We start from the raw sequence: 115,343 nt of genomic DNA, 5'->3' as shown, positions 1-115,343 counted from the left end.
TCGAAGTGCTTATAACTTTATTGACCAACAAACAGCATCTTATAAAGATTTACTGTTAAAAGCAGAGGAAAAACTCAAAAGTTTTCAATCATCTAACTTCGATGGTACGGAATCTGAAGTAAATTCTCGTATTGCTTCATTACGCTCTTCAATTGAAGAGATGAACATACAAGTTCAAGAAAGCAATACACGAGTCTGGAACTTACAAAAGCAACTTTCTAGAGAGAATAAGTTAGTTGGTAATAATTATGAATCGTCAGTCTATCAATCTCAATTAAGAGAGCTGAAAAAAGAAAAAGCAGCTTTGCTGATCAATTATGAAGATAGTTATCCTGCAATTGTTGATATTAATTATAAAATCAATGATTTAGAGAATACTCTCGCTGACTTGGCGAATGGCGAACAAGCTAACAAACCTATTAATTCAGATCTTAATCCATTGTATGGAGAGCTACGGAGTTTATTATCTGCTGCAAGAATTGAGCATCAAACCCTGTTAAATCGACTTAAGGCATTTAATGAATTATTAGATGAATCCTATGAACGACGTAAACGTATTGCGAATAATAAAGCGGAATTGTCTGAATTAACCCGTGATTACAGTGTATTTCAAGAGCAATATGAAGAAATGCTAACTAAAAAAGAAAAAGCACGTATTTCTATGGTGTTAGATATTCAAGGCCAAGGGGTGAACTATAAACTGCAAGAAGCAGCCACTTACCCGAATACCCCTATTGGTGCGCGTTTTATACACTTTTTTGCTGCGGGGCCTATTGTTGCTTTACTTATTATGATCGCTATTTTTGTTATTAAAATCATGCTTGATTCAAAAATTCGATTTACCTCTGAAATAAAAGATTTTGAAGGTGTTAGTTTATTAGCAGGTATTCCACATGCCCTTTGTAATGCTGAGAAAAGGCGTAAGCGGGTACATAATACTTTCCTCTTACTTTATTATATTGCTTGTTTATCTTGTTATGTCGCTATCGCTGTTGCCTACAAATACGGTGCATCATTAACAAATATCATTGATTTTGGAGCATTTTAATATGTCTGATTCTTCTTCAAATAATTCTTCAGCCCTGCAAAGTCGTGATACCTTCACGCCTGAGTCGCTGCAACTGAGTAAGATAACGGAGATGGCTGAAACAGCCTTGCTTTCGTCAAAGGAATTGGATGAACGTAAAATCATTTATCCTGGTCTTGATGATTATAAAACGCTAAATGCTTACCGCGAATTACGTACTAATCTATTAAATAAAATGGACAACAATAACTTTGTGTGCATGGTAACCGGGATCTCTCAAGAATCAGGTACTAGTCATGTAAGTATGAATTTAGCGACCAGTATTGCATTAGATCAAGGTAAAACTGCCTTAGTGATTGATTGTAATATTTATAAACCTCGAATTGCTTCCTATTTGAAAAACGAGCCAACGCTCGGGTTAACTAATTTGTTAGCAAGAGACACTGATGCTATTACAGATATTATTTATCCATCTGGTATTCCTAGAGTTAGGGTGATACCTGTTGGTACGAATATTATTCATGCTGCAGAGCTCTTTTCTTCACTTAATATGCAAAATTTTATTAACTCAGTTAAAAACCGATATCCAGATCGTTTTATCATTATTGATACCCCCCCCATTGGCTTATACGCGGAAACTCAGATATTAGCTTCAATTTGCGATACCGCCATTTTAGTTGTTGGGTATGGTCAATCGAACTCTTCGCAAGTGGAAGCAGGCGTCGATGCAATCGGTAAAGATAAGCTAGCTGGATTGGTTCTTAATAATCAATAGTCGATAGTGTGAATATGAAATTAAAAAAATGTAGTTTTAAATTTATAGAAACGAGCTTAATGGCATTATTGTCAAGCACCGCTATTGCAAGTGATTTGCCTGCTTCTGTGAGTGATCGTTATATCTCATTGGGTATTGAGCATGCACAGAGTGATAACATTAATAAATCGAGTGTGAACAAAGAGTCAGGGTATGAGCAAACGATTGATCTTGGCTTGGGTTATTTTAATCAAACCGCGACCAATTTGACCGCACTTGATTACACTATTTCTTATTCAACTTATAGCGATGATGAAACTGATGATGAAAGCGATATCTCGGGTAGCTTAAATTTATCGCAGGAGATTTTTAGTAAGAATCTGATGCTTAATTTAAGCCATTTTAGGCGTTCATATTTACTCGACCAATCAAGCAGTGATGTACCTGAAAATAGTGGAGACAGGGATGTATTCACTGTCAATCCTGTCTGGATCATTCCTTATTCAAAACGCGCCGGATTTCAACTTAGTTATAATTATATAGCAACACGTCTTAGCGATAATGATGACGATGATACAGATCGTAATATTTTTGGATTGGCTTGGTACCATAAATTAAATACTAAAACTCGCTTCGAACTTTCTAGTGATATGAGTGATGTTGAATATCGCAATACAGGGGCCGACTATCAAGAGATTAGTGTTAATGCCTCTATCGAAGGGCAATTGGTTGCCGGTACTTATTTAGTGCAATTGGGTTATAGCAAATTAAGCGATGATAACAGTGATGAAACTGGTGCTATTTTCAAATTAGCTTACCAATATCAATTCGCTAAACATAACCTTTCATTGAGCGCAGAAAGGGAGTTAAGCGACTCATCTTTAGGGTTAGGTCTTGATGTGGCAGATAATGAAAGTGAAGACTTTTCCGATAGCCAGTTATTATGGATAGACAGGATCCAATTAGATCATAAATTTATTATTACAAGTCGCTTAAACAACAATAACAATATTTATTATCAACAAGAAAAAGATATAAATACCGATGAAAAAGATCCTCGCTGGGGTTTAAGTACAGGCTTCGACTTCAAAAACACTGAAAAATTAAATTCTTTTGTATCGTTACAATATAGTGAGTCAACACTGGTTTCAGATTTCGATAAACAAATCACTAATGCCATCATAGGTGCAAAATACTTATTCCGTCCAAGGTTAAGTTTCTCATTGCAAGCTGAGTATGAAAAACAGTCTACAGCTAGTATCTCAAGTTATGATGAAATGCGTTACACAGCTAGAATTGAATTTAGGAATTAAGGAAAGATATTGAAAAATAAAAAAGCTGATACGTTACTGATAGTAGAAGATGATCTTGGCTTACAGACCCAATTGAAATGGCATTTTTCTGATTATAATGTTGTCATTGCCGCCAATCAAAAAGAAGCTATCTCTGCTATTCGTTTACATGAGCCTAAAGTCATGATCCAAGACTTGGGGCTACCTCCCGATGAGGATGGTGTGACCGAAGGGTTTGAATTATTGCAGCAGGCGCTTCATTTACATCCTTATATGAAAATTATTGTGATGACAGGTAATGAGGGTAATGAACATGCAATGCAGGCCGTTAAATTAGGCTCTTATGACTTTTATGCCAAACCAGTAGATGCAGATACCTTAGATCTTATCGTGCAACGTGCTTTTCATATCTATCATCTAGAAGAGAAGAATCGTCAGCTTAGCAGTCGCAGTCAAAAAGAATCAATGTTAAATGGGTTGATTGCTAGCGATACTAAGATGTTAAAAATATGCTCGATGATAGAAAAAATTGCTCCCACTGATGCGTCTTGTTTATTGATTGGTGAAAGTGGAACGGGTAAAGAAGTTATCGCTAATTCTCTGCATCAACTTAGTTTGCGAAAAGATCATAAGATGATAGCGATAAATTGTGCAGCTATCCCTGAAAACTTGATTGAAAGTGAACTCTTTGGTTATGAAAAAGGTGCATTTACCGGTGCAGTTAAAAGTACCGTCGGTAAAATTGAAATGGCGCATAAAGGGACCTTATTTCTTGATGAAATTGGTGATATGCCATTACACCTGCAAGCTAAATTATTGCGTTTTTTACAAGAGCGAGTAATAGAGCGAGTAGGTGGTCGAACGCAAATTAATATCGATACTCGTATTATATGTGCAACCCATAAAGATTTAGAAAAATTGGTCGCTACAGGTGAGTTTCGTGAAGATCTCTTTTATCGTATTGCAGAAATTCAAATAGATATACCGCCCTTAAGAGATCGTGGTTCAGATAAAATTTTATTGGCTAAATATTTACTTAATAAGTATGTAAAAAAACAGAAATTACAAATTATCGGTTTCTCGGAAGATGCGATAAATGGCATAGAAAATCATACTTGGCCAGGTAATGTGCGAGAGATGGAAAACAAAATAAAACGTGCAGCTATCATGTGCGATTTAAAATACATCAGTGCTTTAGATTTAGGATTAGTGAATGCCGATACGACACCGCTTAACCTAAAAGAAATTAGACGAAATGCAGAAGTAAGTGCGTTGAAGCAAGCATTAATTGCATCTGATCATAATGTAAGCGCGGCCGCAAAATCTTTAGGTATCACGCGACCCACGCTTTATGACCTAATGAAAAAATATGATATGCAATAATTAAAATGAATTTCAACTACCTTTTATAAAAGGGAATACCATGAAAAAACATACAACAGGCATTTTGAGTTCATTTGTATTAGTAAGCTCTTTGCTTATGGTTGGCTGCAATGGAGATCCTGAATCAGCCAATGTTGCTGATTTGACTCAATATACTCAGCAAGGCAAAACTTATTTAGAGCAGAGTCAATTTAAAGCTGCGATAAACTCTGCCAATAATGCCATTACTGCTTATCCCAATTATAGTGATGGTTATCTTATTTTGGCAAAAACCTATAATAAACTAGGGCAATCTAATCAATCGATTGAGGTTTTAAAGGCTTATAAAGGCGATAAAAATGCAGATTATTACTTACTACTGTTAGAGTCTTATCAACGTAGTGGCAAGGTTATTTCTGCAAATAAATTAATTGAGCAGCATGCTGATTTGTTATCTCAAGATGCTAATCAATTTAAATTGTTAAAAGCAAAAATACTGTTACTTGAAGATAATGGTAAACAAGCATTGTCATTATTCAAAGAACTGCAGACGACCTCTGACTTTAAAAGCGAAGGTTTAATTGGTGAAGCACGCATTGCTGCAGCACAGAGTAATAAGCAGAATGCTCTTTCATTACTTGATAGTGCATTACAAGTGGATGAAAAAAATATCGAAGGCTTAATGCTTAAAGGCTTTCTATTAATGGGTAAAGGAGAAATAGAAAATGCTGAAAAAACATTATCTTATGCACTTACAGTGATCCCGTCATCTGATATTTTTACGCCTGAGCGTATTGGTATTCTAAGAGCGCTAACAAGCATTCTAACTTCACAGGGGCGTAGCTCTGAAGCTTTATTATACTCTCGTATACTAAGTGATGAATTTCCAACAGCAACCACTATCAACGAGCACTATGCTTCAGCACAGGAATATTACAAAAGAAAAGAGATAGCGAAAGCAAAAAAAGAGCTTTATGAAATCTTAAAAATTGATGCAAAAAATAATAAAGCGTCGACCATGTTAGGTGTCATTTTATACACTGAGGGCGATATCAACGGTGCTGAAAAATACCTATCAGGTATGATCGACCCTGAAGTGAATACGCCACAATTAACTCAAATCTATGCAATGACGCAGCTTAAGCTAAATCAGAGTAATGATGTATTAGCGATATTAGATGATGTGATTGACTATGAAAATCGACTTGATACGTTAACACTTTATACCATTGCTGCTATTTCAGAAGGTGAGTTTGATAAAGCTGACATCGCGCTTGCTCGAATCGCAAAACTATTTCCAGATTCTTCTCAACTACCTTTATTAACAAGTAGTTATATTACTGCTAAAACGCCAGAACAATCACAACAAGTACTAGATGTATTAGCAAAAGGTCTGCAAAAAAATAACTCAGATTTTCCTTTGCAAACGGCTTATTTAAAAAAATTAATTGAATTAAAGGAGTTAGATAAAGCAGATCAATTTATTACTGAATTGGCTAAGAAAGAAGGTAGCGTGGCACAAACACGTTTATTAGTTGCAAATTATTATCTATACCGTAATCAATTCTCGCTTGCTGAGGATCATTTTAATCGCATTATTGAAGAATCTGATAATGATGTGCAGGCTTATTACGGCTTAGCACAAAGCAAGCAAATTCAACAAGATTGGAAAGCGGCTTTTGAGCAATACGATAAAATAATTACGCTATATCCAGACCAATTAAGAGCTTATTATGGTGCAGTTGTTAGCCTTAAGCAGCAGCAAAAAGATCCTCTAACAGTTGGTACCTACTTATCCAATAAACATAAGGCTAATATTTTAGCGTTAGTATTAGCTGATTATCAGTATCAAAGTAATAACTTAACCGAAGCAGATCTGCTGGTTAAAACTGCATCAGATTTACCCGTTGAGTTAAAAGATAAAGCCGATCAATTACAACAACAAATAAGTAATGTAAGAATTATTATGGCAATGCAAGAGGGTAATTACCCTGTTGCGAGGGAGTTAACATTAGCGCAATTGCAATTAACGCCTGAACAACCATTGTTCTTAATTAGACTTGCTACAATTGAGACGCGTTCAGGGCAATATACGGAAGCTGATAAAGTATTGAAGCAAATAGAATCTATGTTGCCAGACAACCCTCAAGTCGTACTATTACAGGCTCAATTAGCATTAGCACAGAAAGATAAAGTCAAAGCTGAGCAGTTATTAAAAGCTGAATGGAATAAAAGTGCAACAGAGGAAATTGCTCTTGAGTTATATAACTTTTATAAAGTTGAAGATAATGTAAAAGCGCGTGATTTATTAGCTAAATGGAAAGAAAAATCACCTAACAGTGTTTATGCAAATTTAAATGATGGCATGGTATTGCAAGGTGAAGGTAATAATACAGCAGCGATAGCGGCTTATGAGAAAGTTCTATCGGTTGCTCCTAATCAAGTAGCTAGCTTGAATAATGCAGCTTGGTTATATTCATTAAGTGGGGATCCTAAAGCCGAGGTAATGGCTGAAAGGGCTTATAAAGTCGCACCGAATAATGGTGCTGTTTTAGATACTTACGGTTGGATCTTATATCAGGCGGGTAAATATGAACAAGCAAAACCAATACTGAAAAAAGCGCTGGAATTAATGCCAAATGATACTGAAATTAAAAAGCATTGGTCTTTAGTTTCTGAAAAATAATAAATTAGTTTAAAAAGTAATATTGTAAAAAGCCCCTCAATCGTTGATAAACAATGATTGAGAGGCTTTATTTTTACATGAACATGAATATTTACTTCGTTTGCTTTATTTTTTTAAATGAACCAAGTCTTGAAAGGTCTTGCAGTGCAATTGTTTATTCTTACTCAAAAACAGATCTAGTTTATGTAAAGAGTAAGGAGCAAGGCTTTTGGGATGCCCCATGATATTAAATATCCCCTTAGCGTCCCCTTGCTTAAGGTGCCTATGAAAGGCACTTTGTAGTTGTCCAGCTTTCGCGCCATCGATCATAACGGGGCCATAGGTGCTTTGTGTTAGCCTTTGAAAGTAATAGTGATTATTCGCTACCATTGCTTGGCCATCACCAAAAGGTTTGAATTGCTTACTTGAGAATTTTTTGTGAAAAGCAAGTTTCCAGAAAAAGAAGGGGGAGGTTTTAAAGGCACTGATCGGTAATTCAACAAACTCACCAGATTGCTCCGGTAGTAATGGATCGTTAGAGAAACTCCAATAGGGCTGTTGTGGCATGTTCTTAAAATCAAAGTGTCGTGTTGGATCCGATGAATAACCCTGATTAAAGACCGTACTATCTAACCAAATGCCATTATTTAGCAAAGCCTGTTTAATTTTTATAAATGGTTGTAAACACCAACCTCCAGCTCGATAAGCAAAAATAGGACGATGGCTACACAGTTGTAATTCAGCTTTGTAAGTACTTACTATCTCTTCTATTTCTTGTTCTGAAAAATCATGTAAACGATAACGGCTTGTGTCAATCTGCCAACCTGTTTGATCATAAATACTATCAAACCAATGTGGGTGAATATGCAGTTGTATATCATGGCCAGCTTCTGATAGTGATAATAATTGTTTTTGAATCTCGTTATATTGTTCTTTAAGTTCAGAGAACTGATTGGAATACTCTTTTAATTTAACAAGAAAACCCGCATCGACAAATAAGCAAACTTTACTATTGTGTTTATCTAAAATAGTGATTAATTGCTTCGTAGGTTTCAGCATACAATTTTCAACTGAGCCTGGATTTTTACCAAAAAACAACTCGTAATCTAAGCTTATTAAATAGTCTACTGTCTGCATTGTTAGATTCCCTGTTATTTGTAGTGACTTAACGTAATAAAATGAGTATTTTATCTTTATATGCGGAAAAGATGGTATTAAATTGTGTTAATATTTACATCTTAATTTTGGCTCCGTGCGATGGAAGCGAAAGCTGTCATTATATCAATAAGTTAAGTTTAAAATATTACCCTGTAGTTAATTTGTGCAGTTAATTTGTGTAGTTCAATAATAACTATTGAACTTATTACTGAATTCAAGAGCCAATAACAGGTTATTGGAAGGTAGTTTAAACTAGAGAGCTATAGAACTCGCTATGCTAATTTGCTTATTCAGAGTTGAAGTAACATAAACAATCATTATATTAAAATAATAGTAAAATAATAAAATATAACTGCTAAGGACAGGCAAATGACGGATGATAATTGCGTATTAAATGAACCTTTAAAACGATATAAGGTACAAGCGCCCACTATTAAAATGTTTGGTATCGATATCCATCCATTAGGCATGTCCCAATCCCTAGATATTATTAACGAATGTATCACTTCTAAACAATCTCTGCATATCGGTATGTTAAATGCGGCTAAAGTTGTCAATATGAAGCGTAACCCTGCTCTTGGGGAAGATGTTACTTCATCAAATCTGATTCTTGCTGATGGAAGTGCAGTGGTATTAGCCAGTAAAATCCTTAATAAAAAATTACCAGAGCGAGTCGCTGGTATCGATCTAATGCATGGCATATTAGAACGTGGTAATAAATTAGGTTATCGTGTTTTTTGTTTAGGTGCGGCGGAAGAAATATCAGAAGAAATTGAACGTCAAATTCATAAACATTATCCTGGTGTGGTCATTGCTGGTCGCCAAAATGGGTACTTCTCTGATGATCAACAAAGTGAAGTCGCTGAAAATATTGCAACCGCAAAAGCAGATGTATTATTTGTTGCTATTACTTCGCCTAAAAAAGAGCAATTTATGGCTAAATGGGGAGACGTAATGCAAGTGCCAGTAGTGCATGGTGTAGGCGGATCATTTGATGTATTTGCAGGTAAAGTTAAACGTGCACCATTAATTTGGCAGAAACTAGGAATGGAATGGTTGTACCGAGTACTTCAAGAGCCTGGTCGTTTATGGAAACGCTACTTGGTGACGAATACTTTATTTATCGGTATGTTATTAAAAGAAATAATTACACCTCAAAAATCCTAATGAAGAAAACACATGAAGCATAAAAAACAAAAATTGGTTTATCTAGCAGCAGCAAGTCATTCAGGGTCAACCATGACCGCCATGTTATTAGGTGCTCATCCAGACCTTTGTAGTGTTGGAGAACTAAAAGCAATTAATCTTGGTGATGAAAGTAGTTATTTGTGCTCTTGTAAAACACTTGCTAAAGATTGTAGTTTTTGGAAAGGCGTAACCGATAAAATGGAAACTAAAGGCCATGATTTTTGTATATCGAATGCAGGTACTGATATACGAACAGGTGCAACGCCTTATATGCATAGGTTACTTAGGCCTTTAGTGCGTGATCCATTTATGGAGTTTGTACGTGATTCATTGTTAATACTATCTCCAATATGGCGAAAACAATTACCCTTATTACAAAAGCGTAATGCAGATTATGTACGCTCTATTGCTGAGCAAGCTGGAGTAGAAACCGTTGTAGATTCTTCAAAAATAGGCATTCGTTTAAAATATTTACTAAGAAACCCTGATTTAGATATAAAAGTGATTTGGGTCGTACGAGATGGCCGTGGAGTTTCGTTAGCATACAAAGATCCTTCTGAGTTTGCTGATGCTAAAGATCCTAAATTCCGAGGTGGTGGTGCAGGTAAAACACCTGAACATAGCCGCGGAATTGGAGTTGGAGCTGAAGAGTGGGTACGTTGCAATCAAGAAACAGAGGCTTTATTAGCAACCATGTCAAAAGAAAGTTGGATGCAAGTGCATTATGAAGATATATGCAATGATACGGAAAAGACATTAAATAAATTGTTTGAATTTATAGGGGTTGATCCATCTCTGAAACGATTAGATTTTAAAACTGTTGAGCATCATGTAGTTGGTAATGGCATGCGTTTAGATGACTCTGAAGTGATTAAGTTAGATGATCGCTGGAAAGCACTACTCAGTGAAAGTGAGCTTGTAACATACCATCAAATTACCGGTGAATATCATAACTCGCTCGGTTATACGGAATAAATATCAGTGACTCAAAATATCGATAAAAACAAAAAAGTTGATTTAACCGGACAAGATCGCTTTACATGGAATTTAATGGTGAGCTGGGCAAGTCAGCTTGTTCTTGTTTTTTCTGGTTTTATAATGCCTCGTTTAGTGGATGAAAAAGTAGGCCAAGTGGCCTTGGGTATTTGGGATTTTGGTTGGTCTTTTGTTAGTTATTTGGCATTACTTGGATTTGGAATGGGGGCTTGCTTTAACCGTTATATTGCAAAACATCGCTCAGCTAGTGATTTTGTCAAATTGAATGAGGTCGCAAATTCTGCAGTCTTTGTGCAGTTAGTTGTGTCTTCAGTAGTCACTTTATGTACGATTTTATTTTATTTTTTACTGCCGGTTTTTTTTAGTGAGTCATTAAAAGAAAATACTGAAATGGCACAATGGGTTGTGCTTTTTTTAGGTTTTAGTTTGTCAGTTGGGATGGCAGCAGGCTCTGCCAAGGGATTATTGACAGGTTATCACCGTTGGGATATTCATAATTCATTGCATGCTGGCGATAGCCTTTTCTCATTAGCACTGATGGTTGCGCTACTTTTTTTGACCGATCTTGGCGTGATAGGGATGGCGATAGGTTACTTAATTTCAACAATCGTTTTTGAAACTATTCGTTTTATTTTTGTTGGCAGACTCTGCAAAGAGTTTCAATTTGATCTAAAAATGGCAAACTGGGCAACCTGCCAAGAAATGTTGATTTTTAGTATAAAAAGCATGCTATCAAACCTACCTCCAATTATTTTATTACAAAGTATTAGTCTCATATTGGTCAGTGCAATCGGACCTGCTGCCTTAGCGGTCTTTGCAAGGCCGATGGCACTGACTAGACAAATAAAAATGTTTATGAATAAATTCACTTTAATGTTAACGCCAACAACTGGTTCGATGCAGGGGGCGGGTGATAATAAAGCTATTCAGACTCTTTTTGTTAATACCACCAAACTTAGCTTTGCATTTGCCTTACCGAGTTTAGGTTTCTTATTTATTTATGGTGATGTAGTTTTGCAATATTGGATGGGTAATGACTATGCATTATGGCCTTTGATGATGATACTTGCACTAGGTCGATTATTACCAATGGCCCAAGATACTTCTATCCGCATATTAATAGGCCTGAATCAACATGGAAAAATTTCTATATTTGCTCTCATTGCTGTATTCGTTATTTTTGTAATAAGTATTCTGTTTTTAGGTGTTAATAATTGGGAGCTAACCACGGCTGCTCTATTATTTGTGGTCCCGATGAATATTGTTTATGGGTTTATTGTGCCAATTTATACCTGCCGACAACTGAAGTTGTCATGGCTAGGTTATGTTCAAAGTAGCTTTATTAAGCCATTATTCTATATCATGCCGTTTTTAGGTCTACTTGCATGGTCACGCCATGCCTATGAGTTGAATGATTCAGTTACTGCAATAGCTACTTTGGTTAGCGCTGGCATCGTTACTATTATTATCTATTTTGTCTATTTAGTACCCGTAAAAATACAACAAAAATTGTTTCGCCGATTGAAAATTTCTTCATGATAGTTTTTAAATATTTTCATCTACCAAGAGGTTATTGAGCATGAACGTTAGTTTACGAAAATACCCTTACCCTTATAGTGCAATGCTTGCTATTTGTAGTGATTTAGATGAAACACCTAATAAAGAAATTTATTTTGAAACCGCACGCTATTTAAATACCAACGAAGAAACGTCTTTAGGTAAAGGAGTGGGGTTAGAGGTCGGCAACACTATCTATTTTGATATGCCTGAACATAATTTTTCTTATACCAATACAGATGATGACGGACGACAAAAAATTCATCAATTGATTGACTCAGGTCATATTGATTGTCTGCATTCTTTTGGTGATTTTGTTAATGACAGAGCGTTAATTGAAAAACACTGGACTGCGATTCAATCTGGGAAAAGAAAGATTGAAGTGTGGGTGGATCATGCTCAAGCGCCAACCAACTTAGATAATGACATCATGCAAGGGCAAGGTGCGGAGGTTGGTAAGCCTGCTTACCATAGTGACTTAACGGTACTATCTAGCATGTTACCTTTTATTTGGAAGGGGCGCGTAACCAGCTGTGTTGCTCAAAATACTAATAGAAGCTACCAAGCATTGTTTAATAAAAAACAAATTAAAGCTTCTCTTAAAACGATTGCATTAGAGTTCATCAAAGGTTGGTTTGCAAGATTAGGTAATAAAAAGTATGCAATGCATAAAAATAATAAAGTGTTACGCAAATCTAAACTGGTTGATGGTACTGAAATTAATGAATTTATGCGTTGTAATCCTTCTTGGGGAGGGGTTTCCTGCTTTGATCAAGCGCGTGGTGTGCATCATGTAATTACTAAAAAAGTGTTAGATACACTGGTTAAAAAGCGTGGGTGCAGTATTCTTTATAGTCATTTGGGTAAGGTGCATTCAGTAGCAGAGCCGTTTACTCATGAAACACGTCAAGCTTTTGAATTGTTATCAAGTTATCAAAAAAATAAACAGATATTAACGTCAACGACTAGGCGTTTATTAGGTTATTGTCGTACAGTGGATGAGCTCAATTTTTCAGTTAAAGCAGTCGGAGATGAAACACATATATATCTTTCTACAGAATATAGCGGAGAAGATCTACAAGGTTTAACTTTTTATGTGAAAGATCCTATGCGAGTAAAACTATATATCAATAAAGAACTATTTAATAAGATAATACACAATCCACCCGATATGACAGGAGCCGCCAGTATTTCCATAAAGTGGTGTGCTTTAACTTTTCCTAATATTAAAAATTAATCTAATCTGAGTTTAAGTATGTATAAAATAAAAATATTTTTTGGTAGGGCTGTTCTTTTTTTATTGTATAGTTTAATTCAACTATTCAGCTTATTGCCGACTAAAAAACCAAAAAAGACAGAAAATGTAATTGTGTTAACAGGCGCTTTTTATTCTAAAAATTGGATAGATGCTCATTTAGTTCCACTGCTAACCTGTTCGAGCACAAAACATGTATATATTGTTTCAAACGATATTGATTATGATATTGAAGGCCTTGATGTGGTTAAACCACCGATAGCATTGAACTCTATAGCTGGAGAGACACTTGCTAGGCTAATCACTTTCTTTATCTACTCTTGTAAAGTTAGACCTGATTATATCGGTGGCTTTCATATATTGTTTAATGGAACCTTAGCTGTTTTATTTTCAAAAATTCTATGCTGTCACTCTATTTATTTTAGTGTGGGTGGCATTACAGAAACTCTTGTAACAGGTAAAACGGAGAATAACTTCTTTAAGTTTTTAAATGGAAAAGATCAATTTATAACAAGTTATATTTGTAAAATAATTGCTTGTTCCACTCGTGTTATTACAATGGGTAATGGAGCTAAATCATTTTTGAGTGAAAATGGAATTATTAGTAACCAAATTCATGTTATTTCAGGGGCTATTGATGCCTATAAGTTTTACCCTGACTCATTAAAAAATAAAGAGTACGATATTGTTTTAACTGCTCGCTTATCAAAAGTGAAACAAGTGAATCTATATTTAGATATCATAAAAAGAATAAAAGAAAAGCAAGTAGATTGTCGTGCTTTAATTATTGGAGACGGTCCACTGTTGTCTGAATTAAAAGCATATGCAAAACAGCTTGATATTGAAGATAAAGTCTATTTTGCTGGGCATCAATCTGATGTTTTATCTTGGTTGCAAAAGTCTAAAATATATCTTTTAACATCACGTTCAGAAGGGCTCGCACTGTCGATGCTTGAAGGGTTAAAAGTGGGATTACCTGCAATTGTGCCTAATGTTGGCGACCTCTCTGATGTGTTAGTGAATAATTATAATGGTTATTTAATAGAAAACCATGATGTCGAAGAGTTTTCTAAGTCAATTATAAAGTTAATACAGAGCCCTGATTTATTATCTGAATATTCAAATAATGCAATCGAATCAACACGTAGGTTTGATTTAGCTTGTGTTCAACAGCAATGGAATGAACTTTTTATCGCGGAAATTAATTAAAATGAAAAAAGCATTTTCTAAAAAAAACCTATGGGCTGTAATGCCTACCTCTCTGAAAAAATTAGCAGGTTTTTTACTTTCATTTGTTCCATTACCTTATTTAATAGGTAAAAAATTTCGAGATACAAGTCGCTTAATTAATTCTGCTGATACTTGGTCAAAAGCTGAGATTGAGCAATATCAGCTTAAAAAATTAAAAGAGCAGGTTCAGGTAGCTTATAAAAAATGTGCAGCGTACAAAAAATTATACGATGATGCCGGTATTGATATTTCATCGTTACAAACATTGGAAGACTTTAAAATATTACCTTTCATTGATAAGCGCTTTATTAATGAAAATATTAATGATTTATTGTTAGTGGATAAAAATAGCCCTGAGGTTGATTATATTACGACAGGTGGCACAAGCGGCGTTCCTTTAACATTTTATATTAATGGGGGGCGTTCACAAATAGAGTATGCCTATTTAGTCGACGGATGGAAAAAATCAGGTTTTAAATTAGGGGATGTTAAAGCTGTTTTACGTGGAAGGGTTACTGGAACTAAGGGCGGAGTTAATAGGAGTTATGATTCTATTTTTAGAGAGCATTATTATAGCAGTTTCCATACGAGCGATAATGATATGGCTGAATACGTTAAACACCTTCAATCTTTAAAAAAATGTTTTTTGCATGTTTATCCTTCTTCTATTTATCAATTAGCGAGATATATTAAAAAAAATAATATATCGATTACCAATGTGCAAGCTATCTTAGCTGAATCTGAAAATGTATACCCAGAACAAAGAGACTTCGTTGAGTCTGTTTTTAATTGTCGTTATTTTTCATCATATGGGCATACCGAAAAACTCATAGCTGCAGGAGAATGTGAATATTCCTCAAATTATCATGTATGGCCAACCTACGGTTATTTTGAATTGATTGATGAACAAGGAAATGTAATTACAAAGCAAGGTGAAGTAGGTGAAATAGTCGGAACTGGCTTTATCAATACTGTAATGCCCTTTATTCGTTATAAGACTGGTGATTATGCGGAGTACGTAGCGGATTGTTGCGATAAGTGTAACCGTAACCATATTATTATCAAAGACATCAGAGGGCATAATATTCAAGAGCACTTAGTTACTAATGAATCGAATATGATCTCTTGGAGTGCTATTAATATGCATGATGACACTTTTGATGATGTACTTAAATATCAGTTTTATCAAGATACGCCAGGTAAAGCGATTATAAAAGTGGTCGTTAATAAAGGTTTTTCCGATATTCAAAAGGACAGAATAGGAAAAAATATAGGCCAAAAACTGGATGGAAGAGTGATTGTGAAAGTAGAAATTGTTGAGAATATTGAGCTCACTGAACGCGGTAAGTCAGTATTTGTTGATCAAAGAATAAAATTATGAAAATAAATTTAATTTTTATTCGTAATCAAACTCATTACATAATACAAGGAGTTTTATCTTGATTAGAATAACGCTGCTAACACTTTTAATCGCTTATTTAAGTGTCTATGCGTGGAAGGATTGGTTTCGTGCTGCTTGTTGGTTGGTTCTTCTGATGTCTATTTTCCAACATCCCGACATGCCAAAAGCAGTTGGAGGGGTTCCTGGTTTAAACCACTGGAATTTTTTGTTCGTAAATACTGTTTTATCTTGGTTATCCAATAGAAAAAAAGAAAAATTAATTTGGGAAATGCCAAAATTTATTAATACTTTATTGTTCATATATGGTTTTTTTATCACTATTAGTGTTGTTAGATATCTATATGATCATAGTGGTTTACTCGAATGGTTTGAAGTCATTGGAGCACCAGCACCTCGTATGATGAACGATATCAATGAATATTTAATAAATTGCTTTAAGTGGGTATTGCCAAGTATGATTATATTTGATGGCTGTCGTACCCGTAAGCAATATAATTTTGCTTTAGGAGCATTAGCTTTAATGTATATTTTATTAGCTTTACAAGTGATAAAAGCAATGAAGTTGGGTTCATTAACATTAGACGGAGATGCGTTACAACATAAAGCGGTTAAAATAATATCAAAAAGTGTTGGTTTTCATCGTGTGAATATATCGATGATGATGAGCGGTGCTTTCTGGCTAGTTTTTTGTTTAAAAGAGTTAGTGAGTACCAAGCATTACTGGTACTTTATTCTGCCTAGTTGCTTTATTATTTTTCTGGCAATGGCGTTAACGGGGGGGCGAACTGGATATGGAACCTGGGCTATACTTGGTGGAGTTTATTGTTTATTCAAGTGGCGAAAATATATTCTATTAATACCGCTTGTTTATATTACTATAATTGCTTTTGCACCTTCTGCTGTTGAGCGTCTTAGCTTTGGTTTTTCATCTGAAGAATCAGCGGAATCACAGCCGATGAATGGAGAACAAGATATTGAGTTTGAAGAGGGAAATGTTGATCTTTATGAAGTAACTTCTGGCCGAAATTTAGCATGGCCATTGGTTTGGGAGTCAATTACAGAGGCTCCTTTTTTTGGCTATGGACGGGAGGCAATGGTAAATATAGGGATAACATTAAGAATGAGAGAATTGTATGGGAAGTACGATAGCTTTCCTCATCCTCATAATGCTTATTTACAGTGGATTCAAGACAATGGGTTTGTAGGTGCAATCCCTGTATTTTTATTGTATTTTATTTTTTTAAAGTATGCTTGGAGTTTGTTTCGTGATAATTCTGAAAAAATATATGTTGTAACTGGAGGAGCTGCATTGGCATTGCTGTCTGCCTTTTTGATTGCCTCGATAGGTAGTCAAAATTTTTATCCGCGAGAAGGTTCAGTCGGGATGTGGGTGGGGATAGGGCTTTTACTTCGGGTTTACATTGAGCGCAACAAAAAACGAACGGGCAAAAACAATTTCCTTATCGATGATTGAGATATTAGAATACTGGTGGAAACCCTTTCAATATTTTAATGTGGCATATACTGGTTTTTGAGTATAACCTTATTCTAATTTATACGAGTTTTTTGTATAACATTTTATTATGATTTGTTAAATAGTGTGGTTTTTTTGAAATTTAGAAAAGATATTAATGGCTTAAGAGCTATCGCTGTAATCGCGGTTATGTTGTTTCATTTTAATGCTTCTTGGATGCCTGGTGGGTTTGCTGGTGTTGATGTTTTTTTTGTTATTTCTGGTTTTTTAATGACTGGAATAATATTTAGGGGAATAGAACAGGATAACTTTTCACTATTAAAATTTTATATTGCCCGTGCAAATAGAATTATCCCCGCCTTGGCCTTTCTTTGCTTGATTTTACTTGTTTGGGGGATTCTCTACCTAGAGCCCCTTGATTATAGAGTGTTAGGGAAACACGTTGGAAGTAGTATTAGCTTTTTATCTAATATAGTGTATTGGTCAGAGGATGGTTATTTCGATGTTTCATCACATGAAAAATGGCTACTTCATACTTGGTCGTTATCTGTTGAATGGCAATTTTACATAATATATCCGCTTTTACTTGTTATTGCTCGGAAATGTCTGTCAATAGCAGTGCTGAAGCCAATAATACTTGGTGGCACCATTTTAGGTTTTGTTTTTTGCGTAGTAGCAACTTATCAATGGCCCTCTTCATCATATTATTTCCTAACAACAAGAGCTTGGGAAATGATGGCTGGTGGTGTTTGTTATCTCTACCCCCTTAGCTACTCAGAGAGTCAAAAAGTACGACAAAAACTGCTTGAATGGATTGGATTATTGTTGATTTTTACTTCTTATATCTTTATCAATAAAGAAGTCGCATGGCCCGGCTATTTAGCTTTTTTCCCGGTTTTAGGTGCATTTATGATAATTCAAGCTCAACGGGATGATAGCTTCATTACAGGTAATGTTGTTTTCCAAAGATTGGGCTCATGGTCATATTCAATCTATCTATGGCATTGGCCAATAGTTGTAGGAATCTATTTCTATTCCTTGAATGATATATTTATCTACATAGGATTATTGTTTTCAGTTTTTATTGGATTTATTAGCAATAAATATATTGAAAAAATTAACTTTAAGAATGACTTTAGCACACTGATAAATTATTTTAGTTGCAAGCCTTTATTTATGGTACTGAGCATTGGAGTAATAGGAAGTATTGTATTTTTAACCAACGGTCTTAATTTTCTTCATTCAGAAGAAAAACAATTAATAAATAATAATGCTCTTATAGCTATATCTGACTGGGATTACCCTGAATCTAATTTAAAGATAGGAAATCATGATATTCGGTTTATTAAGGGGCGCTCAGATAAAAATATATTGTTTATTGGAGCTAGCCATATTGAGCAAATGTTTCCATATGTGGCGAAGATAAATACTGAATATAATATTTATTATTTAACTCAAGGAGGGTGCTTTTTGGCGCCGTCTTATAGGCCAAATTTAGATTGTTCAAATATAAAGAATTACAAAGCCGTTATGGCGGAAGTTAATTTTGAAAAGATAGTCACTTCATTATTTGTTTTAGATGCATATTTATCTAAAGTGAATGCTACAAAAAAAAAGGAACTTCATCTCAGGGGGGCTGAATTTAATGAGTTTCTGTCTTTTGCAACAAAAAAATCAAAAAAAGTTTTTTTACTTTTAGGTGAACCTAAAGGGGATGAGTTCAACCCTACTTTATCTGTAAGACACAACCTAAAAAATTATATTACTATTGAACAAGCTAAAAATGCTTATGCAGCTCATGATGATGTACTTCAAGATATAATTAAACCAGATAATCTAGTGATAATAGACCCTATTGAGTATTTATGTAGTGATGTTTGTATGGTGCGTGATGATGATTTTAAATATTATTATAAAGATTCAGAGCATATGCGACCTTGGTATGCAAAAAGATCATTAGGCTATTTAGATCAAGTTTTTCAATAGTTAATAATTAGCTAAATAATATTCAGAGAAATCGAACAAGAAAGTTTTCTATTTTGAGTTTTATGTTGCCCCTCTCGATATATAAAATATTCATAGGTTGGCCCTTGAGAAAAAATACATTGAAAACATGCTCTGAATTTTATCTGATAGTAATAGCCAAACCAATATAAATAATAATGAGTTGCAACTAATAACAAAAGCCCTAGGTGAATTAAAAGTTAATATTCCAATTTTATTAAGTATATGCTCTAAATTTTTTACGGTGAAAATGATCTATGAAGGTGGTGTATAAAGGTAAGTAGTTATTTACTAAATGAAGGTTGTAATGAAAGAGGAAGATGTTTTATCCAGTCAATAAATGAGATATTTATTCTGCTTAGTGTTAGCAAAGATTTGAACTTACATAAAATAATCAAGCTCAAATCTAAACTAATGGAGACTCATTGAGGATTACTCGGTTAACTAAGAACCGAGCAGTTCTAACTTATGGCAATTGAAATAATGTTAACTCTCCTGGTTTTGTCGGAATAGTAGGGGTTTGTTTAACCCCATATTGTTCAAATGGTCCTATATCAATGGAGTTCCCAAGGTCGCGTTGCTTATCAAAAATGTCTGAGTTTATCCCACTAGTGCTAGGGAATTGATATTTAAATTGAGTTATTAAAATATCATTAACATTAATCCCTGCATCCTTAAGTTGTGTAAAACCAAAGCCGTCAATACTCATTGTATCCATTATTGAATCAATATTATTTTGTGTAATAATATTAGTCCCTTGAATATTACCACTAGCTCCTTCTTCAGCATTTAGAGTGTCTACATCGTTGTGTAATACGTTTGTTACCCCTTTGTGAACTTGCACATGCATACCATCACCAAAATAGTTGTTTTCTATGAAAACTTCTTCGTTTAGTTCTTGTATCTCAGCTAGAATATGATAACCGGTCGGTTCGTTTACATGTTCTGCGGTTACATCAAGAATAATGTTGTTTTTTATTACTGTTTTTTTAGGGCTTGAAGAATCTATACCATTTGGAGCGTCAAAAATTAAGTTATTATATATATATTGCTCGTGAGAACCTGCAATGTGAATAGCTGCACTTTGCCAAGATGAAGTATTTGAAATCGGTCCAACCTTTGAACCTTCTTGCAACGTTCTAACATTATGAATAATATTACCAATAGCATAAATTTTCTGAGTCCATGAAACACCAGTTGTTGAAGCTATGCGTATACCATACTCAACACCACTAACATGGTTGTTAATCATCCACAATTCGTCAGGTAAATACTGTGCACCCATCCCTTTAGAGGGTGACCAAGGAGTCGATATTACATTGCGAATAGTATTGCTAGAAAACACAACATTAGTACCTGATTTCACCCATAAACCAGATTGCCTAACGTCATAAACTTCATTGTTCCCAACATAAATGTTATTAGTAGTGCCTCTTTCGCTAGCACCAAGAACTTGAACTCCTGCGCCAGATGCTGTGTGTAATAAACTATCTAATATCCATAAATTTGAAATATAAGCACCTATCGAAACTAAGTGTGCATCTTCATCTAGTTCTGAGTAAATATCGCCAAAATCATGGAATTTACTATTGTATATTATAACGTTATTAACTGGTGCTGTTGCATCACCTACTACAGATATTCCCCCTCCTGAAATATCTACATTTCGTATTAAAACATTTTCTGCTTTATATCCTTTACTGCTAGAGCTGACTTGTATTTTTGCTCCGTTTATAAAGTCTAAGTCAGATATAAATATATTACTGCCTTGCATTTGGAAGCCAACAAAACTAATCGCTCCATAGGTGTCCTTTGCTCCAGTGATCCAGACTGGCCCAGCTACTCCTGCACTCCAAGCATCATCAGTACCATTAAAGGTATACATTCTATTTTGTTTTTTTAAGAAGCCTTGAGTGTACTCTCCTGATATTTCGATATATGAACCTGCTGGTGCTGGGCTAGGGATCATTTTTCGAGGAGCTGAAGGTGTTCCGTAAGCTTGGCTTTTTACTCCATTTTGATAGTCTATATAGTAATATCCAGGGACTTCAGCACTCCAGTCACTAGGCCTTGCAGGCATTTCTTGTTGAAAATCTAAAGTGGTGTTAGGTATTCCAACAGGCATTTCATAACTTGATGCGGCCTGCGCATTATAAGATATAAAAATTAAAAAGGTGCTAAACACCAATTTGAGGTGCTTCATTAATATTTTCATTTTTAAACTCCGTTGTAGATATTTTAATTACGAATAACTGTTTAATTAAAAAAGTTATTTTTCATCGACTTCATGTGTTAAGGATCGCCATGCAATAACTTTCTCTTAATTTTTCTAAAAAACCTTAAAGACCTAGTTGTTTAGAAAAATTCAATTAAATAATTGTTAAAGCTCATCCTTAATGGCAATTTAGTCAAATTAAATTGCTTATGTAATTCGTTATTGATTCTGTTGCATTTATCAGTCACTAGACCATATATCAAGACTCTTTGGTTAAAAGGGGGTAATCTGTCACCTTAAGAATCGTCCGCTAGTTTCTAGCTGATTTTTTACTATTTCCAAGCATCGTATTAAGTTTTAAACAACCTGTGTTGTGTATTCAGCTTCAATACATGGAATGATTATAGTCATTAAGTCAATTATCTGATCTGTTTTTTGCTAAATTCTTACGATAGAGGACTAAATGCTTGATTTCTTGAAAGTGTTAACTATCGCTTCAAACTAAACCAGTTTCCCTGTGTAAAATTTAGCTCACACTATTAACATAATGGGTATTATCTTTTATCAATGCGACTTGATACTAGTACATGATCAAAATTCCAACAATGTAATGAGAACAGAAAATTTGTAATCAAGAAAGAAATAATAAAACCAAGAATAATTACCTTTTAGATATGAACTTTGAATTAGACATAAATTAAGTTTTATGCTTATGAATTAGCTATAGAGCTAAAACTATGGGAGGAACCTCAAATTTTTCTGAAATAAGTTTGGATTCATTTCTCTTAGTCGACCCTAAAGTTTTTAGTTCCGATGTTTATATTTTATAGAATTCATTACAGGACTATAATTCTGCCCCCATTCTAATGTGATGATAAGTTGATTATAATAATTTTAGCTTGAAAATTTACTAGATAATGTCAAATAACAAGGTGATAATAGAATCTGTTGCGGATCTAATGGTCAGTAGCTATAAAAAATAATGAGCTATTTTAAGATATAATATTTAAATGTTGCATGATTAATTTAAGGTGATTGAAGTTGCAGAAGGAAATAAATATTGTTCATTATTGGGGAGGATTCCCAATAATTGCAACATCAAAATGGCTTAGAACATTAGCATTGATCAATAAATGTGCAGGTAATGGGTGGAATAATTGGTTAGTGTTATCGAAAGAGCCTGATGACCTCAGTTTAGTTGAGCCTTTTGTAAAAGCGGGTTGTAAAATAATTTACATTCCAAGGTCTAAAGGAAATTTTGATTTTAGAGGTATCTATCGTAACATTATTTTTCTGAGGAAAATAAAATGCGATATATTTCATTGCCATAACGATCATACTAGCCCAATAATAGCTGCTTTACTGTCCTTTGTTCCTGTTAAAATTTGGTCAAAACTCTCTATGTCATCTGCTTATGAAAAAAATGAAGAATTATCAGGTCTTGGTAGATTAATGGCCAGTACCAGAATTACTTGTTGGTGTGCAGATCAAATATTAGCAATAAGTGATGCAGTTAAAAAAGAAGTTTGTGAGCAAGTTGGTTTTGAAAGAAAAATTGATGTTGTTCACGCTCCTGTGCCTATTGATAAATATATTCAAGCAACTGGGGAAGGGGTACGTAAAGAATTTGGCGTTAAGCAGACTGAATTTCTTATCGTTGCAGTGGGGCACTTTGCAGAAGTTAAAGGCTGGGATATCGCGGTAGAAGCTTTCGCCGAAGTAAATAAACAGAATTCAAATACTAAGTTATTACTTGTCGGAAAAACGACATCTAAATCATTTTATAATAGAATATTAATGCTTATTAAAAATAATAGTTTAGAAAAAAATGTTGTTTTTGCAGGTAATCGTAGCGATATTCCTGACATTTTAAATGCAAGCGATCTGTTTGTTTTCCCTTCTCGTTCAGAAGGTGCGGGTGCTGCTCTTATAGAAGCTATGGCTGCAGGTCTTCCATGCATTGCTACCAATACTGGAGGTATTCCAGGGATTATAGAGAATGGCTGTAATGGTTTTCTATTTGAAAGGGATAATGTCGTTGACTTATCGGATAAAATTATAAAGCTAATAATGGAACCTGAGTTAAAATTTCAGCTTATTAATAGTGCAAAGAAAGGTTTGGAAAAGTTTACAATAGAAGCTTATGTAGAAAATGTATTCTCTCATTATCAAAGGCTATTAAAAGAAAATAACCTTTAATATTTGTTGCTGCATATGATGTACCTTAAAGTAAAACGTTATTTTAATTATCATTATATACAGCGTTAGTTTTTAGAAAGGATTCAATCGATGTTTGACATGTCTAGTAAGAAAATAGCTATTATTGGCCTTGGTTATGTAGGTCTACCGCTTGCAGTTGAATTCGGTAAAAAATTTAGTACTCTTGGTTTTGATATCAATAAAAGTCGAGTATTGGAATTGTCAAAAGGTATTGACTCAACTTTAGAGTGTTCTTCTCAAGAGTTAAAAGAGGCAAAATTATTAAATTACAGCTCTGATCGCGAAGATTTAAAAACGTGTAATGTTTATATTGTTACTGTGCCAACGCCCGTCGATAAAGATAAACAACCCGACTTAACACCGCTTATTAAAGCCAGTGAAATGCTAGGTAATGTTATTAGCCGTGATGATATTATTATTTATGAATCGACAGTCTATCCCGGTGCAACGGAAGAAGATTGTTTGCCTGTTGTAGAGCAAGTGTCAGGATTGATATTCAATAAAGATTTCTTTGCTGGTTATAGTCCAGAGCGAATTAATCCTGGTGATAAAGAGCATCGTGTAACTAATATTTTGAAAGTCACTGCAGGCTCCACACCTGAAATTGCGGAAGTCGTTGATCAAATTTATAAATCGATCATAACTGCTGGGACACATAAAGCAAGTTCGATTAAAGTTGCTGAAGCAGCAAAGGTGATTGAAAATACACAACGAGATGTAAATATTGCATTAATTAATGAGTTTTCTATCATTTTTAATAAGTTAGGTATTGATACATTAGATGTTTTAGAAGCCGCGGGGACAAAATGGAATTTCTTACCTTTTAGGCCTGGTCTTGTCGGAGGACATTGTATCGGAGTTGACCCTTATTACCTTACTCACAAAGCAGAGTCAGCAGGGTATTACCCAGATATGATATTAGCCGGTCGTCGTATTAATGATGGTATGGGAGAGTATGTCGTTTCTCAGCTTGTGAAAAAAATGTTGAAAAACAGGATCCATGTTGGCGGAGCTAAGGTTTTATTAATGGGTTTAACTTTTAAAGAAAATTGTCCTGATTTACGAAATACTAAGGTAGTTGATATTGTCAAAGCCTTAAAAGGCTACGATATTGCGCCTGATATTTTTGACCCTTGGTGTTCAAATGAAGAAGCACACTTAGAATACGGTTTAACTTTGACTGAAGCACCTGAACATAATACCTATGATGCTATTATTTTGGCTGTTGCACACGATAAATTTAAAATGATGGGGGCAAATGAAATTCGAAAATTTGGCAACACTAGTCATGTGCTTTATGACCTGAAATATGTTTTTCATAAAGATGACGTCGATATTCGATTGTAATCCAATTTTACTAATAGATTAGTTAAACATTTAGTCAGTTATATAACCGAGCGAGTTAGCTCTAAATGGGCTTTTTATTTATGGTATATAAAGTTTTAGTAAAAAAAATGTTATTAAGCCTCTTGTATCGCTTAGGTTTGTTAAATTTATGGCATTGGAAAAATCGTCATAAAATTTGTGTGCTTATGCTCCATGGGGTCATGGCACCTCATAGCCAAACAAGTTGGACTCCCCTACGACCGCAAATTTCTCCTGATGAATTGAAGCGAACACTTAGTATCTTGTCCCACTATTACCAGTTCATTACAGCAGAGCAAGCGATAGATATTTTAGAAGGAAAAGTAGCCCCGATTGACAATGCGCTACTTATTACTTTCGATGATGGATATCGAAATAATATTGATTATGCGCTCCCTATTTTTCAACAGTTTGGTGCCAAGCCGATTTTATTTGTAGTAACAGGGCACCTTGATTCCGGACTGCCATTTTGGTTTGACCGAATAGATTATGCCTTGCAGCAGAATATGGGAGAATTGATTTCATTTGAATACCAAGGAAATAAGTATTGTTTTGACGCAACTTCTTTGTCCGCCTTAAAAGTCAGCTATCAAAAATTTAGAGATGATTGTAAGTGCGCTTTTACTGACGATATTGATATGAATCAGTTGTTTAATGCGCTTTCTGAAATGCTTGAGTCACGTTCAGGTAAAGCATTACGTGAGATTTGCGTTGAAGATGACTGGTCTGGCATCGTTTCATGGGAACAATTAAAAGAGGCCGTAAATCTTAACCTACTTGATGTTGGCAGTCATACCGTTGACCATTGGCGCCTCGATAGCTTATCTGAAGCACAGACTATCACACAACTACAACAATCTAAGGTGCGCATCGAAGATGAGTTAGCAACTCAATGTGATTATTTCTGTTACCCTAATGGCAATTATAATAAGACTGCAATTCAGTTGCTTAAAGTGGTTGGTTATCGAGCTGCTTTTTCAACCGATGTAGGATTATGTCAATCAAGGGATGATGTCATGACTTTAAAGCGTTTTAATTTCCCTTCAAATAAAACAAAACCTGAATTATTGTATTTACTTAATGCTTAATGCTTAATGCTTAATACTTAATACTTAATACTTAATACTTAATACTTAATACTTAATACTTAATACTTAATACTTAATACTTAATACTTAATACATATATTTTTATTTATTAAAAAGACTAAAACAATTAAGGTTGTAATTATCATGTTAAATATCTGTCTTGTTGCTCATTTTTCATATGGCGCGGTTACTGGTGGTAGCCACGGTTCGATCGGGGGCGTTGAAAGACAAACGAGTTTGATGGCTAAATGGTTAGTTGCAAGAGGGCACAAAGTCTCTTTATTAACATGGACAGAAGGTTCAAGTGAAGATGAAGTGATAGATGGTATTTATGTCATTAAAATATGCCGTCAAGATTCAGGCTTATCTGGCATTCGTTTTTTTTATCCGCGCTGGACTGGATTAATTTCAGCAATGAAACGCGCCGATGCTGATGTGTATTATCAAAATTGTGGTGAATACATTACAGGGCAAGTTGCTATGTGGTGTAAGCGAAATAATAAAAAATTTCTTTATTCGTTAGCCAATGACTCAGATGCTGATGTCAAACTACCGGTAATGAAAACTTATCGTGAGCGGATACTATACCGATATGGCCTTTTAAATTCTGACTATATCCTCTCTCAAACTAAGAAGCAGATGAAATCTTTAAAGGAGGGGTTTAATTTAGATTCTGAAATTATGCCTATGCCATGTCCTGGGCCAAATGATGATGAATATCAGAAATTAATATTCAATAAAGATAAACCATCCATTTTATGGGCAGCTCGTCTCCATGAAAGTAAACGATTAGAATTGTTTTTAGAGGTAGCAAAAGATTTACCTGAATATGAATTTATTGTTGCCGGTAATCCGCCTAGAGAAGATGCATATTTTCAAGGTCTTCTAAATACGATGGATGCTTTACCTAACTTAACGTATTTAGGTATGGTTGCCCGCAAAGATATGCCTAATTTATATCGTAGTAGTACTGTGTTTTGTTGCTCCTCTATTTACGAAGGCTTTCCTAACACCTTTTTAGAAGCTTGGAGTCAAGGATTGCCGATCGTTTCGACATTTGATCCTGATTATCTGATTCGTGATAGAGAGCTAGGTTTCGAAGCTGTTACAAAAGATGACCTTGTTCGAGGTATTAAAAAGCTTTGTTCAGATCAAACGCTATGGCAACAACACTCTGATAATTCAAGGCAATATTATCAAAAAAATCATTCCGTTGATCAGGTGATGGAAAGGTTTGAGGCTATATTTACTGACCTTTCTAATAAAGGTTCTTAAAAATGGCAATAAAACTTGCATTCATTACACAATTTCCAATTGATATCAGTAGGCCTCATGGTGGGGTCGAAGCGGTCAGCGTGAACCTTATTCCGTCTTTATCTAAATATTCAGAGTTTGATATTCATGTCGTTACTTTATGTGCAAGCACTCAAAAAGCGACTATAACCAATGTTGGCAATGTAACTATTCATCGTTTACCTAAGCCAGCGGGTAGTGAACTTAAAAATGCGCTAGGCGAAGGTAAAAGATTAATTGAAAACAAGGTAACAAACCTTTCTCCTGACTTGATTCATGTACATGATACCTACGGTATTATGGTTAATGAGCTTTTGATACCTAAGGTATTTACCGTGCACGGTTTTATCTATGCTGATACATTATTAGCGAAAGGGAAATTTAAATTTTTACGCTCTAAAATATGGGAGTACATTGAGAAAAGAAGTTGGTCAAAGCAACCTAATATTATTTCAATTAGTCCTTATGTTCGGGAAAGATTAAGTGGTGTTACCAAAGCAAATATATTTGATATCGATAATCCTATTTCAGATTCTTTTTTTAAATTAAATAGAAAGGAAGTAGTTGGCACTATTTTTACCTCTTCAGTGCTTACCCCTCGCAAAAACCCTATTCAATTAGTTAAAGCCGTTGCCTTGCTAGTTAAAAAGGGTATTAATGTACAGCTGAGGATTGCTGGAAGTGTCGTTGATGAAGAATATGCCAGATTACTTGATACAACCATTAAAGATAATAATCTGCATGACCATGTTGTTTTATTAGGCCGAATTAATATCACGAAAATTCAAGACGAATTATGCAAAGCCTCGATATATGCACTAGCCTCTTTAGAAGAAAACTCTCCAATGGGTATTGAAGAAGCTATGGCGGTGGGAGTACCAGTGGTAACATCAAATCGCTGTGGTATGCCGTATATGGTTAAAAATGGGGAAACAGGCTTTTTAATTAATCCGTTTGATGAGAAGGATATTGCGGCTAAATGTGAGCGTATTCTGAGCAACCCTGAATTAGCGAAAAAAATGCAGGAAAAATCACGACAATTAGCACTAGATTTGTATCACTCAGACCAAGTTGCAGCGAGAACTGTTGCTGTTTATCATGAAATATTAATACATGAATAAAATTTTAAGTCCCTTTGGAGCAACTTCTTTTGTTTAAAAAAAACTCGATTCATACTTTCTTTGTTGTTCCTTTAGCTATTCTTTTATTAGCTAATCTTCCTGCCTTATCTGCTATCTTTGATGAGTGGAATAGTGATGGCCCTTATAGTCACGGTTTTTTGGGGATATTTGTTGTCATATATGCTTTTTGGACCAAGCGTAAATCGATTAGATTAAGTCAAAACACAACTACCTCCTTTATTATTTGCACTGTTGGGTTGCTAGGTAGTTTATTAGTTAACCTTGTTGCTATGCTCGCTAGTATTCAGCAATTACAATTACTGGCTTTATTTTTTATTATTCTATTTCTATTTAGTGCTTTATATGGCCTTAAGACACTTCAAGCCTGTGCATTACCTTTTATCATGTTGTTTCTTATATTTCCTGTCTGGAATATTTTACAATTTCCACTGCGTGAATTATCTACTGCTGCAGGCCAATGGGGGCCAGAGTTAATTGGTATTCCGGTCGGTCGAGACGGTTACCGCTTATCAACAGCTGGTGGTTTGTTTGATGTTGAGCCTGCTTGTTCTGGTTTGGGCTTTTTCATGGTATCGGCATTATTAGCATTTTTTGTTAGTTTTATTAATAAATTATCGCAGAAAAAAACACTTACTTTTTTAATTATTTGCTTGGTTATTGCCGTGTTAGCCAATTGGTTACGTATCATTATTATTATCGTTGTTGGTACTTACACTGAGATGAATCACTTTATAGTGCATGACCACTTAACCTTTGGTTGGATTGTGTTTGCGCTTTGTTTATTGCCACTTATTTACATTGCACGTACTTACTTCGATGATAGTGCCGTTGTTAATAACAAGGCAGTGGACTCGTTACCTGTAAAACAAGTAGATGTTGTTAACAAAACACATACCCTCACTGCCATTACTTTACTTATTGTATTTATTGCGGCGACTTACTGGATCCCTTCTCGATTTAACGAAAATTATGCGTTCACTGTGCCTACTTTAAGCAATTACGAGATGGCAGGCGAAAGTAAAAGCTATAGCCCTAATTGGAAGCCTTATTCGCAGGGCGCAAGTAAAGAGCGTTTCTTTTATTACGTAAAAGAGGATGTGGGCTTTCAGGTCTATCTGGCCGATTATGTTAAGCAAGAACAAGCTAGTGAGATGATCTTTGTGGAGAATTATCTTTACGATGATCAATTTTGGCATGATGTTGAAGATAAAAAATTACCTTTACTCGATAATCAATACTTGCAACAAGCAAACTTGGTTGTGGTTCAGCGTTCACAGGCGCGATATCGTATGATTGCATCTTGGTATGTTATTAACGGTGTGATCACCAGTGACAAAAAGGTAGCCAAACTTGCTGAAGTACAAGCTGCTTTGGTGGGTGAGCCTGGTGCAACACTGGTTGCCGTTGCCTTAGATTACGATGGTCAGGACAGTGCGCTAGCTGCACAACAATTGAGTGAGTTTATTCATTCATACATTAATCCTTAGTATTCATACCTTAACCCTTAGTATTCATAACTTAATCCTTAGTATTAATAATTAAAGAGTTTAACCACATAAATGCAGCCTATTACTTGGTATATAAAACGAATTAAAATGATGTCAGTTGACGAAGTCACTTGGCGAATAACTTCTTTAAGTGATGCTTGGATTGAGCGGTTACGCGTTCAGTTTAACTGGGTACCTAAAGTTCAATATACCGATCAATATGATCCAAAGGCCACCTTTAAGCCTGGCTTTAGTGTGTTTGAAGGGCAAGTCGCTGAATATGACGATGCTTGGAAAGCACCTTTGTTAGCCAAAGCTGAATCAATCATCGCGCATAAGTTAAGTTACTTTGATTTACAAAATCATCACCTTGAATCACCTATTAATTGGCATAAAGACCATAGTGCAGGTATTTACTCAAACCTTGGCCATATTCTTTCCGTTAACTACCGTGATTTTAAAAATAATGGCGATTGTAAGTTAGTTTGGGAGCCTAATCGTCATCATCAAATGGTAGTGTTAGCGCGTGCTTATAAAGTCACTGGTGAACTTAAATATGCACAGGGGGCTGTGCAGCAAATAACTCACTGGTTAGATCAAAATCCTTACGGTAAAGGGATGAACTGGCGTAGTCCGTTAGAGCTTTCTATTCGCTTGATTAGTTGGGTATGGACGATAGATTTAATTAAAGACTCTGGATTATTTGTTGGTGATTTTAAAGATCGATTATTAGAAAGTGTTTTTTTACATTGTCGAGATGTAAGTGGTAAGTTTTCTCAAGGTACTTCTGCGAATAATCATTTAGTTGGCGAAGCGGCGGGTGTTTATATTGCTGCACGCTATTTCACTATGTTAAAAGATGCACCGCAATGGCAACAAAAAAGCAAAGCGGTATTAGAAAATGAAATTCAGGCACAAACCTTCAATGACGGCTGTACCAAAGAGCATGCCTTTAGTTATCAATTCTTTGTGTTTCAATTTTATCTGTTTACGGCATTAGCCGGTAAATGGAGCGAAGATGATTTTTCACCTGCGTATTGGCAAACGCTTAAGCGATTAAGCCAGTTCATCGCGATTATTGCAGAAGGTGGTGAGCACTATCCTATGTTGGGCGATCAAGACGATGGTTATGTTATTGATTTAGGTGATCATGTCCATAATATCAATGCATTATCGGATATTGTTAGTCATTTTTATGATGATGAAATCTTTGCTCAAGGTAAAAAACAACCGAGTGAATCTGCATTCTGGCTATTTAATAATAGGCAACAGCGAACGACTCAAGAGCTGACTGAAGAGCAGGAACTCAGTTCATTTGCGTTTACTGACTCAGGCTATTATTTACTACAAGCTGGTAAAGTGAGTGAAGGTAATCAAGCAAGTATATTAGTGGATGCTGCTGAGTTAGGTTATACAGCCATTGCCGCTCATGGCCATGCCGATGCACTGAGCTGTGTAGTGCGTATTAATCGAAATGATTTGTTTGTTGATACAGGAACCTACGATTATTTCAGTTTTCCACAATGGCGTAATCATTTCCGTAAAACCCAGGCGCATAATACTGTCGAAATTGACGGCTTAGATCAGTCTGTTATGACGGGGCCTTTTATGTGGGAATCTCATGCCCAAGCTTCTTGTTGTAAGTGGTTACCTAGTGAGCTGGGTGGAGAACTGGTCGCTGAACATAATGGTTATCAACGTTTAGGCTCTCCGGTAACGCATCAACGTAGTATTAAACTGAATGTGTTAGAAAAGCAGATTAATATTACCGACGAGCTTAAAACACAAGGCCAACATGATGCTGTTATTTATTTTCATTTTTCTGAAGATTGTCAGAGTATTGAGATTAGTAATGGCGTTTGTCATTTGTTATTGGGCAATGATCAAATCACCATTAAACTGCCAGAAAGAAGCTCTGCAGAGCTAATCACTGGCGTGGAGAGTGAAGATAAACAGACGCCATCATTGGGTTGGTTAAGTCGTGGTTATCATCAGAAAGTGGCTATTACTACGTTAGCTATATCTGCTCACATTAGTGAAGATAGAGCGTTTACAACAAGCATCGCATGGGGTGCTTAACTGTTTTCTATTAATTATTTAATGATTAATTTTATAAGTAGAAACGTTTTTTAGTTCTTAAAACAAGTGCTTAAACCCTTATTAATGCCTATTTATAAGGGTTTAAAGTACCTGCCTGTTGGCCAGATAGTCATGAAATTAAATATGATGTTTTTGATTGAATTTGGCCAAATCATCAAGTTATGCCCATTGCGTTTTTGAGCGAGCCAGCGTCTTTTATGATCTGTATATTGACCTAGAAAGTCGTAATCTGTAAGCCCTTCTTTTAAACACTGCTGAAAAACATGATAGCGTAAAACTTGTCCTACTCCATTTTGAAACTCAGCGTTAAAACCTTCTTGTAATGCAAAAAACTGTTCTTGATATACATAACCAATCTGCATTGCTTGGGTAATACCTTCACACTCTAATTTAGCTAAACGTAGCCAGCCCTGTTGTAATGCTCTAGGCACAAAATGAGAATAAAAGGCTGCCATTTCAGGTCTTCTTGCAAAGGAGCCTTGTAAACCCGCTTTTTGCCAACGTAAATTGTGTAATGTAAATAACTGTTGCAACTCTTCTTCGAGTTGCGCTGGGTTATCGCAGAAACTCACTTGCCATTGACCTTGTCGGCTTAAATAACCTTGGGTTTGTTTGATATTAGTGCGCAAACTTTTAGATAGAGAAGGGAGGATTTGCTCTGAGATTTTTTCTAGGTCGGTATTTGCAAATTCGACTTCACGTGATTGTTGCTTTAGCTTTTTTGTTTTATTCAACGCTGCAATTAATGTTTCCCCGCCTCTCGTCCAACTAGCGACATTGCTATACCAAATAATATCCCAATGTGATTTTTTATGGCTTGCCACTAATGCAGACCATAGCTGTTCTTTTAAGGCGATACTATGTTCTTGTTTAACGATAAAATTGGAATACTCCGAGCCTATACCTTGGTCTCCGGCGAAACGAAGTACGTTATAGTTGATACATTTGAATAGTCGATACCGTTGAATGTAGAAAGGGGCGATAGCGACAATTTGCTCTGCTTGTTTTAATATTACAAAAAATGGCTTTGTATTGGCTGAACAGGTTTTTTTCCAGCTATCAATCCATTGCCAAGTTAAGAAAATATTATCAGCATCAGATTGATGCAATAAAGTATTCCAACTTTTTTTAAGTTGATCGACTTCTGACCATGAGGTAATAATGTGGGAAGTTATTATTTGCATATCCGTATCAACACCTTAAATCTCATGAGATCAATTAAAAAACAAAATCCTGTCCTACAGTGTAAAACAAAGCCTGTTAATTTATGTATTATTTTTGACTAAATCTGCATTTATCTGGCCTCTATCGCTTAATCACATGATCTATTATTTCGCTATGCTATGATGCTTTCATTATTAATAATGAATGAGAGTAAAATGACTACGCGACAAAATGAAAATATCCACATCCAATCAGAAACAGTTTTAATTACACCAACAGAGCTTAAAGCCTCTTTACCGGCTTCTGATAGTGTTTATCAATTCATTCATGAATCTCGTCAAACTATTTCTAATATTGTGCATAAAAAAGATCCACGCTTCTTAGTGATTTGTGGTCCTTGTTCTATTCACGATGTTGAAGCTGCAAAAGATTATGCAACCCGTTTGAAAGAGTTACATGAACAATATAAAGATACTTTATATATTGTTATGCGTGTTTATTTTGAAAAACCACGTACTACAGTGGGTTGGAAAGGGTTAATTAATGACCCTCATATGGATGACTCATTTGATATTGAAACCGGCCTGAAAAAAGCGCGTGAATTATTGTTATGGATTTCAGAGTTAGGTTTACCTATCGCGACTGAAGCATTAGATCCAATTAGCCCACAATACATCGGTGATTTATTTAGCTGGTCAGCAATTGGTGCGCGTACTACGGAGTCTCAAACTCACCGTGAAATGGCGAGTGGTTTATCAATGCCAGTTGGCTTTAAAAATGGCACCGATGGTAGTCTTTCTACTGCGGTTAATGCAATGCAATCAGCTTCTGCACCACATCGTTTCATGGGTATTAATCAGTCTGGACAAAGTGCATTATTGCAAACTGCTGGTAATAAAGATGGCCATGTTATTTTACGTGGTGGTGGTGGTAAACCAAATTATGATTCAATCAATGTTGCATTAGCTGAGCAAGCATTAACTAAAGCTAAAATGGAAAATATTTTAATTGTTGATTGTAGTCATGAAAACTCTAGTAAAAATCATGAGTTACAGCCATTAGTTGCAAAAAATGTTTTCCAGCAAGTAGTTGGTGGCAATAAATCTATTATAGGTATTATGTTAGAAAGTAATATTAATGCCGGTAACCAACCCGCATCGTTACCTGCTGAGCAGTTACAATACGGTGTATCAGTTACAGATGCGTGTATTGATTGGCAAACTACCTGTGAATTATTAGATGAAGCGGCAGTCTTATTGAAAGATACAGTCCAGAACAAATAAGAAGTAAATTATGCCTTTAACTAAATTAAGAGATCAGATTGATGCTGTTGATCAGCAAATCATTGATTTATTAGCAGAACGTTTACGCCTTGTAGGGGAAGTTGGCGAAGTTAAGACTAAGCATGGCTTACCTATTTATGTGCCAGAGCGCGAAGCTGCGATGTTAGCTAAACGTCGTGAAGAAGCTGAGCAAAAAGGTGTGCCAGCGAATCTTATTGAAGATATTTTACGCCGTACCATGCGTGAGTCTTATGCTAGTGAAAATGATACTGGCTTTAAAACTGTTAATCCTGATATGAAGCGTATTGTGATCATTGGTGGTAATGGTTTGCTAGGTCAGCGTTTTGTCGAGATGTTTAAACTATCTGGCTATGACGTTGATATTCTAGGCCGTAGTAACTGGGATCAAGCTGAAGCTATTTGCAGTAAGGCTGGGTTGGTTATTGTGGGTTCGCCAATTGATGTGACTGTTGATGTGATCAAGCAACTTACTTTCTTACCTGAAGATTGTATTTTAACCGATATTACCAGTATTAAGGACTCCCCTTTAACTGAGATGTTAGCGGTTCATAAAGGTCCTGTGGTTGGTTTACACCCAATGTTCGGTCCAGATATATCAAGCTTTGCAAAACAAGTGATTGTGTACTGTGATGGACGTGATCCAGAGAAGTACCAGTGGCTGATTGACCAAATGAAAATTTGGGGCGCGCACTTGTATCCTGTTGCAGCACCAACACATGATCAGTCTATGACTTTGATCCAAGCACTACGTCATTTTACGAGTTTTGTGTACGGTGTACATTTGCAAGAAGTTGATGCTGATTTAGAGCAACTGTTAGATTTAAGCTCACCTATTTATCGCTTAGAGCTAGCGATGGTAGGGCGTTTATTTGCACAAGAGCCTGCTTTATATGCAGATATTATCTTGTCGCAAAAAAGTAACTTAACCATGATCAAGCAATACCATAAACATTTCGCGGATGCGATTGAGTTATTGGAAGCAAACAATCGTGAAGAGTTTATTGACCGCTTTAAATCTGTGACTAATTGGATGGGTGACTATTCTACGTTATTTTTGGATGAAAGCAGAGTGATGCTTCAGCAAGTACACGATAATCGTCATTACGAAACTAAGTCATAGTATAAATTAATGTACTAGCTTATTAGGCTTATTTATTAAGCTTGTTGTTGAGGCGGGTTCTAAACTTAGCTATTAGGCTTAGCGTTTAAGTTAGTTTATTCATTGCCAAGATCGAAAAAGGAGGTGTTTAACCTCCTTTTATTTGCTTTTTTAATTATTTTTTAAACTGTTTAAGATTGTTTAAAGCTAGCTACTTTAATCCATCTTGTTGATAACAATTATGCAGCAAACTCTTTATTTAATTTGATTTCAGCATCTGATTCAATTTCAACTTCTGGCTCTTCAATAGGCTCTCCTGAAATTTCTCCGTTACGACATAAGTCTTTACCATTATTCTTGGCACGGTTTGCTTCATCTTTATGGTTATGTTTATTTAGTTGACGTTCAATTTTTTGGAATAGTTGATTGATGGCAACATATAAATCATCATGCTCTGCGTGAGCAAAAACTTTACCATTTGGTACACCAATAGTACCTTCAATTTTCATGCCTTTAGGCTCTTTAGTGATAATAAAATGGGGATTGATAAGAGAAGTTTGTAGTTTTTCTAATTTTTCAAAACGTTCCTCTACTTTTGCGCGCATTGTGTCTGTGATAGTCATTTGTTTGCTAGTAATTTCAATTCTCATATAGGACACCTTTTTGTTGTAACACTTGTTGTGTTCATAAATAGATTAGGCTTTTCACTGTAAATTAAAAGCGACTTAGATCACACTTTATAGCCCTTTTAGATAAACAAAGTAATTCTTTGACCTAACCATATTTTCTTAAAAAAACTTCAACTTTTACTTGTTGAAACCTAAAAGTTAGTCCACTTTGGAGTGAATAAGTTCCGCGATTTACTTCACTGTTTTTTATATCTTGTTTTTTCATTTAAAAACCTTTTATTAAACTAAGCATTTGTTATCTTTACTACTCCTATATTTTTCAACCAGTGTTGGTTTTTCTATTATGATTAATAAGCTTATACGTATCTGCCTATTTTATATGCTATTTAGTGTGAGCATTGGCGCTCAAAGTGCATCATGGAATAATGCGATTAGCATGTATGGCGATCTTAAGTATGACGCTGATTTTGAACACTTTGATTATGCCAACCCGAATGCACCAAAAGGCGGAGTATTCAAGCAAGCTAGCATTGGCAGTTTTGACTCACTAAACCCTTTTATTGTTAAAGGAAATGCTGCCAGCGGCATAACTCGTATTTATGATACGTTACTGCAACAATCAACCGATGAACCCTTTAGCTTATACGCTTTAATCGCTTCACAAGTTAAAGTCGCAGATGACTTTAGTTCTGTTAGTTTTTTAATTAACCCTAAAGCTACTTTTCAAGATGGTGAGGCTATCACCGCCAGCGATGTGAAGTTTAGTTTTGACTTATTAGTGAATGAAGGTGCACCGCATTTTAGTTCCTACTATGCAGGTGTTGAAAAAGTAACCGTTGATGCTTTATTGCAGGTAACCTTTCACTTTAAAGAAACGGGTAACCGAGAATTACCGTTAATTATTGGGCAGATCCCAATTCTTCCAGAGCATTTCTGGAAAGATATCGACTTTTCTAAGAGTGGACTGATTGTGCCTGTCGGTTCGGGGCCTTATCAAATAGAAAGTTTTGATGCGGGTAAGCAAGTTGTTTTTCAACGTGTTAAAGACTATTGGGGAAAAGACATCGCCGTTAATAAAGGGCGTCATAATTTTGACCATATCATCGTTGATTATTATCGTGACGATTCAGTTGCTTTTGAAGCCTTTAAATCTGGCGCCTTTGATTATCGCTTAGAAACCTCTTCAAAACGTTGGTCTACAGGTTATGTGGGCGAGCAATTTAATAAACAGCACATTTTATTAGAAACGATTGCAGATAAAACGCCACAGGGTATGCAAGGTTTTTGGTTTAACTTACGAAGAGATAAGTTTAAAGACCCAAAGGTAAGGGAAGCTATTTCGCTATTATTTGATTTTGAATGGGCGAATAAAACATTATTTTATGATGCGTATACACGTATTGATAGCTTCTATTCTGGTTCAGAACTAGCAACCCAAAGTGAGATTTCACCTGCAGAGCAAGCTATTTTATTACCTTATAAAGAACAGCTTCCAGCGTCTGTATTTGAGCCAATAAAAGCAAATAAAACATCGGGTAATGGTAATGTTCGACAACAAATGCGTGAAGCGGTGGCGTTATTGGCCGGGGCAGGTTACCAGTTAAAAGATAGCAAAATGCAAAATCAACAAGGCGAACAATTAAGCTTTGAGTTTTTACTATATAGCAAAGACTTTGAACGCATTATTCATCCTTTTCGTCGTAATTTGCAACGTATTGGCATCAAAGCAGATATTCGTTTAGTTGATGTTTCTCAGTTTATTAATCGTTTAAATAGTTTTGAGTTTGATATGTTGTCTTTACGTAAAGGGCAATCTATTTCACCTGGCAATGAACAAGCTAGCTTTTGGGGATGTGATACTGCAAATGATGCGGGGACTTCCAATTGGGCAGGTGTTTGTTCTCCCGTGATTGATGCATTAACACAGCAGCTCATTATGGCTAACACGCGCGAACAATTGGTAAATACAACTAAAGCCCTAGACCGTGTTTTGTTATCACAACATATGGTTATTCCGCAATGGTATTTACCGGCTTACAGGATTGCTTATTGGGATAAATTCTCTCGCCCTAAAGTTTCCCCCTATTATGCCCTTGGATTAGATACTTGGTGGCTAAAAGCTTCCTCTGGCGTGACTACTAGCGAAGGAAGCCAATAATGCATCAATATATATTAAAAAGATTACTACTGATTATTCCTACTTTGATTGGCATTATGACTTTAAACTTTTTTATAGTACAAGTCGCTCCAGGTGGTCCCGTTGAACAAGCAATTGCTAAATATCAAGGTATTGATTCCGACGCAACTTCTCGAGTGACTTCCGGCATTAATAGTGAAATAAAACAAGGCTCAAGTGACAGTAAATATCGTGGCGCACAGGGGGTTGATCCTGAATATATTGAAGCGTTAGAAAAGTTATATGGATTTGATAAACCATTGCATGAACGTTATTTCTCAATGCTTTGGCGTTATATTAACTTTGATTTTGGTGATAGTTTTTATCGCGATAAAAGCGTCATTGACTTAATTTATGAGAAAATGCCTGTATCCATCTCTTTAGGTTTATGGACGACATTGCTCGCTTATCTTATTTCAATTCCATTGGGCATTAAAAAAGCCACTGCACATGGCAGTCGTTTCGATGTGTGGACAAGTACGATAGTAACCGTCGGTTATGCCATTCCAGCGTTTATATTTGCCATTATGCTGGTGGTTTTATTTGCGGGCGGTTCTTATTATAGCTGGTTTCCTTTACGTGGATTAACGTCCGATAACTTTGAGCAGCTTTCATGGTTTGGGCAAATAAAAGATTATTTCTGGCATTTAACTTTACCTATTTTTGCCAGCGTATTAGCCAGTTTTGCTACGTTAACGATGCTTACCAAAAACTCCTTCCTTGATGAAATTAATAAACAATACGTGATCACAGCGCGCGCTAAAGGCTGTTCTAAAAATCGTGTTCTGTATGGGCACATTTTTCGTAATGCGATGCTGTTAGTATTAGCGGGATTACCGGCTGCTTTAATCGGCATTTTCTTTACCGGTTCAATGCTCATTGAAGTTATTTTCTCTTTAGACGGGTTAGGGTTATTAAGTTTTGAAGCGGTCATTTCACGTGATTACCCAGTTATATTTGGCTCTCTGTATATTTTCACTTTAGTAGGATTAGTGCTTAAGTTAGTCAGCGACGTGACTTATACCTTGATTGATCCACGTATTACATTTGAGGGGCAATAATGTCTTTATTACTCGCTTGGCAACGTATTAAAAAGAATCCGAGTAACCATCAAAGGTGGGCACAATTCAAAGCTAATAAACGCGGTTATTACTCACTGTGGATTTTTAGTTTTTTATTTTTATTAAGTTTAGTCGCAGAAGTGTGGGTCAATGATAAGCCGATCATGGTGTCCTATCAGTCCAATTGGTATTTCCCAATCGTTCAAGATATTCCAGAGCAAGATTTAGGTGGTGATTTTGATATCACTACTGATTATCGCGACCCTTATATGGTGCAACAAATTAATAAAGAAGGGTGGATGATCTGGCCGTTAATTCCTTTCTATTATGATTCAATTAATTATGAGCTAACGAGTGCCGCACCCTCAAAGCCGGATGCTTTAAATTGGTTAGGCACCGATGACCAGGGGCGAGATGTCGTTGCGCGATTGGTTTATGGTTTTCGTATCTCGGTGATTTTTGCTTTATCTTTAACGCTGGTAAGTTCAGTGATCGGCGTTATTGTTGGCGCTATTCAAGGTTATTATGGCGGTAAAATTGATTTAATAGGGCAGCGTTTATTAGAAATTTGGGAAGGCTTGCCAATGTTATTTATGCTGATTATTTTAGCCAGTTTTGTTGAGCCAACCTTTACTTGGTTATTAGGCTTGATGATTTTATTTAGTTGGCCAAGTCTTGTCAGTGTAGTGCGTGCTGAATTTCTACGTGGACGCCATTTAGATTACGTTAAAGCGGCCAAAGCCCTAGGTGTAAAAGACAGTAAAATCATGTTTAAGCATATTCTGCCGAATGCCATGATAGCGACGTTAACGTTTATGCCCTATTTATTTACTGGTGCATTAACCACATTAACATCCTTGGACTTTTTAGGCTTTGGTCTGCCTTTAGGCTCTGCCTCATTGGGTGAAATGATTTCTCAAGGTAAAGAAAACTTACATGCTCCTTGGTTGGCCATTACTGCTTTTATCTCATTATCAAGCATTTTGGTGTTATTAGTCTTTATTGGTGAAGCTGCTCGTGATGCTTTTGACCCGAGGAAAACACTATGAGTGAAGCCAGTTATTTATTACAAGTTAATGACTTGTCGGTGAGTTTTGCACAGGAACAGATAGTATCTGGCGTCAGTTTTTGCCTTGAACAAGGTAAAACATTAGCGATTGTTGGCGAAAGTGGCTCCGGCAAGTCATTAACGGCTTTATCGGTTTTACAGTTGCTACCTTACCCACATGCGCATCATCCAACGGGCGATATTATCTTTCAAGGTCAGTCACTAATGGGGAAATCTGAAAAGGTCTTAGAGGCGGTGCGCGGCAATAAAATTAGCATGATTTTTCAAGAGCCGATGACTTCCTTAAACCCTTTGCACAATATTGAAAAGCAGATTGCAGAAACTTTATTGCTTCATAAGGGACTAACGGGCAAAGCGGCACAATTACGTATTATTGAATTGTTAGAATTGGTAGGGATCAAAAATCCACAATCACGTTTAAATGCTTATCCTCATGAGTTATCGGGAGGACAGCGTCAACGTGTGATGATTGCAATGGCATTAGCTAATGAACCAGACTTATTAATTGCCGATGAGCCTACTACTGCCTTAGATGCAACGATTCAAAAGCAAATTTTGAGGTTATTAAAATCGCTACAACAACGTTTAAATATGGGGATTTTATTAATTACGCATGATTTGAATATAGTGCGTCAATTCTCTGACCATGTGTTAGTTATGTGTAAAGGCAAGCAAGTAGAGTATCAACAAACAGACAGGTTATTTAAATCACCCGCTGATGCCTATACTAAAAAGCTATTAAATGCGGTACCGACAGGTCAAATGCCTGAATTAATCGATGCAAAGGTGATTCTTGAAGCGCATGATATTAATGTAAGTTTTGCAATGAAAAAGAATTTTTGGGGCAAAACGATACAGTCGTTACAAGTGGTTAAAAATGTATCCTTAAAAATACACGAGGGTGAAACGCTCGCTTTAGTCGGTGAAAGTGGTTCGGGAAAAAGCACCTTGGCACAGGCGCTATTGCAGTTGAATAAAAGTACAGGGCAAGTTGTTTACTTGGGAAATGATGTTCAGTCATTAGCTAAAAGTGATTTACAAGCTTTGCGTCAGCAATTACAAATCGTATTTCAAGATCCCTATGCGAGTTTAAGCCCAAGGATGTCGGTACAAGATATTATTGCTGAAGGTGTACATGTATTTAATCATCAGCAAAAGTTAAGCGATCAAGAAATAAGTCAGCAAGTATCCCAAGTATTAACTAAAGTTGGATTAGAACAAAGTGCGGCAAGCCGTTATCCACATCAATTTTCAGGTGGACAACGTCAACGTATTGCTATTGCAAGAGCACTGATTCTAAAGCCAAAATTGATTGTGTTAGATGAGCCGACATCGGCATTAGATAGAAGTATTCAAAAACAAATTATTGAGTTATTGAAAGCGCTGCAGGAAGAGTTTTCACTAAGCTATCTATTTATTAGTCATGACTTGTCGGTGGTGAAAGCCGTTAGTCATCGTGTATTAGTGATGAAAGCAGGTGAAATCGTTGATGAGGGGCTAACTTCACAGTTATTTGCACAAGCAAAGCACCCTTATACACAAGAGTTGATATCTTCGACTATTCTATGAAAAGATAGTTAACATTGTGAAAGTAGCGTTAAATTTGTAAAAAGATTGCTAAGTTCATATACAGCTGACTATGTGTAGATAAAATGTACACATAGTCAGCTCATTTATTGTTTCCATTGAGGTGTTATGAAAAAATTAATTTTAGGTTGTTTGTTGTTTTCTGCATCAAACTTCGCCAGCGCCCTAAGTTTAGATGTTCAGCGTAATATTTTTACTGATACCTTAGACTTACAAGAAAAAAAACAGTGGCAAAAAGCCAATCTGAATATTAATGATATTGCTGATTATCCGCTTGCTTATGTCGCCCAATACAATTATTTAAATGCGAATATGTCGACGGTCAGTGATGCCGATATTATAAACTTTATTAAAACGCATAAAGGTAAAGTGGTCAGTGATGATTTACAGCGCTCATATCTCTTTTATTTAGCGAAACAAAAAAATTGGAAACAGTTTTTAACCGCTTACCCTAAAATGCCGAATAATCGCGTTTTAAAGTGTTATTACCTGCAAGCTTCTATTGCAACCGGACAAAGCGAAAAAGCGTGGCCGGATGCACAAAAATATTGGTTATCTAGTACTTCATTACCGAATGCCTGCGATGATGTTTATGTTTATTATCAAGCGCACAAAAACTTGACACAAGAAGATATCTGGCAGCGATTTAACTTGGCTTTTGTAAAAAACAAACAAGGTTTGATGCGTTTTTTAACTGCAAGAATGGATAAAGATAAAGCTGCATTAGCGACTCAATTATATGAACTACATAAAGATCCTAAAAGCTTATTAGACAGTGATCTTTTTGCTTCTCGAAAAGTCCAAAGTTATCGTTTTTTAGTGCCGAGTATTAAACGCCTAGCTCGAAAAGACTTAGCCAAAGCGATGCTAGCCTATCAGCAGTTTGATAAAAAAATTGCATTTACCGCCACTGAAACCAATGCAATTAAAAAGCAATTTGCGACACTTATTGTACAGCGTGATAAAACTAACTATTTTTCTTGGTTAGACAAAGAGTTGCCGTCATTAAACAACGCGTCTTTAGTTGAGCAGCGTATCCGTTATGCGATTAAACGTAGTGACTGGAAAAATATAGGTTACTGGTTAAGTAAGTTACCAGATGAGCAACGCTATTCATCTGCATGGTTATATTGGCAAGCAAAAGTATTAGAGCAAGCCGGTGAAGCTGATAAAGCAAAGTCCATTTATGAAAAGGTGGCAAAAAATCGTAATTTCCATGGTTTTATGGCATCTCAAAAATTAGGTTTGAATTTTTCTCTTAATGCACAAACTATTGTTGAAGAGAAGGATAGTTTGAACTCTTTAGGTGGCGAACTGGCGGTGATTGATGAGTTATTGTTTCATCAATTGAGGATACAGGCTAAAAGGCAATGGCAACGCCTTTTAAATACACAAAACAAGAAGATTCAACAGAAGCTAGGATTATATGCCTATGATCAAGGCTGGGCACATTTATCCGTACTAGCGAGTATTAACTCTAAAAGTTGGAATGCACTAAATATTCGTTTCCCAACAGCAAAACCAGAAATATTTGTAAAAGCGGCTAACAAATATGATTTAGAAGATACCTATATTTATGCCATTACTCGTCGTGAAAGTAGTTTTGATGAATATGCAAAATCACCTGTTGGTGCAAGTGGTTATATGCAATTAATGCCTAAAACTGCAAAAGAAACGGCGCGTAAAATTGAGCTGACTGAATATAATGAAGTCTCACAACTCAACCAAGGTGCGCTCAACGTACAATTAGGTGCGGCTTACTTTAATGGCTTACTAACACGTTATGATGGCAACCGTGTGTTAGCAACCGCTGCTTATAATGCAGGCCCACACCGAGTTGATAGATGGGTAACGCCGGATAAGAAAAATGGCAATATTGGAATTGAAATAGATAGCTGGGTAGACACCATCCCTTATTATGAAACACGTGCCTATGTGCAAAGTGTTTTAGCCTATAACGTTATTTATCAACATGTATTAGGCAAACCATTGAAGTTTTTGAATCAGAAAGAATTTTTAGCTCGTTATTAATGATGACTTAAGAATAAATAGTTGGCCGTTAATTGTCGTTAGCTGTTAACAAGGTCATTAATAAATGTTCTGTAGAGAAAAAGCCTGCAGAACATTATTTACAGGGGCTATTTTTAAATATCTCTAAATAGTAGTTTCTAAGCCTGCCCATTTTAATATTACTTTTCTAGCATTACCTTCTAAAAATACTTCTGCTCCCTGCATATGTAGTACTACAGTGATTGGATTTATATTGTTCATAGTAGTTCACTTGATCTAGAAATTGAATTGAAGGCTGAAATGCTTTTAATTAATCCAGCAAACATTATTTTGCTGGTTACCATCGCTTGTTTTAGTGTTGCTCTGGTCTATATAAAGCGTTCTACAGTCGCTTTCGTCATTGATTTGACTACCTGTGGCTTTTGCTTCGGCTTTTAGCGTGTAGGTGTGTGTAGCGGCGGACACAATACTAAAAGTATAGTATTGATTATTTGAAGGTAGACCCGCAGAGGATGCATTAGATATGTAGGTAGGATGAGTGATGCGAAAACTGCTTTGTTCTATTTGTGCTTTAATCAGTTCACTTTGAGCATCTGCTCGTCGTGTTTTTATAACAAATCCTTGATACGAGGGATAAGCGATAGCTGCTAATAGGCCCAAAATAGCAATCGCTATCAATAGTTCAATGAGTGTGAAAGCGGACTGCTTTTTTATTTTTAATTTTTTATTATTAACTATCAGCATAATCACCTACCTGTATAGGTTATCGCTAGCTCCCATATTTGTTATTAATTTTTTAGGGATTGAATAAATACTCGAAAAAACGAGGAAGTGGGGAGTATCTTCGCTCGTCATTTTTATCTATAACGATTTAAACTGAATTCGAGTTACTTATTACTTGAGTTATTACTGAGTCCCATATTGATAAAAGACCTAATTTCACTTTAAATCAATAGTGATGGTTGTTTTAATCAAATAGTTTGTGCACCACTGCCAATGTTTCTTCTATTTTTTGCGTATTACTTGGTGCAATGTAGATCGTATCATCGCCGGCTATCGTTCCTAGAATACCTTCTGCTTTACTCATCGAGTCTAATAAACGTGCAATTAATTGTGCTGCGCCTGGACTAGTACGGATAACAATTAAACTGTCATTTCTGTCGATATCAACAACTAAGTTTTTTAGTGGGCTGGTGGTCGTCGGAATGCCCAGTTCTGCAGGTAAACAATATACCATTTCACCCGTTGCATTGCGTGTACGGACCGCGCCTGTCTTACTTAACATACGGGACACTTTAGATTGATTAATGTGAGTGAATCCAGCGCCGATCAATGCATCGACAATCTCACTTTGTGAGCTTAAATGTTCTTTTTTAAGCAAGCCTTTAAAGAAGTCCATTAGTTCAGAGGTCTGTCGCATTTGCTAATTCCATAATTGCATTATAATAAAAGTCATATCTTAATCTAAATGCACCGTAGGTTAATAGATTAAATGTCACTTTTTTTGCATATTTATTCGTTTTTGGCTAAACGGTTCTATTTACATTGAGAGTCTCTACTTTATTGCTGGTACTTCTGCTAAAATTTGCAATAAATTGCCAATATCAAGGATGATTCATTATGATCTCTGTTGCTCGCCTATTGGCGCTTATTATGTTTTTCTTTGCTACTGTAATAAGTGCTGAGATCATGCCTCAGATGCAGGTTAAATTTGCTACCGATAGTAATTACTATCCCTTTGAATATTTATCTAAAGATAAAGAGATCAAAGGCTTTGATATTGATATTGCTAAAGCAATTTGCCACGAAGTTAATTTGCAATGCACTTTTGAACATCACCGCTTTGATGGTTTACTATTAACGTTACCTTTTGGTCGATATGATGCCGTTATTGCCGCGTTAGACATTACTGCTGAACGTTTAAAAACCGTCGACTTTAGTGATAGTTATTATAAAGTGCCTCCGGTTTTTATTAGTAAAGAACCGTTGCAAGGGCAGTTTTCACTCTCCGGAAAATTCATCGGCGTACAGGCTAATACTTCAAATCAAAATTACTTGATTAAATACGCGAGAGACAATAGTTACATCGTGCCTTATTTTTCATCTCAAGCAGCATTCGAAGATTTAAAACTACAACGAATAGATGCCGTTTTTGCAGACTTTGCTGTAGTTAATGATTTTTTAAGTAAACAACTTTCAAGCCAACAACTGACAGGCGACTCATTAGTAATTAGCCGCACTGAAGAAGTCTTTATTAAAGAGTTTTCTGAAGGTTACGGTATTGCGGTAAAAAAAGGTAATGATCTGTTACGTGAACGTTTAAATACAGGATTAAAGCTCATAGTTGAGAATGGTACTTATGCCAAAATTTATCAGCAATATTTTCCATAATTAATTTTTAAAGTCCTAATATCAGCATTTTATAGAAAATAAAAGACCTTTCTTTTTTACATTGCTCACAATTACTTAACATATTTCACACTTGCGTATTTATTCACTTTAGAATGACAAGGCTAATCTTATTTCTATTATCATTAGAAATGCAAAATAAAGCATTTTGTTTGGTGATGGCTATACATACTTAAACATTTTATTTCACTGGAGAAAAATATGAAAGTTGCTGTTCTTGGTGCTGCAGGTGGTATCGGTCAAGCGTTGTCATTATTATTAAAAACTCAACTACCAGCTGGTTCTGAGCTAGCATTATACGATGTTGCTCCTGTTGTTCCTGGTGTAGCGGTTGATTTATCACATATCCCAACAGCAGTTAAAGTTGAAGGTTTTGGTGTTGACGCGTTAGGTGCTGCATTAACGGGTGCTGATATTGTAATTATTCCAGCGGGCATGCCACGTAAGCCAGGTATGGACCGTGCTGATTTATTTGCAGTGAATGCTGGTATTATCAAAACGTTAGCTGAAGGCATTGTTGCTAACTGTCCTAAAGCATTAGTTGGTGTTATCACTAACCCTGTAAATGGCACTGTTCCAATCGTTGCTGAGGTTTTCAAAAAAGCAGGTGTTTACGATAAAAACCGTATATTTGGTGTAACAACACTTGATGTTATTCGTAGTGAAGCATTTGTTGCTGAACTTAAAGGACTAAACGTTGCTGAAGTTAAAGTTCCAGTAATTGGTGGTCACTCAGGTACAACTATTTTACCACTTCTTTCTCAAGTTGAAGGTGTCACGTTCTCTGAAGAAGAAGTTGCTGCATTAACACCACGTATTCAGAATGCGGGTACTGAAGTTGTAAATGCTAAAGCTGGTGGCGGTTCTGCTACTTTATCTATGGGTGCTGCTGCCGCTCGTTTTTGTTTATCTTTAGTTAAAGGTTTACAAGGCGAAGACGTTGTAGATTACGCATACGTTGATATTGACGGCGGCGATGCTCCTTACTTCGCTCACCCAGTACGCTTAGGTGTTAACGGTGTAGTTGAAATTTTATCATACGGTAAATTATCAGCCTTTGAAGAAAAAGCTAAAAACGATATGTTAGAAACACTTAACAAAGATATCCAAGAAGGTGTTGATTTTATAAACGGTTAATCTTTTTTTAGTTTTTTATACAATATTATTAATAAGGTCAGCGATGCTGGCCTTTTTTGTGCCTATAATTACTTAAGCTTGTAATTACTTAAGTTAATAGTTACTTAATGAATTAATTTTTAAAAGGATCGCTATATGAAAGTTGCAGAAGCAATGACCGCTCGCGTAGTGACAATCGAAATGGATGATCGTATTCCTGCGATCCAAGAAATATTATCCCAACTAGGGTCTCATCACTTATTGGTAGTTGAAGAGGGGAAATTGTGTGGTGTTATATCTGACCGTGATATTTTACGAATACTCAGCCCCTATTTGTATACAGAATCAGAGTTAGTACGTGATACTGAAACGATGCAACGTCGCGCTCACCAAGTGATGACGCGCAGTCCTATTACTGTTTCTCCAGAAGTGTCAGTTAAAGAAGCGCTGGCATTGATGTTAACCCATGATATTAGTTGTTTACCGGTACTTGAAGGCGATAATATTGAAGGGATATTTACTATTCACGATGGTGTTCGCGCGCTGATCAAATAATAATTGGGCGTCAATATAAAAACTTACAGCCCTGACTAATAATAACCCCTTAGTTAGGGCTGCTTTATTAGTTTCCTCAGCTAGATTGTGACGATATTTTATAATAACAGTATTCACTACAGAGTTAATTTGATGGTGTAGTCTCTTGGTATATACATAAACGTCATAAATAATGTGCTTTAAATATTTTATATTGTATGAATTATTCTTTATAGTGTGTGTATTGACTAATTACCCCCTGAGATTTACATGGATTATCTCCCTATTTTTACCAAACTTAATAACCGCCATTGCCTTGTTGTGGGTGGTGGTGATATTGCTGCGCGTAAAGTTCACTTATTATTAAAAGCTAATGCTTCTATTACCGTTTGTGCACCGGAAATCTGTGACTCATTATTAGAAAAAGCTAAAAATAATCAGTTAACGGTTATCAAAGAAGTTTTTTATGATGAGCTTATCACTGATAAATGGTTAGTTATTGCTGCTACTAATCAGCATCATGTGAATGAACATATTGCACAACTCGCTGAGCAAAAACAGATTTTAGTGAATGTAGTCGATGAACCTAATTTATGTAGCTTCATTATGCCGTCTATTGTTGATCGCTCACCTATTGTTGTGGCTATTTCTAGCGGTGGTAAAGCGCCTGTATTAGCACGTTTAATACGCGAACGTTTAGAAGCTTTATTACCCATGCATATTGGCCGTCTAGCAAAGATCTCAGGGGATTTTAGACACCGAGTGAAGCAAGTGATCACCAAAGAGTCTTTACGTCGCCGTTATTGGGAAAAGCTGTTTGGTAATGGAGATTTAGCTAGCTTATTACAAAAAGGCCAAATGGAAAAAGCACAACAGTTGATGGAAGACAACCTCACTGAAGAAGTCGCGCAGGGCGACGTGGCTTTAGTTGGTGCAGGGCCAGGCGATCCTTCATTGCTAACGCTTAAAGCATTACAGTTAATGCAGCAAGCGGATGTGGTGCTCTACGATCGATTAGTTTCAAAAGAAATTCTTGATTTAGTACGCCGCGATGCGGATTTAATTTCCGTGGGTAAAGCGGCAGGTAAGCATGAAGTTGAACAGTCTCGCACTAATCAAATGTTAGTGGAACTTGCACAGCAGGGTAAAAAAGTAGTGCGCTTGAAAGGCGGTGACTCTTTTATCTTTGGGCGTGGTGGTGAAGAGTTAGAAGAACTAGTAGAAGCAGGTGTAGCTTTTCAAGTTGTTCCTGGTATTACCTCTGCCTCTGGTTGTAGTGCCTATGCCGGGATCCCTTTAACTCACCGTGATTACGCGCAATCGGTGACGTTTGTAACAGGGCATAGAAAGAAAGATGGACAAGCATTAGACTGGAAAGCACTAGCTATTCCGCACCAAACATTAGTTGTGTATATGGGGCTATTACAAGCGCAAGACATTCAAACTAATTTGTTAGTGAATGGTCGCGATGCTAATACACCGGTTGCATTAATTAACAAAGGAACCAGTAGTGAGCAGCAAGTGATCACAGGGACGTTATCTGAGCTCTCTAAGCTCGGTGGCGGACTTGAAGGGCCGACATTAATGATTATAGGTGAAGTGGTTGAGCTGTCTTCTAAGTTAGCTTGGTTTAATCCAGAAAAAAGTAAAAAGTTATCCCGAGACCCTTTTTTAGTTGATTTGTCATAAACAGCTATTTAATCTGCTAAAAAATTACTGAGCTAATCGTTTACTGATACCCATAAAAAAGCCTGATTCAATATCAGGCTTTTTATTATTTACAGTTTACTCTTTCAACAATAATGCTTTTTTATACTCTCTTCAGTAACAGTAACAGTAACTTACTTTACTCATCTGTTCTGTTGACTTATTTTACCAATGCTGGTGTAAGTGTAATGCTCGTTGATATAAGCGTTCATAATGTTTTGCTGAATCTGACCAGTAAAAATGCGATTGCATTGCCTGTGTTTTTAAACGCAACATCTCTTCAGGGTGCTCAATATAAAGCAGTATCACACGGCGTAACAGATTTAATAATTGATCTGGGTTGGCATCATAAAACATAAAACCATTTGCATGTTCTGAATCTTGGTCATAATCAATAACGGTATCTTTTAAGCCTCCAACTGCACGCACTACAGGTAAAGTGCCGTAGGCTAAACTGTATAATTGGTTTAAACCACAAGGTTCGAATATAGATGGCATTAAAAAGAAATCTGCTCCAGCTTCAACCAAGTGTGACAATTTATTACTGTAAGTATTAACAAACTTAAACTTATCTGAATAATGTTCAGATAAGGCGGTTAAATGGCCTGTAATAGCTGGGTCACCAGAACCAATAATGATCAGCTGCACATTATGTTTTAAAAAACGCTCTAAAATTGGCAGAATTAAACCAAAACCTTTTTGATCCGTTAAGCGACAAACCATACCAAAAATAGGCAAATCAGCTACTTCAAGACCGACTTCTTGTTGTAATGCTTGCTTACATTTTTCTTTCCCAGATAAATCTTCATGGTTAAAGTTAAATGGAATTAGGTTATCTGTTTCAGGACTCCAATCATTATAATCACAGCCGTTTAAAATGCCTTCAAAGTCATGGATACGTTCGATAAAGTGATGTGACATACCATGGGAGCCTAAAGGCGTTAATAGTTCACTCGCATAATTAGGGCTAACGGTATTTACTTTGTCTGCATAAATAACACCGACTTTTAAGTAGTTAATATAACTGAAGTTTTCTAAAACGCGTTCATCCATACATGAGCTAACTTCTGGGATCAGGTTTAATTGTGACTTTTCAAATATACCTTGGTATGCAGAGTTATGGCTGGTCAGCACAGTCTTGGTGTGTGCAAAATGAGAATGGTCATGGAAACGTGTTTTTAATAGGTAAGGTACTAAACCTGTATGCCAATCATTACAGTGAATGATATCAGGAGAGAAGCCTTCAGCTAATGAAGTTAATAGCGATGCTAAGCTGAAAAATGCAAAACGTTCTCCATTATCTTGGTATGCATTATTTTCTTCACCGTAAAAGCCTGCACGGTCAAAATAATGTGCATTATCAATGGCTAAAACTTTAATCCCATCCAGTGATAACTCTTTTACTGTGAACTGTACGTCTGGTCGAGAAGAGTCTGTGTGCAAGGTTAATTGATGCACTTGTTGAGCATGTTCGCGGTGTTCAATGGTGCGATAAAATGGTGTAATAATAACCACTTCATGGCCTAAATTGCGAAGTTCAAGCGGTAATGCTTTTGCTACGTCTGCAAGGCCACCTGTTTTAGAAAAACCTTCAACTTCAGACGAAATAAATAAAATTTTTAATTTTTGAGAATCCACTGGGACCTCCTTTGGTATAGGCCATGGATAGCAATAAAAAAGCCACCAGAAATAGTGGCTTTTAAAATCATTGTACTGGTTTAAAAACCGATTCTAGATCCTTTCGGAATAACTACAATACCTTCGTCAGAAACGGTAAAGCGTTTTTTATCATCCTCTAGATTAACACCAATTTCTATTCCATCGGCAATTCTTACGTCTTTATCAATAATTGTTTTGGTAATAACGCAATTTTTACCGATTTTAGTATCACCTAATAATACTGATTGATAAATATCCGTACCTTGACCAACAAAACAGTTAAAACCAAGAACTGATTTTCTGACCGTTGCACCAACAATTAGTGCACCATCGGAAATCAATGAGCGGCGAATACTACAGGTGATATCGCCATCATTTTGGAAATTAGCTGCTGGAAGTGGTGGATAATGTGTATGCATTGGCCACGCTCTATTGTAAAAAGAGATAGGCGGTACGGATTTAATCAAATCCATATTCGCTTCCCAGTATGACTCAATCGTACCCACATCACGCCAGTAAGCTTCCCCTTCTTCATTGGGGATTTTATTAGTTGTAAAGTCATACACAAAAACTTTACCGCTTGGCATTAAATAAGGAATGATATCTTTTCCAAAGTCATGACTTGATTCATCATCTGCTGCATCGCGGATCAATTCATTTTGCAACTCTGCAGATTTAAAAACGTAGTTACCCATTGATGCCAGTACATGGTCTGGGTCGCCAGGGATCGTTTTGGCATCTTCTACAGTTGGTTTTTCTGCAAAACCTATCATACGACCTTCTTCATCGACTTCGATAATACCAAAGTGATAAGCCTGTTCTTTAGGTAGGCGGATCGCGGATACGGTTAATATTGCATCTTTTTGTTTATGAAATTCAAGTTTTTGGCGGATATCCATCTTGTAGATATGGTCACTACCGAATATACAAATGGTATCTGCATCATCTGATTGGATAAATTGTAAGTTTTGATAAATTGCATCAGCTGTACCGCTGTACCAATGCTTACCCTTACGCATTTGCGCAGGAATTGCATCGATAAAAGTGTCAGTAAAGCTGTTTACTTCCCAAGCTTCACGAAGATGATCGTTCAAAGATTGAGATTTAAATTGAGTCAGTACGTAAATACGTAATAAGTCAGAATTTACAAAATTATTAAGTACACAGTCAATTAGACGGTAACTTCCTCCAAAAGGCACAGATGGTTTGGTGCGCGATTGGGTTAAGGGGTACAGGCGTGAACCTTCACCACCTGCTAAAATCATCGAGAGAACTTTTGCCATGAGAAAACCTCATCTAAGTAATATAAAAAATAGTCATTTGTAATCCTATGCCAGTTTAATCAAAACCCACACGGCTACCTTTTGCAATCACAACAATGCCTTTTTCAGAGACAGTAAAGTGCTTGCGATCCTCTTCTAAATTTTCACCAATCACCATGCCAGGAGCTATTTCTACATTCTTATCTAGTATTACATTAGTGAGGCGTGCACCACTACCAACTTTAGCGTTACCTAGGAAAACACAGCCTTTGATTTCTGCATTGGTACATAAATGTGTTCTGAAACCTAAAATAGAATTTTCGATAGTTGCACCATTAATATACGAACCAGCTCCAAGGTGGGATTTAGAAACGTGACTTACTGAGTCACCTTGATCTCGGAATGTTGCTGGTGGTAACGGTGGATGGTAAGTGTGTAAAGGCCAATGCTTGTTATACAAAGAAATAGGTTGATTGTCGCTTAATAAGTCCATGTGCGCTTCCCAATAGGAATCGATGGTACCTACATCACGCCAATATGCATGCTCTGGTTCACCTGGTATTTTATTTTTACTAAAGTCATACACAAAAACTTTACCCTGAGGGAATAGTTTAGGAATAATGTCTTTACCAAAATCATGACTAGAGTCTTCTATTGCAGCATCTTTTTCAAGTTCTTCCACTAGTGTGTCGGCTTTGAAAATGTAGTTACCCATTGAAGCTAATACATGGTCAGGGTCTCCAGGAATTGTTTTTGCATCTTCAACAGAAGGTTTTTCTGCAAATCCAATCATATGGCCTGCTTCATCAATCTCGATGATACCAAAATGGAAAGCTTGTTCTTTTTGCACTCGAATTGCTGCAACTGTTAAGTCTCCTCCCATTTCTTTATGGTAATCAACCATTTGTTGCACATCCATTTTATAGATATGGTCACTACCAAAGATACAAACATGTTCTGCTTCATTTTTGGTGATAAAACGAGAGTTTTGATAGATGGCATCTGCGGTACCTGAATACCAGTTTTTGCTTACACGTTGCTGAGCGGGTATTGCTTCAATAAAACGATCTGAAATACTGGAAAGTCGCCAAGCTCGGCGTAGATGAATATTCAGAGATTGAGATTTGAATTGGGTTAGAACGTAAATTTTCATTAAATCTGCATTTACGAAATTATTTAATGCAAAATCTACTAATCGATAATTGCCGCCAAAAGGCACGGCGGGTTTGGTTCTGTTCTGGGTTAATGGGAAAAGCCGAGAGCCTTCACCCCCAGCAAGAATCATAGCCAAAATACCAGCCATAAAAGCCTCCACATATTTTGTATAATAAAAAGCTATGCCAATACGGCGATAGCGCCTGTCCAATTATTTAATAATTTCAACTTTCTGACATTAGCAATAAAAACAAAGTTATGAAATGCCTGCTTGATGATTATTTGAGACAGCTCAATACTTTAAATTTATTGTTTTGGGCATTTTCAATGAATTTTTTATAAGTAAGGGTTAAAAGTGGCTCATAGCGCAGGAATTTATTAGCAACAATGGTCAATTTTCCTTTCTTTTTCAAAAATTTAATTGACTGATTTATAAATGTTTCTGCTGCGTCATAGTTCGTTTTTTGACCAGAGTGAAAGGGAGGGTTCGAAAGCAATACATCATATTCTTTGCTTACGTTGGAAAAAACATCCGATGCAAACACATTCGCGTGTAAATTATTTTTTTCTAGGGTCAATTTAGCACTAGCAAGTGCGTAAACGTTAACATCAATTAAATCTAAGCTTAATTTGGGATGCTTTTTAAGCAGGTAGCAAGAGAGTACGCCAGCACCACAACCAAAGTCTAAGCCGTCTCCACTTAATTGATCGGGCAAATTATTGAGTAACAGTTCACTACCTTTATCTAATTCACCAAAACTAAATACGCCAGGTAATGAGCGAATGGTAAGAGAGACATCATTAATATTAAGCTGGTAATCTTTTATCCATTGTTGTTGGTCAAAAGTAGCGACGGGTTTAGTTAGCTGCGCATAAATAATGCTGCAATGACGAGCAGAGTCAATGGCGTTGCTATTTTCAGCATAGGGAGTCAACAGAGACGCGACACTTTTTATCCCACACTTTTTCTCTCCAACTAATACAATATCCGCATTTTGCTTTAGGTGAGGAGTCAGGTTTGCCAGTAAATATTCAATTTCTGTTTTTGCTTTAGGGATATAAATCAATAATAGATCGAACTTCTCTTGATCATCTCTGCCTTTATAGTCTGCGGTAAAGTGAACTTCAGAAGATCCTAGTTGGCCTTCTAATTGATGATAATAACGATAATCGTTAAAACAAAAACAACTTGATGATGCTATTGTTTGTAAATGAATGGGGTAATTATCATCAATGTTACCTGCCACTAAAATAGACTTTCCGGAAAATAAAGATTCATTACGCTGTAAAACTTGACTTGGATTTGAATAAATTTGATTAGAGGCCATATAAAAGTCCTATTACAGCTTGTGATTAAAAGTTTGAATGATCATATATCCACGCTACTTCGACCTTACAGCTGGTAATGTATTTGAGCTGTAAGGGTATATATACCTAAAATGCATAAACATGGGCGTTTAAGTCATTAGGTTATAGAGTCTGAGGGCAGTATTATAAGGGTATTTTAACGATTACTCACCTAATCATGGAAAATAGTTTGTCACAGGGATGTTATGAAGTTTACTAATAAATTTACGTTTATTACGAGTGCTATCGTGTTGACTTGTATTGCGTTGGTGCTGGCAGGAGGTATGGTTAGTTTACGTGCTTTGTCCTTGAAGTATCATCAGCAACGTATTGATAGCATTATTCAAGTTATTGAGAAGCAAGTAGCGAAGCAAACTACTATCACTCAATTTGATCACTGGTTACCTGATGTGCTGGATGCCTCGGGAGTGGTTCGTTTACGTGTTGAGCGGGATCAGCAAATTGTTTATCAAAATTATTATGAAGGGCGACGCTATTTTCCTTCTCGATTATTATTACGCTATGACTACGATCTAAAGTATTACCCCGGCGTTCGAGTAATAATACATACTCGACAGCCTTTTTCTGATCTCAAATTTACCTTTTGGCCATTATTAGGGATCACCTCAGCAGTTATTTTATGCCTTAGCTTATTATGGTTTGCCATTCGTTGGATGCGACGTTCTTTTTATGGTGCCGAGCTATTAGAACGCCGCGCTCGTTATCTATTACAAAATAATCCCACCGCACGTTTTGCACAAAAAGGTGAGTGGCCAAAAGCTGCGAGTAAAGCCTTGGATGTACTATCTGAGCGATTAGAAAATAGCCGTAAAGAGCGAAGTATCTTTGATACACATATTCGCGGAAAAGTGTTTTTAGATGAAGACACCGGTTTAGGTAATCGCTTAGCCTTTGAAAATAGGTTAGATGCAGTGGCGATGGATGAAAACTTTTTAGCTAGCACCTTAATGTTAATTAGTTTGACTGAGTTAAGTGCAGTTAAACACCAGTTTGGTGTCGGTGAAGGTGAAAAAATCATTCAGCAGGTTGTTGATTTGTTGCATCATTTTTGTGGTCGCTACGACGATAGTTTTTATGGCAGGATTCAGAAGTCAGAGTTTGTGATCCTATTGCCACAGATGTCCTACCAGGAAACCAAAGTAGCTGCTAAACAATTAACTAAACTGTTATATCAATTGCATTTGCCAGAAGTCTCTTGGATTGATAATTTCTTTCATATTGGTGTAGTTAATTTTCCTTTTGGTGCTAAAACTATGCATATTATCGATGATGTTAATCAATCATTATTAGTCGCAGAGCACCAAAAAATAAGTGGTTGGCACTTGTCAGAGGAAGATAAAAATCAAGCCGTCATTGTCAAAGGAACAGTGCGTTGGCGTGCATTATTAACAGATGTTTTAGATAGACAAGCGCTGTTAATGTATCGACAACATCTTATGCATCGCGATGCCATGAGTATTTTATATTGCGAGTTGTGGCCGCGTATTATTGGATACCAAAAAGAAATTATTGCCGCCGGTACTTTTATGCCAATGGCTGAAAAGTGTGGTTTAAGTGATCAAATAGACAAACAAATGCTAGAAAAAGTATTGGCGTTGTTAGTGATGCGTGGTGAGTTGTCTAAGCCTATCGCTGTTAATTTAGGTGCTCACCTTCTGATGAATAAAAAGAATCATCAATGGTTTATGTTTGAGTTGATGCAACAAACTCGGCAAATTCGCCATAATTTAGTGATTGAAGTGTCAGAGCATTTGATTGATAAAGATTATTTTGCACTTCGTTCTGCCTTAAATGCTTTACAAAAAGTGGGTTGTAAGATTGCGGTGGATAATGTCGGTAAGTCAGTGGTCAATACCTCCTATATACTGGATTTTAATATTGATTACTTAAAATTACACGCCAGTTTAATCCGTGATATTCATAATCGTAAAACTAATCAAATCGCAGTACAAAGCTTAATGGCTAGTTGCTTGAATAGTCATGCGAAAGTGATTGCTGTTGGTGTGGAAAGTAAAGAAGAGTGGGAATGTCTGTTGCGACTGGGTATTTATGCCGCGCAAGGATCGTTATTTTCGACCCCTCAGGCAATGAGTATTTAGCACTGCTAAGCGTAAATCGTTGCTACTAAGCTGATAGCTATTTTACTAATACGCTTGCATTGTTACCAAGCAGACAGCTTTTTTATAACGTTGATGACTCTTTTTCTGATCCGAGAATCAATAAGCACAGCAACGTTTAAAATTTTTGTTGTGCTTTTAACCCTGCTAGTCCTTGCAACCCTCCGGTATGAACGGCCACTATATGCGTTCCAACAGGAAAAAATCCTTGTTCAATTAATTGCCATAGTGCATAAAACATTTTCCCTGTATAGATAGGCTCTATCGGGATTGTTGTTTGTTGTGTAAATTGATGGCAAAAATTCGCTAAGGCTGACGATATCTTACCGTAGCCTCCTTCATGAAAGTCAGTATGTAAATGCCAATTTAACGCGTTTGCTTGAGGTACAAAGTGAGTGACAGTGTTACTTAAATAGTGTGCATTTTTAAGTACTGCAATGCCATGTACTTGCGTTTCGGGAGAGTATTTTAATGAGCCACTGATTAAACCTGCCAAAGTGCCCGCGCTGCCTGTCGCGGTAAAAATATGATCTATAGGTTGCTCAGATTGCTGCGCTAATTCTATGCATATATCTTCTACACCGGGAAGGGCTAAATCGTTACTACCACCTTCAGGGATAATATAAGCATCGCTATATTGTGATTGTATTGTTTGTAAATATTCAGCCTGCTCTTTTAAACGGTAGGTTTTTCTATCCACAAATTGTAGCTGCATGCCCCATTGCTGAACTTGTGACAGTGTAGGGTTAGCTGCATAGTGCGCTTCGCCTCTAATGATGCCGGTGGTCTTTACATTGAAGTGTTTACCCGCTGCTGCCAGAGCATGAATATGGTTAGAAAATGCCCCTCCAAAGCTAAGTATATGTTGTTGATGGTTTTTTTCTGCGTGCAATAGGTTATATTTTAATTTTCTCCATTTGTTGCCGGATATCTCTGAATGCAATAAATCATCTCGTTTTATTGAGAGCTTTACTCCGTGAGCCGTGAGGAAAGGGAGATTGATTGATTGCAAAGGGCTAGGAGGCAGTTGCTGATATATACTGCTTTCTGTGAATCTCATTTACTTTATTACCTATAACGGAAAATGACAGTTTTTTTGTATCTTATACGAGTTAAATTTATCATGATATGCATGATTGAGCGCTTAATTATCTGATCTGATTGTGAAGATGCTTAACTTTTTTCTTTTCTGTATTTTCTTTACACCTTCCCTATACCTTGAGGATTACCATGTTTGAATTAAAGACCATTGCGCTTTTTGTGTTGACAGCGATTGCTGAAATTGTAGGTTGTTATTTGCCTTATCTTTGGTTAAAACAGGATAAAAGTATTCTATTATTGTTACCTGCTGCCTGTAGCCTTGCACTCTTTGCTTGGTTGCTTTCTTTGCACCCAGCAGCTTCAGGGCGTGTCTATGCCGCTTATGGTGGTGTTTATATTTTTGTCGCAATAGTCTGGTTATGGGCGGTCGATGGAGTGAAACCAACAGTCTGGGATATGGTGGGGGCTTCAGTCGCATTAACGGGAATGGCTATTATTATGTTTGCACCTAGAGGGACTTAATATTTAGTTGTACATTTATGTGATGATTAGCTACTTGCTGCTCTATTATTGGGTGCTTTAGTTGTTTATTAATAGTACGGAGTAAGATCTTATTAAAAATACGAGGACAAGATCGCATTAAAATGATATCGAGTGCGCTTAAATTACAGAGCAATATTAACCAGCGACGATCAATATTATCCAGCGACATTCAATATTAACCAGTAACGATAAGGCGCTTTATTATTAATTATAAACAGTTTAATCAATTTTGTGCTTCGTTACCTGCTACCACCTATGTGCAACAGTGGGGCGGCTCACATGTCTGGAAAGTAGGTGGGAAAGTCTTTGCGATTGGCGGCTGGGAAAAAGATCAAATACCGGCTTTCACTTTTAAAACATCAATATTGAATTTTGGATTTCTAAGTGAAGTTGATGGCTATAAACCAGCTCCTTATTTCGCTAGTCGAGGTATGAAGTGGATCCAGCTATATGATGGTGATGCAGGAAAAGATCAAGATTTACATTATTACCTAGGTGAGTCGCATCGATTAGTGTCATTGGGTTTAACTAAAATAAAACAGAAGCAATTAGGCTTAAATCAAGAAACACAATAAGTCATAGTTGCTTACACTTTCATTTATACTGTTGCTAAGTATATGATTAATTTAAGCTGTTAAAATAATCCACTGTCTCAATATTGTCTCCTTACGCCCTTATTTGAATTTCAACTTCACTCTTTACTCTAATACACCATCTTTGTTCTTTTTCTAAAGTAATACCTCCTTTTTTATTGCGCGATCCCTCTTTAATGATCAAAAAATAGATCCTCGTGTGATATGAGCAACAAATTGTTAATTAAAGAGATTCATATTTTTTAGTGCAATGGCACCCTGTTAACAAATAGGTAACATTTAGTTTAATGAAGCTTAATAAATTTACATATTTTTTATTGGATTGCTGAATTAAGCAATAATTTCAATTCTAACCTTACATGGAGTTAATAATGCTGAAGACTTTTTATAAAAGTACCTTAATCGCGGCTGTTGTCATGGTGACAAGTGCTAATGCTTTTGCAGCAGATAAAGTATATCGATTGAAACTTGCTGAATCCTGGGGACCTAATTTCCCTGTTTTTGGTGATTCAGTTAAAAATATGGTGAAAATGGCTGAAGAAATGTCCAATGGCCGTTTAAAAATTCGCGTTGACTCTGCTAATAAGCATAAATCAGCATTTGGTGTTTTTGATATGGTTAAAAGTGGTCAATATGACATGGGCCACTCAGCAAGTTATTACTATAAAGGTAAAGTGCCAAACACACTATATTTCACTACTATGCCCTTTGGTATGACTGCGATGGAGCAACATGCTTGGTTCCAATACGGTGGTGGCCAAGAGTTAATGGATCAAGTTTATGGCGATCATAATCTAATGGCTTTCCCTGGCGGTAATACAGGGGTGCAAATGGGTGGTTGGTTCCGTAAAGAAATTAATAGCCTTGACGATCTACAAAATTTAAAAATGCGTATTCCTGGTTTTGCGGGGGAAGTACTGGCTAAACTAGGCGCGACTCCAGTTAATATTCCACCGGGTGAGTTATATACATCATTAGAGCGTAATACTATTGATGCGTTAGAGTGGGTAGGTCCATCACTTGATTTACGTATGGGTTTCCATAAAATTGCACCATTTTATTACATGGGGTGGCATGAGCCTGCAACTGAGTTGATGTTTATTATCAATAAAAAGAAAATGGCTTCATTACCTGCAGACTTACAAGCCATTTTAGAAGTAGCGATGCGCAAGGCTGCTTATGATATGTATGTTCAATCATACGCTTTAAGCGCTGAAAACTGGGAAAAAATGACCACTGAATTCCCTAACATTCAAGTTAAAACTTTTCCACCTGCGGTATTAAGTGCGATTAAAAATGCCAATGATGAGATCCTTGCTGAAAAAGCAAGTGGCGATGAAATGGCTGCTAAAATCATTAAATCACAGCAGGATTATCTAAAACTAGTACGCGTGTGGACTGATATCTCTGAGTACGGTTACATTAAGAGTACCAAAGAATAACCGTTACACTCCTCATTAAGGCTACTTTATGTAGCCTTTTTTTCACCTATCTGTTTACTTAGAAGGAATTATCTTAAATGGAAGGTTTACAAAAAGTCTTTGATCGCTTCTCAGATTATATTGGTAAAATTTCTGCAACATTAATGCTATTACTGTTAGCCAATGTTTTTTATGATGTTGTGGCTCGTTATTTTTTTAAATATAGCTCCATTGGTTTACAAGAATTAGAGTGGCATATCTTTGCTTCTATGTTCCTATTAGGTATTGCTTACACACTAAAAGAAGAAGGGCACGTTCGTGTTGATATTCTTTATGAAAAGCTCAGCCTTAAAAATAGAGCTTGGATTAACTCCATAGGTTGTGTGCTGTTCCTGATTCCTTTTTGTGCTCTGGTTATTTGGTACAGCTACGATTTTGCTCTGGAGTCTTATCATTTGAATGAAACCAGTGGCGACCCAGGTGGTTTATCACACCGTTGGTTAATTAAAGCAATGATCCCTCTTTCTACTCTCGCGCTTGTGTTTAGCGCATTAGGTATGTTGGTAAAAAATCTGCGTTGTATTGTTGAGAAAGATATTTAAAAGGGACTTTTTATGATTGGCATTATTATGTTTGGTGTAGCTTTATTGCTACTACTAACTGGTTTCCCCGTTGCATTTGTTTTTGCAGGTGTGGCATTAATCTTTGGTGTTTTTGCCGAGGGTTTTGAGTTATTTGCTTTTATGCCTTATCGCATCATGAGCATCATGGAAAACTCGATTATGATGGCCGTTCCCATGTTTATTTTTATGGGTAACGTATTACAAAAAACCAAATTAGCAGAACAATTACTAGAAGCCATGGGGCAATTATTTGGCCGTATACGTGGTGGTGTTGCGGTTTCAACTATTTTAGTAGGTTGTCTGTTAGCTGCTTCAACAGGTGTTGTAGGTGCTTCTGTAGTGGCGATGGGAGTTATCTCCTTACCTGTTATGCTCAAGTACAATTATGATAAAAAACTTGCGACAGGTGTTATCTGTGCCTCTGGTACGTTAGGGCAAATTATTCCGCCATCTATCATCTTAATTATTCTTGGTGATGTGATGGGAGTACCGGTTGGTGATCTGTTTAGATCTGCGGTATTACCCGGCGCAGTATTGGTTGGGGCGTTTATTCTTTATGTACTGATTTACGCTTTCTTCAAACCAGAGTCTGCACCTGCGCTTCCTGAGTCAGAGTTTGCAGGGCATGGAATGAAACCTTGTTGGACTGCTTTTAAAGCCATTGCTCCTCCTTTAGCGTTAATTTTTTCGGTATTAGGTTCAATATTTTATGGTATTGCAACACCAACTGAGTCTTCTGCTATTGGTGGCGGTGGTGCTATTCTGCTCGCTATTTTGTATCGCCAATGTTCTTGGAAGGTGTTGTGGGAGTCTTCAATTGAGACGGTAAAAGTCACGGCGATGGTATTTGCTATTTTCATTGGTGCAACCGCCTTTTCAATGGTCTTTTCTTACACAGGTGGGGAAGAAATTATTGAAGAGATCATGTTTAGTCTACCAGGTGATAAATGGGGTTTCCTAATCATTTCAATGTTGGTTATTTTGGTATTGGGTTTCTTCATCGATTTTGTTGAAATATCTTTTATTGTAGTCCCAATGTTGTATCCAATTGCTGAAATGATGGGGATAGATTTAACATGGTTTGCTATTTTAATTGCAATGAACCTTCAAACCTCATTCTTGACGCCCCCCTTTGGTTTTAGCTTATTTTACTTAAAAGGTGTGGCACCACCCGAAGTCAAAACTATGGACATCTATAAAGGAGTTATTCCCTTTATTCTCTTACAATTGTTAGTACTAGCTTCGATTGTGGTGTTCCCAGGGTTTTATGGGTTTGATTCATGATCAAAAGGGTCTGACTTTTAGTGGATTAGCGATAAAATGATTGTTAATAAAAACCTCTCTAGCAGAGGTTTTTTTATAGGTTGATTATATTGACTTCATGAAGAAAATTATATTTTTAATCGTATAAATATTACTAAGGAGAGTGTCGATTTTTCCAGTTAAACAAAAAAGCCTGCTTTAAAAGCAGGCTTCTTAACAACAGATCATCGTTGCTCATTAATCGTTGTTCATCAATAGTAGTTAAGCGTCATTGATAACAATACTGTAACTCCATAATAGACAATCGCAACATCATTACATCACAACTTTAGCACATTGCCACATTACTAAATCATAACAGTGCAATGCTTAGTCTCTGTTACTTAACTTCTTTACCCGATGCTTGTAGATCCGCATGGTATGAAGAACGAACTAAAGGTCCACAAGCTGCGTGTTCAAACCCTACTGATTTTGCCATTTCACCCAGTGCATCAAACTCTGCTGGTGGCACGTAACGCTCCACAGCAAGATGTTGTAAGCTAGGTTGTAAGTATTGGCCTAAGGTCAGCATAGTCACTCCATGAGCGGCTAAATCTTTAATTACCGTTTCAATTTGCTCATTGGTTTCGCCTAATCCCATCATTACACCTGATTTAGTCGGTACAGTTGGGTGCTGCTCTTTGAATTTTTGTAATAACTGAAGAGACCATTTGTAGTCTGCGCCTGGACGAACTTGCTTGTACAAATGAGGTGCCGTTTCTAGGTTGTGGTTAAATACATCAGGCACATCTTTTTCAAAACAAGCCAGTGCTTTGTCCATACGACCTTTGAAGTCTGGCACTAAAATTTCAATTTTTATTGCAGGGTTAAGTAAGCGAATTTCACGAATACAATCAGCAAAATGTTGTGCGCCACCATCTCTTAAGTCATCACGGTCAACGGAGGTGATTACCACATACTTTAGCTTCATATCTTTGATCGTTTCAGCTAATTTCTTTGGTTCATCTTTATCTACAGCCAATGGTTTACCATGGCCTACGTCACAGAAAGGGCAGCGACGAGTACAAATGTCACCTAGAATCATGAAGGTCGCTGTACCGTGGTTAAAGCACTCATTTAAGTTCGGGCATGAGGCTTCTTCACATACTGAATGTAATTTGTTTTTGCGCAGTGCTGCTTTAATTTCATTGACGCGAGTATTATCTGCAGCCAGCTTGATTTTCATCCAAGCGGGTTTTTTTAAGATAGTGCCTTTGTCCGATGGAATAACTTTGATAGGTATATGAGACATTTTATCTGCATCACGCAGTTTGTTGCCCGCGGTTAATTGGCTTGGCTTAGTGTTCATTAATAAAGCTCTCTATCTGTGTGTATTTTAAATTCTGATTTAATTTCTCAATCAATAACGGCGATAATTCAGCGACGGAAGAGGTTAATCCTAAATCGCGACACTGGGTCATTTCTAATCCAGCATAACCACAGGGGTTAATTTGTAAAAAGGGAGTGAGATCCATGTCGACATTCAAGGCAAGGCCATGAAACGAACAGCCTTTACGAATCTTTAATCCTAATGATGCAATTTTTTTACCATCAACATAAACACCTGGTGCATCGGGTTTAGCTACTGCAGTGATATTATGATCAGCAAGTAGATCTATAATGGCTTGTTCAATAATCGTAACTAAGCTACGCACATTAAAATCTTTGCGGCGTATATTAATTAATAAATAAGCGATTAATTGTCCCGGAGCATGGTGTGTTATCTGCCCACCTCGGTCACTTTTAACAACAGGAATATCTGTCTGTGTTAATAAATGTTCTGCTTTTCCAGCTAACCCTTGTGTGAAAACAGGCGTATGTTCAACCAGCCAGATTTCATCAATCGTTTCTTGATCTCGCTGCTCGGTGAAATCACTCATTGCTTGCCAGGTTTGCTGATAGGGTTGAACCCCTAGGTAGCGAATAATTAATTTATCTTGTATCAATGTCATGAGCTTGGCTTATAAATAGACTGGCTTATAAAATAAAGCGAACAAGTTCAAGCTTGTTCAATTCACTATAAATTTCTTCTATATGTTCTTTGCTAGTAACAATCACTGGTACTGCTAAAGAATGGTAGTTGCCTTTAGAGCTGGGTTTTATGGTCGGAGAATAGTCACCTGGTGCTATTTGTTGGATAACACTGATCACTTCTGGAACCAATTGAGGATGAGCCATACCCATCACTTTAAATGACAAACTACATGGAAACTCTAATAATTCATCAAATTTAGTATTCAATGCCATGACTAACTCCTGATTGAGAGATTGATTGAAAGTTAAAAGTGAGGACAAGCCTCACTGATAAAGATCCTATTAATGTTATATAGGTAATATAGCTTATATGGGGATCTTTTTAACCAAACCAACCAATAAATAATAATTTAATATAATCGATGATACGGCTGAAAATACCACCTTCTTCAACAGTCTCTAAAGCAATTAGATCATAAGTTGCGATGGCCTCATCTTCCAAGGTGTAATTCACTTGGCCCACTTTGTCACCTTTTTGAATAGGAGCGCGTAGTTCACTATCAATTACAAAGTCTGCTTTTAAATTCTGTGATTGGTTACGTGGAAGTGTTAGTGGTGTATCAACTGCAACACCTAAACGAATGTTTGCTTGTTGACCCATCCAAATACGTTCACTAGCTAATTGATCGTTTGCTTTGTAAGGAGTAATTGTTTCAAAGAAGCGAAAGCCCCAGTTAAGTAGTTTTTTACTTTCTACTTTACGACCTTCATCTGAACGAGCACCCATTACAACACTGATTAAACGCATGCCATCTTTAGTTGCTGAAGAAACTAAGCTGTAACCTGCTGCACTAGTATGACCTGTTTTAATGCCGTCTACATTTAAGCTTTTATCCCACAATAGGCCATTACGGTTATATTGAACAATGCCGTTAAACTTAAATGATTTTTCACTATAAATGCGGTATTCCGTTGGTACATCTGTGATCAATGCTTTAGCAAGGATTGCCATATCGCGAGCAGTAGTATGGTGGCCGTCCGCATGTAAACCGTGGCTATTAACAAAGTGAGTCTTGTTCATGCCTAGCTGTAATGCCCATGAATTCATTAAATCTGCAAATGCGCCTTCACTGCCAGCAATGTGTTCAGCCATTGCTACACAAGCATCATTACCTGATTGAATAATAATACCGCGATTCAAATCTTCTACAGTGACTTCTTTACCTACTTCGATAAACATTTTTGAAGAATCTGGAAAGTTTTTTGACCATGCATTTTCAGAAATAGTTACTTTGTCATCAAGATTTAAATTACCTGATTTAAGTTCCTGTCCAATGATGTAACTGGTCATCATCTTAGTCAAAGATGCTGGCTCTAGTAATTCTTCACTGTTGTTTTCAGAAAGTACCTTTCCTGAGTTGAAATCTATTAATAAGTACCCTTTAGCAGCAATAGACGGTGCTTTAGGAATGATCATAGGAGCGGAGAATACATTAATGCTAAATAAGAAAGTGATAAGCAGCAGGCTTACTTTTTTCATGTTACATACCTTCAAGGTTGTTAAGTCGAAAAATTGTTACGCACTATAGCAGATGAAGCGTTATTTGCTAAGGGGCTAAGATGATTTGTTGAGTAATTATTCTGGCTCCGTGCCTGTTCACCATTAAACCTTATTAATGAGTTTAATAAGGTTTATCTATCCTTATTGTACATTTTTTCACTGCAATCCTCTTAAATTAGTAAGAGTGCAGTTAAGCAAAACATAAGGGTAAGAAGCTTCGGCAAAAAAATATTAATTAAGTTCGATACAAATATTTATAAATAAAATCCCAGTGTTTCATATTAGTGCAGAGAAAGAATATTAAATGCACCAAGTTGGTGCTAAATGAGTCGCTTAAAATTATTGATGTTATTAACCTGTTGTTATTTAAGGTAAATATATTTTGGCACGTTAGTTGTAAATAGAATCATATATGCAAACGTTAAATACACATTAAAGGAATATATGATGAAAATGTTAACCGCAATTATTAAACCATTTAAATTAGATGAAGTGCGTGAAGCCGTAATGGGTATCGGCATTGCTGGTGTTACTGTTTCTGAAGTTAAAGGTTTTGGTCGTCAAAAAGGACATACTGAATTGTATCGTGGCGCTGAATACCAAGTAGATTTTTTACCAAAAGTAAAATTAGAAATTGCAGTGAAAGATGATGATATTGAGCGTTTAGTTGAAGCTATCGTTGGCGCTGCAAATACAGGGAAAGTAGGTGACGGTAAAATATTCATTCAACCGTTAGAGCAAGTTGTTCGTATTCGTACTGGCGAATTAGACGAAGAAGCACTTTAAACCAAATTCATTAAGTTAAGGATTACCATTATGGAAACGACAGTTACAGAACTACGATTTGCGTTAGACACCTTTTATTTTTTAATTTCGGGTGTTCTTGTTATGTGGATGGCAGCAGGTTTTGCCATGTTAGAGGCGGGTTTAGTTCGTTCTAAAAATACCACTGAAATTTTAACTAAAAATATCGTGTTATATGCGATTGCTTGTACGATGTTTTTACTTGTTGGTTACAACATCATGTATGTAGACAATACTGCAGGCGGTTGGTTACCTTCATTTGGTTCATTAATTGGTACTCAGGCAGAAGGTGCTGATCACTCTTTAGAATCTGACTTCTTCTTCCAAGTAGTATTCGTTGCAACTGCAATGTCTATCGTATCGGGTGCTGTTGCTGAACGTATGAAATTATGGGCATTCCTTATTTTTACCGTATTTTTAACTGGTTTTATCTACCCAATTGAAGGTTTTTGGACTTGGGGTGGCGGTTTCCTAAGCGAAGCTGGTTTCAGTGACTTCGCTGGTTCAGGTATCGTTCACATGGCCGGTGCAGCCGCAGCATTAGCAGCAGTAATATTGCTAGGTGCCCGTCGTGGTAAATACGGTAAGAATGGTAGTATTCACCCAATCCCAGGTTCTAACATGCCACTTGCTACATTAGGTACGTTTATTCTATGGATGGGTTGGTTTGGTTTTAACGGTGGTTCACAACTATTAATCTCTGATGCAGAAAACGCATCTGCAGTAGGCCTTATCTTTTTAAATACAAATGCCGCAGCTGCTACAGGTGCTATTGCAGCACTATTAGTGAGCAAGTTTAAATGGGGTAAAGCAGATTTAACAATGATTCTAAATGGTGCATTAGCTGGTTTAGTTGCGATTACTGCTGACCCACTATCTCCATCACCACTATTTGCAGTCGTGATTGGTGCTATTGCAGGTATTATCGTTGTTTACAGTATTATTACTTTTGATAAATTGAAAATTGATGATCCAGTAGGTGCATTATCAGTACATGGTGTATGTGGTTTATTCGGTCTATTAGTTGTACCAATGTCGAATGACGGTGCATCATTTATGTCTCAATTATATGGCGCAGCGGTTATCTTTGGATTTGTGTTTGTTTCTTCATGGATCGTTTGGTCTATCATCAAAGTAACAATGGGTATTCGCGTGACTGCTGAGCAAGAAGATGCAGGTATGGATTTACACGATTGTGGTGTTGAAGCTTACCCAGAGTTTAAAGATTAATTACCGCTGATTATTAACCTCTGAGTATTTTTAATATTTAAGATAATGCGTTAATTAAAATTGAAATCCCTACTTTATTATTTAAAGTGGGGATTTTTTTTATATTAACTTTTGATTATTCAATCTAAACTATGGCATCTAATAACGTATTTTTACCGTTGATTAAGGAATGATTATGTTTAAAATAAACCATTTATTAAGTTTACCTGCACTGCTTCTGTTAACTGCTTGTTCGAATAACAACCCAACACAAGAAACAGCAATCGGTGAAATACCTAGCTGGATATTAAATCCTCAAACAGAAGATGGCATTGCCGTTTCTGAATGTGTCCTATGGTCTGGTAACATGTCGATCGATAAGCAACAGGCGATGGCGAATGCTCGTGCTTCATTAGCACAACGCATTGACACTCGTGTTAGTGCAATGGACAAAGCTTATAGTGACAAAGTAGACGTAGCCACTGGAATTGATTCAGGAGTGACTTTCTCAAGCGTTTCTAAACAAGTGACCGAACAAAATTTATCTGGTACCAGCGCATTAAAAACAGATATTGTTAAGATCGCAGAGAAAGATAATTTATGTGTATTAGTGGCAATTGGGCAAGCGTCAACCAAAACTATTTTTGAAGAGTTGGTGAGTGCTTCTAAGCTACCGCTAAACGCAGAGCAAAAAGATGCTCTTTACCAGGAGTTTAAAGCTCAAGATGCGGAGCAGCAACTGGACCAAGAAATACAGAATTTAAAAGATAATAAAACTGATTAACCGTTGAGAGTGAGACTTGCCTTGAGCCTTTATTTTTTCGTTATATTTTATAAAGGCATTAATACCTGTTAATGCCTTTTTTATAACGCCTAGATTCTCAAAACTAAACCTTTCTAACATATGCACCTTAATCACACTGCTTAGCTCTCATTGCAACATTAAGTTTTTTGTCTGCAAAATTTAAGCTATCGAATTAAGTAATCAAATTAAATGCTTAATAGGTAAATTCCCATTATGAAGTCAACTGGCATAGTTATTGCTATTTACTATTATCTGTGTCAAAAAAAGGCTATTTACAATGAATATTAATGCTGCATCAATGTTTAAAGAGTTACAAACTCAAGGCTTAGAAGCAAAAGGGTTAAGTAACGAATTAAGTACAAAAGCAACTAATCCAGCGTCTGCTGATTTTTCTGCAATGCTTAAGCAAGCAATTGAAAATGTAAATGGCTTGCAACAAAATACATCAGATTTACGTAATAGCTTTGAAATGGGTGATAAAGATGTCAGCTTAGCTGATGTTATGATCGCATCGAATAAATCTGGTTTAGCATTTGATGCGACCGTGCAAGTGCGTAACAAAATGGTTGAAGCTTATAAAGAAGTTATGAGCATGCCTGTTTAATCGCCTCACTGCATAAATATAATAGTTAAAAAGGAAGCACTGTGTCTAATTCAGCAAGTAATGCTAATTTGTTGCTAGAAGGTAATGGTAACAATGACATACCAGCAGTACCACAAAAAGGGGCGATTTCTTCGTTTTTCTCTAATGTGGATGTATTGCGTCAAATTAGTATGATCATCGGTTTGTTGATTGTCCTCGCAATTGTAGTGATCATTTGGTCATGGGGCAAAGAAGCCGATTATCGTCCTTTAGGCACCTATCAAACTGACGAGTTAATCAGCACGTTAGACTTTTTAGATCAGCAGAAACTTCCTTATAAATTAGAAGGTAATAATGTTTCCGTCATGTCTGATCAATATCAGAAAATAAAACTGCTAATGACACGTGCAGGTTTAGTTAATGATAATACAGAAAATGGCGACGATATTTTATTGCAAGACATGGGGTTTGGTGTAAGCCAACGTGTTGAAAAAGAAAGATTAAAGCTAAGTCGTGAACGCCAACTTGCTCTCGCGATTAAAGAAATGAAAAATATTACTAACGCACAAGTATTATTAGCAATTCCCAAAGAAAGTGTATTTGCTCGTAAAGAGCGTCAAGCTAGTGCAACTGTGGTTATTACCACTTCTCGCTCTTATGCACTATCAGGCCAAGAAGTTGATTCTATTGTCGACTTAGTGGCTTCAGCCGTTCAAGGCCTATCACCAAACAATGTTACCGTTACTGACCAACGAGGTCGCTTATTGCATTCAGGTAGTACTTCTGGAGCTTCTGCACAAACCAGTAAAGAATTTGGTATGCAGCGTGAACGAGAAGAAGAATATAAATCTAAAATTGATGCGATTTTAATTCCGGTACTAGGGATTGCTAACTATGCATCAGAAGTTGATTTAGTGATGGACTTTACCGTTGTTGAAGAAACTAAAAAAACGTTTAACCCTTCTAATCAAGCTGTTCGTAGCGAAATGTTGATTGAAGATAAATCATCATCTTCTTCTTTGTTAGGGTCTGTCCCTGGCGCGCTATCAAACCAACCACCGGCGAATGGTGCGATACCTGAAGAATTAACCGAAGCTAATGAAGAGGCTAATACGAATGATGGCTCATCAAGAACTGAATCAACTCGAAATTATGAAGTTGATACAACCATCACTCATACTAAACACAAAGTAGGTAAAGTCGATCGCCTAGCGGTATCGGTCGCCTTGGATTACACTAAATCAGTAAATGATGCTGGTGAAGCTGTTTATACGCCAAGAACTCCCGAAGAAGTAGAAAATATTCGTCAGTTATTGTTAGGTGGCTTAGGGATCAATGATGCACGTGGCGATATTTTGGCGCTGGCTTCTGTTAGCTTTAATCGCCCTGATGTTGAGCCTATAATTGAAGAAGACTTTTGGGAAACTGAAACCTTCCAAGGTTACGTTCGCTTTGGCGGTAGTTTACTTGTCATTATTTTGACCCTGTTGTTGATTGTACGTCCAATCATGAAAAAATTATTGTACCCAGAGCCTACTGAGACTGAAGAAGATTACGAATTAGGTGGTGCGATTGGTTCAATCGATAACGACAATCTACAATTATTATCTGATGATCATAATGACACTCCTGATTTTGGATTAAATAACAGCGGGCAAATAAAATTACCTGATTTACATAAACATGAAGATTTATTAAAAGCAGTGAGAGCCTTGGTGGCGAATGAGCCTGGGTTGTCAGCGCAAGTAATTAGAGAGTGGTTATTAGAAGATGAGTGATAACGATAAAAAAGAAAAATCAACGCAAGTGGCTGAGTATGACGTATCGACGTTAACGGGTGCTGAAAAATCAGCAATCTTAATGCTTAGTTTAACACCAGCTGATGCTGCGCAAATATTTCGAAACCTTGAACCTAAACAAGTGCAGAAACTGGGGATGCAAATGGCTTCCTTAGAAGATTCTTCACAGGCTAAAGTAAGTGGTGTTCATCGTGCTTTTATTGAAGATATTCAACAATACAGTAATATCGGTTTAGATAGTGAAGACTTTGTGCGTAACTCATTAATCGAAGCCCTCGGTGCCGATAAAGCCGGTAATCTAGTCGACCAAATTATTCTAGGCAGTGGTTCTAAAGGTCTAGACTCACTTAAATGGATGGATGCTCGACAAGTAGCGAGCATTATTCAAAATGAGCATCCGCAGATCCAAACCATTGTTTTGTCTTATTTAGATCCGGAGCAATCCGCTCAAATATTAACTCAATTCCCTGAGAAAATTCGTTTAGATTTAATGATGCGTATTGCTGATTTAGAAGAAGTGCAACCTGCTGCATTACAAGAGTTGAATGAGATCATGGAGAAACAGTTTGCCGGCCAAGCGGGCGCTCAAGCTGCGAAAATGGGTGGGACTAAAGCTGCCGCTGATATCATGAACTACTTAGATACTGCTATTGAAGGCCCATTAATGGATTCTTTACGTGAGTCAGACGAAGACATGAGTCAACAAATTCAGGATCTTATGTTTGTCTTTGATAATCTTATTGATGTTGATGACCGCGGTATTCAAACGCTACTGCGCGAAGTACCACCAGAACAATTACAATTGGCACTTAAAGGTGCAGAAGAACAACTTAAAGACAAAATATTGGCTAATATGTCTAAACGTGCCGCTGAAATGCTAGCAGATGATCTGGAAGCAATGGGACCAATCCGTATTAGTGAAGTTGAAGGTGCACAGAAAGAGATCCTATCAATCGCACGCCGTTTATCTGATGCTGGCGAGTTAATGCTAGGCGGTGGTGGCGGTGAAGAGTTCTTATAATTGAACATTCACTAATACCCCCTAGTCGCCAATGTTTATTACTTACCTAATCGGTTACCCTTTTAGGTAAGTAAATACAATCATCTAACTTTAATTAAATAGCCCTATTATATTGTTAACTTATATATTTAAGTTATATAGACTGGTTATATAAACAAGTTATGTAGCTTAGTTATATAGCCCGTTAATTTAGAGCTATGATATGGTTTACAAATATAAGCTAGTTGCATTTTTTAGTCGTATCATCGGGTAACTCGTTAATTATTAAGTAAGGTAAATGCATGAGCATTGAAAGTGATAAAGATTTTCAAGAGTGGATCTTGCCAGATTTTGAAGCCGAGGAAACCCTGCAAGAAGATGAAATTGACCTATTTGGTCGACCTGCAAATTGGTACCGTAGCCAGCAAGAAGAAGAACCCACTCCAGTCAAAGACGAACCTAAACCACTTACTTTAGAAGATATAGAATCCATTCGAGCTTCGGCCTATGAAGATGGCTTCAATGAGGGTAAAGAAGCTGGAATGGCAAAAGGTCTAGAGGAAGGGAAATTACAAGGTTTAGCGGAAGGACACGAACAAGGTTTAGCGCAAGGTATTGAACAAGGCTTAAGCGAAGGAAAAGCAAAAGTTGATGCACAAGCACTACATTGGGAACAGTTAGTTTCTCGCTTACACCAACCGCTTGAAAAATTAGATGATAATGTCGAATTTCAATTAATTAAATTGGCAACTAATTTAGCTGAACAAATGGCGCGCTGTGAAGTTAGTGTTAATCCTCAAGTTATTCTACAAGCCTTAAAGCAAGGTGTTGAAGCACTACCGGTTAATGAACAAACTATTGTGATTTCGCTGAATCCTGAAGATCTTGTATTCGTAGAAACTGCATTCTCTGAGTCCGAGTGTCAAAAGCGTGGCTGGGATTTACGTTCAGAACCTACCTTGTTAAGAGGTGATTGCCAAATACATACGCAAATTTCCAGTATTGATTATGCTTTTTCGACACGTATCGAACAAGTACTAAAACACTTCTTAAAAGAGAATTATGAAAATACCCCTGAAGTAAGTAACGACGGTGATATTAGTCATGATCAGCCTTTAGATTATGAAATGAAAACAGAACAAGATTTATTAGCAGAAGCCGAATCCTCGACTGAACCGACGGATATTAATGATACTAACGCCATTAACGATCAACAGAACGATCTTGCAGCTGCCACTGGTACAGATAAAAGCTCAAGTGAAACTGATACAAATATTGAAAATGCCAATACTAATAATAAGACGCTTAATTAACCATGAAAACATTATCGCAACGCATTACTCAATATCAAGTAGGCGAGTCAGTTACTCATCCCGTGGTGGCTGGAAAGCTGGTGCGTGTTGTTGGTCTTACTTTAGAAGCGGTTGGGTGTAGTGCTGCCGTGGGGAGTATGTGTAAAGTAGAAACGAATGACGGTTATATAGATGCCGAAGTTGTAGGTTTCTCAAACGATCGATTGTTTTTAATGCCCAGCGAACGTTTAACTGGTGTATTACCTGGCGCTAAAGTCATTCCTCAAACAAAAGAAGTTGGTATTCCGGTAGGAATGGAATTACTCGGGCGTGTTTTAGATGGCATGGGAAACCCGATTGATGGTAAAGGAGAAGTAAAAACCAATACCATGAGTGGTTATAACAACACACGTATTAACCCCCTTTCTCGTAAAGCGATTAAACAACCTCTTGATACCGGCATCAAAGCAATTAATGCATTATTAACCGTCGGCCAAGGACAACGAATGGGTTTGTTCGCGGGATCCGGTGTGGGTAAAAGTGTTTTATTGGGCATGATGACCCGAGGTACTAATGCCGATGTAGTGGTAGTAGGATTAATTGGTGAACGTGGTCGAGAAGTAAAAGAGTTTATTGAAGAAATTTTAGGGGAAGAGGGGCGTGCCCGTGCTGTTGTGATTGCAGCGCCGGCTGATGCATCACCATTGATGCGTTTAAAAGGCTGCGAGACTTCGCTTACCATTGCTGAATATTTTCGCGACCAAGGTTTGAATGTTTTATTGTTAATGGACTCATTAACTCGTTTTGCTCAGGCCCAGCGTGAAATTGCACTAGCTATTGGTGAGCCACCTGCTACGAAAGGTTATCCGCCTTCTGTTTTTGCAAAGCTACCGGCCTTAGTAGAGCGTGCTGGGAACGGTAATGAAAACCAAGGCTCTATTAGTGCGTTCTTTACCGTATTAACAGAGGGCGACGATCTTCAGGATCCTATTGCCGATGCTTCTCGCGCTATCTTGGATGGCCATATCGTATTATCGCGTTCATTAGCAGACTCTGGGCATTTTCCTGCTATTGATGTGGGTAAATCAATTAGTCGAGTTATGCCAATGGTAACCTCCGATGAGCATCAAACCTTAGCGAGGGTGCTAAAACAGGCTTATTCCTTATACGAAGAAAATAGAGAGTTAATTACGATTGGTGCTTATGCGCGCGGTAGTGATCCTCGAATCGATAAAGCGATCTTGATCAGGCCAAGATTGGATCACTTCTTGCAACAAGGTATGAAAGACAGTATTAGTTATAACGATTGTTTGACACAGCTTGCAGTATTGACGCAGGAGTTTGTTAAAAGTTAATAGGGAAAAATCATGGCCGTTGATGCATTACAGCTTGTTTATGAGCAAAGAGAAAAGCAAGTTGAGCAAGCTTTACAAGCTTACCAACAGGCTCAAAAAGCATTATTTGAACAACGTAACCAACTGCAAAATCTACATCAATATAGACGTCAATATACTGCTCAATTAAGTGAAAAAGGCTCGCAAGGCCTGACCATTTCAACCTTAGCTAAATACCAACAGTTCATTGTACAAATAGATCAAGGGTTAACTAATCAACAGTCTTCATTAGTTAAGTTTGAATATGCCGTACGCGAAAAAAAACGTCAGTGGACAGATAAACAGGTTGCGCATAAAGCAATGGGTTTATTGTTAGAAAAAAAAGCACGTGAAAAAATAAAACTAGCCGATAAAAAAGAACAACAATTATTGGATGAATTTGCCACTTTTCAGTTTTTTCGAAAGAAACAAGCGGAACAAGATACAAATTAAGTTTTTACTTAATAATCTACTTTTTTGGTCTATTAATTGCTTTATTAAAGTAATGGTCAAATTTCGATAAAAGCGGCAACGAGTGACGTTAACCTTGTGATAGGTGCCGCTAAAATCCACCGTAAGTGAAATAGAGAATACTTTTATGATGCAATCCTTATTAAATGGCGCTGTAAGCGCAAAAAACAATGATCTGAAGGCGCATAAAGAGAGCGATAAAATAGATTCGGCTGCGAATAATTCTTCAAAATCTAAGCTTACGGAAGAACAAAATAGTTTTTCTAAAGTATTAAAAGAAAATATCAAACAAGATAATGTAGCAACAGATACTAAAGCAAATAACAAAATAAATACTAAAGATCAAAACAATGCGATTCAGAAGGCGGCTAATAAATCAGAAATGAATAGCCTCAACGGGGTTTCTGAGTCTACAGACGTAAAGGCTAAAAATAGCGCTATTAGCGATTCAGCAAACCACAATAAAGCACCTAGTGGAGACATTAAGACTAACGTGACGACTAAAAAGTCTGTCGCTATTGATAGTAATATTACTTCTAATACTGCTGAAACAAAACAGATGCTTGGTTTGTTGCAAAAAAACAATGCAGGGGATGCGATAAAAGTAACAACTAGCGAAATACAACAGGAGCTAGGGCAAAAAATATTGTCACCTTCAATGGATGCTGCAAGTTTACAACAACCTAGTTTAGCGAATTCTGCAAATATCAATTATTCTGCGTTGACTGGACAGCAAAATAATAGCGAACAAATGACGGCTTCTGGTGATTCCGATGCCCAAACGGATGCTGATCAGGAAATTAACAATACACAAAATCAACAACTGTTATTGGCTATTCAGTCTGCGCAGCAAGTCAATACAAAGGTTAATGTCAGTAATAATGAAGTCACTGGAGAAAGTGCCGCTGAATTCGATATTAATAATCAACTAATGAATCTCGATGGAAGTGAAGCAACGTTAAATACTACCGATATCAATCCAAAAATAGAATCTACCGATGCGAGTGATATGCTTACTAGTGAGGATATCGCAGAAGTAGCCGCTTTGGCTGCTAATGTAATGACAGCCCCAAATACTCCGCAACAAAACATGATTAATAATGCAGGTGTAAACACAGCAGATTTCGTGGCAGGCGAACAAGTTGTTACTGGAGCACAAGGTAATAATGAACTAAACATTAGCAATTCTAACAATGGCAGCAATGTCGTAAATAATAATGTTGTAACGAGTAATGGGACAAAGAGTACGACTGCTGAAGTAAATATTGCTAGTCAATTAGCGAGTACCGAAGGCTCTAGCCTTTCGGACAATACGCTAAGTGCAAACCCTCTACCTGCAAATTCCCTATCAGCAAATAGTACGGATAGTAATACAGAAAAGGTTGATCCTATTATCTCAGCTTTGACTAAGGATAATACACAGCAAAACAAATCAATAACTACACCTGCAACCTCAATGCTTGAAACTATAGGGGCTGAAAGTGTTGTTGAACCATTCACTGCGGCTAATAACAGCCAAGCCTTAAAGGTTGCTGATAGTCTAGGGCAAAGTGTTGATGAACAAGAGCCTGTTACTATAGAGACCATTAATTTTACAAATGCACAGCTCACAGAAGACATTCCAGTAGATGTTGTTAATGTAAATGCGACAACAAATACTGCTGTCAATTCAACGATTAATAAAGAATCTATAGACAACAATATCGAACAACAAAAAATTACTACTAAAGCTGCAAATACTAGTAACTCAGCCTTAAATACTGGAGGCGATGGCAGCAATAATGAAAAAAATGATCAAAGCAGTTCATTAAAACCGATGGCGGCAAGCAACCAATCTCAGCCGATTGCCGCAAATGTTTCTGGCACAACTCCAGAGAGCGAAACTGATCCAGCGAGTATCGAGGCGGCATTGCAGGCACTTAAAAAATCAGAACAAGATGATAGTGCAGGATCTCCTATTAGGCATGAAAGCACCGCTGCAGCACAAACTGTTACAGATGTTAACGGCGCCAGACCTAATCAAACTAGTTTAGCGCAATTAGATAAATTAATGGCGGGTAATCAACAGCAACAAGCGACGAACAATCTATTACAACAACCTTTAGACATTCAATCAAAACATGCCGCGGCAATGATGGGCGAACGAGTGATGATGATGATCTCTCAAGGTAAGCAAGAGGTTCAAATTCGTTTAGACCCTGCTGAGTTAGGTTCAATGTTTATTAAAGTTAATATTCAACAAGATCAATTACAATTGAATATTCAAACTCAAGCTGGCTTAAGTAAAGATATTATTGAACAAAATATGCCACGGTTAAGAGAACAACTTGCACAGCAAGGAATTCAATTGGGTGAAGCAAACGTTCAGCAACAATCTCAACAACAAGGTCAGCAACAACAAAATAACGGTATGAATGCTATGTCAGGTAGGCAGACTCATAACAACGGAATGGTCGAAGAAGAGCAAACAGCGGTATGGATGCCATCAAAAGTAGCGTCTACAGATCAAGGAATTGATTTTTATGCTTAAACAAAGCAATAGTTACTGGCTTACTGAGAAAGAACCATTAAAATCAACTTATTATTTTTGCACAAAACACGTATTCTTGAAAAATTGAGAATAAATACATCGAGAGGAATGACAGGCAATGGCTGAAGGAAATGATGCATCAATAGACGGTGAAAATGCAGCACCTAAGAGTAAGAAAAAATTAATTATCATCATTGTTGCTGTTGTGGTTTTACTTGCCGCTGGTGGCGGTGGTGCTTTTTTTATGCTCTCTGGGGATGATGCGGCAAGCGATGAAACAGCGGCTGAAGCAACGACTGAAACCACAGAAAAAGGGGCTAACTACGTGCCAATGCCACGGCCTTTTGTGTTCAATGTATTAGAAGGTAAGCGCGATCGCACAGTGCAAATTAAAGTGCAATTAATGGTTAACACTAAAAGCAGTGAAGCCATTATTCGTAAACACATTCCATTATTAGAAAGTACATTAGTGAGTGTTTTTGGTTCAGCAACGATTGAACAATTACGTAGCCCTGCAGGCAAAAGTGAATTACGCCAAAAAGCGCTTGAAGAATTAAATGCCGCAACCACTATGGTTGAGCAAAGTGCACTTATCCATACGGTACTATTTACCGGTTTTGTTTTACAGTAATAGATAAGGGCTAAGCATGGATTTATTATCTCAAGACGAAATTGATGCACTATTACATGGTGTGGATGACGTTGATGAGGAAGTAATTGAAAGTGATGCGATGGATGAAAGCAACTCTCATGCCCATTTCGACTTTTCTTCACAAGACCGTATTGTTCGTGGTCGAATGCCAACCTTGGAATTGGTTAATGAGCGTTTCGCTCGTCATCTAAGGATCAGTTTATTTAATATGTTACGCCATACCGCTGAGGTTTCAATCAATGGTGTGCAAATGCTTAAATTTGGAGAGTATGTTCACACCCTATTTGTTCCTACTAGCCTTAATATGGTGCGCTTTAGACCTTTAAAGGGAACTGGGTTGATCACCATGGAGGCGCGATTAGTTTTTATTTTAGTTGAAAACTTTTTTGGTGGTGATGGGCGTTATCATGCAAAGATTGAAGGGCGTGAATTTACGCCAACAGAGCGACGTATTATTCAAATGTTATTAAAAATAATTTTTGAAGATTACCATGAAGCGTGGTTACCAGTGATGGATGCTGAATTTGAATATTTAGATTCAGAAGTAAACCCTGCAATGGCAAATATTGTCAGCCCCACAGAAGTGATTGTGGTTAACTCTTTTCATATCGAATTGGATGGCGGCGGTGGTGATTTTCATATTGCCATGCCTTATTCGATGTTAGAGCCAATCCGTGAATTATTAGATGCGGGTGTGCAAAGTGATAAAGAAGATACTGACCAGCGTTGGTCTCAGGCACTTCAAGATGAAATTATGGATGTTGAAGTTGATTTAGGAGCTCGCTTAGTAGAGAAGCAAGTTCCATTACGAGATATGATGCACTGGAAAGCAGGCGATATTATTCCCGTGGATCTACCCGAAAGTTTATTAGTGTCGGTGGAAGGTTTACCGACTTATAGGGCAACATTAGGGCAACGTAATGATAATTATGCATTAAAAATAACTCAAAAAATTGCGCGTCCTGAAGTACAAAAAACACAAATTCAATTGCAAGACTTAAAAGAGAAAAAACCTAAGCCCAGTTAACTTAAATACAGTTAAGCTAAATAAACTTAAATATAGTTAAGTAAAAATAAGTAAAAATAAGTAAAGCTAAGTAATTAATCGATAGGATATAAAGCATGAGCACAGAACAAGATATGGCAGATGAATGGGCTGCGGCATTAGAAGAGTCTGGAGATGCAGATTCAGGCGCTACAAATATTGATTTGGACGAGTTGAAAGATACTGCTGCGCCAATGAGTAAAGAAGAATTGGCTCGTTTAGATAGCATCTTAGATATTCCTGTGACTATTTCAATGGAAGTAGGCCGAAGTAAAATTAATATCCGTAACCTATTACAGCTTAACCAAGGTTCAGTAGTTGAATTAGAGCGTGTTGCTGGTGAACCACTAGATGTATTAGTTAATGGTACTTTGATAGCACACGGTGAAGTTGTTGTTGTTAATGACAAGTTTGGTATCCGCTTAACCGATGTCATTAGTCAAACTGAACGTATCAAAAAACTAAAATGAAGCAGTTAATTCAAACAGTTTTGTTAACAGTAATTAGCTTGCCTGTTGTTGCTTTAGAAGAGACTAGTAAACGTCCAGAATTAGCGATCGGCACTATGCTTGGCTCTTTAATACTGGTGCTTGCTTGTATTTTTTTGTTTGCTTATTTAATGAAAAAAAGCAATTTTATTCGCCAAGGTGGCAGTAAAAACCCAATTAAAATCATTGCAACTCAACCGCTAACTAATAAAAGCCGTGTGCAAATTGTTGAAGTCTACGGTAAGCAGTATTTATTAGGAGTAAGTGAGCAATCAATTAATTTATTAGATCAAATAGATACACCGAGTGTCGAGCAACAGGCTGAAACGCAAAGCGTGCCATCATTTGCGACAGCTTTTGCCAGTGTATTATCTAAAGCAGGAAAAAAGAATAATGAATAAACTGCTGATATTATTATGCTCAGGTCTATTTTTGTTTGCTCCACAGGTAATAGCAGAGCCAGGTGCATTGTCGGCAGTCACAGTGACAACGAGTGCTGCGGGTGACCAAGAATACAGTGTAACCTTGCAAGTACTTGCGTTTATGACTGCGCTTAGCTTCTTGCCTGCAATGTTGATTTTAATGACCTCTTTCACTCGTATTGTGATTGTGATGTCGATTCTTCGTCAAGCGCTTGGTTTACAACAAACCCCTTCGAATCAAGTGGTTAATGGTATCGCTTTATTCATGACTTTTTTCATTATGGCGCCTGTTTTTGACCGTGTGAATGAAAATGCAATACAACCTTACTTAAATGAAGAGATGACAATAGTGCAAGCCCTTGAACAAGGGAAAAAGCCTATGATGCAATTTATGTTGTCACAAACGCGGCTGAAGGATTTAGAAACATTTTTGGAAATTGCTAATGTAGAAGTTGATAGCCCTGAGGAAGTTCCGATCACTGTGCTGATCCCGGCTTTTGTCACCAGTGAATTAAAAACCGCTTTCCAAATCGGCTTTATGTTATTTATTCCTTTTTTAATTATTGACTTGGTGGTTGCTAGTATCTTAATGGCCATGGGGATGATGATGTTATCACCGATGATTATTTCATTACCCTTTAAACTAATGCTATTTGTTTTAGTAGATGGCTGGAATCTAGTGATGGGTAGTTTAGCTAATAGTTTCGGGTTGTAAGGAGACTTATGGAACCGGAAGTTTTTGTAAACATATTTAGACAAGCCTTATGGCTGGTTTTGATCCTCGTATCTGCGGTTATCGTGCCAAGTTTATTAGTGGGTTTGGTGGTTGCTGTGTTTCAAGCGGCAACATCAATTAATGAACAAACCTTGAGTTTTTTACCGCGTTTAATTATGACCTTAGTTGCCTTAGCCTATGGTGCACATTGGGGGTTTGGTAAGTTAATGGAGTTTTTTATCGCCATGATTAATCAAATTCCGGAAGTGGTGGGATAATGGTTTTTTCGGCGGATATCATTCTTGATTTTATCGCCAGTTATTTATGGGCATTTTGCCGTATCGCTGCCATGCTAATGGTGATGGTAGCTGTTGGCTCTAACACAACGCCGACACGGATCCGCCTTTTTTATGCGCTTAGCATTACTTTATTAGCCTTACCTTCTCTCCCTCCTGCGCCCAACTACATTGAACTCTTCTCCATGACCAGCTTTATTGTCGTGTTACAACAACTCTTAATTGGCATCGCAATGGGCACAATCTCTGTTTTTGTGGTGCAAACTTTTGTGGTTGCAGGGCAAATTATTGCAATGCAAACTAGCTTAGGTTTTGCTTCTATGGCTGACCCTATGAGTGGACAGACATCGCCGGTTGTTGGTCAATTTTATGTGTTGTTGGTGACTTTACTATTCTTAGGAATAGATGGGCACCTGTTAATGATAGAGATGATTATTAGAAGCTTTGAAACCTTACCTATTTCTGAAAATGGCTTGTTAGCAGCAGACTACTATAAAATAGCTGAATGGTTCTCGACTATGTTCCATGCTGCACTGGCCTTCTCAATTGCATCGATGGTTGCGATGTTATTGGTTAATTTATCCTTTGGTATTATGACCAAAGCAGCACCGCAATTAAATATTTTCAGCTTAGGCTTCTCAATCAGCATGGTGTTTGGTTTATTTGTATTGTGGATAACCTTATTAAATGTGCCATTGCATTTTGAAAACCAATGGTCAAAAGGGGTCATCACTATGTGTGAAATACTTGATAATCCCTGTACTAAACCGTAATGAGCTACACTATTATTTGTAGCTCTGTTTGCAGTGCGATCTTCACTACTACCTATAGTGCTATCTGCATTATTAGAGGTTACCTCTACTCACGGTTTGCTAAAGGAGTAATTGATGGCTGAAAATGAAAACGGTACGGATAAGTCCGAGGAAGCCACCCCCGACAAAATACGAAAGTCCAAAGAAAAGGGACAAGTAGCCCGATCCAAAGAATTAGCGACTGCGTCGGTGTTAATTGCAGCAGCATTATCGGTGTTTATTTTTGGAGATCGATTAGCCTACGAATTGTCGATAATGATGAAGCGTTCATTCACTTTTGAGCGCGCAGATATATTTGATCCCGAACAGATGTGGCATGCACTTGTTGATGGCTTTAGCGGTTTAGGCGTGCCGATGTTTGTTATTTTATTAATGCTATTTATTATTTCAATTTTAGGCAGTGCTTTGTTAGGCGGCATGATTTTTAGTACTAAAGCAATGATGCCTAAGTTTAGCCGTATGAGTCCAAAAGCAGGCCTAAAGCGTATGTTAGGTTTACAAGCTTGGGTTGAATTATTGAAGTCCATTCTAAAAGTAGCCGTGGTGATTGGTGTCGCTTGGGCTATTTTAGGTGCGACCTTTGAAAACATTTTACATTTGTCGGTGAGCCAACTTCCGGGTAGTGCTTTTGAAGCCCTGGACATGCTGAGGTGGATGTTTCTTATATTGTGTTTGTCGTTATTAATTATTGTTGCAGTGGATGTGCCCTATCAAATTCACAAACACAGCGATGAGTTAAAAATGACCAAACAGGAAGTAAAAGACGAATACCGTAATTCGGAAGGTAAACCAGAGGTTAAGCAGCGTATTCGTCAATTACAGTATGAGATGTCACAACGTACCATGATGGGAGATGTGCCCGATGCGGATGTTATAGTCACCAATCCGACTCATTATTCAGTGGCCTTGAAGTATGATAAAGATGGCGATAGACCTCCCTATGTTGTTGCTAAAGGTGTCGATTTTATGGCGCTTAAAATCCGTGAAGTAGCACGAGAAAATGAAGTGCCTGTTATGCAATCTCCACAATTATGCCGCGCCGTTTACCACACCACTGATATCGGTAAAGATGTGCCTGAAGAGTTGTTTATTGCGATTGCTAAAATATTGGCTTATATCTATCAGCTCGAGCAATTCAGAAAAGGCAGATCTGGCCGCCCTAAAGCTTTACCGACGGATATTCCTGTGCCCGATGACTTTATTTATCCCAATTAAAAATTCGATGTAGGGTTAACAATAAAAGAATATTTTTACCTGTTATTTATCTAAACTGGTATTGTTGCTGCGTTATCACTAAAATATAAGCATAAAATAGTTAATATGTTTGATTAATAAGCATAAATTGCGGCTTATGCTCAAAAATATTCAGGCAAGTTCCTATTTTTTAGCTATTATTTATGTCTATGCTCACGAGTTAAATTCGTAAAGCTAATATCTGCTACTTGAGTTTGTTAAAGTAGACTGAATATAAGACATATTAACACTCGCTAACACATTCATTTTTTAGGTGACGCTATCAACACTGTTTTTTCATCTCTATGGGCCAAACGCGCAATTTTCTTCGGCGGTTTAGGTACTCCAATTCTAGTGTTAGCTGCACTAGGCATGGTTATTTTACCAATGCCTACTTTACTGCTGGATATCCTATTCACTTTTAATATTGCCCTCGCGTTAGTGGTTTTATTGGTATCCATTTATACCAAGCGGCCACTGGATTTTGCTGCTTTCCCAACTGTACTGCTAATTGCAACCTTACTGCGCTTGGCGTTAAACGTTGCTTCTACGCGAGTAGTATTGTTAGAAGGCCATGAGGGTGGTAATGCCGCTGGTAACGTAATCGAAGCCTTTGGTTCGGTGGTGATTGGCGGTAACTTAGCCGTTGGTTTAATTGTTTTCATCATTTTAATGATCATTAACTTTGTGGTAATTACCAAAGGTGCGGGACGTATCTCAGAAGTAAGTGCTCGTTTTACTTTGGATGCAATGCCGGGTAAACAAATGGCCATTGATGCAGATTTGAATGCCGGATTAATCAATCAAGAGCAAGCTCGAACCCGCCGTGAAGAAGTTACTATGGAAGCTGACTTTTATGGATCTATGGATGGTGCCAGTAAGTTTGTAAAAGGTGATGCCATCGCAGGTATCATGATCTTATTTATCAATATCATTGGTGGCTTTATTATTGGTATGGTGCAATATGATCTACCTTTGGCTCAAGCTGCTGAAATTTATACGTTATTAACGATTGGTGATGGGCTTGTTGCACAAATACCGTCATTGTTATTATCGATTGCCGCTGCGATCACCGTTACCCGTGAAAATACTGAAGCGGATATGGGTAATCGAATGCTGGGGCAGATGTTTGATGACCCTAAAGCATTAACTATTACTGCTGGCATATTGTTAGTGATGGGCATTGTGCCTGGTATGCCACACCTTGCTTTTTTAACTCTAGGTGCAATTGCGGCAGGCGGTGCATATTGGCAATTACAACGTTTGAAAGTGAAACAGGAAACGGCTCTCGCGATACAAGAAAATGGTGGGCCAATCAGTGATAAACCTGCTGAAGTAAAAGAGCTAGGTTGGGATGACGTACGCAGTGTTGATACCATTGGTTTAGAAGTCGGCTATCGCCTTATTCCGCTGGTTGATAAATCACAGGGTGGGCAGTTATTAGATCGTATTAAAGGGGTGCGTAAAAAACTATCGCAACAAATGGGTTTTTTAATTCCACCTGTGCATATTCGAGATAATTTAGATTTATCGCCTAACAATTATAATATTTCTTTGATGGGTGTCAGTTGTGGTCAAGCTGATATATATCATGATAAAGATATGGCCATTAATCCAGGGCAAGTGTTTGGGCCGATTGATGGAATAACAGGTGTTGATCCCGCGTTTGGACTAGAAGCAGTATGGATTGATGAAGTGCAGCGTGAACAAGCACAAGCATTAGGTTACACCGTTGTTGATACTGCAACCGTTGTGGCAACACATCTTAGTCAAATATTAAGTAACCATGCCGCACAGTTATTAGGGCATGAAGAAGCACAAAATTTATTAGATATGCTGGCTAAGAAGCAGCCGAAGTTAGTGGAAGGATTAGTACCTGAGGTATTGTCTTTAAGTACTGTTGTTAAAGTATTACAGAGTTTATTAAACGAGAACGTTGCGATTAGAGATATTCGTTCTATTGTACAAACGTTAGTAGATTACGGGCCGCGCAGCCAAGATGCCGAAGTTTTGACGGCGGCGTGTCGAATTTCATTAAAACGCATGATTGTACAAGAAATTATCGGTAATGAGCCTGAAATCCCAGTGATTACGCTGTCTTCAGAGTTGGAGCAAATATTGCATAAGTCTATACAGGCTGGTGGATCGGATGGTGCAGGTATTGAGCCTGGGTTGGCAGAGCGTATTCAAAACTCATTAATTGAAGCGTCACAGCAACAAGAGTTGATAGGTCAACCTGCGGTATTATTAACATCAGGGGTATTACGCGGCACCTTAGCTCGATTTGTTAAAAATACAATACCGAGTCTACACATACTGTCTTATCAAGAAATTCCCGATGATAAACAGATTAAAATAATAAGCTCAATTGGGCAATAATGGTTGTAATCAATGAAAATTAAACGATTTTTTGCAAAAGATATGCGTACGGCTATGGTTGAGGTCAAAGAAGTTTTAGGCCCAGATGCTGTGATCATGTCTAATAAAAAAGTAGTCGGCGGCATTGAAATTGTGGCCGCCGTTGATTATCAATCACAAACCTCGGCTGATGCAAAAGCAGATAAAGGCGATGCACTGTCGCAATTAAAAGAAGATAGTGTGCAACTGTCTTCTAAAAGTGCAGAAAAAGTACCAAAAATAAAATTACCCAATAGTATTCGTAGTAATCGTAAAGAAAGCGGAGATGACTTTGCTAAATCATTAAACTCGTTTTTTGGTAAGGTTAATGCGCAACAAAACAAGAAACCACAGCCTAAAAAACGTGATGACTTGCCTGCTTTTTCTTTTCAAGAAGAAGAAGAAAGAAGGTCTACCTCTTATTCATCGTCATCACAACCTGCTACGCTAGCGGAGCAGCAAAATTGGAATAATCGACAAGAAACGAGTGCGCCTTTAACAAGAAATTCAGCGCCTACCAATCGTGCGAGTGACAATAAAGAAATTGCTAAAATTAGTGAAGAAGTTGCTTCATTGCGTAAACTGCTTGAACATCAAGTATCAGGATTAATGTGGCAAGAAATTGAACGTAAAGAGCCTGTTCGCGCGATGATTATTAAGTGGTTAAACAGCGCTGGCTTTTCCGATGAAATCGCAGATCATTTAGCCAGTTATGTTCCTGAAGATGCCTCTTCAAGCGAAGTACAGCACTACATTCAAGCATTATTGCAAGATAAAATATCCATCGGTCAAAATGAAATATTAGTGCAAGGCGGTGCTATTGCGCTGTTAGGGCCAACGGGAGTCGGTAAAACCACAACCATTGCAAAATTAGCTGCACAATTTGCTATTAAGTACGGTCCTGAACAAGTTGCATTAATAACAACAGATACCTATCGAATTGGTGCACATGAACAACTGGCAACCTACGGTAAAATAATGGGCTGTGCAGTACGCGTAGCAAAAGATGCCGATGAGTTGTCACAAATTTTATACCAGTTTAGAGAAAAACGATTAGTGTTGATCGACACTGCAGGTATGGGACAGCGAGATGTGCGTCTTTCTGAGCAGTTAGAAACTTTGATGAGTAGTAGCCGTGTTAATATTAAAAGTTATTTAGTGGTGCCTTCCACTGCGCAACGTAGAGTGGTAGAAGAAGCATTACAACACTTTAAGCGTATCCCGTTATCGGGCTGTATTCTAACTAAAATAGATGAAAGTATTGGTCTAGGAGAAGTGTTAAGTGTAACCATGAAGCATGCATTGCCGATTAGTTATATCACCACTGGACAGCGTGTTCCTGAAGATATTGAAATTGCTAAAGTAGAAAATTTAATTAGCGGAACTTTATCCATGATGGAAACACAACAACAACAAGACAAACATCAATGGTACAGCAGCACTGAAGATTAATTCAATGATTGTGTTGTGTACTATATTGATTTAACTAATTTTAAAATGATGAGTAACAATGATGATGGCAGATCAAGCAAGCGGTTTAAGACGAATGAGAAATCAGCAGGTTAAAGTGATTGCTGTCACTGGCGGTAAAGGCGGTGTGGGTAAAACTAACGTGACACTGAATATGGCTGTGTCACTTGCTAAAATGGGTAAGCGTGTGATGGTGCTCGATGCCGATTTAGGACTTGCTAATGTGGATGTTTTATTAGGGATCCGTGTTCTTAAAAATTTATCACATGTGTTGTCCGGTGAGTGTACTTTAGATGAGGTGATTGTAAAAGGCCCAGAAGGAGTGATGATCATTCCGGCAACCTCTGGTACTCAATCCATGGTTGAATTAACGGATGTTGAGCATGCCGGATTGATTCAGGCTTTTAGTTCATTGCAAACACCGATCGATATTTTATTAATTGATACCGCGGCAGGTATTTCCAATATGGTAGTGAGTTTTGCTCAAGCTGCTCAAGATGTGTTGATGGTGGTATGCGATGAGCCGACTTCGATAACCGATGCCTACGCGCTAATTAAAATACTAAGTAAGCAAAATGGTGTTTATCGCTTTAAAATCGTGGCAAACATGGTGAGAAGCTTACGTGAAGGGCAGGATCTATTTACAAAATTAACACGTGTAACGGATCGATTCTTAGATGCATCATTAGAGTTAGTGGCTTGTATTCCATTTGATGGCAATGTGCGTCAAGCGGTAAGAAAACAAAAAACTGTGGTTGATGCCTTTCCAAAAACACCCGCTTCTCTTGCTTTTAAAGCGTTAGCGAATCGAGCTTGTGATTGGCCTATTCCACATCAACCCGGCGGCCATTTAGAGTTTTTCATTGAAAAACTCTTGCTTAATGATAAAGACGATACTCTGAAAGAGCTATTATAAGTGATTAAAGCGCAGGGATACCAAACCGACACATCAGAGCTGATTGGGCGTCATTCAGAACTGGTGCAAAAAATTGCTTATCATTTGATGGCTAGGTTGCCTGCGAGTGTACTGGTCGATGATTTAGTACAATCTGGCATGATCGGACTATTAGAAGCTGCGCGTAATTTTGATGCCACTAAAGGCGCAAGTTTTGAAACGTTTGCGGGTATCCGTATTCGTGGTGCGATGTTAGATGAAATGCGTAAAGGTGATTGGGTTCCTCGTTCAGTACATAAAAACAGTAGAACTATAGCCAGTGCTATCGATGCTGTTGAAAAACAAACTGGGGAAGACGCCAAAGAGATCGATGTTGCTAATTATCTGCAAATACCATTACCTGAATATCAGCAAATGTTACAGGATGTTAATTGTGCAAGATTGGTCGCCTATGAAGATTTAGCCAATCCAGATGATATGTTTGCACAGCCAAGTTCTTCTTTTGATAGTACTTTTGATGCTGTTGCAGATAATCAATTTACTCATCAATTAGCGCAAATGATTGAACAACTTCCACAACGAGAAGCATTAGTGTTATCGCTTTATTATGATGAAGAATTGAATTTAAAAGAAATAGGGTTAATTCTTGAAGTCAGTGAATCACGTGTTAGCCAAATTCTTAGCCAAGCCGTACATCGACTGAAATCTAAAGTTAATCCTGATAGAATATAGCCAATAAGGAGTAATTCCAAGGAGTTGCTCACACTGCAAGTACCAAGCTAAAAAATAATGTAGAAATATAATGTTTTTTTCCAATTTTTATCTACTTTTATTGTAGTTAATAATAATAGGTAGATTTAAGTAACATTAAGTAGCTTTAAATAACAATAAGTAGATTTTTGACTTAGGGGAATGTTTTGAAAAAAGATATGAAAATCTTGATTGTTGACGATTTTTCAACAATGAGAAGAATAATTAAAAATTTGTTAAGAGATTTGGGTTTTACAAATACCTATGAAGCCGATGACGGCCATACAGCTCTGCCTATGTTAAAAAGTGGTAATTTTGATTTTGTGGTCACTGACTGGAACATGCCAATAATGCAAGGTATTGATCTTTTAAAAGAGATCCGTAAAGACCCTCAGTTAAAACACCTTCCTGTTTTAATGGTAACCGCTGAAGCAAAACGAGAGCAAATTATTGAAGCTGCTCAAGCTGGTGTAAATGGTTATATTGTTAAACCATTTACGGCTGGTACGTTGAAAGAGAAATTAGATAAAGTATTTGAGCGTTTAGGTTAACTTTAGGGGGTTACAGTATGGCGAATACAATTATGCCACACATCTCTCTCTCTCAAGCTAAGGCGCTTGTAGCATACTTAGAAGCAGAGCAAATCACTGAAGCTAATAAGATTGTTGAGAGTATTGATTTTTCAGTTACATCCGATCAGATTATATTTGAACAAATTGGCGAGCTCACCCGTGATTTGCATGAAGCATTACTCTGTTTTAATAATGACACGCGTTTAGTTGATTTAGCAGGGCAAGATTTACCCGATGCTCAAAACCGCCTAAATTATGTTATTGAAATGACTGATAAAGCGGCGAACACTACCATGGATGCCGTAGACTACTGCTTACCTATTGCCGATAAACTAATTTACGATTTAGAGGCCATTACACCAAGTTGGCAAGGGTTAATGACACGCAACTTAGAATTAGGTGACTTTAAGACGCTATGTCATTCACTGGATGAAATCTTTGCTCATTCTAAAATCAGTGCCGTTGATTTACGCAATAAATTAACTGAGATTTTAATGGCTCAAGAGTTTCAGGATTTAACTGGGCAAATGATTAATAGAGTGATTGATTTAGTACAGGAAGTTGAGTCTAAATTGATTGTCATATTGACCGTTTGTAGTAAAGAAAGCGAATTAGCTAATTGTGCAAAAACACAATACAACAATATAGAGGCTGAAGGTCCTATTATGAATGCTGAAACGCGTTCAGACGTTGTTAATGGACAAGATGAAGTTGATGATTTACTTTCAAGTTTAGGATTTTAAAGGGACCGGGAAATGACATTTGAAGTAGATGAAGAGATCTTGCAAGACTTTTTAGTTGAAGCTGGGGAAATTTTAGAGTTGTTATCTGAACAGCTCGTTGAATTAGAAAATAACCCCAATGATACCGAACTGTTAAATGCTATTTTCCGTGGTTTCCACACTGTAAAGGGTGGTGCAGGCTTTCTTTCGCTGACAGAGTTAGTTGAGACTTGTCACGGCGCAGAGAATGTTTTTGATGGTTTACGTCAAGGGAATCGTCAAGTTGATTCTGAATTGATGGATACAATCCTAGGCGCATTAGATATAATTAATGATCAATTTTCTGCCGTGCAAAATGGCGAAAAAATGGAAAAAGCTTCGGCATCACTTTTAGATGCATTGCATCGATTAAGTAAACCTGCCGCTGCGACTGAAGTCGAACAAGTAGTTGTTGAAACCGTCGTTACTTCACCAGAAGCGATCATAGAGCCCATTCTTGCAACGTCAGATAATATTAGTGATATTGATGAATTTGAGTTTGATGCGCTACTCGATGAATTACATGCACAATCAGGCTCTAATGTAGAAGCTCAACCCGCCAAAAAAGAAAATGCAGATATTACGGAAGATGAATTCGAAAGTTTATTAGATGAATTACATGCAAAACCGAATACAGATAATGACGCTTCTAAACAAGATGCTGCCGACGATTCAGATATTAGTGATGACGAATTCGAATCATTGTTAGATGAGTTGCATGGTGTAGGTAAACATTCGTTATCTGCAACAGCACCTTCGGCTATTGTTGAGGATAGCGATGAAATTAGTGATGATGAATTCGAAAATTTACTCGATGAATTACATGGTAAAGGTGCGCATAGTGGTATCCCTGCCATTGATAGTGATACTTCAGATGCGATCACTGATGACGAGTTTGAATCATTACTTGATGAGCTACATGGCTCAGCAAAAAATGCATCAGTAAAAAATACTTCAGCAAAAAGTGTAGAAACAGAGTCAAAACCGGCTGAAGCAATACAGTCTGTAGTCAAACCCGACGTAAAAGCTATACAGCCAGCGCCTGCTGCTAAATCAGAGCCAGTAAAAAGTGAAGCTGTAAAACCGGCTGTAGTTAAAGATAAAGCTGCCGCTGCAAAAGCGCCGGCTAATAAAGTAGCGCAAGCAGAGCCTACAGTGCGAGTTGATACGAGCACGCTAGATGAAATAATGAACATGGTCGGTGAGCTGGTATTAGTACGTAACCGCTTGGTTAGTTTAGAGTCAACATCTGACAATGAAGAGATGTCACGTGCAATTGCTAATTTAGCGATAGTTACCGGCGATTTACAAGGCTCGGTGATGAAGACACGTATGCAACCTATCAAGAAAGTCTTTGGTAAGTTTCCTCGCGTGGTACGAGATCTTGCTCGTCAGTTAGGCAAAAATATTCATTTAGAATTAGTGGGTGAAGAAACAGATCTTGATAAAAATTTAGTAGAGGCTTTGGCCGATCCCCTAGTGCATTTAGTGCGTAACTCCGTAGACCACGGTATTGAAATGCCAGATATTCGAATGCAGTCAGGCAAAGAAACACAGGGACGAATTTTATTATCAGCGGCCCAAGAAGGCGATCATATACTATTAGTTATCGAAGACGATGGCGCAGGAATGGATGCTGAAAGATTAAAACAGATAGCGATCAATAAAGGCATCTTAGATCAAGATGGTGCGGATCGCATGACCGATAAAGAAGCGTACTCTTTGATTTTTGCTCCGGGCTTTTCAACAAAAGCTGAAATCTCAGATATTTCAGGCCGTGGTGTAGGCATGGACGTAGTTAAAACCAGTATCAGTCGCTTGAACGGAACAATTTCTATTGACTCTGCGATTGGTAAGGGCACACGTTTAGAAATTAAAGTACCGCTCACGTTAGCTATTTTACCTACTTTGATGATAGTGATTGCAAAGCAAACATTTGCTTTACCATTAACGAATGTTAATGAAATATTTCATCTCGATTTAGCTAAAACCAATGTTGTGAATGGTCAACTAACTATAGTTATTCGAGACCGTGCTATTCCTTTATTTTATTTACGTGATTGGTTAGCGCCTAAAGCACCGCGTGCGGAAAAAGGTAAAGGTTTAGGCCATGTAGTTATTGTGCAGCTTGGTACTCAATTGGTGGCTTTTGTAGTGGATGGGTTGTTAGGTCAGGAAGAGGTGGTTATCAAAGCCTTGGATAAATTATTGTCAGGAACGCCAGGTATGGCAGGTGCAACTATTACAAGTGATGGTGGAATAGCCTTAATCTTAGACTTGCCAAGTTTACTAAAACACTACGCGTAAAGGAAAATTAATGACGATTAAAGTGTTAGTAGTTGATGATTCTAGTTTTTTCCGTCGACGAGTTAGTGAAATTATTAATGCATCTCCTGCATTAGAAGTGATTGCGACAGCGAATAATGGCCAAGAAGCCATTGATATGGTGATTAAACATAAACCTGATGTTGTTACCATGGATATTGAAATGCCAGTGATGAACGGCATCACGGCAGTGCAAAAAATTATGGCATCGACACCGGTGCCTATTTTGATGTTTTCATCGTTAACACACCAAGGCGCAAGTGCAACGCTAGATGCATTAGAAGCGGGTGCTTGTGATTTTCTACCGAAAAAATTTGAAGATATTGCCAGAGATAAAGAAGAAGCCATCACTCTATTACAACAACGTATTCAAACGATAGCCAGAAGAAGGGTTTATCGGGTCACAGAGAAAACTGCTGAATCCGTACATACCTCGACTTCTCATAGTGTCAATAATCCTAGTGCTAGAAAATCTATTGCTCCAGGCGCTGCGTTAACAGCATTACAAAGAGCCAATGAGCGTCAGCAGATTTCTGCCAAAAGCGCGTTAAATTCAAATCCGTCAAGCGCGCCAGTTGCGGCAACAAAACCTATGCGCACTAAAGCATCGGGTAAGTCATACAAGGTGTTAGCGATTGGTACCTCAACGGGTGGTCCTGTTGCATTACAAAAAATATTAACCGCATTACCTAGTGATTTTAAATTGCCGATTGTATTAATACAGCATATGCCGGGTACATTCACAAAAGCATTTGCAGACCGTTTAAATAGTAACTGTCGGATTGCTGTGAAAGAAGCTGAAAATGGTGACATATTAAGAGCTGGCTGTGCTTATTTAGCTCCTGGCGGTAAACAAATGATGGTTGGTCCAAACGGACAAATAAAAATATTAGATGGTAGCGCGGCGCTTAACTATAAACCCAGTGTTGATATAACTTTTGCTTCTTTATCAAAATCATACGCAGATAAAGTATTGGCGATTGTGTTGACCGGTATGGGCGCAGATGGGCGAGATGGGGCGCGTTTATTAAAAGATAAAGGTGCTGAAATTTGGGCTCAAGACGAAGCAAGTTGTGTTGTCTATGGTATGCCACAAGCAGTTACTAAAGCGGGCATCGCCACCGAGTCAATTGCATTAGAGCAAGTGGCAAAACGAATTTTAGTGGAATTAAAACATGAATAGAATGGGTATTGTTGGCTTCATTGTCATCGTATCTAGTGTGCTATTTGCACAGCTTTATCATAATGCGCCGTTGAGTGGGTTATTTGATCTCGCTGCTTTTTTAATTGTGTTTGGTGGTACTGTTGGTACTATTTTAATTCAATCATCTTCAAAGCAATTAAAAGATGCTAGTACACAGTTATTCACCTTATTTACACCTCCTAATTACTCCCTAGATGAGCAAATACAAAAACTCAAACGTTGGTCCGTGCTCTCTCGGCAGGAAGGATTTTTAAGCCTCGAAAAAGAAAGCCTGGAACAGAACGATAGTTTTACTCAGATTGGCATTGCTATGTTGGTGGATGGCTGTGATAGGGCTGCATTACAAGACGTTTTACAACAAGAAATTGAATTGGAAATGGATCAGCACGAGCGAAGTGCACAGGTTTTTGATGCAATGGGTGGTTACAGTCCAACCATAGGTATTATTGGTGCCGTACTAGGCTTGATTCAAGCAATGGCATTTCTAGATCAGCCTGAGTTATTGGGACAAGGCATCGCAGTTGCTTTTGTTGCCACTATCTACGGGGTTGCCTTTGCTAATTTTATATTCCTGCCTATTGCTAATAAAATCCGTTTAAACTATCAACATCGAGCATTATTTCAAGAGATGTCGATGGTGGGATTAATTGCGATTGCCGATGGTGAAAACAGCCTGTTATTAGAGCGTCGATTACATGGGTATATCGCTAGAGCAGCTTACTAATGTCTAGACGCAGACCTCGATTACACCAAAAGCAAAACAACCATATTCATCGTTGGACCGTCTCTTACGCAGATTATATGACCTTAATGTTTGCTTTATTTGTGGTGCTGTATGCGGTCTCACTGAATAAAGAAGAAAAATACCAAGAAATTATTAGTGTAATTCAAAGTGCCAGTAAGTTTGTTCAACCCACCAATAGTGGCTCTAATGCGACAGGCATATTAACTAAAAATAGTAACGATATTAAAGATAATACCGGCCCTGCATTAATCAGTGACGGTGATAATTATGCTCAGGGTTATGTTAGCGATTTACCCATTGAGCAACTTTCTACACAACAAATACCTGCCGAGCAGTTATCAACGCCACAAGGTTATTATACTGGTAATGCTTTAAGTGAACTGCAGTTATCATTACAAGCGGAATTAGAGACAGAGTTAGAAGCGGGCGATTTAAGCATTGATTTAAACGGCGATTGGCTGACCATTGAAATGAAAGGTCCGTTATTATTTGCAGCTGAAAGTCATACCATTTTAAATACCGCTGAGCAGAAAATTGAACGCATTGCTGCTGTTTTAGCGCCAGCTACCAATATGATTCGATTACGTGGTTATACTGATTTAACTAACGTTTCCAACGAACTATACCAGTCAAACTGGGAGTTATCGGCATTACGGGCGATCAGTGTGTTACATGCTTTTAATGAGCGTGGTATCGTTGGAGAAAGAATGGTCATTGAAGGTTATGGAAAATTCCAGCCGTTTACTGATAGTAACGGAAAAGTAGACCCATTAAACAGTCGTCGAGTGGTTATTGCGATCTCAAAATTTGCATTATATACAGATAATTCCTTTGGCAAAGACAATATGAAATCAACGGATAAAGAACAACAAAAAATATTACGCACACCTAAACCAGATAGTGAAGAAATGCGTGAGGTTTACCTTCCTAATGGACGACTAATTATTACCACAAGGCAAGAATAACGGTGAAAGTTTGGACGATTGCAAATCAAAAAGGTGGGGTCGGAAAAACCACAACCGTCGCATCCCTTGCTGGGATCTTAGTGGATCGTGGTTTTCGTGTTTTATTGATTGATACTGACCCGCATGCTTCATTAACCAGTTATTTACAATATGATTCAGACCAATTGCCGGTGAGTTTATATGACCTTTTTCAAGATCCTGCTACTACCAAGGCGGAATTAGAAAAACTAATACTGCCCACTGAAATTGATAATTTATCATTAATTCCTGCATCAATGTCATTAGCCACCTTGGATCGGGTATTGGGAAACCAACAAGGTATGGGGTTATTTCTTTATAAGCAGCTTAAATTAGTCGAAGATGATTACGATTTTGTGCTTATTGATTGCCCGCCGGTATTAGGTGTGATGATGGTTAATGCATTAGCCGCGTGTGAACGGATTTTGATCCCTGTACAAACTGAGTTCTTAGCATCGAAGGGCCTACAACGTATGGTACAAACCTTAGGCATCATGCAGCAGTCGAGAGGCAAAGATTTTAATTATTGCATAATCCCTACTATGTTTGACAGGCGCACCAGTGCTTCAATCAAAACTTTAGATGAATTAAAAAAGACCTATCAAGGCAAGGTCTGGAATGGTGTTATTCCCATTGATACTAAATTTAGGGATGCAAGTTTAGCGCATTTACCTATTTCACATTTTATAAAAAGCTGTCGCGGCTCTTTTGCCTATGAAACTTTATTAAATTACTTGCTACAAACTGAGCATAACTAAATGAAAAACAACAATGACGAGGCTATGAAAAACTATTTTGATTCTATGCTTCATAATGAAAAAACAACGCCGGCGTCAGAAAAATCAGATAAACCAGAAAAAAAGGCCTCGACTGAATTTGCAGAGTTACCAACATTGCCTGAAGAATTAGTGTTTTCAAATTCAAGCACTAAAGCGCAATTGCATTTACAAGTATCAGAAGAAGCCGAAATACTAAAACAATCAGCAACCACCGAAGAATGGAAAAATATTGACGTAGAGAATGAGTTTCAAGTGTTATTTTTTGAGCTTAATCATGTTACGTTTGCAGTACCTTTGACTGATTTAGGTGGTATCTATCACCTTGATAAAGAACTTAATTTTTTGATGGGCAAACCAGCTTGGTTTTCTGGCGTCACAAAACATAATAATAAACTCTATAATATCGTCGATACATCATTATGGTTGCAGCTTGGTTGCAGCGCCAAGGATCTTAAGTATAGTCATTATATTTTATTGGGTAGTACACCGTGGGGATTATCCTGTGAGAAATTGTTAGGCACAGAAAATCTCAGCAAAGATCAGGTTAGGTGGCGCGACAAAAAAGGATCTCGCCCTTGGTTAGCGGGGATGGTGAAGAATAAAATGTGCGCTTTGATCCACGTACAAGAATTAATTAAGCTATTGAATCAAGGAATGGACATTCGAGGCTAGGTTAGCATGGAAATTTGAATATTTGCTACTAAGCTAAATTAAAATTTACAACATTTAAGCAGAGGCAAAATGAATATAGAATCTAAACTGTCTGATAAAACATCAGAAGATGAAATTTTTCAACGTGTAACGTTTCTTTTAGACAATGAAACATACGGTATCAATGTAATGCAAGTGCAAGAGATTTTGCGTTACAGCGAAATCGCAGCAGTACCGGGTGCACCTGATTATGTGGTAGGGATTATCAACCTGCGCGGCAATGTAGTTACTGTAATTGATACTCGCTCTCGCTTTGGCTTAATGCCTGCTGAGATCACTGATAATAGCCGTATTGTTATCATTGAAGCTGAAAAGCAAGTGATTGGTATTTTAGTAGATAGTGTTGCTGAAGTCGTATATTTGAAAAAATCAGAGATGGAACCAGCTCCTCATGTAGGTACTGAAGAAAGCTCTCAATTTATTCAAGGTGTCTGTAACCGCGACAATGGCTTGTTAATTTTAGTTGATTTAAACAAATTACTCAGTGATGATGAGTGGGACGAATTAAACCTACTTTAATGACCTGTATCGAGTAACACATGTTTTTACAATATATTCCTTGGCTAGCACTTTTGTTAGCCATTATTTTTTTTATTACTATGCTTTTTTTATTTAAAAAAATGAGTAAAAAAGCACACTCTTTAGAAGTATTAGTGAAGTCTTTACTTGCACAGCAAGAGGCTAATAAAAAACAATTTATAGAGATTCATTCTGGTGCCGTAGGAATGGGTAAGAAGCTGCAACAGTTAGATGTCGTGGTGAGAAAAACCCAGGAAAACCAAGTTAACTTAGTGGCTTCTGCGCCAGAAAATAGACTTTATACACGTGCCATGAAAATGGTTGAGCTTGGTGCAAGTGTTGAAGAGTTAATGACTGATTGTGAATTGCCTCGTGCTGAAGCTGAGTTGCTAGTTAACCTACACCGTAAATAGCTTGATTCAAAAATAGCTTGGTCCAAATAAATTGAGCTAAATAATTTCAGCGGCATATTTTTAACTGCATAATCACTACTAGCAATAATAAAAAAGTAGTAATAATAAAAAAGCAGACATAATAAAAGCACAGGCGCATTGTCTAAATGAATTTTAAAATGCAGTGCTGCCTGTTATTGCTTAGTTTAGATTAATACTATGAGAGTGAGTATAAGTTGAAAAGTAACGTTATTAAGCCTTATTGTTCAATTAACACTGACACATTCCTATACTGCCATCTATCAATTCATTACCTTGCATAGAGAACTAAAAAAGAGGCGAATACTTTCCATTTTCAACATAATTGACTGTTAATCTTATCTCCCCCATTTTTTCCTGTATTACCTGATCTCAGATAGTTACCCGTCTGCTTTTTCTATGTTAGGATCCGCTAACATTTTAATATGACATTAAATGGCATATTATGACGATTGTACTTTTTAAAGTATAACTTTTTGGTCATACTCTTTAGCTCATCATTCCTTAGTGATATGAATGCTTTCTATATAATAAAAGCGATTTAGAAAAGCCGATACAAGAAAAATAAGTGTTCTAGTCTACTAAAGTAGAACACTTAATTATTACGATTGATATAAGGGTAAGCCTGAATGCTTCAGTGTAAAAACTTAACTTGTGTGCGTGAAGAGCGAGTTTTGTTCAATAATCTAAATTTTACCCTAGCTCCCGGCGAAATCTTACAGGTCGAGGGACCTAATGGTGTGGGGAAAACCAGCTTATTCCGTTTACTGGTTGGGTTATCAACCCCCTATGAAGGTGAAGTGCACTGGCAACATCAAAGTATTGCGTTAGATCGCGATGCTTATTATCAAAATATGCTTTATCTTGGCCATAAGTCCGGTGTTAAACCTGAATTAACCGCACTTGAAAACCTGCATTATTTTCATCAATTATTTAATCCAAAGGTTGAGTTTGATGCATGGGAAATTTTGACTTTAGTAGGTTTGGCGGGATACGAAAATGTACCAACGGCACAATTGTCAGCGGGTCAGCAACGTCGTGTGGCATTAGCAAGAATGTGGTTTAGTGATTGTCCGTTATGGATTTTAGATGAACCGTTTACGGCCATTGATAAAAATGGCGTGCAAGTGATTGAAAAATTATTAATCAAACATGCTGAAAAGGGGGGCATGGTGATATTGACCACTCACCAAGATTTATTATTACCACCCCAATTATATAAAAAATTAACCTTACAAAAGCCAGCGGCAGGAGAGCAATATGTTTAATGCTTTTTTGCAAATTGTACGTAAAGAATTATTAGGCGCTTTCCGCCAACAAAGTGATATTTTAAATCCGATTTGGTTTTTTGTTATTGTCGTGACTTTATTCCCATTAGGGATTGGTACCGATCCGGCTTTATTAGCTCGTATTGCACCGGGGATTATCTGGGTTGCCGCCTTGCTAGCTGCGTTGTTATCTTTTGAGCGTTTATTTAAAGATGATTTCATCGACGGTTCACTAGAGCAAATGATGCTAGCACCACAACCTTTAACCTGGTTAGTCAGTGCTAAAGTGTTTGCGCATTGGTTACTAACAGGGTTGCCGATATTATTAGTTTCTCCTTTATTGGCAGTGTTTTTGTCACTACAAGAAAGTACTTTCTGGGCATTATTTTTGACGCTGTTGATTGGCACGCCAATTTTGAGTTTACTGGGCTCAATTGGTGTTGCGTTAACAATTGGCTTACGTAAAGGAGGTGTATTGCTAAGTTTGATTATGCTGCCTTTGAGTATTCCTATTTTAATTTTTTCAACAATGGCGATTGATGCTGCAACGTTTGGACAATCGTATATCGGTTTATTGGCATTATTAGGTGCCATGTTAGTTGGGGCAATTACTTTAGCGCCCTTTGCTATCGCTGCTTCATTAAGGGTTAGTGTTAGTTAATCTATTTGCTAAATGTCAGCGTATAGACTGTTGTGTTTGTTAATGATCAATACTGATAACTCAATATCAGGTATTATTTAAACTTTTTTATTAATGTAAAGATCAAGATAGAGATTCGATTATGTGGAAATGGTTACACCCCTATGCAAAAGCGGAAAAAAGTTATGCATTATCCGGTAAGTTAATGCCGTGGTTTTTGGCCGTTGCATTGCCTACTTTTGTAGTGGGTATAATATGGGGCTTAGCATTTGCACCAGCGGATTATCAGCAGGGTGATAGCTTTAGAATTATCTACATACATGTACCCGCAGCGATGATGGCGATGGGCGCATACTCGACTATGGCGATTGCCGCTTTTATTGGCTTAGTATGGCAAATTCGTTTAGCGGAAATGACCGTTGCAGCGACCGCACCGATTGGTGCTGTTTATACTTTTATCGCTCTATTTACTGGCGCCGCATGGGGTAAACCTATGTGGGGTGCTTGGTGGGTTTGGGATGCACGATTAACCTCAGAGTTGATTTTGTTATTTGTATACCTAGGCATTATTGCTTTATACAACGCTTTCTCAGACAAAGTATTAGCGGGGCGTGCAGCCTCTATTTTGACCTTGGTAGGTGTGATTAATCTGCCTATTATTCATTTCTCAGTGGTATGGTGGAATACTTTGCATCAAGGAGCAACCATCACAAAGTTTGATCAGCCTTCCATGGCAACCGACATGTTGGTTCCACTACTGATCATGATTGTCAGCTTTGCAGCCTTCTTAGGATTCATGGTGTTATATCGTTTCCGTAATGAAATATTGCAAAGAGAAAGCCATCGCCCATGGGTGATAGCATTAGTACAGCAATCCAGCTCTTCAGTTAATAAACGAGGTTAATATGGCATTTGCATCCTGGTCCGATTTTATCGCCATGGGCGGTTATAGTTTTTATGTTTGGTTAGCTTATGGCGTGTCACTACTCAGTGTTTTGTTATTAGTTATTAGCACAGTGACCAAGCGTAAAAAAATATTCAAGCATGTTGAACAACGCCTACTGCGTGAACAACGTATTAAAGCAGCTGAAAATAGAGAAGGCACCCTATGAATCCAAGACGTAAAAAGCGCTTATTAATCACCTCTTCATTAATTGTCGGGTTGTCTGTCGCAATTGGTTTGACGTTATTTGCACTACAGCAAAATATTGATCTGTTTTATACACCCGATGAAATCATTAATGGTAAAAACGAAACGGGTATCAAACCAGAAGTCGGTCAGCGCTTACGCGTTGGTGGTATGGTCTTAAATGGTTCCGTACAACGCGATCCAGAAAGCTTGAAAGTAAGTTTTGATCTGATTGATAATAAAGCAGGTCAAGTCACTGTTTATTTTGATGGAATTTTACCGGACCTTTTCCGTGAAGGTCAGGGGATCGTTGCACAGGGAGTGTTAAAATCACGTAATGCTATTGATGCTTTTGAAGTCTTAGCTAAGCACGATGAGGAATACATGCCACCTGAAGTTGCTGATGCGCTAAAGGGTATGGATCATTTAAAAACACAACAATCAAACTAAAGGGTTAGATTAATGCTTCCTGAAATTGGCCAATTTTCCTTAATCTTGGCATGTATACTGTCATTGCTACAAACTGTATATCCACTTTACGGTGTTCATACGGGGCACCAAGGTGCTATTCGTAGCGCTAAAATATTTACTATTTTACAATTTGTAGCCGTCGCCACTTCCTTTGTTATTTTAAGTTACTCTTTTTTAATCAATGATTTTACCATTGGTTATATTGCGACTAACTCTAATTCAGCCTTACCTTGGTACTACCGTTTATCTGCGGTATGGGGCGCACATGAAGGTTCTTTATTATTGTGGGTCTTTTTACTATCGACTTGGAGTATAGCGGTTGCTTTAATGAGTAAACGTTTGCCGATTGAGTCGGTGGCTCGAGTGCTAGCGGTATTAGGTTTACTGGCCTTTGGGTTTTACTTATTTGTTATTTTAACCTCGAATCCATTTGATCGAACCTTGCCTTATTTCCCCATCGATGGCCGTGATTTAAACCCTCTATTACAGGATTTTGGCTTAGTCATACATCCACCTATGCTTTATATGGGTTATGTAGGTTTTTCTGTTGCCTTTGCTTTTGCTATTGCTGCTTTGTTAGAAGGGCGCTTAGATAGTGCTTGGGCAAAATGGTCTCGTCCTTGGACAATGGCCGCGTGGATGTTTTTAACCGTTGGTATCGCATTAGGTAGCTGGTGGGCTTATTACGAACTAGGTTGGGGCGGCTGGTGGTTTTGGGATCCAGTAGAAAACGCATCATTTATGCCATGGTTAGCCGGTACTGCCTTGATCCATTCTCTCGCGGTTAGTGAAAAACGTGGTGTGTTCAAATCATGGACAGTGCTTTTAGCCTTAAGCGCGTTCTCTTTAAGTTTATTAGGTACATTTTTAGTACGTTCTGGTGTGTTGGTCTCGGTACATGCCTTTGCCAGTGATCCTACACGTGGTCTATTTATTTTAGGCTTCTTAGTGTTAGTGATTGGCGGCTCGTTATTATTATATGCAATTCAAGCATCAAAAGTGAAAAGCCGTGGTCGTTACCAGTTAGTGTCGCGTGAAAGTGTATTGCTGATTAACAACATACTATTAATCGCTGCTTTAATCGTAGTGTTATTAGGAACATTGTTACCTTTAGTACATAAAGAAATTGGGCTTGGTAGTATCTCTATCGGCGAACCTTTCTTTAATCGTATGTTCACCATTATTATTGTGCCTTTTGCTTTGTTTGTGGGTGTCGGTTCATTATTCCGTTGGAAACGTCAGCAACTTAATGACCTGAAAAAACCGCTAACGATGATCCTTATTTTAAGTGTGTTATCGACGATAGTATTCCTATTTACCTTTGCACCTTCGTTGACTTGGTTAGCGGTAATGGGGACGTTTTTAGGATTCTGGATCATCGTTGGTGTGATCTATGAAATTTATTTGCGTTCAACACATCGTCATAGCTTTAGCAAAGGAGTCATGAAGTTAGGCAACAGTCATTGGGCGATGAGTTTTGGTCATTTTGGTTTAGCGGTGATGATTATCGGTATTACCATGACACAAAATTATTCAATCGAAAAAGATGTCAAATTAGCTGTAGGTCAACATATTGCCTTTGAGCATTATGATTTTCATTTTGATCAAGTTAAACCACATAATGGGCAAAACTATACTGCCACTGTGGGTGTATTTACGGTGAAAAAAGATCAAAAAACCATTGCTGTGATGGAAGCTGAAAAACGTATCTATACGGTACAGCGTATGCCAATGACGGAAGCTGCAATCAATGCTGGTTTCACGCGTGATTTGTATATTGCCATGGGTGAAATGTTACCCGATGGTGCATGGGCAGTGCGTATCTATTACAAACCTTTTATTCGTTGGATCTGGTTAGGACCATTATTGATGGCATTTGGTGGTTTGTTAATGCTCTGTGACCGTCGTTACCGAAGCAAAAAAGACAACGTTGTGGATAGTGAAAATAAACCAGCACCAGCAGGAGGAGCCGATGCTTAATAAACGTCGCGTATTAACCTTATTAGTGCCCTTTATTATATTTATCATTGGCGCTGTTTTCTTAGCAACACCGTTATTAAAAGGCAGTGACCCCAGCAAATTGGACTCTGCTTTAGTCGGGCAAGCTGTGCCTGCGTTTACGTTGCAAGATATCTACGATGCAGATAAACAATATGATGCGAGTATCTTTAAAGGTCAGAAAATGTTGCTTAATGTTTGGGCTACATGGTGCCCCACTTGTTATGCGGAGCATACCTATCTTAATAAATTAGCCAAACAAGGTTTGTATATCGTTGGGATGAATTATAAAGATGATCGTAAAAAAGCGATTCGTTGGTTAAAAGACTTAAATGACCCTTACAAAATCAGCCTGTTTGATAAAAGTGGCATGTTAGGTATGGATTTGGGCGTTTATGGCGCACCTGAAACCTTTTTTATTGATAGTAATGGCATCATTCAATATCGTCATGTGGGCGACTTAAACGACAAAGTATGGAACGATAAGCTACTGGCTATTTATGAGGATATGCAATGATTCAATTAAATAAAATAAATACATTGATCCCTTTATTGCTAGCGGCTTGCATGATTTTATTCTCTCATGCCAGTCAAGCGGCTATTGATACCTTTGAGTTTGAAAATGCGCAGCAAGAGAAAACCTTTCACGAATTAACTAAATTATTGCGTTGTCCTAAATGTCAAAATCAAAATATTGCCGACTCCAACGCGGAATTAGCAAAGGATTTACGTAATAAAACCTATGAGTTAGTCAAACAAGGGCAAAGCAAAGATCAAGTTGTGGACTATATGGTAGCGCGATTTGGCAATTTTGTGCGTTATGATCCGCCTGTTACACCTGCGACTATATTTCTTTGGTTAGGGCCGCTGTTATTTGTTGTATTTGGTTTATTAGTATTAATTAGACAAATTAAAAAACAGCTGGCAAAAGAAGACAATTTAGACGATCAAGAACAGCAAAAGTTACAGCAGCTATTAAAACAGCATGCTAAGGATACAAAATCATGATTTTACAGTTTGTTATTGCCGCATTGTTATTACTGCTGGTATTTAGTGTGGTGATGGTAACCCATTTTGTTCGTGACAAAGCACAGCAAGGGCGAAATGAAGATCGCCGTAATCAGCTTAACCATGAGCTTTACGATATTCGTTTGAAAGAAGTTGAAGACGATCTTAGTCAAGGTGTAGTGGTTGATAAAGAAGCGATGGTGGCTGAGCTGCAATATAACCTACTCGATGATATCGATGAAGGTAAGCAAAGTAAGCAAAATAATGCACAACGTATTTGGGTACCTGGGGTTGTGTTTCTTGTTTTAGCCACGGTTGCTTTATATTGGTCAGTCGGTGCGTTTCAAGAAGTGAACAACTGGCAGCAGACGTTACAACGTTACCCTGAAATACATAAAAAATTATTTGAAGAAAATGATGCGCGACCTAACGAGCAAGAATTACAAGATTTAATGTTAGGGCTACGCACACATTTAGCTAATCAACCCAATGATGCCGAAGGTTGGGTTTTATACAGCCGCTTAGGCCGTGTTTTTAAGGATAAAGAGTTAGCGTTAGATGCCATTAAAAAGGCAGTAGATGTTGCGCCAGAAAATCCTGAGATAGAATTAGAATACATTGAACTAAAAATGAAAATTGGTGATGAGTATTCAAAAGCAACAGCTCCTTTAATGCTTAAAAACTTCTTACAAAGGTACCCTGATAATTACGATGCATGGTCAATGTACGGCTTTATGGCGCTGCAACAGGAAAACTTTGCAGGAGCCGTTGAGCGTTGGCAAAAAATGTTGAGTTTAGTTGATCCTAAAAGCGAAAAAGCGATCATGCTGAGTAACAGTATTGATTACGCCAAAAAGCAATTAACACAGCAGCAATTAGCACAGCAACAATCAGAACAAGCCGCTGCTACTGGTACACAAGCAGAGGGTGTTGATAGTGAGCAGAAGCTGAACACAAATCAAGCGACTGCAAAGGCACAAGCTTCGCCTGCTGTAGTAGGTGCTGCTTACCAAGTTAATATTACTGTTACACAACAAGTTAGTTATACTGACAACAGTACATTATTTGTTTATGCACAGGCAGTGAATGGTCCAGCTATGCCGATTGCGGCAGTTAAGTTACCGGTTACGGAATTTCCTGTGAAGGTTGTTTTATCCGATGCTAATGCCATGATGCAAGGTATTAAATTAAGTGATCATAAACAGTTTATTATCAAAGCGCGCATTTCTGCCGATGGCACCGTAAATAAAACTAACGGACAGTGGTCTGGTGTAAGTCAGGTTATAAAAGCAGGTCAGAAGGCAGCGGTTAATATCGAGATCAATCAACAATCTTGATCGCTCACATTTATCGGTCCTTTATAGTTGATGATTTATACTGGTGCTTTAATAGCAGTTACTTTAATAGCAGTTACTTTAATAACAGTTACTTTAATTACCGATAGCTTAATAACAGTCTAAAATAAGCAATTAACATCAACAGATAACAGTATTCATTACATACTGTTATCTGTTGGCTATTCATAAGACTTAACTTTTAATCTCGATAAAGTGGGGGCTGTTATTTTTTATAATAAGTTATCTCTTACTTAATTTGTCGCAAGGTACAGCATATGCTTAAACGTTCTTTTCTACTTTCTCTGGTGTTTTTAGCTAGCAACACTGTGTATGCGCAAAGTGTGCAGGGCGACAAAGAAACTTATATGAGTGACCCTATTGAACCAGTCAATCGCTTGGTGTGGGATTTTAACTATTATGTTTTAGATGGTTACATTTACAGACCGGTTACTGAAACCTACGTTGATTGGGTGCCCGATGGCGGCAGAACGGCGCTTAATAACATGGTGCTTAATTTAGACGAACCCTCAAACATTGTGAATAACTTATTACAGTTAGAGTTTAAACAGGCCACCAATGCCTTTTTTCGCTTTACCTTCAACTCAACGTTTGGCTTGCTAGGCTTATTTGATATCGCTAAGTACGGTGGCATCGAACGCCGTCGAGAAAGTTTTGGTAATGTATTAGGGCATTGGTCAGTGCCGCACGGCCCGTATCTTATGGTGCCCGTGATTGGACCGCGTAGTACCAGAATATTAGTGGGCAATGTAGTGGATGGGTTGTACTTTCCAATGAGCTATTTGAATTTATGGCAATCAGGCGTGGTATGGGGTTTAAATGGCTTAGACGTGCGCGAAGGGTTATTAGGTCAAGAAGCGTTAATCGATCAATCTCTAGACCCTTATACATTTGTGAAAGAAGCTTACATACAATACGAAGCCTTTAAATTTTATTCGCAGGGAGCGAGCTCGGATGAATTTATCAAACTGCAACAGCAAAAATCACAACGTTCACAAAAACAAACAGAACAAGAGCTGAATGATTTCCTAGATGAAATTGATTAATAGCCGTGCAAACTAATAGCAGATCATGCTTCTTGGTTACAATTCATTGCAATTGTTCCTGGCAACCTTTGCTCCTGACAAGATTTGTTCTTGGCAATCTTTGCTCAAACAATTATATGAGTTGTTACAGCACAGCAAAAAACAATATAAATACTAGTAATATAAGTACTAGCAATATAAATAAAAAAGACTAAAAACTAATTTAATCAAAGACTCGGGGTTGATATGTCAGTTGAAAATTTAATTACCATTGATGGACCAAGTGGTTCAGGTAAAGGGACCGTATGTCACATTTTAGCGAAAAAGCTAGGATGGCATTTATTAGACAGTGGAGCGCTTTATCGTATTTTAGCTTACGCCGCATTACAACAAAAAGTCGCACTAAACGATGCTCAAGCATTAGCGGATTTAGCATTAACATTAGATGTTTCATTTGTCTCTAATGGTAGCGGTGTAGATACCTTATTAAACGATGAAAATGTCGGTGATAAGTTACGCACTGAAGTGGTTGCACAAGCCGCATCGGAGGTCGCTTCTATTGAGCTGGTACGATCAGCCTTGCTAGCACGTCAAAAAGCATTCTTACAACAACCTGGTTTAATTGCCGATGGCCGAGACATGGGCACAGTGGTATTTCCAGAGGCTAAGGTCAAGATATTCTTAGATGCAAGCGCCGAGGAGCGAGCCCAACGCCGTTTTAATCAGTTGCAAGATAAGGGCTTTAATGTTAGCATCGCGCAAATTTTAAGCGAGATTAAAGAGCGTGATTATCGAGATCGTAACCGAGCTGTTGCTCCATTACGACCTGCTGATGATGCATTGGTTATTGACTCAACGACATTAACGATTGATCAAGTTGTAGACAAAGTATTAACCTTAACTGAACTTAAATTAAAAATTTCAACTGAATAATCAGTTGTTTACTAATACTACTTTATGGATGAAGTGGTAACTCTCTTGCCTCCCGTACGAATGGATTGTATGTGGTTGTATAAAATAAGTGTGAATAAATAGATGATGGAATCTTTTGCTGAACTATTTGAAGAATCTCTTCAACAAGTAGAAACTCGCCCAGGAACAATTGTTAAAGGTACAATCGTACGTATTAGCAATAATTTAGTATTCGTTGATGCTGGTCTTAAATCTGAAGCTGCTATCCCAGTTGAAGAATTCAAGAACGCTGCTGGCGAAATTGAAGTTGAAGTTGGCGATGTTTGTGATGTAGCTCTAGACGCTGTAGAAGATGGTTTCGGTGAAACTAAACTTTCTCGCGAAAAAGCTAAACGTCACGAAGCTTGGATCCAGTTAGAAAAAGCGTACGAAGACCAAGAAACTGTTATCGGTGTTATCAACGGTAAAGTTAAAGGTGGTTTCACTGTTGAATTAAACGGTATCCGTGCTTTCCTACCTGGCTCATTAGTTGACGTACGTCCGGTACGTGACACTGCTCACCTTGAAAACAAAGATATTGAATTCAAAGTGATCAAGCTAGACCAAAAACGCAACAATGTTGTTGTATCTCGTCGTGCTGTTATCGAAACTGAAAACAGTGTTGAACGTGATGAGCTTCTTGAGAACCTTCAAGAAGGTCAAGAAGTTAAAGGTATCGTTAAGAACCTTACTGACTACGGTGCATTCGTAGACTTAGGCGGCGTAGACGGCCTACTACATATCACTGATATGGCTTGGAAACGTGTTAAACACCCAAGCGAAATCGTAACTGTTGGTGAAGAAATCAACGTTAAAATCCTTAAGTTTGACCGTGAGCGTACTCGTGTATCACTAGGTCTTAAGCAATTAGGTGAAGATCCATGGGTTGCAATCGCTAAGCGTTACCCTGAATCAACTCGTCTAACTGGTAAAGTTACAAACTTAACTGATTACGGTTGTTTCGTAGAAATTGAAGAAGGCGTAGAAGGTCTTGTTCACGTTTCTGAAATGGATTGGACTAATAAAAACATCCACCCATCTAAAGTTGTTAACTTAGGCGATATGGCTGAAGTTATGGTTCTAGACATCGACGAAGAACGTCGTCGTATTTCTCTAGGCCTTAAACAATGTAAAGCTAACCCGTGGGAAGAGTTCTCTTCAACACACGATAAAGGCCAAAAAGTTTCTGGTAAGATTAAATCTATCACTGACTTCGGTATCTTCATCGGTCTTGATGGCAACATCGACGGTCTAGTTCACCTTTCTGACATTAGCTGGGAAGTTGAAGGCGAAAAAGCAGTACTTGACTACAAAAAAGGCGACGAAATCGAAGCTGTTGTATTACAAGTTGACCCAGAGCGCGAACGTATCTCTCTAGGTATCAAACAAATTGCTGCTGACCCATTCAACAATTACTTAGCAGAATTCAAGAAAGGAACTATTGTTACTGGTACTATTTCTGAAGTTGATGCTAAGGGTGCTACAGTTACTCTTACTGAAGGCGTTGAAGGTTACATCCGTGTTGCAGATATCTCACGTGATCGTATCGAAGATGCATCTACAGTATTAAAAGCTGGCGAATCTGTTGAAGCTAAATACGTTGGTGTTGATCGTAAAAACCGCGTAATCAGCTTGTCTATCAAAGCTAAAGATGAAGCAGATGAGAAAGATGCTATCGATAGCTTGAAGCAACAAGATGAAGCAAGCATGGGTAATGCAATGCTTGACGCGTTTAACGCTGCTAAAGGCAAATAATTAAAAGTGGCTGGCAACAGCCACCTTTAATAGCATTAACTGGTGTCTTTTTTAATTTGTATTCACATAATACGAGGTAAGTTATGACTAAGTCTGATTTGATCGAAAGGCTAACCAGCAAACACTTTCAATTGTCGGTTAAAGAAGTTGAAGATAGTGTTAAAGAAACATTAATGTTGATGACCAATTCCCTTGCCTCAGGCGAGCGTATTGAAGTCAGAGGCTTTGGTAGTTTTTCTTTACATTACCGTGCTCCACGCATTGGCCGTAACCCTAAAACAGGGGATAAGGTTGAACTAGGTGGGAAGTATGTTCCTCACTTCAAACCGGGTAAAGCATTGAGAGAACGTGTTAATGCAATAAATGCCTAAATAAAAATGGTGCTGAAAAGCACCATTTTTTTTATCTATTATTTCTTCTTAATTGCTTCCAATCTTTTTTAAAGTCCACTTCTGTCACCATTTCATCCCTAATAGTATTAATTTGATCAATATCCTAGAGGATAATGGCAAAGGAATCATATCAATGATTTATTCCCTGCTTGATTTATAATACACTCATCACTTCTTATTCTTGTGTGGGTATCAGTATGAAACGCTTTCTAACTATATTAATCACAGTGGTATTTTTTATTATTGTGATTGTAATAGGTTTAAAAAACCAACAACTCGTCACCTTAAATTATCTCATTGCGCAAAATGAATTACGCTTATCAACATTATTAGCGATTGTTTTCTCAATGGGTTTTTCAATGGCGATATTTATTGCTAGTTATTTTTATTTAGCATTAAAAATGAAGGCTCGTCAGCTACGTAAATTAACCGTTAAACAACGTAGAGAGCTGAATGATTTGCGCGCCAATATTGAAAAAGATTAATTCTTAGTGCAAGAAATATTCTTTCTCTTACTGCCCGTGGCTGCCTTTTATGGTTGGTACATGGGCGTGCGCAGCGTTTATCAGAAAAAACAGCAGAAAGGCAATAAATTAAGCCGTGATTATGTTCAAGGCTTAAATTTTTTATTAAATGAACAACCCGATAAAGCCGTTGATCATTTTATTGCATTGTTAGATGTTGATGATGAAACCATTGAAACACACCTCGCCCTAGGCAATCTATTTCGTCAAAATGGCGAAGTCGACCGTGCGATCCGTATTCATCAAAACTTAATTGCGCGTCCTAACTTAACACTTGAGCAACGCGACCTTGCTATGTTGCAATTGGGTAAAGACTTCTATCAATCGGGTTTGTTTGACCGCAGTGAAGAAACCTTTATTCAACTCAAGGAATCTCCTGAGTACAGACAAGTTGCGCTAGAAAACCTATTACTTATCTACCAACAACTAAAAGATTGGCAAGAGGCGATTAACTGTACCGAACAGTTAAATAAAATGGGCCAAGATAAAGCCAAGCCAAGAACCTTATCTTACCTTTATTGCAGCTTAGCGGATCAATTGAAAAAACCTGATCAACAAAAGCAAGCCATCAAGTTATATCAAAAAGCATTAGTGACTTACCCTAAGTGTATACGCGCTTGTATCGCCATAGCCGATTATTACGATCAAGAACATCAGCAGAAAAAAGCCTTAGAAGTATTACAACGTGTGCCTGAATTAGATATCGACTTTACCGAAGTGATATTAGAAAAGTTATATGCGCTGCACAAAGAGCTACATACAGAACAAGCGTTAATGGATTATTTGTATCATATTGTGGGGTTAGGCGGAGGCGCAAGTGCGGTTATCCTATTAGCTAGCTTAATTGCGGAATTTAAAAGCGTTGAAGAAGCCCAGGCATTTATGCTGCAAGAGCTAAGACGTAACCCGACCATGAAAGGCTTTAATCACTTAATGACCTATCATTTGCGATTAGCACAGTCAGATAATGAGAAAGAAAGTTTAGTATTTCTTCATACCTTAGTGAGTGAGCAAATTAAATCTCGCTCTCAATATCGCTGTCAAAAATGTGGCTATTCCACTAAAAAACTATTCTGGCAGTGCCCATCTTGTAAAAGCTGGGGACGCATTAAACCGATCCGAGGTTTAGATGGCGAATAGTCGATTGTGCATTTACAATCACGTCGCTTTCATTCACGATCACACAGTAAATTCACAATCACACATTATAAATATTTAATTACATCCGTTTGATATAGGAATAAAAATGACTCAGCTTACCGACCCTAAAGTGGTTATCGCATTAGATTACGATAACAAGCAACAAGCACTCGCTTTTATTGAGCAACTTGATCCTAGTACTTGCCGCTTAAAGATTGGTAAAGAGATGTTTACTCACTTTGGGCCTGAATTTGTTAAGTTAGTAGTGGCTAAAGGCTTTGATGTGTTTTTAGATTTAAAGTTTCACGATATTCCTAACACAGTTGCAAAAGCAGTCAAAGCAGCGGCTGACTTAGGTGTGTGGATGGTCAATGTGCATGCCAGTGGTGGCCGTCGTATGATGGAAGCTGCAAAAGAAATATTGATACCTTACGGTGATAAAGCGCCTCTATTAATTGCCGTCACCGTATTAACCAGTATGGATCAAAGCGACCTCGCAGAACTAGGCATTGAGTTAACACCTGCCGAGCAAGTGAAACGTCTTGCCACATTAACTAAATCATCAGGGTTAGATGGCGTAGTTTGTTCGTCACACGAAGCGCAACAGTTAAAAGCCTTGTTAGGTGAGTCATTTAAACTGATCACGCCGGGTATTCGCCCAGCAGGCTCTGCAGCAGGTGATCAACGCCGTATTAAAACACCAAAGCAGGCAATTGACAGTGGATCCGACTATTTAGTCATTGGACGTCCTATTACTCAAGCGCAAGATCCCGTTGCCGTATTAAATGAAATTAACGCATCGCTAGGTTAATTAAGCTCCGTTAAAGGATCGCCAGTTTTTATGAAAAAAATAGATATAACTAAATATAAAGCAGATTTTATACAAAAAATTGCTTTTGATTTCAAACAATGGATGTCACCGGCAATACGTGATTATTATTCATTGTTTTTGAAAAATGCACATCAAAACCGTGAGCAGCTATTGTCGTGGGTAAAGGAATACTCAGTACTAGAGAATGGCCGCTCCGTTAAAGTAGCGCAAAAACCAATTCAAGTTTCCTCGGAAGCCCGTGAATTGTTTTTATGCTTACAAACCAGAATAGGCGAAGAGGTACACGTTGGTGAATGGCTAACAATTACACAGGATCGTGTGGATCAATTTGCACATGTCACGGAAGATCATCAATGGTTACATAATGATGTAGAACGTGCTGAAAGAGAATCACCCTTTAAAACCACCATTGCTCACGGTTTTTTGACGTTATCCCTGCTGCCGCATTTAACTGACAGTGTGGATGCCAGTCGTCCTGCGTACCCTAATGCAAAAATGACAGTGAATTACGGACTTAATCAAGTACGTTTTCCTTATCCAGTGAAAACCGGCAGTGTGATCCGTGCGCATAGCCGTTTAATTAAAGTGTCACCGATCAAACGCGGTTTAGAGATCGAAAAAGAGATCTCCGTAGAAATCCAAGGTACACGCCGCCCAGGTTGTGTGGCCGTTTCCGTGGTCAGGGTTTATTTCTAATTGGTTTTCTAAGACCAACTAAACTGAGTGGTTACAATAAATTGACACTTGTTATTGTTACCACTTACCACTTACTTATCTAAACTTGAACCCGCACCTGAATTTAGTTCGATTATAAAGTGCTTATATTCAAATATTAAGTGAATAAAAAGGACATTATTGCCACCTTATACAAGCTAATCATTATTTATTATTTATTACTTATTACTTATTATTTATTACTTATTACTTATTACTTATTACTTATTACTTATTACTTATTACTTATTAAAAACATATCTTGGATTCAGATCATAAGTGCATAACTTGAATTGGTAGAAAAGACGGTCAGCTGAATATATGCTTATCGCTTTTTCTCCGGCAAGAGATGCAACAATGAAAACATATAAACAACTGACCTACGAACAACGATGCCAGATTTATGCGCTAAAGAAAATAGGCATGAGTCAAAATAAAATAGCTAAACAACTGAATGTGAATCAATCAACGCTTAGTAGGGAGCTTTCTCGCAATACAGGTAAGCGAGGTTATCGAATTAACCAGGCCCAACAAGCTGCAGTTAAAAGGCGTATTGAAGCGCGTAAAGCGATTAAAATGACATCTACTCTGATTGCATTAATAAATGTAAAACTAGGTGAAAAATGGAGTCCTGACCAAATCTCAGGATGGCTTAAGAAAGAGCATGGTACCAGTATTAGCGATGAAACTATTTACCAACATATTTGCTCCAATAAGCGGAGTGGTGGTCAATTATTCCAATATCTGCGTCGAAAAGGCAAGGCTTACCAAGCGCGCAATAAAGATAAACAAGCTGGTCGAGGTTTTATCAAGAACCGCGTCAGTATTGATGAGCGACCTAATATCGTTGATACACGTAGCCGAGTTGGTGATTGGGAAATAGATTTAGTCATTGGTAAAGGGCACAGCGGCGCATTAGTGACTATTGTTGAGCGTAAAACGCGTTTTACAGTATCGACACGTATTGATGATAAGTCAGCAAAGACTGTCACTGCGGCCACACTTGCATTATTAAAACCATTTAAAAATGCAGTATTAACCATCACCGCTGATAACGGTAAAGAGTTCGCTTATCACGAAGAGTTAACCAAAAAATTAAAGTGTGCAGTCTATTTTGCAGACCCATACTGTTCATGGCAACGTGGTTTGAATGAAAATACAAATGGTTTGTTAAGACAATATTGGCCCAAATCTACCGACTTTAAAAAAGTATCGAATTCATTAGTAAAAGAGGTAATATTGAAACTCAATGACAGACCAAGAAAGAAATTAGATTACAATACGCCAGCCAAATTAATGGCTGAACATATGG

The 115,343-nt window shown here is 37.4% G+C and carries 102 protein-coding genes (1 of these 102 running past the window's edge); 87 read left to right on the top strand and 15 right to left on the bottom strand.

Going from position 1 to position 115,343, the window contains the following annotated elements; genetic code table 11:
• The 5 genes in view from GQR44_RS11660 to GQR44_RS11640 are tightly spaced (at most 40 nt apart) and all read left to right on the top strand, a layout consistent with a single transcriptional unit that may run on beyond the window.
• Positions 1-1,048, top strand: partial view of an XrtA system polysaccharide chain length determinant gene (locus GQR44_RS11660; protein ID WP_166371955.1) — the 3' portion only. Its footprint begins 497 nt before the window's first position; 1,048 of the gene's 1,545 nt are visible here — the last part of the coding sequence; its start codon lies beyond the left edge, outside the window; it ends in the stop codon at positions 1,046-1,048.
• A 1-nt stretch (position 1,049) separates the two neighbouring features.
• Positions 1,050-1,802, top strand: coding sequence for an AAA family ATPase (locus GQR44_RS11655; RefSeq protein WP_028867346.1), 753 nt, complete (start codon positions 1,050-1,052; stop codon positions 1,800-1,802).
• A gap of 14 nt (positions 1,803-1,816) precedes the next feature.
• Positions 1,817-3,094: a hypothetical protein gene (locus GQR44_RS11650; RefSeq protein ID WP_166371954.1), complete on the top strand. Its 1,278-nt coding sequence runs from the start codon at positions 1,817-1,819 to the stop codon at positions 3,092-3,094.
• 9 nt (positions 3,095-3,103) lie between these two features.
• Positions 3,104-4,456, top strand: a complete 1,353-nt coding sequence (prsR, locus tag GQR44_RS11645; protein WP_028867348.1) for a PEP-CTERM-box response regulator transcription factor — start codon at positions 3,104-3,106, stop codon at positions 4,454-4,456.
• Between the two features lie 40 nt (positions 4,457-4,496).
• A complete protein-coding gene (locus GQR44_RS11640) occupies positions 4,497-7,121 on the top strand; it encodes a tetratricopeptide repeat protein (protein WP_166371953.1) in 2,625 nt (874 codons plus the stop codon).
• 105 nt (positions 7,122-7,226) lie between these two features.
• Here the strand turns inward: GQR44_RS11640 and GQR44_RS11635 are convergent, their stop codons facing one another.
• Positions 7,227-8,237, bottom strand: coding sequence for a hypothetical protein (locus GQR44_RS11635; protein ID WP_166371952.1), 1,011 nt, complete (start codon positions 8,235-8,237; stop codon positions 7,227-7,229).
• 390 nt (positions 8,238-8,627) lie between these two features.
• Here GQR44_RS11635 and GQR44_RS11630 point away from each other — a divergent pair, with 390 nt between their 5' ends.
• The 8 genes from GQR44_RS11630 (at position 8,628) to GQR44_RS11595 (ending at position 19,346) form a co-directional block, all read left to right on the top strand.
• Entirely contained in the window at positions 8,628-9,425 is a 798-nt protein-coding gene (locus GQR44_RS11630; RefSeq protein ID WP_166371951.1) for a WecB/TagA/CpsF family glycosyltransferase, read from the top strand.
• 12 nt (positions 9,426-9,437) lie between these two features.
• Positions 9,438-10,421 carry a sulfotransferase gene (locus GQR44_RS11625; protein ID WP_166371950.1) on the top strand — a complete coding sequence of 328 codons (984 nt, stop codon included), beginning with the start codon at positions 9,438-9,440 and terminating at the stop codon, positions 10,419-10,421.
• Between the two features lie 6 nt (positions 10,422-10,427).
• Positions 10,428-11,981, top strand: a complete 1,554-nt coding sequence (locus GQR44_RS11620; protein ID WP_346774345.1) for an MATE family efflux transporter — start codon at positions 10,428-10,430, stop codon at positions 11,979-11,981.
• 40 nt (positions 11,982-12,021) lie between these two features.
• A complete protein-coding gene (locus GQR44_RS11615; protein WP_166371949.1) occupies positions 12,022-13,236 on the top strand; it encodes a hypothetical protein in 1,215 nt (404 codons plus the stop codon).
• 18 nt (positions 13,237-13,254) lie between these two features.
• The gene (locus tag GQR44_RS11610; protein ID WP_166371948.1) at positions 13,255-14,463 is read left to right on the top strand and encodes a glycosyltransferase; all 1,209 of its coding nucleotides are present in this window, start codon (positions 13,255-13,257) and stop codon (positions 14,461-14,463) included.
• 1 nt (position 14,464) lies between these two features.
• On the top strand, positions 14,465-15,865 hold the full coding sequence (locus GQR44_RS11605; RefSeq protein ID WP_166371947.1) for a phenylacetate--CoA ligase family protein: 1,401 nt from the start codon (positions 14,465-14,467) through the stop codon (positions 15,863-15,865).
• Positions 15,866-15,923: 58 nt separating this feature from the next.
• Positions 15,924-17,360, top strand: a complete 1,437-nt coding sequence (locus GQR44_RS11600; protein WP_166371946.1) for an O-antigen ligase family protein — start codon at positions 15,924-15,926, stop codon at positions 17,358-17,360.
• A 126-nt stretch (positions 17,361-17,486) separates the two neighbouring features.
• Positions 17,487-19,346 carry an acyltransferase family protein gene (locus GQR44_RS11595; RefSeq protein WP_346774346.1) on the top strand — a complete coding sequence of 620 codons (1,860 nt, stop codon included), beginning with the start codon at positions 17,487-17,489 and terminating at the stop codon, positions 19,344-19,346.
• Between the two features lie 484 nt (positions 19,347-19,830).
• On the opposite strand, the gene GQR44_RS11590 is transcribed toward GQR44_RS11595, so the two are convergent.
• Positions 19,831-21,579, bottom strand: coding sequence for a right-handed parallel beta-helix repeat-containing protein (locus GQR44_RS11590; RefSeq protein ID WP_166371944.1), 1,749 nt, complete (start codon positions 21,577-21,579; stop codon positions 19,831-19,833).
• A gap of 1,041 nt (positions 21,580-22,620) precedes the next feature.
• Here GQR44_RS11590 and GQR44_RS11585 point away from each other — a divergent pair.
• The 7 genes from GQR44_RS11585 to GQR44_RS11555 all read left to right on the top strand — a co-directional run bounded on the left by GQR44_RS11585 (position 22,621) and on the right by GQR44_RS11555 (position 32,253).
• Positions 22,621-23,778 (top strand): glycosyltransferase family 4 protein, encoded by a 1,158-nt coding sequence (locus GQR44_RS11585; protein ID WP_166371943.1) that lies wholly within the window; start codon positions 22,621-22,623, stop codon positions 23,776-23,778.
• A gap of 90 nt (positions 23,779-23,868) precedes the next feature.
• Positions 23,869-25,146, top strand: coding sequence for a Vi polysaccharide biosynthesis UDP-N-acetylglucosamine C-6 dehydrogenase TviB (tviB, locus tag GQR44_RS11580; protein WP_166371942.1), 1,278 nt, complete (start codon positions 23,869-23,871; stop codon positions 25,144-25,146).
• A 200-nt stretch (positions 25,147-25,346) separates the two neighbouring features.
• Positions 25,347-26,252, top strand: a complete 906-nt coding sequence (locus tag GQR44_RS11575) for a polysaccharide deacetylase family protein (RefSeq protein ID WP_240923636.1) — start codon at positions 25,347-25,349, stop codon at positions 26,250-26,252.
• A gap of 144 nt (positions 26,253-26,396) precedes the next feature.
• The gene (locus GQR44_RS11570; protein ID WP_166371940.1) at positions 26,397-27,527 is read left to right on the top strand and encodes a glycosyltransferase family 4 protein; all 1,131 of its coding nucleotides are present in this window, start codon (positions 26,397-26,399) and stop codon (positions 27,525-27,527) included.
• 2 nt (positions 27,528-27,529) lie between these two features.
• Complete coding sequence (locus GQR44_RS11565) at positions 27,530-28,666, top strand: glycosyltransferase family 4 protein (RefSeq protein ID WP_166371939.1); 1,137 nt, start codon at positions 27,530-27,532, stop codon at positions 28,664-28,666.
• Between the two features lie 29 nt (positions 28,667-28,695).
• On the top strand, positions 28,696-30,174 hold the full coding sequence (locus GQR44_RS11560; protein ID WP_166371938.1) for an exosortase C-terminal domain/associated protein EpsI: 1,479 nt from the start codon (positions 28,696-28,698) through the stop codon (positions 30,172-30,174).
• Positions 30,175-30,282: 108 nt separating this feature from the next.
• Positions 30,283-32,253: an alginate lyase family protein gene (locus GQR44_RS11555; protein WP_240923635.1), complete on the top strand. Its 1,971-nt coding sequence runs from the start codon at positions 30,283-30,285 to the stop codon at positions 32,251-32,253.
• Positions 32,254-32,345: 92 nt separating this feature from the next.
• Here GQR44_RS11555 and GQR44_RS11550 read toward each other — a convergent pair whose 3' ends face one another.
• Positions 32,346-33,458 (bottom strand): GNAT family N-acetyltransferase, encoded by a 1,113-nt coding sequence (locus tag GQR44_RS11550; RefSeq protein ID WP_166371936.1) that lies wholly within the window; start codon positions 33,456-33,458, stop codon positions 32,346-32,348.
• Between the two features lie 195 nt (positions 33,459-33,653).
• Here GQR44_RS11550 and GQR44_RS11545 point away from each other — a divergent pair, with 195 nt between their 5' ends.
• Complete coding sequence (locus tag GQR44_RS11545; protein WP_166371935.1) at positions 33,654-34,721, top strand: 3-deoxy-7-phosphoheptulonate synthase; 1,068 nt, start codon at positions 33,654-33,656, stop codon at positions 34,719-34,721.
• Between the two features lie 10 nt (positions 34,722-34,731).
• Positions 34,732-35,862, top strand: coding sequence for a bifunctional chorismate mutase/prephenate dehydrogenase (gene tyrA, locus GQR44_RS11540; protein WP_166371934.1), 1,131 nt, complete (start codon positions 34,732-34,734; stop codon positions 35,860-35,862).
• A gap of 218 nt (positions 35,863-36,080) precedes the next feature.
• On the opposite strand, the gene raiA is transcribed toward tyrA, so the two are convergent.
• Positions 36,081-36,491 (bottom strand): ribosome-associated translation inhibitor RaiA, encoded by a 411-nt coding sequence (gene raiA / locus GQR44_RS11535; protein WP_028867371.1) that lies wholly within the window; start codon positions 36,489-36,491, stop codon positions 36,081-36,083.
• A gap of 322 nt (positions 36,492-36,813) precedes the next feature.
• On the opposite strand from raiA, the gene GQR44_RS11530 reads away from it, so the two are divergent.
• From GQR44_RS11530 to GQR44_RS11510, 5 genes are all read left to right on the top strand, one after another.
• Positions 36,814-38,628, top strand: a complete 1,815-nt coding sequence (locus GQR44_RS11530) for an extracellular solute-binding protein (protein ID WP_166371933.1) — start codon at positions 36,814-36,816, stop codon at positions 38,626-38,628.
• Entirely contained in the window at positions 38,628-39,707 is a 1,080-nt protein-coding gene (locus tag GQR44_RS11525) for a microcin C ABC transporter permease YejB (protein ID WP_028867373.1), read from the top strand. Before GQR44_RS11530 ends, GQR44_RS11525 begins: the two co-directional genes overlap by 1 nt.
• A 26-nt stretch (positions 39,708-39,733) precedes the next feature.
• Entirely contained in the window at positions 39,734-40,756 is a 1,023-nt protein-coding gene (locus GQR44_RS11520) for an ABC transporter permease (RefSeq protein ID WP_028867374.1), read from the top strand.
• Positions 40,753-42,345 carry an ABC transporter ATP-binding protein gene (locus GQR44_RS11515; protein ID WP_166371932.1) on the top strand — a complete coding sequence of 531 codons (1,593 nt, stop codon included), beginning with the start codon at positions 40,753-40,755 and terminating at the stop codon, positions 42,343-42,345. The genes GQR44_RS11520 and GQR44_RS11515 overlap by 4 nt, the downstream gene beginning before the upstream one ends.
• 126 nt (positions 42,346-42,471) lie before the next feature.
• Positions 42,472-44,394, top strand: a complete 1,923-nt coding sequence (locus tag GQR44_RS11510) for a transglycosylase SLT domain-containing protein (RefSeq protein WP_166371931.1) — start codon at positions 42,472-42,474, stop codon at positions 44,392-44,394.
• A 285-nt stretch (positions 44,395-44,679) separates the two neighbouring features.
• On the opposite strand, the gene GQR44_RS19970 is transcribed toward GQR44_RS11510, so the two are convergent.
• Both GQR44_RS19970 and argR read right to left on the bottom strand, forming a co-directional pair.
• The gene (locus tag GQR44_RS19970; protein WP_205963049.1) at positions 44,680-45,117 is read right to left on the bottom strand and encodes a type IV pilin protein; all 438 of its coding nucleotides are present in this window, start codon (positions 45,115-45,117) and stop codon (positions 44,680-44,682) included.
• Positions 45,118-45,340: 223 nt separating this feature from the next.
• Positions 45,341-45,793, bottom strand: coding sequence for a transcriptional regulator ArgR (argR, locus tag GQR44_RS11500; protein WP_028867378.1), 453 nt, complete (start codon positions 45,791-45,793; stop codon positions 45,341-45,343).
• Between the two features lie 200 nt (positions 45,794-45,993).
• Between argR and GQR44_RS11495 the strand changes: the two genes are divergently transcribed.
• The 4 genes from GQR44_RS11495 (at position 45,994) to cysG (ending at position 50,121) form a co-directional block, all read left to right on the top strand.
• Positions 45,994-46,764, top strand: a complete 771-nt coding sequence (locus GQR44_RS11495) for a transporter substrate-binding domain-containing protein (RefSeq protein WP_166371930.1) — start codon at positions 45,994-45,996, stop codon at positions 46,762-46,764.
• A 219-nt stretch (positions 46,765-46,983) separates the two neighbouring features.
• Positions 46,984-47,919 (top strand): malate dehydrogenase, encoded by a 936-nt coding sequence (gene mdh, locus GQR44_RS11490; RefSeq protein WP_028867380.1) that lies wholly within the window; start codon positions 46,984-46,986, stop codon positions 47,917-47,919.
• Positions 47,920-48,054: 135 nt separating this feature from the next.
• Positions 48,055-48,453: a CBS domain-containing protein gene (locus tag GQR44_RS11485; protein ID WP_028867381.1), complete on the top strand. Its 399-nt coding sequence runs from the start codon at positions 48,055-48,057 to the stop codon at positions 48,451-48,453.
• Between the two features lie 249 nt (positions 48,454-48,702).
• Positions 48,703-50,121 carry a siroheme synthase CysG gene (gene cysG, locus GQR44_RS11480; RefSeq protein WP_028867382.1) on the top strand — a complete coding sequence of 473 codons (1,419 nt, stop codon included), beginning with the start codon at positions 48,703-48,705 and terminating at the stop codon, positions 50,119-50,121.
• Positions 50,122-50,304: 183 nt separating this feature from the next.
• On the opposite strand, the gene glgA is transcribed toward cysG, so the two are convergent.
• The 4 genes from glgA to rsmC form a co-directional block, all read right to left on the bottom strand.
• The gene (gene glgA / locus GQR44_RS11475; protein ID WP_166371929.1) at positions 50,305-51,777 is read right to left on the bottom strand and encodes a glycogen synthase GlgA; all 1,473 of its coding nucleotides are present in this window, start codon (positions 51,775-51,777) and stop codon (positions 50,305-50,307) included.
• Positions 51,778-51,857: 80 nt separating this feature from the next.
• Positions 51,858-53,081, bottom strand: a complete 1,224-nt coding sequence (gene glgC / locus GQR44_RS11470) for a glucose-1-phosphate adenylyltransferase (protein WP_028867384.1) — start codon at positions 53,079-53,081, stop codon at positions 51,858-51,860.
• 55 nt (positions 53,082-53,136) lie between these two features.
• A complete protein-coding gene (gene glgC, locus GQR44_RS11465) occupies positions 53,137-54,375 on the bottom strand; it encodes a glucose-1-phosphate adenylyltransferase (RefSeq protein WP_281170592.1) in 1,239 nt (412 codons plus the stop codon).
• A gap of 118 nt (positions 54,376-54,493) precedes the next feature.
• Entirely contained in the window at positions 54,494-55,543 is a 1,050-nt protein-coding gene (rsmC, locus tag GQR44_RS11460; protein WP_166371928.1) for a 16S rRNA (guanine(1207)-N(2))-methyltransferase RsmC, read from the bottom strand.
• Between the two features lie 225 nt (positions 55,544-55,768).
• Here rsmC and GQR44_RS11455 point away from each other — a divergent pair, with 225 nt between their 5' ends.
• Complete coding sequence (locus GQR44_RS11455; RefSeq protein WP_166371927.1) at positions 55,769-57,682, top strand: EAL domain-containing protein; 1,914 nt, start codon at positions 55,769-55,771, stop codon at positions 57,680-57,682.
• A gap of 136 nt (positions 57,683-57,818) precedes the next feature.
• On the opposite strand, the gene GQR44_RS11450 is transcribed toward GQR44_RS11455, so the two are convergent.
• Complete coding sequence (locus GQR44_RS11450; protein ID WP_166371926.1) at positions 57,819-58,760, bottom strand: pyridoxal-phosphate dependent enzyme; 942 nt, start codon at positions 58,758-58,760, stop codon at positions 57,819-57,821.
• A gap of 170 nt (positions 58,761-58,930) precedes the next feature.
• Between GQR44_RS11450 and GQR44_RS11445 the strand changes: the two genes are divergently transcribed.
• The 5 genes from GQR44_RS11445 to GQR44_RS11425 all read left to right on the top strand — a co-directional run bounded on the left by GQR44_RS11445 (position 58,931) and on the right by GQR44_RS11425 (position 63,205).
• Positions 58,931-59,263, top strand: a complete 333-nt coding sequence (locus GQR44_RS11445) for a YnfA family protein (RefSeq protein ID WP_166371925.1) — start codon at positions 58,931-58,933, stop codon at positions 59,261-59,263.
• Positions 59,264-59,487: 224 nt separating this feature from the next.
• The gene (locus tag GQR44_RS11440) at positions 59,488-59,859 is read left to right on the top strand and encodes an MmcQ/YjbR family DNA-binding protein (protein ID WP_028867390.1); all 372 of its coding nucleotides are present in this window, start codon (positions 59,488-59,490) and stop codon (positions 59,857-59,859) included.
• Positions 59,860-60,248: 389 nt separating this feature from the next.
• Positions 60,249-61,319, top strand: coding sequence for a TRAP transporter substrate-binding protein (locus tag GQR44_RS11435; RefSeq protein ID WP_205963048.1), 1,071 nt, complete (start codon positions 60,249-60,251; stop codon positions 61,317-61,319).
• A 77-nt stretch (positions 61,320-61,396) separates the two neighbouring features.
• The gene (locus tag GQR44_RS11430; protein ID WP_028867392.1) at positions 61,397-61,900 is read left to right on the top strand and encodes a TRAP transporter small permease subunit; all 504 of its coding nucleotides are present in this window, start codon (positions 61,397-61,399) and stop codon (positions 61,898-61,900) included.
• A gap of 12 nt (positions 61,901-61,912) precedes the next feature.
• Complete coding sequence (locus tag GQR44_RS11425) at positions 61,913-63,205, top strand: TRAP transporter large permease subunit (protein WP_028867393.1); 1,293 nt, start codon at positions 61,913-61,915, stop codon at positions 63,203-63,205.
• Positions 63,206-63,563: 358 nt separating this feature from the next.
• Here GQR44_RS11425 and lipA read toward each other — a convergent pair whose 3' ends face one another.
• The 4 genes from lipA to GQR44_RS11405 form a co-directional block, all read right to left on the bottom strand.
• On the bottom strand, positions 63,564-64,532 hold the full coding sequence (lipA, locus tag GQR44_RS11420; RefSeq protein WP_028867394.1) for a lipoyl synthase: 969 nt from the start codon (positions 64,530-64,532) through the stop codon (positions 63,564-63,566).
• Complete coding sequence (lipB, locus tag GQR44_RS11415; RefSeq protein WP_037070793.1) at positions 64,522-65,175, bottom strand: lipoyl(octanoyl) transferase LipB; 654 nt, start codon at positions 65,173-65,175, stop codon at positions 64,522-64,524. Before lipB ends, lipA begins: the two co-directional genes overlap by 11 nt.
• Before the next feature lie 25 nt (positions 65,176-65,200).
• Positions 65,201-65,464 (bottom strand): DUF493 family protein YbeD, encoded by a 264-nt coding sequence (gene ybeD, locus GQR44_RS11410; RefSeq protein ID WP_028867396.1) that lies wholly within the window; start codon positions 65,462-65,464, stop codon positions 65,201-65,203.
• Between the two features lie 115 nt (positions 65,465-65,579).
• Positions 65,580-66,737 (bottom strand): D-alanyl-D-alanine carboxypeptidase family protein, encoded by a 1,158-nt coding sequence (locus GQR44_RS11405; protein ID WP_028867397.1) that lies wholly within the window; start codon positions 66,735-66,737, stop codon positions 65,580-65,582.
• Between the two features lie 468 nt (positions 66,738-67,205).
• On the opposite strand from GQR44_RS11405, the gene GQR44_RS11400 reads away from it, so the two are divergent.
• The 50 genes from GQR44_RS11400 to GQR44_RS11155 form a co-directional block, all read left to right on the top strand.
• Entirely contained in the window at positions 67,206-67,544 is a 339-nt protein-coding gene (locus GQR44_RS11400; protein WP_028867398.1) for a P-II family nitrogen regulator, read from the top strand.
• Positions 67,545-67,574: 30 nt separating this feature from the next.
• Positions 67,575-68,792 carry an ammonium transporter gene (locus GQR44_RS11395; protein ID WP_166371923.1) on the top strand — a complete coding sequence of 406 codons (1,218 nt, stop codon included), beginning with the start codon at positions 67,575-67,577 and terminating at the stop codon, positions 68,790-68,792.
• Positions 68,793-68,967: 175 nt separating this feature from the next.
• Positions 68,968-69,555: a hypothetical protein gene (locus GQR44_RS11390; protein ID WP_240923634.1), complete on the top strand. Its 588-nt coding sequence runs from the start codon at positions 68,968-68,970 to the stop codon at positions 69,553-69,555.
• Between the two features lie 298 nt (positions 69,556-69,853).
• On the top strand, positions 69,854-70,180 hold the full coding sequence (gene fliE / locus GQR44_RS11385; RefSeq protein WP_166371922.1) for a flagellar hook-basal body complex protein FliE: 327 nt from the start codon (positions 69,854-69,856) through the stop codon (positions 70,178-70,180).
• A gap of 41 nt (positions 70,181-70,221) precedes the next feature.
• Positions 70,222-71,937, top strand: a complete 1,716-nt coding sequence (gene fliF, locus GQR44_RS11380) for a flagellar basal-body MS-ring/collar protein FliF (protein ID WP_166371921.1) — start codon at positions 70,222-70,224, stop codon at positions 71,935-71,937.
• The gene (gene fliG / locus GQR44_RS11375; RefSeq protein WP_166371920.1) at positions 71,930-72,979 is read left to right on the top strand and encodes a flagellar motor switch protein FliG; all 1,050 of its coding nucleotides are present in this window, start codon (positions 71,930-71,932) and stop codon (positions 72,977-72,979) included. The genes fliF and fliG overlap by 8 nt, the downstream gene beginning before the upstream one ends.
• A gap of 281 nt (positions 72,980-73,260) precedes the next feature.
• Entirely contained in the window at positions 73,261-74,271 is a 1,011-nt protein-coding gene (fliH, locus tag GQR44_RS11370; RefSeq protein WP_166371919.1) for a flagellar assembly protein FliH, read from the top strand.
• A gap of 2 nt (positions 74,272-74,273) precedes the next feature.
• Positions 74,274-75,605, top strand: a complete 1,332-nt coding sequence (fliI, locus tag GQR44_RS11365; protein ID WP_166371918.1) for a flagellar protein export ATPase FliI — start codon at positions 74,274-74,276, stop codon at positions 75,603-75,605.
• A gap of 12 nt (positions 75,606-75,617) precedes the next feature.
• The gene (fliJ, locus tag GQR44_RS11360) at positions 75,618-76,076 is read left to right on the top strand and encodes a flagellar export protein FliJ (protein ID WP_166371917.1); all 459 of its coding nucleotides are present in this window, start codon (positions 75,618-75,620) and stop codon (positions 76,074-76,076) included.
• 145 nt (positions 76,077-76,221) lie between these two features.
• Positions 76,222-78,624, top strand: a complete 2,403-nt coding sequence (locus GQR44_RS11355; protein ID WP_166371916.1) for a flagellar hook-length control protein FliK — start codon at positions 76,222-76,224, stop codon at positions 78,622-78,624.
• Between the two features lie 118 nt (positions 78,625-78,742).
• The gene (gene fliL, locus GQR44_RS11350; RefSeq protein WP_166371915.1) at positions 78,743-79,255 is read left to right on the top strand and encodes a flagellar basal body-associated protein FliL; all 513 of its coding nucleotides are present in this window, start codon (positions 78,743-78,745) and stop codon (positions 79,253-79,255) included.
• 16 nt (positions 79,256-79,271) lie between these two features.
• The gene (gene fliM, locus GQR44_RS11345) at positions 79,272-80,303 is read left to right on the top strand and encodes a flagellar motor switch protein FliM (RefSeq protein ID WP_166371914.1); all 1,032 of its coding nucleotides are present in this window, start codon (positions 79,272-79,274) and stop codon (positions 80,301-80,303) included.
• 95 nt (positions 80,304-80,398) lie between these two features.
• Entirely contained in the window at positions 80,399-80,791 is a 393-nt protein-coding gene (gene fliN / locus GQR44_RS11340) for a flagellar motor switch protein FliN (protein WP_166371913.1), read from the top strand.
• Positions 80,788-81,210: a flagellar biosynthetic protein FliO gene (gene fliO / locus GQR44_RS11335; protein ID WP_166371912.1), complete on the top strand. Its 423-nt coding sequence runs from the start codon at positions 80,788-80,790 to the stop codon at positions 81,208-81,210. Before fliN ends, fliO begins: the two co-directional genes overlap by 4 nt.
• Positions 81,203-81,946, top strand: a complete 744-nt coding sequence (fliP, locus tag GQR44_RS11330; protein WP_166371911.1) for a flagellar type III secretion system pore protein FliP — start codon at positions 81,203-81,205, stop codon at positions 81,944-81,946. Before fliO ends, fliP begins: the two co-directional genes overlap by 8 nt.
• Positions 81,947-81,954: 8 nt before the next feature.
• Positions 81,955-82,224 (top strand): flagellar biosynthesis protein FliQ, encoded by a 270-nt coding sequence (fliQ, locus tag GQR44_RS11325; RefSeq protein WP_028867412.1) that lies wholly within the window; start codon positions 81,955-81,957, stop codon positions 82,222-82,224.
• Positions 82,224-83,015, top strand: coding sequence for a flagellar biosynthetic protein FliR (gene fliR / locus GQR44_RS11320; RefSeq protein ID WP_205963046.1), 792 nt, complete (start codon positions 82,224-82,226; stop codon positions 83,013-83,015). Before fliQ ends, fliR begins: the two co-directional genes overlap by 1 nt.
• Positions 83,016-83,129: 114 nt before the next feature.
• Positions 83,130-84,269 (top strand): flagellar biosynthesis protein FlhB, encoded by a 1,140-nt coding sequence (gene flhB, locus GQR44_RS11315; protein WP_028867414.1) that lies wholly within the window; start codon positions 83,130-83,132, stop codon positions 84,267-84,269.
• A gap of 300 nt (positions 84,270-84,569) precedes the next feature.
• Positions 84,570-86,666: a flagellar biosynthesis protein FlhA gene (flhA, locus tag GQR44_RS11310; RefSeq protein ID WP_166371963.1), complete on the top strand. Its 2,097-nt coding sequence runs from the start codon at positions 84,570-84,572 to the stop codon at positions 86,664-86,666.
• A 12-nt stretch (positions 86,667-86,678) separates the two neighbouring features.
• Positions 86,679-88,136, top strand: coding sequence for a flagellar biosynthesis protein FlhF (gene flhF, locus GQR44_RS11305; protein WP_166371910.1), 1,458 nt, complete (start codon positions 86,679-86,681; stop codon positions 88,134-88,136).
• 61 nt (positions 88,137-88,197) lie between these two features.
• Positions 88,198-89,070, top strand: a complete 873-nt coding sequence (locus GQR44_RS11300) for a MinD/ParA family protein (RefSeq protein WP_166371962.1) — start codon at positions 88,198-88,200, stop codon at positions 89,068-89,070.
• Positions 89,071-89,781, top strand: a complete 711-nt coding sequence (locus GQR44_RS11295) for an RNA polymerase sigma factor FliA (RefSeq protein WP_166371909.1) — start codon at positions 89,071-89,073, stop codon at positions 89,779-89,781.
• A gap of 185 nt (positions 89,782-89,966) precedes the next feature.
• Positions 89,967-90,350, top strand: coding sequence for a chemotaxis response regulator CheY (cheY, locus tag GQR44_RS11290; protein ID WP_166371908.1), 384 nt, complete (start codon positions 89,967-89,969; stop codon positions 90,348-90,350).
• A 17-nt stretch (positions 90,351-90,367) separates the two neighbouring features.
• Positions 90,368-91,114: a protein phosphatase CheZ gene (locus GQR44_RS11285; protein ID WP_166371907.1), complete on the top strand. Its 747-nt coding sequence runs from the start codon at positions 90,368-90,370 to the stop codon at positions 91,112-91,114.
• A 12-nt stretch (positions 91,115-91,126) separates the two neighbouring features.
• A complete protein-coding gene (locus GQR44_RS11280) occupies positions 91,127-93,439 on the top strand; it encodes a chemotaxis protein CheA (RefSeq protein WP_166371906.1) in 2,313 nt (770 codons plus the stop codon).
• 10 nt (positions 93,440-93,449) lie between these two features.
• A complete protein-coding gene (locus tag GQR44_RS11275; RefSeq protein ID WP_166371905.1) occupies positions 93,450-94,640 on the top strand; it encodes a chemotaxis response regulator protein-glutamate methylesterase in 1,191 nt (396 codons plus the stop codon).
• Positions 94,633-95,385: a flagellar motor protein gene (locus tag GQR44_RS11270; RefSeq protein WP_205963045.1), complete on the top strand. Its 753-nt coding sequence runs from the start codon at positions 94,633-94,635 to the stop codon at positions 95,383-95,385. The genes GQR44_RS11275 and GQR44_RS11270 overlap by 8 nt, the downstream gene beginning before the upstream one ends.
• Positions 95,385-96,371 (top strand): flagellar motor protein MotB, encoded by a 987-nt coding sequence (locus tag GQR44_RS11265; RefSeq protein ID WP_166371904.1) that lies wholly within the window; start codon positions 95,385-95,387, stop codon positions 96,369-96,371. The genes GQR44_RS11270 and GQR44_RS11265 overlap by 1 nt, the downstream gene beginning before the upstream one ends.
• A gap of 2 nt (positions 96,372-96,373) precedes the next feature.
• The gene (locus GQR44_RS11260) at positions 96,374-97,147 is read left to right on the top strand and encodes a ParA family protein (RefSeq protein WP_166371903.1); all 774 of its coding nucleotides are present in this window, start codon (positions 96,374-96,376) and stop codon (positions 97,145-97,147) included.
• Positions 97,148-97,171: 24 nt separating this feature from the next.
• Positions 97,172-97,840, top strand: coding sequence for a chemotaxis protein CheW (locus GQR44_RS11255; RefSeq protein WP_240923633.1), 669 nt, complete (start codon positions 97,172-97,174; stop codon positions 97,838-97,840).
• A 69-nt stretch (positions 97,841-97,909) separates the two neighbouring features.
• Positions 97,910-98,398: a chemotaxis protein CheW gene (locus tag GQR44_RS11250; RefSeq protein ID WP_166371901.1), complete on the top strand. Its 489-nt coding sequence runs from the start codon at positions 97,910-97,912 to the stop codon at positions 98,396-98,398.
• 20 nt (positions 98,399-98,418) lie between these two features.
• Positions 98,419-98,811, top strand: coding sequence for a DUF2802 domain-containing protein (locus GQR44_RS11245; protein WP_166371900.1), 393 nt, complete (start codon positions 98,419-98,421; stop codon positions 98,809-98,811).
• Positions 98,812-99,458: 647 nt separating this feature from the next.
• Positions 99,459-100,097, top strand: coding sequence for a cytochrome c biogenesis heme-transporting ATPase CcmA (ccmA, locus tag GQR44_RS11240; RefSeq protein ID WP_166371899.1), 639 nt, complete (start codon positions 99,459-99,461; stop codon positions 100,095-100,097).
• On the top strand, positions 100,090-100,758 hold the full coding sequence (ccmB, locus tag GQR44_RS11235; RefSeq protein WP_166371898.1) for a heme exporter protein CcmB: 669 nt from the start codon (positions 100,090-100,092) through the stop codon (positions 100,756-100,758). Before ccmA ends, ccmB begins: the two co-directional genes overlap by 8 nt.
• A gap of 121 nt (positions 100,759-100,879) precedes the next feature.
• Complete coding sequence (locus tag GQR44_RS11230) at positions 100,880-101,641, top strand: heme ABC transporter permease (RefSeq protein ID WP_166371897.1); 762 nt, start codon at positions 100,880-100,882, stop codon at positions 101,639-101,641.
• 1 nt (position 101,642) lies between these two features.
• Complete coding sequence (ccmD, locus tag GQR44_RS11225; RefSeq protein WP_166371896.1) at positions 101,643-101,849, top strand: heme exporter protein CcmD; 207 nt, start codon at positions 101,643-101,645, stop codon at positions 101,847-101,849.
• Entirely contained in the window at positions 101,846-102,316 is a 471-nt protein-coding gene (gene ccmE, locus GQR44_RS11220) for a cytochrome c maturation protein CcmE (protein WP_028867431.1), read from the top strand. The genes ccmD and ccmE overlap by 4 nt, the downstream gene beginning before the upstream one ends.
• Before the next feature lie 12 nt (positions 102,317-102,328).
• A complete protein-coding gene (locus tag GQR44_RS11215) occupies positions 102,329-104,317 on the top strand; it encodes a heme lyase CcmF/NrfE family subunit (protein WP_166371895.1) in 1,989 nt (662 codons plus the stop codon).
• On the top strand, positions 104,310-104,852 hold the full coding sequence (locus tag GQR44_RS11210) for a DsbE family thiol:disulfide interchange protein (protein WP_166371894.1): 543 nt from the start codon (positions 104,310-104,312) through the stop codon (positions 104,850-104,852). The genes GQR44_RS11215 and GQR44_RS11210 overlap by 8 nt, the downstream gene beginning before the upstream one ends.
• Positions 104,849-105,343 carry a cytochrome c-type biogenesis protein gene (locus tag GQR44_RS11205; RefSeq protein WP_166371893.1) on the top strand — a complete coding sequence of 165 codons (495 nt, stop codon included), beginning with the start codon at positions 104,849-104,851 and terminating at the stop codon, positions 105,341-105,343. The genes GQR44_RS11210 and GQR44_RS11205 overlap by 4 nt, the downstream gene beginning before the upstream one ends.
• Positions 105,340-106,680, top strand: a complete 1,341-nt coding sequence (gene ccmI, locus GQR44_RS11200) for a c-type cytochrome biogenesis protein CcmI (protein ID WP_166371892.1) — start codon at positions 105,340-105,342, stop codon at positions 106,678-106,680. Before GQR44_RS11205 ends, ccmI begins: the two co-directional genes overlap by 4 nt.
• A gap of 275 nt (positions 106,681-106,955) precedes the next feature.
• Complete coding sequence (locus GQR44_RS11195) at positions 106,956-107,744, top strand: VacJ family lipoprotein (RefSeq protein WP_166371891.1); 789 nt, start codon at positions 106,956-106,958, stop codon at positions 107,742-107,744.
• A 225-nt stretch (positions 107,745-107,969) separates the two neighbouring features.
• Positions 107,970-108,656: a (d)CMP kinase gene (cmk, locus tag GQR44_RS11190; protein WP_166371890.1), complete on the top strand. Its 687-nt coding sequence runs from the start codon at positions 107,970-107,972 to the stop codon at positions 108,654-108,656.
• A 102-nt stretch (positions 108,657-108,758) separates the two neighbouring features.
• The gene (gene rpsA, locus GQR44_RS11185) at positions 108,759-110,429 is read left to right on the top strand and encodes a 30S ribosomal protein S1 (RefSeq protein WP_166371889.1); all 1,671 of its coding nucleotides are present in this window, start codon (positions 108,759-108,761) and stop codon (positions 110,427-110,429) included.
• Between the two features lie 83 nt (positions 110,430-110,512).
• Positions 110,513-110,800 carry an integration host factor subunit beta gene (ihfB, locus tag GQR44_RS11180; protein ID WP_028867438.1) on the top strand — a complete coding sequence of 96 codons (288 nt, stop codon included), beginning with the start codon at positions 110,513-110,515 and terminating at the stop codon, positions 110,798-110,800.
• Positions 110,801-111,018: 218 nt separating this feature from the next.
• Entirely contained in the window at positions 111,019-111,306 is a 288-nt protein-coding gene (locus GQR44_RS11175; protein ID WP_166371888.1) for a lipopolysaccharide assembly protein LapA domain-containing protein, read from the top strand.
• A gap of 6 nt (positions 111,307-111,312) precedes the next feature.
• Complete coding sequence (gene lapB, locus GQR44_RS11170) at positions 111,313-112,485, top strand: lipopolysaccharide assembly protein LapB (RefSeq protein ID WP_166371887.1); 1,173 nt, start codon at positions 111,313-111,315, stop codon at positions 112,483-112,485.
• Positions 112,486-112,591: 106 nt separating this feature from the next.
• Positions 112,592-113,296, top strand: coding sequence for an orotidine-5'-phosphate decarboxylase (gene pyrF, locus GQR44_RS11165; RefSeq protein ID WP_166371886.1), 705 nt, complete (start codon positions 112,592-112,594; stop codon positions 113,294-113,296).
• 30 nt (positions 113,297-113,326) lie between these two features.
• Positions 113,327-114,013: a MaoC family dehydratase gene (locus GQR44_RS11160; RefSeq protein ID WP_166371885.1), complete on the top strand. Its 687-nt coding sequence runs from the start codon at positions 113,327-113,329 to the stop codon at positions 114,011-114,013.
• 375 nt (positions 114,014-114,388) lie between these two features.
• Positions 114,389-115,343: IS30 family transposase (locus GQR44_RS11155; protein WP_166371884.1), on the top strand; the 955-nt coding region annotated here is incomplete at its 3' end.

Origin of the sequence: Psychromonas sp. SA13A (assembly GCF_011378715.1) — a bacterium.
Lineage (GTDB): Bacteria > Pseudomonadota > Gammaproteobacteria > Enterobacterales > Psychromonadaceae > Psychromonas.
Note: the sequence above shows the minus strand (reverse complement) of the source record. Positions and strands in the feature narration are given on the sequence as shown.

What these genes read in the sequence shown, in the direction of transcription:
- GQR44_RS11655 (WP_028867346.1), top strand. Translation starts at nt 1,050, where the DNA reads ATGTCTGATTCTTCTTCAAATAATTCTTCAGCCCTGCAAAGTCGTGAT.
- GQR44_RS11650 (WP_166371954.1), top strand. Translation starts at nt 1,817, where the DNA reads ATGAAATTAAAAAAATGTAGTTTTAAATTTATAGAAACGAGCTTAATG.
- GQR44_RS11640 (WP_166371953.1), top strand. Translation starts at nt 4,497, where the DNA reads ATGAAAAAACATACAACAGGCATTTTGAGTTCATTTGTATTAGTAAGC.
- GQR44_RS11635 (WP_166371952.1), bottom strand. Translation starts at nt 8,237, where the DNA reads ATGCAGACAGTAGACTATTTAATAAGCTTAGATTACGAGTTGTTTTTT.
- GQR44_RS11630 (WP_166371951.1), top strand. Translation starts at nt 8,628, where the DNA reads ATGACGGATGATAATTGCGTATTAAATGAACCTTTAAAACGATATAAG.
- GQR44_RS11625 (WP_166371950.1), top strand. Translation starts at nt 9,438, where the DNA reads ATGAAGCATAAAAAACAAAAATTGGTTTATCTAGCAGCAGCAAGTCAT.
- GQR44_RS11615 (WP_166371949.1), top strand. Translation starts at nt 12,022, where the DNA reads ATGAACGTTAGTTTACGAAAATACCCTTACCCTTATAGTGCAATGCTT.
- GQR44_RS11610 (WP_166371948.1), top strand. Translation starts at nt 13,255, where the DNA reads ATGTATAAAATAAAAATATTTTTTGGTAGGGCTGTTCTTTTTTTATTG.
- GQR44_RS11605 (WP_166371947.1), top strand. Translation starts at nt 14,465, where the DNA reads ATGAAAAAAGCATTTTCTAAAAAAAACCTATGGGCTGTAATGCCTACC.
- GQR44_RS11590 (WP_166371944.1), bottom strand. Translation starts at nt 21,579, where the DNA reads ATGAAAATATTAATGAAGCACCTCAAATTGGTGTTTAGCACCTTTTTA.
- tviB (WP_166371942.1), top strand. Translation starts at nt 23,869, where the DNA reads ATGTTTGACATGTCTAGTAAGAAAATAGCTATTATTGGCCTTGGTTAT.
- GQR44_RS11575 (WP_240923636.1), top strand. Translation starts at nt 25,347, where the DNA reads ATGGCACCTCATAGCCAAACAAGTTGGACTCCCCTACGACCGCAAATT.
- GQR44_RS11570 (WP_166371940.1), top strand. Translation starts at nt 26,397, where the DNA reads ATGTTAAATATCTGTCTTGTTGCTCATTTTTCATATGGCGCGGTTACT.
- GQR44_RS11565 (WP_166371939.1), top strand. Translation starts at nt 27,530, where the DNA reads ATGGCAATAAAACTTGCATTCATTACACAATTTCCAATTGATATCAGT.
- GQR44_RS11555 (WP_240923635.1), top strand. Translation starts at nt 30,283, where the DNA reads ATGATGTCAGTTGACGAAGTCACTTGGCGAATAACTTCTTTAAGTGAT.
- GQR44_RS11550 (WP_166371936.1), bottom strand. Translation starts at nt 33,458, where the DNA reads ATGCAAATAATAACTTCCCACATTATTACCTCATGGTCAGAAGTCGAT.
- GQR44_RS11545 (WP_166371935.1), top strand. Translation starts at nt 33,654, where the DNA reads ATGACTACGCGACAAAATGAAAATATCCACATCCAATCAGAAACAGTT.
- tyrA (WP_166371934.1), top strand. Translation starts at nt 34,732, where the DNA reads ATGCCTTTAACTAAATTAAGAGATCAGATTGATGCTGTTGATCAGCAA.
- raiA (WP_028867371.1), bottom strand. Translation starts at nt 36,491, where the DNA reads ATGAGAATTGAAATTACTAGCAAACAAATGACTATCACAGACACAATG.
- GQR44_RS11530 (WP_166371933.1), top strand. Translation starts at nt 36,814, where the DNA reads ATGATTAATAAGCTTATACGTATCTGCCTATTTTATATGCTATTTAGT.
- GQR44_RS11525 (WP_028867373.1), top strand. Translation starts at nt 38,628, where the DNA reads ATGCATCAATATATATTAAAAAGATTACTACTGATTATTCCTACTTTG.
- GQR44_RS11515 (WP_166371932.1), top strand. Translation starts at nt 40,753, where the DNA reads ATGAGTGAAGCCAGTTATTTATTACAAGTTAATGACTTGTCGGTGAGT.
- GQR44_RS11510 (WP_166371931.1), top strand. Translation starts at nt 42,472, where the DNA reads ATGAAAAAATTAATTTTAGGTTGTTTGTTGTTTTCTGCATCAAACTTC.
- GQR44_RS19970 (WP_205963049.1), bottom strand. Translation starts at nt 45,117, where the DNA reads ATGCTGATAGTTAATAATAAAAAATTAAAAATAAAAAAGCAGTCCGCT.
- argR (WP_028867378.1), bottom strand. Translation starts at nt 45,793, where the DNA reads ATGCGACAGACCTCTGAACTAATGGACTTCTTTAAAGGCTTGCTTAAA.
- GQR44_RS11495 (WP_166371930.1), top strand. Translation starts at nt 45,994, where the DNA reads ATGATCTCTGTTGCTCGCCTATTGGCGCTTATTATGTTTTTCTTTGCT.
- mdh (WP_028867380.1), top strand. Translation starts at nt 46,984, where the DNA reads ATGAAAGTTGCTGTTCTTGGTGCTGCAGGTGGTATCGGTCAAGCGTTG.
- GQR44_RS11485 (WP_028867381.1), top strand. Translation starts at nt 48,055, where the DNA reads ATGAAAGTTGCAGAAGCAATGACCGCTCGCGTAGTGACAATCGAAATG.
- cysG (WP_028867382.1), top strand. Translation starts at nt 48,703, where the DNA reads ATGGATTATCTCCCTATTTTTACCAAACTTAATAACCGCCATTGCCTT.
- glgC (WP_028867384.1), bottom strand. Translation starts at nt 53,081, where the DNA reads ATGGCAAAAGTTCTCTCGATGATTTTAGCAGGTGGTGAAGGTTCACGC.
- rsmC (WP_166371928.1), bottom strand. Translation starts at nt 55,543, where the DNA reads ATGGCCTCTAATCAAATTTATTCAAATCCAAGTCAAGTTTTACAGCGT.
- GQR44_RS11455 (WP_166371927.1), top strand. Translation starts at nt 55,769, where the DNA reads ATGAAGTTTACTAATAAATTTACGTTTATTACGAGTGCTATCGTGTTG.
- GQR44_RS11450 (WP_166371926.1), bottom strand. Translation starts at nt 58,760, where the DNA reads ATGAGATTCACAGAAAGCAGTATATATCAGCAACTGCCTCCTAGCCCT.
- GQR44_RS11445 (WP_166371925.1), top strand. Translation starts at nt 58,931, where the DNA reads ATGTTTGAATTAAAGACCATTGCGCTTTTTGTGTTGACAGCGATTGCT.
- GQR44_RS11435 (WP_205963048.1), top strand. Translation starts at nt 60,249, where the DNA reads ATGCTGAAGACTTTTTATAAAAGTACCTTAATCGCGGCTGTTGTCATG.
- GQR44_RS11430 (WP_028867392.1), top strand. Translation starts at nt 61,397, where the DNA reads ATGGAAGGTTTACAAAAAGTCTTTGATCGCTTCTCAGATTATATTGGT.
- GQR44_RS11425 (WP_028867393.1), top strand. Translation starts at nt 61,913, where the DNA reads ATGATTGGCATTATTATGTTTGGTGTAGCTTTATTGCTACTACTAACT.
- lipA (WP_028867394.1), bottom strand. Translation starts at nt 64,532, where the DNA reads ATGAACACTAAGCCAAGCCAATTAACCGCGGGCAACAAACTGCGTGAT.
- lipB (WP_037070793.1), bottom strand. Translation starts at nt 65,175, where the DNA reads ATGACATTGATACAAGATAAATTAATTATTCGCTACCTAGGGGTTCAA.
- GQR44_RS11405 (WP_028867397.1), bottom strand. Translation starts at nt 66,737, where the DNA reads ATGAAAAAAGTAAGCCTGCTGCTTATCACTTTCTTATTTAGCATTAAT.
- GQR44_RS11400 (WP_028867398.1), top strand. Translation starts at nt 67,206, where the DNA reads ATGAAAATGTTAACCGCAATTATTAAACCATTTAAATTAGATGAAGTG.
- GQR44_RS11395 (WP_166371923.1), top strand. Translation starts at nt 67,575, where the DNA reads ATGGAAACGACAGTTACAGAACTACGATTTGCGTTAGACACCTTTTAT.
- GQR44_RS11390 (WP_240923634.1), top strand. Translation starts at nt 68,968, where the DNA reads ATGTTTAAAATAAACCATTTATTAAGTTTACCTGCACTGCTTCTGTTA.
- fliE (WP_166371922.1), top strand. Translation starts at nt 69,854, where the DNA reads ATGAATATTAATGCTGCATCAATGTTTAAAGAGTTACAAACTCAAGGC.
- fliG (WP_166371920.1), top strand. Translation starts at nt 71,930, where the DNA reads ATGAGTGATAACGATAAAAAAGAAAAATCAACGCAAGTGGCTGAGTAT.
- fliH (WP_166371919.1), top strand. Translation starts at nt 73,261, where the DNA reads ATGAGCATTGAAAGTGATAAAGATTTTCAAGAGTGGATCTTGCCAGAT.
- fliI (WP_166371918.1), top strand. Translation starts at nt 74,274, where the DNA reads ATGAAAACATTATCGCAACGCATTACTCAATATCAAGTAGGCGAGTCA.
- fliJ (WP_166371917.1), top strand. Translation starts at nt 75,618, where the DNA reads ATGGCCGTTGATGCATTACAGCTTGTTTATGAGCAAAGAGAAAAGCAA.
- GQR44_RS11355 (WP_166371916.1), top strand. Translation starts at nt 76,222, where the DNA reads ATGATGCAATCCTTATTAAATGGCGCTGTAAGCGCAAAAAACAATGAT.
- fliL (WP_166371915.1), top strand. Translation starts at nt 78,743, where the DNA reads ATGGCTGAAGGAAATGATGCATCAATAGACGGTGAAAATGCAGCACCT.
- fliM (WP_166371914.1), top strand. Translation starts at nt 79,272, where the DNA reads ATGGATTTATTATCTCAAGACGAAATTGATGCACTATTACATGGTGTG.
- fliN (WP_166371913.1), top strand. Translation starts at nt 80,399, where the DNA reads ATGAGCACAGAACAAGATATGGCAGATGAATGGGCTGCGGCATTAGAA.
- fliO (WP_166371912.1), top strand. Translation starts at nt 80,788, where the DNA reads ATGAAGCAGTTAATTCAAACAGTTTTGTTAACAGTAATTAGCTTGCCT.
- fliP (WP_166371911.1), top strand. Translation starts at nt 81,203, where the DNA reads ATGAATAAACTGCTGATATTATTATGCTCAGGTCTATTTTTGTTTGCT.
- fliQ (WP_028867412.1), top strand. Translation starts at nt 81,955, where the DNA reads ATGGAACCGGAAGTTTTTGTAAACATATTTAGACAAGCCTTATGGCTG.
- fliR (WP_205963046.1), top strand. Translation starts at nt 82,224, where the DNA reads ATGGTTTTTTCGGCGGATATCATTCTTGATTTTATCGCCAGTTATTTA.
- flhB (WP_028867414.1), top strand. Translation starts at nt 83,130, where the DNA reads ATGGCTGAAAATGAAAACGGTACGGATAAGTCCGAGGAAGCCACCCCC.
- flhF (WP_166371910.1), top strand. Translation starts at nt 86,679, where the DNA reads ATGAAAATTAAACGATTTTTTGCAAAAGATATGCGTACGGCTATGGTT.
- GQR44_RS11300 (WP_166371962.1), top strand. Translation starts at nt 88,198, where the DNA reads ATGATGGCAGATCAAGCAAGCGGTTTAAGACGAATGAGAAATCAGCAG.
- GQR44_RS11285 (WP_166371907.1), top strand. Translation starts at nt 90,368, where the DNA reads ATGGCGAATACAATTATGCCACACATCTCTCTCTCTCAAGCTAAGGCG.
- GQR44_RS11280 (WP_166371906.1), top strand. Translation starts at nt 91,127, where the DNA reads ATGACATTTGAAGTAGATGAAGAGATCTTGCAAGACTTTTTAGTTGAA.
- GQR44_RS11275 (WP_166371905.1), top strand. Translation starts at nt 93,450, where the DNA reads ATGACGATTAAAGTGTTAGTAGTTGATGATTCTAGTTTTTTCCGTCGA.
- GQR44_RS11270 (WP_205963045.1), top strand. Translation starts at nt 94,633, where the DNA reads ATGAATAGAATGGGTATTGTTGGCTTCATTGTCATCGTATCTAGTGTG.
- GQR44_RS11265 (WP_166371904.1), top strand. Translation starts at nt 95,385, where the DNA reads ATGTCTAGACGCAGACCTCGATTACACCAAAAGCAAAACAACCATATT.
- GQR44_RS11255 (WP_240923633.1), top strand. Translation starts at nt 97,172, where the DNA reads ATGAAAAACTATTTTGATTCTATGCTTCATAATGAAAAAACAACGCCG.
- GQR44_RS11250 (WP_166371901.1), top strand. Translation starts at nt 97,910, where the DNA reads ATGAATATAGAATCTAAACTGTCTGATAAAACATCAGAAGATGAAATT.
- GQR44_RS11245 (WP_166371900.1), top strand. Translation starts at nt 98,419, where the DNA reads ATGTTTTTACAATATATTCCTTGGCTAGCACTTTTGTTAGCCATTATT.
- ccmA (WP_166371899.1), top strand. Translation starts at nt 99,459, where the DNA reads ATGCTTCAGTGTAAAAACTTAACTTGTGTGCGTGAAGAGCGAGTTTTG.
- ccmB (WP_166371898.1), top strand. Translation starts at nt 100,090, where the DNA reads ATGTTTAATGCTTTTTTGCAAATTGTACGTAAAGAATTATTAGGCGCT.
- GQR44_RS11230 (WP_166371897.1), top strand. Translation starts at nt 100,880, where the DNA reads ATGTGGAAATGGTTACACCCCTATGCAAAAGCGGAAAAAAGTTATGCA.
- ccmD (WP_166371896.1), top strand. Translation starts at nt 101,643, where the DNA reads ATGGCATTTGCATCCTGGTCCGATTTTATCGCCATGGGCGGTTATAGT.
- ccmE (WP_028867431.1), top strand. Translation starts at nt 101,846, where the DNA reads ATGAATCCAAGACGTAAAAAGCGCTTATTAATCACCTCTTCATTAATT.
- GQR44_RS11215 (WP_166371895.1), top strand. Translation starts at nt 102,329, where the DNA reads ATGCTTCCTGAAATTGGCCAATTTTCCTTAATCTTGGCATGTATACTG.
- GQR44_RS11210 (WP_166371894.1), top strand. Translation starts at nt 104,310, where the DNA reads ATGCTTAATAAACGTCGCGTATTAACCTTATTAGTGCCCTTTATTATA.
- GQR44_RS11205 (WP_166371893.1), top strand. Translation starts at nt 104,849, where the DNA reads ATGATTCAATTAAATAAAATAAATACATTGATCCCTTTATTGCTAGCG.
- ccmI (WP_166371892.1), top strand. Translation starts at nt 105,340, where the DNA reads ATGATTTTACAGTTTGTTATTGCCGCATTGTTATTACTGCTGGTATTT.
- GQR44_RS11195 (WP_166371891.1), top strand. Translation starts at nt 106,956, where the DNA reads ATGCTTAAACGTTCTTTTCTACTTTCTCTGGTGTTTTTAGCTAGCAAC.
- cmk (WP_166371890.1), top strand. Translation starts at nt 107,970, where the DNA reads ATGTCAGTTGAAAATTTAATTACCATTGATGGACCAAGTGGTTCAGGT.
- rpsA (WP_166371889.1), top strand. Translation starts at nt 108,759, where the DNA reads ATGATGGAATCTTTTGCTGAACTATTTGAAGAATCTCTTCAACAAGTA.
- ihfB (WP_028867438.1), top strand. Translation starts at nt 110,513, where the DNA reads ATGACTAAGTCTGATTTGATCGAAAGGCTAACCAGCAAACACTTTCAA.
- GQR44_RS11175 (WP_166371888.1), top strand. Translation starts at nt 111,019, where the DNA reads ATGAAACGCTTTCTAACTATATTAATCACAGTGGTATTTTTTATTATT.
- pyrF (WP_166371886.1), top strand. Translation starts at nt 112,592, where the DNA reads ATGACTCAGCTTACCGACCCTAAAGTGGTTATCGCATTAGATTACGAT.
- GQR44_RS11160 (WP_166371885.1), top strand. Translation starts at nt 113,327, where the DNA reads ATGAAAAAAATAGATATAACTAAATATAAAGCAGATTTTATACAAAAA.